129 protein-coding genes (2 of these 129 cut by a window edge) are annotated in these 108037 nt (G+C 73.4%); 66 read left to right on the top strand and 63 right to left on the bottom strand.

The features are described from left to right. A protein-coding gene (locus tag GGQ55_RS15675; protein ID WP_179718241.1) for a S8 family serine peptidase crosses the window boundary here: on the top strand, positions 1-1237 show its 3' portion. It extends 392 nt beyond the left edge of the window; the window shows 1237 of its 1629 coding nt (coding positions 393-1629); the start codon falls outside the window, past its left edge; the stop codon is at positions 1235-1237. Between the two features lie 66 nt (positions 1238-1303). On the opposite strand, the gene GGQ55_RS15670 is transcribed toward GGQ55_RS15675, so the two are convergent. After that, positions 1304-2410: an HPP family protein gene (locus GGQ55_RS15670; RefSeq protein ID WP_179718239.1), complete on the bottom strand. Its 1107-nt coding sequence runs from the start codon at positions 2408-2410 to the stop codon at positions 1304-1306. Between the two features lie 107 nt (positions 2411-2517). Here GGQ55_RS15670 and GGQ55_RS15665 point away from each other — a divergent pair, with 107 nt between their 5' ends. From GGQ55_RS15665 to GGQ55_RS15645, 5 genes are all read left to right on the top strand, one after another. Then, entirely contained in the window at positions 2518-2823 is a 306-nt protein-coding gene (locus GGQ55_RS15665; RefSeq protein ID WP_179718237.1) for a hypothetical protein, read from the top strand. Between the two features lie 127 nt (positions 2824-2950). Further along, a complete protein-coding gene (locus GGQ55_RS15660; protein WP_179718235.1) occupies positions 2951-3364 on the top strand; it encodes an ANTAR domain-containing protein in 414 nt (137 codons plus the stop codon). A gap of 65 nt (positions 3365-3429) precedes the next feature. After that, a complete protein-coding gene (locus GGQ55_RS15655) occupies positions 3430-3612 on the top strand; it encodes a hypothetical protein (protein ID WP_179718233.1) in 183 nt (60 codons plus the stop codon). Between the two features lie 79 nt (positions 3613-3691). Further along, complete coding sequence (locus GGQ55_RS15650; protein WP_218859296.1) at positions 3692-5725, top strand: glycosyltransferase; 2034 nt, start codon at positions 3692-3694, stop codon at positions 5723-5725. Continuing rightward, positions 5722-6258 carry a hypothetical protein gene (locus tag GGQ55_RS15645; RefSeq protein WP_179718231.1) on the top strand — a complete coding sequence of 179 codons (537 nt, stop codon included), beginning with the start codon at positions 5722-5724 and terminating at the stop codon, positions 6256-6258. Before GGQ55_RS15650 ends, GGQ55_RS15645 begins: the two co-directional genes overlap by 4 nt. Before the next feature lie 2 nt (positions 6259-6260). Here GGQ55_RS15645 and arr read toward each other — a convergent pair whose 3' ends face one another. Genes arr through rph form a run of 3 tightly spaced genes read right to left on the bottom strand, consistent with a single transcriptional unit; the run spans position 6261 to position 8025 of the window. Beyond that, on the bottom strand, positions 6261-6659 hold the full coding sequence (arr, locus tag GGQ55_RS15640) for an NAD(+)--rifampin ADP-ribosyltransferase (protein WP_179718229.1): 399 nt from the start codon (positions 6657-6659) through the stop codon (positions 6261-6263). Positions 6660-6685: 26 nt separating this feature from the next. Next, complete coding sequence (gene rdgB / locus GGQ55_RS15635) at positions 6686-7291, bottom strand: RdgB/HAM1 family non-canonical purine NTP pyrophosphatase (RefSeq protein ID WP_179718227.1); 606 nt, start codon at positions 7289-7291, stop codon at positions 6686-6688. Further along, positions 7288-8025, bottom strand: coding sequence for a ribonuclease PH (gene rph, locus GGQ55_RS15630; protein WP_179718225.1), 738 nt, complete (start codon positions 8023-8025; stop codon positions 7288-7290). Before rph ends, rdgB begins: the two co-directional genes overlap by 4 nt. Positions 8026-8257: 232 nt before the next feature. Here rph and GGQ55_RS15625 point away from each other — a divergent pair, with 232 nt between their 5' ends. From GGQ55_RS15625 to gnd, 4 genes are read left to right on the top strand one after another with little or no spacing between them, the layout of a single operon-like run. Further along, positions 8258-8959: a potassium channel family protein gene (locus tag GGQ55_RS15625; RefSeq protein WP_246323823.1), complete on the top strand. Its 702-nt coding sequence runs from the start codon at positions 8258-8260 to the stop codon at positions 8957-8959. Continuing rightward, positions 8956-9360: a YjbQ family protein gene (locus GGQ55_RS15620; RefSeq protein WP_179718221.1), complete on the top strand. Its 405-nt coding sequence runs from the start codon at positions 8956-8958 to the stop codon at positions 9358-9360. The genes GGQ55_RS15625 and GGQ55_RS15620 overlap by 4 nt, the downstream gene beginning before the upstream one ends. A gap of 46 nt (positions 9361-9406) precedes the next feature. After that, positions 9407-9895 (top strand): thioredoxin-dependent thiol peroxidase, encoded by a 489-nt coding sequence (gene bcp, locus GGQ55_RS15615; RefSeq protein WP_179718219.1) that lies wholly within the window; start codon positions 9407-9409, stop codon positions 9893-9895. A 57-nt stretch (positions 9896-9952) separates the two neighbouring features. Beyond that, positions 9953-11386 carry an NADP-dependent phosphogluconate dehydrogenase gene (gnd, locus tag GGQ55_RS15610; protein WP_179718217.1) on the top strand — a complete coding sequence of 478 codons (1434 nt, stop codon included), beginning with the start codon at positions 9953-9955 and terminating at the stop codon, positions 11384-11386. On the opposite strand, the gene GGQ55_RS15605 is transcribed toward gnd, so the two are convergent. The 11 genes from GGQ55_RS15605 to GGQ55_RS15555 form a co-directional block, all read right to left on the bottom strand. Continuing rightward, positions 11387-12625, bottom strand: coding sequence for a low temperature requirement protein A (locus GGQ55_RS15605; RefSeq protein WP_218859295.1), 1239 nt, complete (start codon positions 12623-12625; stop codon positions 11387-11389). Then, on the bottom strand, positions 12622-13137 hold the full coding sequence (locus GGQ55_RS15600) for a monooxygenase family protein (protein WP_179718215.1): 516 nt from the start codon (positions 13135-13137) through the stop codon (positions 12622-12624). Before GGQ55_RS15600 ends, GGQ55_RS15605 begins: the two co-directional genes overlap by 4 nt. Positions 13138-13240: 103 nt before the next feature. Next, positions 13241-13714 carry a DUF4188 domain-containing protein gene (locus tag GGQ55_RS15595; RefSeq protein ID WP_179718214.1) on the bottom strand — a complete coding sequence of 158 codons (474 nt, stop codon included), beginning with the start codon at positions 13712-13714 and terminating at the stop codon, positions 13241-13243. Between the two features lie 93 nt (positions 13715-13807). Next, positions 13808-14290 (bottom strand): DUF4262 domain-containing protein, encoded by a 483-nt coding sequence (locus tag GGQ55_RS15590; protein ID WP_179718212.1) that lies wholly within the window; start codon positions 14288-14290, stop codon positions 13808-13810. 82 nt (positions 14291-14372) lie between these two features. After that, positions 14373-15320 (bottom strand): DNA polymerase domain-containing protein, encoded by a 948-nt coding sequence (locus GGQ55_RS15585; RefSeq protein ID WP_179718210.1) that lies wholly within the window; start codon positions 15318-15320, stop codon positions 14373-14375. A 9-nt stretch (positions 15321-15329) separates the two neighbouring features. Continuing rightward, the gene (locus tag GGQ55_RS15580) at positions 15330-16070 is read right to left on the bottom strand and encodes an MBL fold metallo-hydrolase (protein WP_179718208.1); all 741 of its coding nucleotides are present in this window, start codon (positions 16068-16070) and stop codon (positions 15330-15332) included. Then, positions 16067-16891: a glutamate racemase gene (gene murI, locus GGQ55_RS15575; RefSeq protein WP_179718206.1), complete on the bottom strand. Its 825-nt coding sequence runs from the start codon at positions 16889-16891 to the stop codon at positions 16067-16069. Before murI ends, GGQ55_RS15580 begins: the two co-directional genes overlap by 4 nt. A 79-nt stretch (positions 16892-16970) precedes the next feature. Continuing rightward, positions 16971-17207 (bottom strand): hypothetical protein, encoded by a 237-nt coding sequence (locus tag GGQ55_RS15570; protein WP_179718204.1) that lies wholly within the window; start codon positions 17205-17207, stop codon positions 16971-16973. Between the two features lie 135 nt (positions 17208-17342). Beyond that, positions 17343-18293 carry a PLP-dependent cysteine synthase family protein gene (locus GGQ55_RS15565; protein ID WP_179718202.1) on the bottom strand — a complete coding sequence of 317 codons (951 nt, stop codon included), beginning with the start codon at positions 18291-18293 and terminating at the stop codon, positions 17343-17345. 53 nt (positions 18294-18346) lie between these two features. Continuing rightward, positions 18347-18625: a ubiquitin-like small modifier protein 1 gene (locus tag GGQ55_RS15560; RefSeq protein WP_179718200.1), complete on the bottom strand. Its 279-nt coding sequence runs from the start codon at positions 18623-18625 to the stop codon at positions 18347-18349. A 122-nt stretch (positions 18626-18747) separates the two neighbouring features. Then, complete coding sequence (locus tag GGQ55_RS15555; RefSeq protein WP_179718198.1) at positions 18748-19221, bottom strand: M67 family metallopeptidase; 474 nt, start codon at positions 19219-19221, stop codon at positions 18748-18750. A 110-nt stretch (positions 19222-19331) separates the two neighbouring features. Here GGQ55_RS15555 and GGQ55_RS15550 point away from each other — a divergent pair, with 110 nt between their 5' ends. Continuing rightward, complete coding sequence (locus tag GGQ55_RS15550; RefSeq protein ID WP_179718196.1) at positions 19332-19676, top strand: hypothetical protein; 345 nt, start codon at positions 19332-19334, stop codon at positions 19674-19676. Here GGQ55_RS15550 and GGQ55_RS15545 read toward each other — a convergent pair. Both GGQ55_RS15545 and clpS read right to left on the bottom strand, forming a co-directional pair. Then, on the bottom strand, positions 19615-20112 hold the full coding sequence (locus tag GGQ55_RS15545) for a DUF2017 family protein (protein ID WP_179718194.1): 498 nt from the start codon (positions 20110-20112) through the stop codon (positions 19615-19617). The two genes, GGQ55_RS15550 and GGQ55_RS15545, sit on opposite strands and share 62 nt — an antisense overlap. After that, a complete protein-coding gene (clpS, locus tag GGQ55_RS15540) occupies positions 20109-20396 on the bottom strand; it encodes an ATP-dependent Clp protease adapter ClpS (protein WP_179718192.1) in 288 nt (95 codons plus the stop codon). The genes GGQ55_RS15545 and clpS overlap by 4 nt, the downstream gene beginning before the upstream one ends. Positions 20397-20431: 35 nt before the next feature. On the opposite strand from clpS, the gene GGQ55_RS15535 reads away from it, so the two are divergent. Next, the gene (locus GGQ55_RS15535) at positions 20432-21733 is read left to right on the top strand and encodes a nicotinate phosphoribosyltransferase (RefSeq protein WP_179718190.1); all 1302 of its coding nucleotides are present in this window, start codon (positions 20432-20434) and stop codon (positions 21731-21733) included. Then, positions 21730-22296, top strand: coding sequence for an isochorismatase family protein (locus tag GGQ55_RS15530; RefSeq protein WP_179718188.1), 567 nt, complete (start codon positions 21730-21732; stop codon positions 22294-22296). Before GGQ55_RS15535 ends, GGQ55_RS15530 begins: the two co-directional genes overlap by 4 nt. 28 nt (positions 22297-22324) lie before the next feature. Here the strand turns inward: GGQ55_RS15530 and serB are convergent, their stop codons facing one another. Together serB and ctaD are read right to left on the bottom strand one after the other, a co-directional pair. Further along, a complete protein-coding gene (gene serB, locus GGQ55_RS15525; protein ID WP_366489433.1) occupies positions 22325-23584 on the bottom strand; it encodes a phosphoserine phosphatase SerB in 1260 nt (419 codons plus the stop codon). A gap of 121 nt (positions 23585-23705) precedes the next feature. After that, positions 23706-25463 (bottom strand): aa3-type cytochrome oxidase subunit I, encoded by a 1758-nt coding sequence (ctaD, locus tag GGQ55_RS15520; protein WP_179718185.1) that lies wholly within the window; start codon positions 25461-25463, stop codon positions 23706-23708. 181 nt (positions 25464-25644) lie between these two features. Between ctaD and GGQ55_RS15515 the strand changes: the two genes are divergently transcribed. Continuing rightward, on the top strand, positions 25645-25929 hold the full coding sequence (locus GGQ55_RS15515) for a GlsB/YeaQ/YmgE family stress response membrane protein (protein WP_366489431.1): 285 nt from the start codon (positions 25645-25647) through the stop codon (positions 25927-25929). A gap of 82 nt (positions 25930-26011) precedes the next feature. Further along, positions 26012-27142, top strand: a complete 1131-nt coding sequence (locus GGQ55_RS15510; protein ID WP_179718183.1) for a DNA glycosylase AlkZ-like family protein — start codon at positions 26012-26014, stop codon at positions 27140-27142. Here GGQ55_RS15510 and GGQ55_RS15505 read toward each other — a convergent pair. Beyond that, positions 27135-27971, bottom strand: a complete 837-nt coding sequence (locus GGQ55_RS15505) for a putative RNA methyltransferase (RefSeq protein WP_179722766.1) — start codon at positions 27969-27971, stop codon at positions 27135-27137. The two genes, GGQ55_RS15510 and GGQ55_RS15505, sit on opposite strands and share 8 nt — an antisense overlap. 19 nt (positions 27972-27990) lie before the next feature. After that, positions 27991-28479, bottom strand: coding sequence for a metallophosphoesterase family protein (locus GGQ55_RS15500; RefSeq protein WP_366490350.1), 489 nt, complete (start codon positions 28477-28479; stop codon positions 27991-27993). A gap of 96 nt (positions 28480-28575) precedes the next feature. On the opposite strand from GGQ55_RS15500, the gene GGQ55_RS15495 reads away from it, so the two are divergent. Next, on the top strand, positions 28576-30102 hold the full coding sequence (locus tag GGQ55_RS15495; protein ID WP_366489427.1) for an MFS transporter: 1527 nt from the start codon (positions 28576-28578) through the stop codon (positions 30100-30102). A 24-nt stretch (positions 30103-30126) separates the two neighbouring features. On the opposite strand, the gene GGQ55_RS15490 is transcribed toward GGQ55_RS15495, so the two are convergent. From GGQ55_RS15490 to GGQ55_RS28455, 3 genes are all read right to left on the bottom strand, one after another. After that, a complete protein-coding gene (locus tag GGQ55_RS15490; protein ID WP_366489425.1) occupies positions 30127-31083 on the bottom strand; it encodes a cytochrome c oxidase assembly protein in 957 nt (318 codons plus the stop codon). Positions 31084-31100: 17 nt separating this feature from the next. Continuing rightward, entirely contained in the window at positions 31101-32018 is a 918-nt protein-coding gene (locus GGQ55_RS15485) for a cation diffusion facilitator family transporter (protein ID WP_179718177.1), read from the bottom strand. Positions 32019-32094: 76 nt separating this feature from the next. Then, entirely contained in the window at positions 32095-33357 is a 1263-nt protein-coding gene (locus tag GGQ55_RS28455; protein ID WP_366489422.1) for a M23 family metallopeptidase, read from the bottom strand. Positions 33358-33772: 415 nt separating this feature from the next. Between GGQ55_RS28455 and GGQ55_RS15475 the strand changes: the two genes are divergently transcribed. Then, the gene (locus GGQ55_RS15475) at positions 33773-34951 is read left to right on the top strand and encodes a zinc-dependent alcohol dehydrogenase (RefSeq protein WP_179718175.1); all 1179 of its coding nucleotides are present in this window, start codon (positions 33773-33775) and stop codon (positions 34949-34951) included. A 72-nt stretch (positions 34952-35023) separates the two neighbouring features. Then, positions 35024-35914 (top strand): aldo/keto reductase family oxidoreductase, encoded by an 891-nt coding sequence (locus GGQ55_RS15470; protein WP_179718173.1) that lies wholly within the window; start codon positions 35024-35026, stop codon positions 35912-35914. Positions 35915-35963: 49 nt separating this feature from the next. On the opposite strand, the gene GGQ55_RS15465 is transcribed toward GGQ55_RS15470, so the two are convergent. Continuing rightward, positions 35964-37193, bottom strand: a complete 1230-nt coding sequence (locus GGQ55_RS15465) for an MFS transporter (RefSeq protein ID WP_179718172.1) — start codon at positions 37191-37193, stop codon at positions 35964-35966. Continuing rightward, on the bottom strand, positions 37186-38502 hold the full coding sequence (locus GGQ55_RS15460) for a D-arabinono-1,4-lactone oxidase (RefSeq protein ID WP_179718170.1): 1317 nt from the start codon (positions 38500-38502) through the stop codon (positions 37186-37188). Before GGQ55_RS15460 ends, GGQ55_RS15465 begins: the two co-directional genes overlap by 8 nt. Before the next feature lie 106 nt (positions 38503-38608). Between GGQ55_RS15460 and GGQ55_RS15455 the strand changes: the two genes are divergently transcribed. Together GGQ55_RS15455 and GGQ55_RS15450 are read left to right on the top strand one after the other, a co-directional pair. Continuing rightward, positions 38609-39838, top strand: coding sequence for an amino acid deaminase/aldolase (locus tag GGQ55_RS15455; RefSeq protein ID WP_246323822.1), 1230 nt, complete (start codon positions 38609-38611; stop codon positions 39836-39838). A 150-nt stretch (positions 39839-39988) separates the two neighbouring features. Then, positions 39989-40822, top strand: coding sequence for an alpha/beta fold hydrolase (locus GGQ55_RS15450; RefSeq protein ID WP_179718168.1), 834 nt, complete (start codon positions 39989-39991; stop codon positions 40820-40822). A gap of 73 nt (positions 40823-40895) precedes the next feature. Here GGQ55_RS15450 and GGQ55_RS15445 read toward each other — a convergent pair whose 3' ends face one another. The 7 genes from GGQ55_RS15445 to GGQ55_RS15415 all read right to left on the bottom strand — a co-directional run bounded on the left by GGQ55_RS15445 (position 40896) and on the right by GGQ55_RS15415 (position 45847). Further along, the gene (locus GGQ55_RS15445; protein ID WP_179718166.1) at positions 40896-41273 is read right to left on the bottom strand and encodes a hypothetical protein; all 378 of its coding nucleotides are present in this window, start codon (positions 41271-41273) and stop codon (positions 40896-40898) included. Positions 41274-41309: 36 nt separating this feature from the next. Further along, positions 41310-42929: an ABC-F family ATP-binding cassette domain-containing protein gene (locus GGQ55_RS15440; protein ID WP_179718165.1), complete on the bottom strand. Its 1620-nt coding sequence runs from the start codon at positions 42927-42929 to the stop codon at positions 41310-41312. Positions 42930-42961: 32 nt separating this feature from the next. Then, positions 42962-44140 carry a type III PLP-dependent enzyme gene (locus GGQ55_RS15435; RefSeq protein WP_246324596.1) on the bottom strand — a complete coding sequence of 393 codons (1179 nt, stop codon included), beginning with the start codon at positions 44138-44140 and terminating at the stop codon, positions 42962-42964. After that, on the bottom strand, positions 44140-44460 hold the full coding sequence (locus GGQ55_RS15430; RefSeq protein ID WP_179718160.1) for a DMT family transporter: 321 nt from the start codon (positions 44458-44460) through the stop codon (positions 44140-44142). The genes GGQ55_RS15435 and GGQ55_RS15430 overlap by 1 nt, the downstream gene beginning before the upstream one ends. Positions 44461-44496: 36 nt before the next feature. Beyond that, positions 44497-44922 (bottom strand): DUF1801 domain-containing protein, encoded by a 426-nt coding sequence (locus tag GGQ55_RS15425; protein WP_179718158.1) that lies wholly within the window; start codon positions 44920-44922, stop codon positions 44497-44499. 11 nt (positions 44923-44933) lie between these two features. Continuing rightward, on the bottom strand, positions 44934-45155 hold the full coding sequence (locus GGQ55_RS15420; protein ID WP_179718156.1) for a three-helix bundle dimerization domain-containing protein: 222 nt from the start codon (positions 45153-45155) through the stop codon (positions 44934-44936). Positions 45156-45268: 113 nt separating this feature from the next. Then, positions 45269-45847, bottom strand: coding sequence for a class I SAM-dependent methyltransferase (locus GGQ55_RS15415; protein ID WP_179718154.1), 579 nt, complete (start codon positions 45845-45847; stop codon positions 45269-45271). 30 nt (positions 45848-45877) lie between these two features. Here GGQ55_RS15415 and GGQ55_RS15410 point away from each other — a divergent pair, with 30 nt between their 5' ends. Together GGQ55_RS15410 and GGQ55_RS15405 are read left to right on the top strand one after the other, a co-directional pair. Then, positions 45878-46417, top strand: coding sequence for a GNAT family N-acetyltransferase (locus GGQ55_RS15410; protein ID WP_179718152.1), 540 nt, complete (start codon positions 45878-45880; stop codon positions 46415-46417). Continuing rightward, positions 46414-47475, top strand: a complete 1062-nt coding sequence (locus GGQ55_RS15405; protein ID WP_179718150.1) for a winged helix DNA-binding domain-containing protein — start codon at positions 46414-46416, stop codon at positions 47473-47475. Before GGQ55_RS15410 ends, GGQ55_RS15405 begins: the two co-directional genes overlap by 4 nt. Here GGQ55_RS15405 and GGQ55_RS15400 read toward each other — a convergent pair. Then, positions 47472-48353, bottom strand: a complete 882-nt coding sequence (locus GGQ55_RS15400) for a hypothetical protein (protein WP_179718148.1) — start codon at positions 48351-48353, stop codon at positions 47472-47474. The genes GGQ55_RS15405 and GGQ55_RS15400 overlap by 4 nt on opposite strands. A gap of 77 nt (positions 48354-48430) precedes the next feature. Here GGQ55_RS15400 and GGQ55_RS15395 point away from each other — a divergent pair, with 77 nt between their 5' ends. Further along, entirely contained in the window at positions 48431-49165 is a 735-nt protein-coding gene (locus GGQ55_RS15395) for a class I SAM-dependent DNA methyltransferase (protein WP_179718146.1), read from the top strand. Positions 49166-49209: 44 nt separating this feature from the next. Beyond that, positions 49210-50181 (top strand): aldo/keto reductase, encoded by a 972-nt coding sequence (locus GGQ55_RS15390; protein ID WP_179718144.1) that lies wholly within the window; start codon positions 49210-49212, stop codon positions 50179-50181. Here GGQ55_RS15390 and GGQ55_RS15385 read toward each other — a convergent pair. Continuing rightward, a complete protein-coding gene (locus tag GGQ55_RS15385; protein ID WP_179718142.1) occupies positions 50178-50978 on the bottom strand; it encodes an SDR family NAD(P)-dependent oxidoreductase in 801 nt (266 codons plus the stop codon). The genes GGQ55_RS15390 and GGQ55_RS15385 overlap by 4 nt on opposite strands. Before the next feature lie 102 nt (positions 50979-51080). Between GGQ55_RS15385 and GGQ55_RS15380 the strand changes: the two genes are divergently transcribed. After that, positions 51081-52442: an MFS transporter gene (locus tag GGQ55_RS15380; protein WP_179718140.1), complete on the top strand. Its 1362-nt coding sequence runs from the start codon at positions 51081-51083 to the stop codon at positions 52440-52442. Positions 52443-52452: 10 nt separating this feature from the next. Here GGQ55_RS15380 and GGQ55_RS15375 read toward each other — a convergent pair whose 3' ends face one another. Continuing rightward, positions 52453-52899, bottom strand: coding sequence for a nitroreductase family deazaflavin-dependent oxidoreductase (locus tag GGQ55_RS15375; RefSeq protein WP_179718138.1), 447 nt, complete (start codon positions 52897-52899; stop codon positions 52453-52455). 51 nt (positions 52900-52950) lie between these two features. On the opposite strand from GGQ55_RS15375, the gene GGQ55_RS15370 reads away from it, so the two are divergent. The 13 genes from GGQ55_RS15370 to GGQ55_RS15310 all read left to right on the top strand — a co-directional run bounded on the left by GGQ55_RS15370 (position 52951) and on the right by GGQ55_RS15310 (position 63058). Further along, positions 52951-54486, top strand: coding sequence for an FUSC family protein (locus tag GGQ55_RS15370; protein ID WP_179718136.1), 1536 nt, complete (start codon positions 52951-52953; stop codon positions 54484-54486). A 41-nt stretch (positions 54487-54527) separates the two neighbouring features. Then, positions 54528-55454 carry a KPN_02809 family neutral zinc metallopeptidase gene (gene ypfJ / locus GGQ55_RS15365; protein ID WP_179718134.1) on the top strand — a complete coding sequence of 309 codons (927 nt, stop codon included), beginning with the start codon at positions 54528-54530 and terminating at the stop codon, positions 55452-55454. Then, positions 55455-56234, top strand: a complete 780-nt coding sequence (locus GGQ55_RS15360) for an enoyl-CoA hydratase/isomerase family protein (protein WP_179718132.1) — start codon at positions 55455-55457, stop codon at positions 56232-56234. Positions 56235-56378: 144 nt separating this feature from the next. Continuing rightward, positions 56379-57203: an ATP synthase subunit B family protein gene (locus GGQ55_RS15355; protein WP_179718129.1), complete on the top strand. Its 825-nt coding sequence runs from the start codon at positions 56379-56381 to the stop codon at positions 57201-57203. A 3-nt stretch (positions 57204-57206) separates the two neighbouring features. Then, the gene (locus GGQ55_RS15350; protein ID WP_179718127.1) at positions 57207-57749 is read left to right on the top strand and encodes a phage holin family protein; all 543 of its coding nucleotides are present in this window, start codon (positions 57207-57209) and stop codon (positions 57747-57749) included. A gap of 17 nt (positions 57750-57766) precedes the next feature. Continuing rightward, complete coding sequence (locus GGQ55_RS15345) at positions 57767-58435, top strand: DUF3618 domain-containing protein (protein ID WP_179718125.1); 669 nt, start codon at positions 57767-57769, stop codon at positions 58433-58435. Between the two features lie 95 nt (positions 58436-58530). After that, complete coding sequence (locus tag GGQ55_RS15340; protein WP_179718124.1) at positions 58531-58902, top strand: response regulator transcription factor; 372 nt, start codon at positions 58531-58533, stop codon at positions 58900-58902. Continuing rightward, positions 58899-60161 (top strand): ATP-binding protein, encoded by a 1263-nt coding sequence (locus tag GGQ55_RS15335; protein ID WP_179718123.1) that lies wholly within the window; start codon positions 58899-58901, stop codon positions 60159-60161. Before GGQ55_RS15340 ends, GGQ55_RS15335 begins: the two co-directional genes overlap by 4 nt. A gap of 228 nt (positions 60162-60389) precedes the next feature. Further along, positions 60390-61013, top strand: a complete 624-nt coding sequence (locus GGQ55_RS15330) for a TasA family protein (RefSeq protein ID WP_179718121.1) — start codon at positions 60390-60392, stop codon at positions 61011-61013. A gap of 30 nt (positions 61014-61043) precedes the next feature. Continuing rightward, complete coding sequence (locus tag GGQ55_RS15325) at positions 61044-61691, top strand: signal peptidase I (protein ID WP_179718119.1); 648 nt, start codon at positions 61044-61046, stop codon at positions 61689-61691. Further along, positions 61688-61852: a hypothetical protein gene (locus GGQ55_RS15320; protein WP_179718118.1), complete on the top strand. Its 165-nt coding sequence runs from the start codon at positions 61688-61690 to the stop codon at positions 61850-61852. Before GGQ55_RS15325 ends, GGQ55_RS15320 begins: the two co-directional genes overlap by 4 nt. A 31-nt stretch (positions 61853-61883) precedes the next feature. After that, positions 61884-62330 (top strand): hypothetical protein, encoded by a 447-nt coding sequence (locus GGQ55_RS15315; RefSeq protein WP_179718116.1) that lies wholly within the window; start codon positions 61884-61886, stop codon positions 62328-62330. Beyond that, positions 62324-63058: a response regulator gene (locus GGQ55_RS15310; RefSeq protein ID WP_179718114.1), complete on the top strand. Its 735-nt coding sequence runs from the start codon at positions 62324-62326 to the stop codon at positions 63056-63058. Before GGQ55_RS15315 ends, GGQ55_RS15310 begins: the two co-directional genes overlap by 7 nt. Positions 63059-63260: 202 nt before the next feature. Here GGQ55_RS15310 and GGQ55_RS15305 read toward each other — a convergent pair whose 3' ends face one another. After that, positions 63261-63962 carry a winged helix-turn-helix domain-containing protein gene (locus GGQ55_RS15305; protein WP_179718112.1) on the bottom strand — a complete coding sequence of 234 codons (702 nt, stop codon included), beginning with the start codon at positions 63960-63962 and terminating at the stop codon, positions 63261-63263. Positions 63963-64246: 284 nt separating this feature from the next. Between GGQ55_RS15305 and GGQ55_RS15300 the strand changes: the two genes are divergently transcribed. Continuing rightward, positions 64247-65458: an acyltransferase family protein gene (locus GGQ55_RS15300; protein ID WP_179718110.1), complete on the top strand. Its 1212-nt coding sequence runs from the start codon at positions 64247-64249 to the stop codon at positions 65456-65458. A gap of 52 nt (positions 65459-65510) precedes the next feature. Here GGQ55_RS15300 and GGQ55_RS15295 read toward each other — a convergent pair whose 3' ends face one another. The 6 genes from GGQ55_RS15295 to GGQ55_RS15270 form a co-directional block, all read right to left on the bottom strand. Further along, positions 65511-66053: a hemerythrin domain-containing protein gene (locus tag GGQ55_RS15295; protein ID WP_179718108.1), complete on the bottom strand. Its 543-nt coding sequence runs from the start codon at positions 66051-66053 to the stop codon at positions 65511-65513. Further along, positions 66053-66835 (bottom strand): isocitrate lyase/PEP mutase family protein, encoded by a 783-nt coding sequence (locus GGQ55_RS15290; RefSeq protein ID WP_179718106.1) that lies wholly within the window; start codon positions 66833-66835, stop codon positions 66053-66055. The genes GGQ55_RS15295 and GGQ55_RS15290 overlap by 1 nt, the downstream gene beginning before the upstream one ends. Positions 66836-66845: 10 nt before the next feature. Then, on the bottom strand, positions 66846-67667 hold the full coding sequence (locus GGQ55_RS15285) for an ABC transporter ATP-binding protein (RefSeq protein WP_218859293.1): 822 nt from the start codon (positions 67665-67667) through the stop codon (positions 66846-66848). After that, the gene (locus GGQ55_RS15280; RefSeq protein ID WP_366489408.1) at positions 67664-68719 is read right to left on the bottom strand and encodes a FecCD family ABC transporter permease; all 1056 of its coding nucleotides are present in this window, start codon (positions 68717-68719) and stop codon (positions 67664-67666) included. Before GGQ55_RS15280 ends, GGQ55_RS15285 begins: the two co-directional genes overlap by 4 nt. Beyond that, positions 68716-69681 carry a FecCD family ABC transporter permease gene (locus GGQ55_RS15275; protein ID WP_366489406.1) on the bottom strand — a complete coding sequence of 322 codons (966 nt, stop codon included), beginning with the start codon at positions 69679-69681 and terminating at the stop codon, positions 68716-68718. The genes GGQ55_RS15280 and GGQ55_RS15275 overlap by 4 nt, the downstream gene beginning before the upstream one ends. Positions 69682-69755: 74 nt before the next feature. Continuing rightward, positions 69756-70763, bottom strand: a complete 1008-nt coding sequence (locus GGQ55_RS15270; protein ID WP_179718102.1) for an iron-siderophore ABC transporter substrate-binding protein — start codon at positions 70761-70763, stop codon at positions 69756-69758. 102 nt (positions 70764-70865) lie between these two features. Between GGQ55_RS15270 and GGQ55_RS15265 the strand changes: the two genes are divergently transcribed. Then, positions 70866-71756, top strand: coding sequence for a siderophore-interacting protein (locus GGQ55_RS15265; protein ID WP_179718100.1), 891 nt, complete (start codon positions 70866-70868; stop codon positions 71754-71756). 32 nt (positions 71757-71788) lie between these two features. Next, positions 71789-71962 carry a hypothetical protein gene (locus tag GGQ55_RS15260; protein WP_179718098.1) on the top strand — a complete coding sequence of 58 codons (174 nt, stop codon included), beginning with the start codon at positions 71789-71791 and terminating at the stop codon, positions 71960-71962. Here the strand turns inward: GGQ55_RS15260 and GGQ55_RS15255 are convergent. Beyond that, positions 71940-72695, bottom strand: a complete 756-nt coding sequence (locus GGQ55_RS15255; RefSeq protein ID WP_179718095.1) for a MerR family transcriptional regulator — start codon at positions 72693-72695, stop codon at positions 71940-71942. The genes GGQ55_RS15260 and GGQ55_RS15255 overlap by 23 nt on opposite strands. A gap of 71 nt (positions 72696-72766) precedes the next feature. On the opposite strand from GGQ55_RS15255, the gene GGQ55_RS15250 reads away from it, so the two are divergent. The 10 genes from GGQ55_RS15250 (at position 72767) to GGQ55_RS15205 (ending at position 83416) form a co-directional block, all read left to right on the top strand. Beyond that, on the top strand, positions 72767-74611 hold the full coding sequence (locus GGQ55_RS15250) for a hypothetical protein (protein ID WP_179718094.1): 1845 nt from the start codon (positions 72767-72769) through the stop codon (positions 74609-74611). Then, complete coding sequence (locus GGQ55_RS15245; RefSeq protein WP_179718092.1) at positions 74608-75009, top strand: hypothetical protein; 402 nt, start codon at positions 74608-74610, stop codon at positions 75007-75009. Before GGQ55_RS15250 ends, GGQ55_RS15245 begins: the two co-directional genes overlap by 4 nt. Further along, positions 75006-76301, top strand: a complete 1296-nt coding sequence (locus GGQ55_RS15240; protein WP_179718090.1) for a hypothetical protein — start codon at positions 75006-75008, stop codon at positions 76299-76301. Before GGQ55_RS15245 ends, GGQ55_RS15240 begins: the two co-directional genes overlap by 4 nt. A 134-nt stretch (positions 76302-76435) precedes the next feature. After that, the gene (locus GGQ55_RS15235) at positions 76436-76705 is read left to right on the top strand and encodes a flagellar FlbD family protein (RefSeq protein WP_179718088.1); all 270 of its coding nucleotides are present in this window, start codon (positions 76436-76438) and stop codon (positions 76703-76705) included. A gap of 4 nt (positions 76706-76709) precedes the next feature. Beyond that, positions 76710-77498: a motility protein A gene (locus GGQ55_RS15230; RefSeq protein WP_366489401.1), complete on the top strand. Its 789-nt coding sequence runs from the start codon at positions 76710-76712 to the stop codon at positions 77496-77498. 343 nt (positions 77499-77841) lie between these two features. Then, positions 77842-79638 carry a thiamine pyrophosphate-requiring protein gene (locus GGQ55_RS15225; protein WP_179718086.1) on the top strand — a complete coding sequence of 599 codons (1797 nt, stop codon included), beginning with the start codon at positions 77842-77844 and terminating at the stop codon, positions 79636-79638. A gap of 1 nt (position 79639) precedes the next feature. Further along, entirely contained in the window at positions 79640-80068 is a 429-nt protein-coding gene (locus tag GGQ55_RS15220; protein WP_179718085.1) for a hypothetical protein, read from the top strand. Next, positions 80068-80691 carry a gluconate 2-dehydrogenase subunit 3 family protein gene (locus GGQ55_RS15215; protein ID WP_179718083.1) on the top strand — a complete coding sequence of 208 codons (624 nt, stop codon included), beginning with the start codon at positions 80068-80070 and terminating at the stop codon, positions 80689-80691. The genes GGQ55_RS15220 and GGQ55_RS15215 overlap by 1 nt, the downstream gene beginning before the upstream one ends. Continuing rightward, a complete protein-coding gene (locus GGQ55_RS15210) occupies positions 80688-82343 on the top strand; it encodes a GMC family oxidoreductase (RefSeq protein WP_218859292.1) in 1656 nt (551 codons plus the stop codon). Before GGQ55_RS15215 ends, GGQ55_RS15210 begins: the two co-directional genes overlap by 4 nt. After that, positions 82340-83416, top strand: coding sequence for an enolase C-terminal domain-like protein (locus GGQ55_RS15205; protein WP_179718081.1), 1077 nt, complete (start codon positions 82340-82342; stop codon positions 83414-83416). Before GGQ55_RS15210 ends, GGQ55_RS15205 begins: the two co-directional genes overlap by 4 nt. Positions 83417-83489: 73 nt before the next feature. Here GGQ55_RS15205 and GGQ55_RS15200 read toward each other — a convergent pair whose 3' ends face one another. Next, entirely contained in the window at positions 83490-84122 is a 633-nt protein-coding gene (locus GGQ55_RS15200; RefSeq protein ID WP_179718079.1) for a TetR/AcrR family transcriptional regulator, read from the bottom strand. 104 nt (positions 84123-84226) lie between these two features. Here GGQ55_RS15200 and GGQ55_RS15195 point away from each other — a divergent pair, with 104 nt between their 5' ends. Next, positions 84227-84811, top strand: coding sequence for a TetR family transcriptional regulator (locus tag GGQ55_RS15195; protein WP_179718077.1), 585 nt, complete (start codon positions 84227-84229; stop codon positions 84809-84811). On the opposite strand, the gene GGQ55_RS15190 is transcribed toward GGQ55_RS15195, so the two are convergent. Beyond that, entirely contained in the window at positions 84812-85930 is a 1119-nt protein-coding gene (locus tag GGQ55_RS15190) for a nuclear transport factor 2 family protein (protein ID WP_179718075.1), read from the bottom strand. It abuts the gene before it with no gap. A gap of 210 nt (positions 85931-86140) precedes the next feature. Here GGQ55_RS15190 and GGQ55_RS15185 point away from each other — a divergent pair, with 210 nt between their 5' ends. Then, a complete protein-coding gene (locus GGQ55_RS15185) occupies positions 86141-86701 on the top strand; it encodes a sigma-70 family RNA polymerase sigma factor (RefSeq protein WP_179718073.1) in 561 nt (186 codons plus the stop codon). Then, on the top strand, positions 86698-87549 hold the full coding sequence (locus tag GGQ55_RS15180) for a maleylpyruvate isomerase family mycothiol-dependent enzyme (RefSeq protein ID WP_179718071.1): 852 nt from the start codon (positions 86698-86700) through the stop codon (positions 87547-87549). Before GGQ55_RS15185 ends, GGQ55_RS15180 begins: the two co-directional genes overlap by 4 nt. On the opposite strand, the gene GGQ55_RS15175 is transcribed toward GGQ55_RS15180, so the two are convergent. The 6 genes from GGQ55_RS15175 to GGQ55_RS15150 form a co-directional block, all read right to left on the bottom strand. Beyond that, entirely contained in the window at positions 87550-87867 is a 318-nt protein-coding gene (locus tag GGQ55_RS15175) for a hypothetical protein (protein WP_179718069.1), read from the bottom strand. 68 nt (positions 87868-87935) lie between these two features. Beyond that, positions 87936-88343 carry a hypothetical protein gene (locus tag GGQ55_RS15170; protein ID WP_179718067.1) on the bottom strand — a complete coding sequence of 136 codons (408 nt, stop codon included), beginning with the start codon at positions 88341-88343 and terminating at the stop codon, positions 87936-87938. A gap of 82 nt (positions 88344-88425) precedes the next feature. Then, positions 88426-89079 (bottom strand): response regulator, encoded by a 654-nt coding sequence (locus GGQ55_RS15165; RefSeq protein ID WP_179718064.1) that lies wholly within the window; start codon positions 89077-89079, stop codon positions 88426-88428. Further along, on the bottom strand, positions 89076-90170 hold the full coding sequence (locus GGQ55_RS15160) for a sensor histidine kinase (protein ID WP_179718062.1): 1095 nt from the start codon (positions 90168-90170) through the stop codon (positions 89076-89078). Before GGQ55_RS15160 ends, GGQ55_RS15165 begins: the two co-directional genes overlap by 4 nt. Positions 90171-90219: 49 nt before the next feature. Continuing rightward, positions 90220-91584 carry a hypothetical protein gene (locus GGQ55_RS15155; RefSeq protein ID WP_179718060.1) on the bottom strand — a complete coding sequence of 455 codons (1365 nt, stop codon included), beginning with the start codon at positions 91582-91584 and terminating at the stop codon, positions 90220-90222. After that, positions 91581-92108, bottom strand: coding sequence for a SigE family RNA polymerase sigma factor (locus tag GGQ55_RS15150; RefSeq protein ID WP_366489392.1), 528 nt, complete (start codon positions 92106-92108; stop codon positions 91581-91583). The genes GGQ55_RS15155 and GGQ55_RS15150 overlap by 4 nt, the downstream gene beginning before the upstream one ends. A 129-nt stretch (positions 92109-92237) precedes the next feature. On the opposite strand from GGQ55_RS15150, the gene GGQ55_RS15145 reads away from it, so the two are divergent. Both GGQ55_RS15145 and GGQ55_RS15140 read left to right on the top strand, forming a co-directional pair. Next, positions 92238-93044, top strand: a complete 807-nt coding sequence (locus GGQ55_RS15145; protein ID WP_179718058.1) for a siderophore-interacting protein — start codon at positions 92238-92240, stop codon at positions 93042-93044. Between the two features lie 132 nt (positions 93045-93176). Further along, a complete protein-coding gene (locus GGQ55_RS15140; RefSeq protein ID WP_179718056.1) occupies positions 93177-93902 on the top strand; it encodes a hypothetical protein in 726 nt (241 codons plus the stop codon). A 6-nt stretch (positions 93903-93908) separates the two neighbouring features. On the opposite strand, the gene ligD is transcribed toward GGQ55_RS15140, so the two are convergent. Then, on the bottom strand, positions 93909-94877 hold the full coding sequence (ligD, locus tag GGQ55_RS15135) for a non-homologous end-joining DNA ligase (protein ID WP_218859290.1): 969 nt from the start codon (positions 94875-94877) through the stop codon (positions 93909-93911). Next, complete coding sequence (locus tag GGQ55_RS26505) at positions 94874-95044, bottom strand: hypothetical protein (protein WP_218859289.1); 171 nt, start codon at positions 95042-95044, stop codon at positions 94874-94876. Before GGQ55_RS26505 ends, ligD begins: the two co-directional genes overlap by 4 nt. Before the next feature lie 104 nt (positions 95045-95148). Here GGQ55_RS26505 and GGQ55_RS15130 point away from each other — a divergent pair, with 104 nt between their 5' ends. From GGQ55_RS15130 to GGQ55_RS15115, 4 genes are all read left to right on the top strand, one after another. Continuing rightward, a complete protein-coding gene (locus GGQ55_RS15130) occupies positions 95149-95469 on the top strand; it encodes an ArsR/SmtB family transcription factor (RefSeq protein WP_366489389.1) in 321 nt (106 codons plus the stop codon). Continuing rightward, a complete protein-coding gene (locus GGQ55_RS15125; RefSeq protein ID WP_179718052.1) occupies positions 95466-95939 on the top strand; it encodes an SRPBCC family protein in 474 nt (157 codons plus the stop codon). Before GGQ55_RS15130 ends, GGQ55_RS15125 begins: the two co-directional genes overlap by 4 nt. Positions 95940-96014: 75 nt before the next feature. Next, positions 96015-96680, top strand: a complete 666-nt coding sequence (locus tag GGQ55_RS15120; protein ID WP_218859288.1) for a hypothetical protein — start codon at positions 96015-96017, stop codon at positions 96678-96680. Positions 96681-96689: 9 nt separating this feature from the next. Then, on the top strand, positions 96690-98969 hold the full coding sequence (locus GGQ55_RS15115; protein WP_179718048.1) for a hypothetical protein: 2280 nt from the start codon (positions 96690-96692) through the stop codon (positions 98967-98969). Here the strand turns inward: GGQ55_RS15115 and GGQ55_RS15110 are convergent, their stop codons facing one another. Beyond that, positions 98970-99167, bottom strand: a complete 198-nt coding sequence (locus GGQ55_RS15110; RefSeq protein WP_179718046.1) for a hypothetical protein — start codon at positions 99165-99167, stop codon at positions 98970-98972. A gap of 130 nt (positions 99168-99297) precedes the next feature. Here GGQ55_RS15110 and GGQ55_RS15105 point away from each other — a divergent pair, with 130 nt between their 5' ends. From GGQ55_RS15105 to GGQ55_RS15090, 4 genes are read left to right on the top strand one after another with little or no spacing between them, the layout of a single operon-like run. After that, positions 99298-99609, top strand: a complete 312-nt coding sequence (locus GGQ55_RS15105; RefSeq protein WP_281371307.1) for a PadR family transcriptional regulator — start codon at positions 99298-99300, stop codon at positions 99607-99609. Further along, positions 99602-99955 carry a DUF1048 domain-containing protein gene (locus tag GGQ55_RS15100; RefSeq protein WP_179718044.1) on the top strand — a complete coding sequence of 118 codons (354 nt, stop codon included), beginning with the start codon at positions 99602-99604 and terminating at the stop codon, positions 99953-99955. The genes GGQ55_RS15105 and GGQ55_RS15100 overlap by 8 nt, the downstream gene beginning before the upstream one ends. Continuing rightward, positions 99952-100722 (top strand): ABC transporter ATP-binding protein, encoded by a 771-nt coding sequence (locus GGQ55_RS15095; protein ID WP_179718042.1) that lies wholly within the window; start codon positions 99952-99954, stop codon positions 100720-100722. Before GGQ55_RS15100 ends, GGQ55_RS15095 begins: the two co-directional genes overlap by 4 nt. Beyond that, complete coding sequence (locus tag GGQ55_RS15090; protein ID WP_179718040.1) at positions 100719-101471, top strand: ABC transporter permease; 753 nt, start codon at positions 100719-100721, stop codon at positions 101469-101471. The genes GGQ55_RS15095 and GGQ55_RS15090 overlap by 4 nt, the downstream gene beginning before the upstream one ends. On the opposite strand, the gene GGQ55_RS15085 is transcribed toward GGQ55_RS15090, so the two are convergent. From GGQ55_RS15085 to GGQ55_RS15055, 7 genes are all read right to left on the bottom strand, one after another. Next, positions 101425-102609 carry a M20 family metallopeptidase gene (locus tag GGQ55_RS15085; protein WP_179718038.1) on the bottom strand — a complete coding sequence of 395 codons (1185 nt, stop codon included), beginning with the start codon at positions 102607-102609 and terminating at the stop codon, positions 101425-101427. The two genes, GGQ55_RS15090 and GGQ55_RS15085, sit on opposite strands and share 47 nt — an antisense overlap. A gap of 9 nt (positions 102610-102618) precedes the next feature. After that, complete coding sequence (locus GGQ55_RS15080; protein ID WP_179718036.1) at positions 102619-103293, bottom strand: cation diffusion facilitator family transporter; 675 nt, start codon at positions 103291-103293, stop codon at positions 102619-102621. Continuing rightward, on the bottom strand, positions 103290-103664 hold the full coding sequence (locus tag GGQ55_RS15075; protein WP_179722743.1) for an ArsR/SmtB family transcription factor: 375 nt from the start codon (positions 103662-103664) through the stop codon (positions 103290-103292). Before GGQ55_RS15075 ends, GGQ55_RS15080 begins: the two co-directional genes overlap by 4 nt. Before the next feature lie 43 nt (positions 103665-103707). Next, positions 103708-103863 carry a hypothetical protein gene (locus GGQ55_RS15070; RefSeq protein ID WP_179718034.1) on the bottom strand — a complete coding sequence of 52 codons (156 nt, stop codon included), beginning with the start codon at positions 103861-103863 and terminating at the stop codon, positions 103708-103710. Between the two features lie 51 nt (positions 103864-103914). Then, positions 103915-104490 carry a type 1 glutamine amidotransferase domain-containing protein gene (locus GGQ55_RS15065; protein ID WP_179718032.1) on the bottom strand — a complete coding sequence of 192 codons (576 nt, stop codon included), beginning with the start codon at positions 104488-104490 and terminating at the stop codon, positions 103915-103917. Position 104491: 1 nt separating this feature from the next. Then, positions 104492-105640, bottom strand: coding sequence for a glutathione-independent formaldehyde dehydrogenase (locus GGQ55_RS15060; RefSeq protein ID WP_179718030.1), 1149 nt, complete (start codon positions 105638-105640; stop codon positions 104492-104494). A 119-nt stretch (positions 105641-105759) separates the two neighbouring features. Beyond that, positions 105760-105999, bottom strand: a complete 240-nt coding sequence (locus GGQ55_RS15055) for a hypothetical protein (RefSeq protein ID WP_179718027.1) — start codon at positions 105997-105999, stop codon at positions 105760-105762. Positions 106000-106192: 193 nt separating this feature from the next. Here GGQ55_RS15055 and GGQ55_RS15050 point away from each other — a divergent pair, with 193 nt between their 5' ends. Continuing rightward, positions 106193-106561 carry a DUF2267 domain-containing protein gene (locus GGQ55_RS15050; protein ID WP_218859287.1) on the top strand — a complete coding sequence of 123 codons (369 nt, stop codon included), beginning with the start codon at positions 106193-106195 and terminating at the stop codon, positions 106559-106561. Positions 106562-106581: 20 nt separating this feature from the next. Then, positions 106582-106800 carry a hypothetical protein gene (locus GGQ55_RS15045; RefSeq protein ID WP_179718024.1) on the top strand — a complete coding sequence of 73 codons (219 nt, stop codon included), beginning with the start codon at positions 106582-106584 and terminating at the stop codon, positions 106798-106800. A gap of 64 nt (positions 106801-106864) precedes the next feature. Here the strand turns inward: GGQ55_RS15045 and GGQ55_RS15040 are convergent, their stop codons facing one another. After that, positions 106865-108037, bottom strand: the final stretch of a protein-coding gene (locus GGQ55_RS15040) for an ATP-dependent Clp protease ATP-binding subunit (protein WP_179718022.1). Its footprint extends 1365 nt past the window's final position; 1173 of the gene's 2538 nt are visible here — the last part of the coding sequence; the start codon falls outside the window, past its right edge; it ends in the stop codon at positions 106865-106867.

Raw genomic sequence — 108037 nt, 5'->3', positions numbered from 1 at the left:
CGGCCTGAACGGGTCCGGGAAGATCGTCTACGGCCCGGACCTGACCCAGGAAGCCGGCACGCCGACGCAGAACCTGGACACCTACGGCCACGGCACCCACATGGCCGGCATCATCGGCGGCCGCGACGCCTCGGCGACCACGACCAGCGGGAACTCCTCCGACTTCGTCGGCATGGCCCCGGACTCGCGGATCGTCAGCATCAAGGTCGCCGACGCCAAGGGCCAGACCGACGTCTCGCAGGCCATCGCCGCCATCGACTGGGTGGTGGAGAACGGCCACAAGAACGGCCTGAACATCCGCGTGCTGAACATGTCGTTCGGCACCGACGGCGTGCAGAGCTACGTCTACGACCCGCTGGCCTACGCCGCGGAGATGGCGTGGCGGTCCGGGATCGTGGTCGTGGTCGCCGCCGGCAACGACGGCAACAACGTGCTGCGGCTGAACAACCCGGCCAGCGACCCTTACGTGATCGCCGTCGGCAGCGACTCGACCAACGGCACCGCGACGACGGCCGACGACACCGTGTCGTCGTTCTCGAACAACGGCAACGGCTCCCGCAACCCCGACCTGATCGCCCCTGGCGACCACGTGGTCAGCCTGCGTGACCCGGGTTCCTACCTGGACACGACCTACCCGGCTGCCCGCATCGGGGACCGGCTGTTCCGTGGCAGCGGCACCTCGCAGGCCGCCGCCGTGGTCTCCGGCGCCGCGGCGCTGCTGCTCTCGCAGCGCCCGACCCTGACGCCGGACCAGGTGAAGGCGCTGCTCACCGGGACCGCGTCGCGGCTGCCGGGTGTCGGCGCGCCGGCGCAGGGCAACGGCCTGGTCAACCTGGCCGCTGCCGCCACCGCTCCGACGCCGCAGAACGCCACGCAGCGCTGGCGGCTCTCGGTCGGTACCGGTTCTCTCGAGGCGGCTCGTGGTTCGGTCCACGTCTCGGTGAACGGCCGGCGGATCAGCGGTGAGGTCGACGTCCACGGCCGGACGTTCAACTCGCGCACGGTCGCGTCCGGCATCGCCAATCGCTCGAACTGGTCCGGCGTGAGCTGGTCCGGGGTCAGCTGGTCCGGCGTCTCCTGGTCGGGCGTTTCGTGGTCCGGCGTCTCCTGGTCCGGCGTCTCCTGGTCCGGCGTCTCCTGGTCCGGCGTGAGCTGGTCGGGCGTCTCGTGGTCCGGCGTGAGCTGGTCCGGGGTCAGCTGGTCCGGGGTCAGCTGGAGCGGCTCCGACTGGTCCTGACCCGACGAGGGAGGTGACGAACGGCGCCCCGGCACCAGCCGGGGCGCCGTTCGGCGTCTGCGCCGGTCAGCCGCCGAGCTGCTCGGAGCCGACGAGCGCCTGGTTGAGGACGGCGATCAGCTCGGTGCGGGTGACGATCCCGACCAGCCGCCCCTCGTCGTCCACGACCGGCAGGTTGCGCAGTCCCGAATCGGTCATGAGCGACACCAGCCGCGCGACCGGGGTGTCGACGCCGACCGTGGTGACCGGGCTGGTCATCACCTTCGACACCGGGTCGAACTCGACCACGTCGCGGTTGAAAAGGTCGAAGACGGTGATGATCCCGACGACGTGCTGCGCGTCGTCGACCACCGGCACGGCCTTGACCTGGAAGTTGTTGATCACCATCCGCGCCCGGTAGAGCGTGTCGGAGGCGCGCACCGTCTGCACGTCCCGGGCCATCACCGTGCCCACGCGCAGCTGGCCGAGCCGGCGGTCGAGCGCGTGCGTCTCGGCCTCGCGGATCAGCGTGATCACGTCGCCGGGGTGGATGTCGAGGCCGCGGTCGAGGCGGGCCATCGCGTCCCGGACGTCCTCGGTCCGCACGCCGACCCGTTGGCTGGGCGCGAGGTCGCTCCCGTGCGCGGGCGGCGGCGGTTCGGGCACGTGCGGGTAGGGCCGGCCGGTCAGGTTGTTCACCAGGGCGGCCACGACCAGCAGGACGACGGTGTTGACGCCGACCGGCCACAGCGCGAACGCGTACCCCTGCTCGGCGACCGCGCCGCCGGCGACCGCCGCGAACAGGGCGCATGCCCCGCCCGGCGGGTGCACGCAGCGCAGCGCCATCATCACCACGATCGCGCCGGCGACGGCGACCGCCGCCGCCAGGGCGAGGTCCGGGATGAGCTTGCCGGCGGTGACGCCGACCAGCGTCGACGAGAGGTTGCCGACCAGCAGCGACCACGGCTGGACCAGCGGGCTCGCCGGGGCGGCGAACAGCAGCACGGCCGCCGCGCCCATCGGCGCCACGATGTAGGGCAGCGTCGCCGGCCCGCCGGGGATCAGCTCCGCCGTGAGCGCCGCGAGCCCGATCCCGATCAGCGCCCCGATGCCACCGCGCAGGAACTCCGCCCGCTTGTAGCCGATCGGCCCCGGCCGCAACGCCGTCCGCCATGCCCGCAGGTCCGCCCGCACCCGCCCCTCCCGTCGTCGGCGGGACGGTACGCCGATGCCAAGTGTTGGTGGGAGACGCCCCGCCACGGCACTTGTGGGCTGCGGAGCGAACGGGAACGCTTCGCGTCATGCCGCGGCACGAGAAGCCGCCGCTGAGCGGCCGGGACGAGAGCCATCTCGCCGCGCGGGCCCACGCCGAGCTGAGGGAGCAACTGGCGCGTGTCCGCGACGAGGTGACCCGGACGCGCGACCAGACGCTCCGGGTCACCGCGGACATCGCCGAGACCGAGCGGCAGCTCGCCGCGACGCTGCGTCTGCTGGCCGAGACCGCGCTGGCCGAGGGGCGCACGCGCGACGCCGAGCGGCTGGCGCGCTACGCCGACGAGGCGCAGCGCTTCGCCGCGGCGGAGGAGCGGCGCGCGACGGGCGGGTGACGGAGCAACCGGTCTCCGGCACTCGGAGGACCTCTGGCAGGCTGGCGCCGAACGCCTCCGCGTTCGGCGTCCGGCCGCGGTTCAACCACGAGCCACGGCCCACCTCTCGTCGAGAGGAAGCCGGTCGATGCTCGATGACGGGACAGGCGGTGACGGCGCCACGCCGTCCCGTGCGCCGTTCGACGGCGCCGCGGCGGACGCTCGCGCCCGCTCCCGCGAGCTCCGGCTGCAGCTGAGCGCCACCCGCGCGCGCCTCTCGCGACTGCGCCGGGCCGGCCTGGACCAGCGGGGACGGCCGGATACCGCCGTCGACGTCTTCAAGCAGGTGCAGGAGCAGCTGCTCGCGGCCCGGGAACAGATCGTCCACCTCGAGACGGCGCTGACGAGCAACCGGCGGATCGGGATCGCCATCGGCATCGTGATGGCCCGCAACCAGCTCACCGACGAGGCGGCGTTCGAGTTGCTCCGCGAGCAGAGCCAGCTGCGCAACCAGAAGCTCCGCGAGCTCGCCGAAGAGGTCATCTACACCGGGATGCTCTGACCCGTCCGGGTCACCTCCTCTCGCCAGGAGTTCCTTCCGGAACCCGATCGGCCGAAGACCGGGGTATGACGTCGTCCCCGTCCGTCGCCCGGCACCGCGCCCCCGAGAACACCGAGGTGCGCATCGCCTCGCCGCAGGACGTCGTCCGCACCGGCCGGCACGCGGAACCGGAGTGGGCACGCGAGGCGCACGACCCGCAGCGGGACGGCGACCCGTTCGAGTGGCTCGGCTTCCGCGCCGTCGGATGATCGGGCGGTATCCCCCGACCGGGTGAGCCGCGCGGGTTCACCGCTGTTCACGAGGCCGGTTGCTGCCGACGTCCTCACCGTGACCGCACTGCAGCCACCGCCGCCGGGACCCGTGGTCCTCGGCGCCGCTGACCTGCGGCTGTCCGCGCCCGCGGAACGCCGCCTCGGCGACGTGCTCGTCGAACAGGGCGTCCTGACCCGTGAGCAGCTCGACCGGGCGCTGTCCCAGCACGACCGGGTCGGCGAGCCGCTCGGCGCGGTGCTGCTGGCCGCGGGCGTCGTCACCCGGCGCGAGCTCTACGCCGCGCTGGCCGAGGTCTGGAACGCCGACCTCGCCTTCGTCGAGCCCGACGAGCTCGACCCCGACCTCGCCCGGCTGTTCCCCGCCGGCATGCTGGCCCGCGAGCTGTGGGTCCCGGTGCAGGTGGAGCGGCAGGACGACGGCCAGCTGGCCGTCGTCGTCGCCACGGCCGGGCGCCCCTCGGCGCACATCGCGCAGGAGGTCCAGGCCCGCACCGGGGTCCACCGCGTGCGCCAGGTGGTGACCACCGACTGGGACGTCCAGCGCGCGCTGCGCACCGTCTGGCGTGACGAGCTCGTGCACGAGGCGGTCCGCTCGCTGGCCGAGCGCCGCCCGGAGGAGTCGGCGTCCACCGTCTTCGTCTGGCCGCAGGTGGTGCTCGGCGTCGCGCTCGTCGCGGCCAGCGTCACCGGGCTGGTGCTCGACTTCTCGACGGCCATGCTGGCCCTCGTCGCGTTCGTCAACGTGGCCGTGGCCCTCGCCGTGGGCGCGAAGGCGCTGATCAGCACGGTCGGCACGGCCTACGAGACCGTCGAGCAGGTCACCGACGACGAGGTCGCCGCGCTCACCGACGCCGAGCTGCCGCACTACTCGATCCTGGTGCCGGTCTACAAGGAGGCCGGCATCGTCGGCCTGCTCATGCGCAACCTCGCGGCGCTGGACTACCCCCGCGAGAAGCTCGAGATCCTGCTGCTGCTCGAGGAGGACGACCCGGAGACGCTGGAGGCCGCGCTGGCCGCCGCTCCCCCGGACATCGTCCGGGTCGTCGTCGTCCCGCACTCGCTGCCCAAGACCAAGCCGCGGGCCTGCAACGTCGGGCTGGCGTTCGCGCGAGGCGAGTTCGTCGTCATCTACGACGCCGAGGACCGCCCCGAGCCCGACCAGCTGAAGAAGGCGCTGATCGCCTTCCGCAAGGGCGGGGACGACCTGGTCTGCGTCCAGGCGGCGCTGAACTACTTCAACGCGCGGGAGAACCTGCTCACCCGCATGTTCACCCTCGAGTACTCGTCCTGGTTCGACTACACGCTGGCCGGCCTGGACAAGCTGCGGCTACCGATCCCGCTCGGCGGCACGAGCAACCACTTCCGCACCGACATGCTGCGCGAGCTCGGCGGGTGGGACCCGTTCAACGTCACCGAGGACGCCGACCTGGGCATCCGCGCCTCCGCGCGCGGCTTCCGGGTCGCCGTCGTCAACTCGACGACGTTCGAAGAGGCCAACATGGCGGTCGGCAACTGGCTGCGGCAGCGCAGCCGGTGGATCAAGGGCTACATGCAGACGGTGCTGGTGCACACCCGGCACCCGTTCCGGCTGGTCCGCACCGTCGGCCCGCGCCAGGCGGCCGGGTTCGCGCTGCTCATCGGCGGGACGCCGGCGATGTTCCTGGCCACGCCGCTGCTGTACGCGATGCTGGTCTGCGAGCTCGTGGCACCGGGCCTGCTCGTGCCCGCGGTGCCGCCCTGGCTGATGATCGTGAGCCTGCTCAACCTGCTGTTCGGCAACGGCGTGATCATCTACCTGTCGCTGCTGGCCGGGTTCAAGCGGCGCAGCTACGAGCTGGTGCCGTTCGCGCTGCTCTCGCCGCTGTACTGGCTGCTGCACTCGCTGGCCTCCTACAAGGCCGCCTGGCAGCTGCTGACCAAGCCGTTCTACTGGGAGAAGACGACGCACGGGCTCTCGGCCCACGTCGGCACGGCGGCCCCGGTGGCCCGGCGCTCGGCCGACACGGGTCCGGACGTCGGCCTGCACTCGCTACCCGCCGCCGTCGACCGGCTGGCCTGGCGGGACGTGGCCGCGGAGGTCGCCCGATGAGCACGCTCAGCGCGCCCCGGGTGCCCCTGGGCCGGGTCTTCCTCGTCTGCGGCGGCGTGCTCGCCGCCGAGGTCGCCCTGCTGCTCGTGCTCGGCCAGCGCTGGCAGGCCACGCTGCTGCCCGGGTACGCGATCATCCTGCTGGCGTTCGGCGCGGCCTTCTGCCTCGGTGCGGTCACGGTCGCGGGCTTCGTCGCCGGCGCGGCCGGGGCCGGGCTGCTGCTGCTCGGTGCGGTCGGCCTGCTGCCGCTGCTCGGCGGCGCCGCGGTGCTGGCGCTGATCTGCGGCGTCGCGCCCGGCTGGTCGCGGGTCGAGGCGTGGCAGGCCGCGCGCTTCCAGGCGCTGACCGCCTCGGAGGAGGCGGCGGCCGCCCGCAACGCACCGGCCGTCGTGGGACGGCACCGCCTCACCGGCCCGGCGGTGCGGATCCGGTGGCGCACCGACCGCGTGGTCGCGGCGTTCCTCGTGCTGGCGTTCCCGCCGTGCGTGGCCGCGTTCTCGCTCTGGTTCGTCGACTGGGTCAGCTCCCGCTGAGCTCAGTTGATGATCTCGCCCCGCTCGTCGGCACGGAGGGCCGTCAGGCGATCCCTCCACACCTGCAGAGCCTCGGGCGTCAGGCGCGTCCAGTCGGGAGCTTCACCGAGAACCCGCAACGGGGCAGCGCTGCGGTAGGACCGGGTGGGATTGCCGGGGAACTTCTTGTCGGTCACGTTCGGGTCGTCCTCGAATGGTCCGGTCGGTTCGACCACGTAGACGCGCGGGGCGCGGTTCCCGGGCGCCAGTTCCGCGGCGAGGCCGGCGCCATCACGCAGCGCGGTGAAGTAGATGTGGTTCATCACGACCTCGGGTCGGTAGTTCGATCGGAAACCCGGCGTCAGGAGGTCTCCGACCCGGAGATCGGCCTTCGTGCCGTGGAAGAACGGCCCTTCGTCCACCCCGCGACTCCCCTCGTCGACTCCGGTCAGCTCGCGGTGAGGGTCTCCGCGACGACGGGGACGAGCGCCTGGAACGCCTGGCCCCGGTGGCTGCGGGCGTCCTTGTCCTCCGGCGAGAGCTCGGCGGAGGTGAGCTCGAGGCCCTCGGGCACGAACACCGGGTCGTAGCCGAAGCCGTTCGTGCCGCGCTTCTCGTGGATGACGTGGCCGCGCCACTGGCGCTCGAGCACGTGCTCGGTGCCGTCCGGCGTCACCAGGGCGGCGGCGCAGACGAACGCCGCCCCGCGCCGCTCGTCGGGGACGTCGGCCAGCTGCCCGAGCAGCAGCGCGGTGTTCGCGTCGTCGTCCCCGTGCCGGCCGGACCAGCGGGCGGACAGGACGCCGGGCATGCCGTTGAGCGCGTCGACCGTGATGCCGGAGTCGTCGGCGACCGCGGGCAGGCCGGTGTACCGGACGGCTTCCCGCGCCTTGAGCAGGGCGTTGTCGGCGAACGTCGCGCCGGTCTCCGGGGCCTCGGGGTACTCGGCCACGTCGGCCAGGCCGACGACCTCGACGCCCGGGACGGCGTCGGCGAGCAGCCGCTGGAGCTCGGCGAGCTTGCCCTTGTTGCGGGTGGCGAGCAGCAGCTTCACCGGCGCCCCACCTCCGTCGACAAGGCTTCCTGCTGGATCTTGGTCAGCTCGGCGCAGCCGGCGACGGCCAGGTCGAGCAGAGCGTCGAGGGTGGCCCGGTCGAAGACGGCACCCTCGGCGGTCCCCTGCACCTCGACGAAGCCGCCGTCACCGGTGCAGACGACGTTCATGTCGGAGCCGGCCTTCACGTCCTCCTCGTAGGCGAGGTCGAGGCGGGGCTCGCCGTCGATGACCCCGACGCTGACCGCGGCCACCGAGTTCACGATCGCCGTCGGCTTGGCCAGCTTCTTGCGCTCGCCGAGCCAGCTCACCGCGTCGGCCAGCGCCACGTAGGCGCCGGTGATCGCGGCGGTGCGTGTGCCGCCGTCGGCCTGCAGGACGTCGCAGTCGATGGCGATGCTGTTCTCGCCGAGCGCGCCCAGGTCGATCGCCGCGCGCAGCGAGCGGCCGATGAGCCGGCTGATCTCGTGCGTGCGCCCGCCGATGCGGCCCTTCACCGACTCGCGGTCGCTGCGGGTGTGCGTGGCGCGCGGCAGCATCGCGTACTCGGCGGTGACCCAGCCGAGTCCGGAGCCCTTGCGCCAGCGCGGCACCCCCTCGGTGACGCTGGCGGCGCACAGCACGCGGGTGCGGCCGAACTCGACGAGGACCGAGCCCTCGGCGTGGTCGAGCCAGGAGCGGGTGATGGTCACCGGGCGGAGCTGGTCGGCCGCGCGGCCGTCGGGGCGAGTCACGGGAGGCCAGCCTAGTTCGGCCGGGCGGGCCACGATCAGCCGAGCTGATCGTGAGGGTTCCTGGCTCACCTCGCGAGGTGAGCCAGGACCCGTCGCGGTGAGCTGAGAACGGGTATGGGTTTCTCGCGAGCTGAGCGGCACGAACGCCATTAGCGTCCGCGCCATGCCGACGAGTGAGTCAGCCGTGCCATGGGGAGAGCGTTGGGAAGCTGCACGAGAATGGCCTCTCACGTTGGCGGCCGTTGCCTTCCTCGGCGCGTACGCCTGGCCAATTCTCAATCCCTCACTCGTCGCCCCATGGCCGACCGTTTGCCACCTCTTCGCCTGGCTGGCATGGGGTCTGTTCGCCGTCGATCTCGTCGTCCGGCTAGTAATGGCCGCGGACCGCCGGAGCTTCCTCCGCGACAATCTGCTGGACCTCGCTGTCGTTGCCCTTCCCCTTCTCCGACCGTTGCGTCTCCTGCGCTTGGTCACCCTGTTGGCCGTTCTGAACCGGCATGCGGGGCACTCGCTGCGGGGGCGCGTCGTGGTCTATGTCGTCGGCGCCACATCCCTGGTCATGGTCGTCGCGTCCTTGGCCATTCTCGACGCCGAGCGCGGACGACCGGGCAGCACCATCGAGAGCTTTGGTGACGCCGTCTGGTGGTCGTTCACGACAGTGACGACGGTCGGATACGGCGACCGCTTCCCGGTGACCGTGCAGGGCCGGGCTGTAGCGGTCGGCCTGATGCTGGCGGGGATCGCTCTGCTCGGCGTTGTGACGGCGACATTCGCCTCCTGGCTCGTCGAGCGCGTGCGAGAGGCCGGGGAGGATTCCGAAGCGGTGACGCGCCGCGACTTGACGATGCTGACTGCCGAAGTGGCCCGGCTACGCGCGGTCCTCGAGGCGCGGGCAGTGTCGGAATCGGCCGACCGGGCAGGATCGGAGGCATGAGGTCCGAGGTCCGCAGCGTCCGCACCGGCGGTCATCCCGTCGTCGTCGACCTGACCGACGAGTGCGCCGAGTTCGTCCGCGAGGAGGCCGACGGGCTGCTGCACGTCTTCGTCCCCCACGCCACGGCCGGGCTGGCGATCATCGAGACCGGCGCCGGCAGCGACGACGACCTGCTCGCCCAGCTCGACGTGCTGCTCCCCCGCGACGACCGGTGGCGGCACCGGCACGGCAGCCCGGGCCACGGCCGCGACCACGTCGTCCCCGCGTTCGTGCCGCCGTACGCGAGCGTGCCCGTGCTCGAGGGCCGGCTGATGCTGGGCACCTGGCAACGGATCTGCCTGGTCGACACCAACACCGACAACGCCACCCGGCACGTCCGGCTGTCGTTCCTCGCGGGGTGAGGCACCCGGTGTCGTCGCGTCAGCACCTCAGGGCAGGATGCGGGGCATGACCGAGACCGACGTCGCGCCTGTGCGTCTCTCCCCCGGTGACCCGGCGCCGGACTTCACGCTGCCCGACGCCGACGGCAACCCCGTCTCCCTCTCCTCGCACCGCGGCCGACGGGTGATCGTCTACTGCTATCCCGCGGCGCTGACGCCGGGGTGCACCACCCAGGCCGTCGACTTCACCGCCGCGGCCGGCGAGCTGGCCGAGGCCGGGCTGGACATCATCGGCATCTCGCCCGATGCGCCGGACAAGCTCATGCGCTTCCGGGAGAAGGAGAACCTCGGCATCACGCTGGTCTCCGACCCGGACAAGGAGGTCCTGCGCGCGTACGGCGCGTACGGGCCCAAGAAGATGTACGGCAAGGAGGTCGTCGGGGTCATCCGGTCGACCTTCATCGTCGACGCCGAGGGCCGCATCGAGCGGGCCGCGTACAACGTCAAGGCCACCGGGCACGTCGCCAAGCTCCGCCGGGAACTCGGCCTCGGCTGAGAGGCCGCGCCCGAGGCCGTATCGGACGACCCGCCGGGTGCGGCAGCATGTCGCGCCATGACCTCTCAGATCGGCGTGACCGGCCTCGCCGTCATGGGCGCCAACCTGGCCCGCAACCTCGCGCGGCACGGCCACCAGGTGGTCCTGCACAACCGCACCCAGGCGCGGACCGATGCGCTGATGGCCGCCCACGGCGGTGAGGGCGACTTCGTGCCGACGACGAGCACCGAGGAGTTCGTCCAGTCGCTGCAGCGGCCGCGCAGCATCCTGATCATGGTGCAGGCCGGCCCGGGGACCGACGCCGTCATCGACGAGCTCGTGCCGCTGCTCGACGAGGGTGACATCGTCATCGACGGCGGCAACGCCCGGTACCAGGACACCCAGCGGCGGACGGCGGCGCTGGCCGAGCGCGGGCTGCACTTCGTCGGCACCGGGGTCAGCGGCGGCGAGGAGGGCGCGCTCAACGGCCCGAGCATCATGCCCGGCGGCTCGGACGAGTCCTACGCGATCGTCGGGCCGATGCTTGAGAGCATCGCCGCGGTGGTCGACGGCACGCCGTGCTGCACCCACGTGGGCACCGACGGCGCCGGCCACTTCGTGAAGATGGTGCACAACGGCATCGAGTACGCCGACATGCAGCTCATCGCCGAGGCCTACGACCTGCTGCGGCACCGGCTGGGGCTGTCCCCCAAGGAGATCGGCGACGTCTTCGCGAGCTGGAACGAGGGCGATCTCGACTCCTACCTGATCGAGATCACCGCCGAGGTGCTCCGGCACGACGACGCCGCGACCGGCAAGCCGTTCGTCGACGTCGTCCTGGACCAGGCGGAGCAGAAGGGCACCGGGCGCTGGACCGTGCAGTCGGCGCTCGACCTCGGCGTCCCGGTCAGCGGCATCGCCGAGGCCGTCTTCGCCCGGGCCCTGTCCGGGCACGCCGAGCAGCGCGCCGCTGCGCAGAAGGTGCTGCCCGGACCGCAGGTCGAGCTCGACCCGGTCGAGGACCGCGACGCCTACATCGAGGCGGTCCGCCAGGCGCTGTACGCGTCGAAGGTGGTGGCCTACGCGCAGGGCTTCGACCAGATCGCCGCCGGCGCCGAGGAGAACGGCTGGACCGTCGACCGCGGCGCCCTGGCCACCATCTGGCGCGGCGGGTGCATCATCCGGGCCCGGTTCCTCGACCGGATCCGGCAGGCCTTCGCCGACGAGCCGGACCTCACCACGCTGCTCACCCACGACTACTTCCGCGACGCGGTGGCCGCGGCGCAGGACGGCTGGCGGCGGGTGGTCACCGACGCCGCCCGGTACGGCATCCCGGCGCCCGGGTTCGCCAGCGCGCTGGCCTACTACGACGGGCTGCGCGCCGAGCGCCTGCCGGCCGCGCTCATCCAGGGCCTGCGGGACTTCTTCGGCGCGCACACCTATCGGCGGGTCGACCGCGACGGCGTCTTCCACACCCTCTGGGGCGACGACCGCCGGGAGGAGACCCGCTGATCAGTGGTGGCCCTCGTCGGCCCGGACGGCGGCGCGCGCCTCGGCGTAGCGGACCACCTCGAAGGCGATGAGGGCCACCAGGACGGCGGCCAGCACCGCGAGCTGCGCCAGCGCGGGCAGTGAACCGACCACCAGCGGGGCGAGCAGCAGGACGACGACCACCACGGCTCGCGGCCGGTTGATCGAGCCGACGTTGCGCTCGCGGAAGGCGAGGTGGGCGAGCAGGTAGGCGGCCACCCCGCCGTAGAGCGCCCACAGCGGGGTGCCCTTCAGCGGGTCGGTGAGGGCGTGGTGGTCGGTCCCGGAGACGTACTGGGCGACCTTCTTCAGCCCCAGGGCGAGGTAGATGATCCCGGCGACCATCGGGAAGTGCAGGTAGGTGTAGCTGTCGCGGGCCAGCCGCACCCGCTCCTGGCCCTGCTTCCCGCGCAGCACCCGCTCGGCAACCGGCGCGACGACGTCGAAGTACAACCACCACATCGCCAGGCTGACGGTGAGCCCCAGCAGCGCGGCCGCGACGATCGGCACCGTGACCGGCAGGTGGGTCGCGCCGACCCCGACGGCGATCAGCGACTCCCCCAGCGCGATGATCACGATCAGCCCGTACCGCTCGGCGAAGTGCCCCGGCGCGGGCAGCCGCCAGCCGCCGCCGAGCAGGTAGATGCCGGTGTAGTCGACGACCAGGGCCAGCGCCCACAGCGCCGTCTGCGTCGCGCCGCCGAGCACGGCTCCGACCACCAGCAGGACGGCGGCCACCGCGACGGGGACGGCGGTGCGCAGCACGGTCCGGCGCAGCGAGGCGTCGCCGCCGGCGGCGATCACGTAGACCCCGAGATGGCCCAGCCGCACCAGCCCGAGGCAGACGGCGAGCAGGACCGGGGCGCTGATCCCACCGCCCTCGTCGCCCCACGCCTCCGGGATGCACAGCGCGACGACGAACAGCGCCGCCATCGCGCCGATCATCGCCCCGCGGACCACTCCCTCGTCGGCGCGCGCCTGGTTGCCGAGCCAGGCGTAGCTGCACCAGGCCCACCACATCAGCGCGAGCAGCACCAGCCCGCGCAGCGCGCCGCGCCAGCCCAGGTCGTCGGCCATGAAGGCGGTCACCTGGGTGATCGCGAAGACGAAGACCAGGTCGAAGAACAGCTCGAGGGTGGTGACGCCGGAGTGCTCGTCCGTCGGGCGGATCCAGGTGCGTCGCCGGCGGTCGGGACGGGGGCGGGTGCCCTCGCTGGTCACGGACGGCCCACTCCGCGCATCCGGTGACCGTTGCCGAGGTGGGCCGGGGTGCGCAGCCGCATCCGCGCGCTGCTCGACCGGTCGACGGGCACCGGTCTGCCGGCAGCGGCGAGCCCGGCCACCGGGACGTGGTCGTAGATCGCCTCGTACTCCCCGGCGCGCACCAGGAAGGTCTCGTGCCAGAAGCCGGTGCGGCCCCGGGTGTCGCGGCGGAAGTACTCCAGCCAGGTCGGCCGGTGCAGGTCGCCCGGATCGCGCGCGAACGCCTCGAGGTGCTCGAAGCTGCGCCAGTACTGCACGATCGTCGGGAAACCCATCCGGTAGCCCAGCAGCCCCTTCTCGGGATGGGCCGCGAGCTCGGTGAGCATGGCTTTCATCCCGCGCCGCCGGCCGCCGAGGTCGCCGAGGATCTGCGGCAGCAACCAGGGCTTGTTGAACCGCGGCCCGATGAGCAGGACGACGAAGTCGCCGTCGATCTCGGCGCTGAACCGGCTCCGTCGGATCTCGGCCATGGGACCGCCCCCTGCACAGGCTTGCTGTCTGTCGCCGCGGCCCATCGAACACCGCGCAGCGAGACCCCGTACACCCGTTTGCGCCGTCGGCGGACAGCGATCGTCAGGCAGCCGATCGCATCCGAAGCCGGGCCGTGCTGTTCCTCTTCAGCGGGACCGCGCGGCCGGCTGCGGCCAACCCGGCCTCGGGCATGTCCGCGTAGATCGCCTCGTACTCGCCGGCCCGCACGAGGTAGGTCTCGTGCCAGATCCCCGTGCGGCCCTTCGGGTCGCGCCGGTACCACTGCAGCCAGGCCTCGCGGTGCAGGAGCTCCTCGTCGCGCGCGAACGCCTCGAGGTGCTCGAAGCTGCGCCAGTACTGCACGATCGTGGAGAAGCCCATCCGGTAGCCCAGCAGTCCCTTCTCCGGGTGCTCGGTCAGGTAGGTCAGCATCGCCTGCATGCCCCGCCGCCTGCCGCCGAGGTCGAGGAAGCTGCGCACCGCGAGCCACGGCTTGTTCAGGCGCGCCCCGATCAGGAAGACCACGAAGTCTCCGTCGAGCTCGGCTGCGTAGCGACCGCGATGGATCGGCGCCATCGGATCTCCCCTTCTCCGGGCGGCGGCATCCCCGTGCGGGAACGCCGTGCCCCGAGTACGTCGCCGCCGCCGCGGGCGGATCACGACGGGGCCTCACGCTCGCCAGGTCCCCGGCCGGGGCTGGCAGTCCGGTCCGCACGGATAGCCGGCGTCCCAGGGAAAGGTCCCGTCGCGGTGCGGCCAGGCCAGCTGGAAGGCCGGCACCGAGTGCTCGTCCGGGCGCCGGTAGAACCGGTTGGCGCCGAACAGGATCTCGCCGGGATTGGGCAGGGTCTCGACGACGAGGCTGCCCGCCCATCCTGGCCAGGTCAGCCGCTCCCCCGGCACGAGGTCGCGGCCGTCGACGACCAGACCGGCCGCCCGGTTCAGGTCGTGGTGGGTCGAGTCCTGGCCGAGGCCCACCATGACCAGTTCGGGATGCCCGAGCCCGAACAGGCCGGTCGTGTAGCCGAAGGCCGGTTCGTCCGGCCCCTCCCCCCACACGTAGGTGACGGCGAAGCGGTGTTCCCGGATCATCCGGGCGACGTGCGCGTCCTCCTGGTCGAGCCAGGCGATGAGCTGCGGATCTGTCGTCATGCGCGGAAGGGTGCGCGCGGCCACCGACAACAGGACCGGCACCGGCCCGGAACTGTGGACAGGCCCGCCTCCTGTGGAGAAGTCAGCCTTCCTGAGCGGCCCGCTTGCGACGCTTGCCCTCGTGCATGGCAGCAACCCGCGCGACGGGAATGGTGTGGCCCTCGGTGACGAGGTCGGCCGGCAGGTCCTGCGGATCGGGCAGCGCGGCGGTCCACGGGTCGGCGTCGCCGATCCGCTCGGCCGCCGTCGTCACCGTGACCTCGCCGGGCCGGACGTCGGCGAGCGCGTCCCAGGCCACCGGGGTCGAGACGGGCAGGCCCGGGCGCAGCCGCGGGCTGTAGGCGGACACGATCGTCGACGATCCCGAGCGGGTCGAGTCGAGGAACACCCGGCCGTGCCGGTCCTCCTTGATGTACGCCGTCGTGGCGAGGTCGGGGTCCAGCGCGGCGGCGCGGGCCGCGAGCCCGCGGGTCGCCGCGGCGACGTCCTCCGGACCCGATCCGCGCACCGGCACCACGATGTGCACGCCCTTCGACCCGCTGGTCTTCACCGCACCGGCCAGGCCGCTGTCCTCCAGCGCCTGCCGGACCAGGCCGGCGGCCTGCACCACGACGGAGAAGTCGGCGTCCTCGGGCGGGTCGAGGTCGATGACCAACCCGGTCGGCTCGGTCTCGTGGCCGGCCCGGAAGAACGGCACGTGGAACTCGACCGCGCGCTGGTTGGCCAGCCACAGCAGCGTCCGTCGGTCGTCGCAGAGCACCTGGTGCACCTCGCGGTGGGCACCGAAGGACCAGACGGCCACGGTGCGCACCCAGTCCGGTGCACCCTTCGACACGTTGCGCTGCATGAACGGTTCCTGGCCGGGACGCACGCGCTTGACCGACAGCGGCCGGCCGGCCAGTTGCGGCAGGAGACGGTCGGCGAAGGCGTCGACGTAGTCGACCAGGTCTCCCTTGGTCACCCCGAGGCCGTCGCCGAGCGGCGCGTCGAGGCTGGACAGCGCGACGCCGTCCCGCTCGTCGTCCGCCATGCGGCCTCCTCAGATCTCGACGGTCAGGCCCGGCGCGACCAGCTCGGCGGCCGGGAAGGCCGCCCGAGCGTCCGCCAGCTGCGCCTCGGCGTCCACCCAGGCGGGCACGTGCGTGACCAGCAACCGGCCGACCCCGGCGGCCGCGGCGTGCTCACCGGCCTGCCGGCCGGTCAGGTGCAGCCCGTCGGGCAGGCCGGGCTCGTCGGGGTGCGCGGCCTCGGACAGCAGCACGTCGGCGCCCCGGGCCAGCTCCACCACCCGATCGCACGGGCCGGTGTCGCCGGTGTAGACCAGCGAGCGGCCGTCGACGGTGAGCCGGATCGCGTAGCACTCGACCGGGTGCGCGGTGCGCGCCAGCTGCACCCCGAACGGTCCGATCTCCAGCAGGCCCGGTCCGACCGGCACGAAGTCGAAGACGTCGGTGAGCGGCTCGCCGTCGTCCTCGTAGGCGAGGGCGAGCCGTCGCTCGGCCCCCACCGGTCCGTACAGCGGCACCTGCGGCCTGCGGGCCCGGCCCGAGTACCGGTGCCAGACGACGAACGGCGCGACGTCGAGGCAGTGGTCGGCGTGCAGGTGGGTGAGGAACAGCGCGTCGACGGTGGCCGGGTCGGCGAGCGCCTGCAGTGCGCCGAACGCGCCGTTGCCGAGATCGAGCAGCAGCCGGAAGCCGCCGTGCTCGACGAGGTAGCAGGACGCGGCCGAGGCGGGGCCCGGTGCGCTGCCGGCGCACCCGACCACGGTCAGCCTCACGCGGCGCCCACCGTCTGCGCGTGCAGCACCGAGCCCACCTCAGGCCCGAGGAACCGCCGGCCCAGCCGGGCGAACGGCTCCGGATCGCCGGTGGCGAGGAACTGGTGAACGGGCGGCGGCCCGTCGTCGGCGCGCAGCAGGTCGAGCCGGGTGAGCGCCCGGTAGACGTCCTTCGCCGTCTCGTCGGCGCTGGAGACCAGCGTGACGTCGTCGCCGAGGACCAGCGAGATCACGCCGGTGAGCAGCGGGTAGTGGGTGCAGCCGAGGACGACGGTGTCGACGTCCGCGGCGATCAGCGGGTCCAGGTAGGACTGCGCGAGGCCGAGCAGCTGCCGGCCGGAGGTGATGCCGCGCTCGACGAAGTCGACGAAGCTCGGGCACGCCGAGGTGGTGACCGTGATGTCGGGTGCGGCGGCGAAGGCGTCCTCGTACGAGCCGCTGGTCACCGTGGCCTGGGTGCCGATCACGCCGACCCGGCCGTTGCGGGTGGCCGCGGTCGCCCGGCGCACGGCCGGCACGATGACCTCGACGACGGGCACGTCGTAGCGCTCACGGGCGTCGCGCAGGCACGCCGAGCTGGCCGCGTTGCAGGCGATGACCAGCATCTTCACGCCGGCGGCGACGAGGTCGTCCATGACGGCGAGCGCGTGCCGGCGCACCTCGGCGATCGGCAGCGGGCCGTAGGGGCTGTGCGCGGTGTCGCCGATGTAGCGGATGGCCTCGTGCGGCAGCTGGTCGAGCACCGCCCGGGCGACGGTGAGCCCACCGACCCCGGAGTCGAAGATGCCGATGGGAGCGTCCGCTCCCGGCTGCGTCGTCATATCGCAGGTCAGGCTAACCGGCGTCACCGACGAAGACATGCGAAAGGCCCTCCCCCGCACCGGGAGAGGGCCCTCGGGATCAGGCGCTACATGCGCTTCTTGAGCATCGCTTGCCCATCTCGCCGCCCTTGCGGCTGTCCGCCTGCGCCTTGCGGAAGAAGTCGGCGAGCTCGGAGTCCCCGGCCCGCTCGGCGTCCTGGATGTAGAGGTCCAGCCGCAGCGCGTTGCTGAGGCAGGCCTCGGTGTACCAGATGAGGTTGTAGTCCTTGTCGGTGGTGCCGGTGACGTTGCCGGTCTCGCTGGTCATGCTGGTCATGACGCTGCTCCTGGTGTTGACGCGGATCACACCGCCGGCGCCGCGCGAGCAAGCCGGCGACGCCGGCACCACCAGTGCAACCCCTGCCCCGCCCTCGCGCCACCGCTGCGGCGTGTCGGGCTCAGGGGCGAGCGCTCAGGCCCAGAGCTGGCCCTCGAGCCGCGAGCTGGCCTCCTCGAGCGTGCCGGCGTAGGCGCCGGTGGACAGGTACTTCCACCCGCCGTCGGCGACGATGAAGCAGATGTCGGCCCGCCGCCCGGCGGCGACCTCCTTGTCGGCGATGCCGAGCGCCGCGTGCAGGATCGCGCCGGTCGAGATGCCGGCGAAGATGCCCTCGCGCTCCACCAGCTGGCGGGTGCGGTGCACGGCGTCCTCGGGTCCGACGGAGAACCGCGTGTCGAGCAGCGTCTCGTCGTAGAGCTCGGGGATGAACCCCTCGTCGATGTTGCGCAGGCCGTAGACCAGCTCGCCGTAGCGCGGCTCGGCGGCGATCACCTGGACGTCGGGCTTGTGCTCGCGGAAGTACCGGGAGCAGCCCATGAGCGTGCCGGTGGTGCCCAGGCCCGCGACGAAGTGCGTGATCGACGGCAGGTCGGCCAGGATCTCCGGAGCCGTGCCGTCGTAGTGCGCCTGCGCGTTGGCCGGGTTGCCGTACTGGTAGAGCATCACCCAGTCGTCGTGCTCGGCGGCCAGCCCCTTGGCCACCGCGACCGCCTGGTTGGAGCCGCCCGCGGCCGGTGAGGAGATGATCTGCGCGCCGTACATCTCCAGCAGCTGCCGCCGCTCGATCGAGGTGTTCTCCGGCATGACGCAGATCAGCCGGTAGCCACGCTGCCGGGCCACCATCGCCAGCGAGATCCCGGTGTTGCCGCTGGTCGGCTCCAGGATCGTGTCGCCGGCCTTGAGCTTCCCCTCCTTCTCGGCGTTCTCGATCATCGCGATCGCCGCGCGGTCCTTGATGGACCCGGTGGGGTTGTGGTCCTCGAGCTTGGCCCAGAGCCGGACGTCAGGGGTCGGCGACAGGTTGGGCAGCCCCACGAGGGGCGTGCCCCCGAGGGAGTCGACGAGCGAGGCGAAGCGGGCCATAAGGGATCTCTCGGTTGGGTGAGCCGACGGCGCTGGCCAGTGAGGACAGCCCCTCAGCAGCCGCCCGCGACCGCCGGGAGGATCGTCACCGAGTCGCCGTCCTTGACCTGGGTGTCGAGCGCGCCGGTGAAGCGGACGTCCTCGTCGTTGACGTAGACGTTGACGAACCGGTGCAGCTTGCCCTCGTCGGTGACCAGGCGGTTCTTCAGGCCGGGGTGCTTGCTGTCGAGGTCGTCGACGAGCGCGCCGAGGGTGCTGCCGCTGCCCTCCACGGTCTTCGCACCGCCGGTGTGCGTGCGCAGGATGGTCGGGATCCGGACCTCGATGGCCATTGCTGCGAGTTCTCCTCGGAAGGGTCGTGGGCGCCGCGCGCGGAAGGGCGGCGTTCTGGCAAGTCGATGAGGGGAACGCCCCGTCGTCCCGGAGGATTCCGGACGGCGAGGCGGATCACCCGTCAGTCGTAGACGACGGTGGTCGGCGAGTGGCCGAACAGGTAGGACTCGACGACCTCGACGTCCTCCTCGGTGACCTCGCCGTCGACGATGCGGAAGCTGCGGAACTCCACCTCGTCGCCGGCCAGCCCGGTCTCCGAGCCGTGCTGCCGGGTCGAGACGAGCACGTAGTGCGCGTTCGGCTCGGAGGCGTAGCTGATGTCGGTGCGCGACGGGTAGGCCTCGGTGGCCGTGTGCGAGTGGTAGATGACCACCGGCTCCTCGTCGCGGTCGTCCATCTCCCGGTAGAGCCTGAGCAGGTCGGCCGAGTCGAACTCGTAGAACGTGGGCGAGCGCGCTGCGTTGAGCATGGGGATGAACCGCTCCGGGCGGTCGCTGCCCTCGGGCCCGGCGACGACGCCGCAGGCCTCGTCCGGATGATCCTTCCGGGCGTGGGCCACGATGGCGTCGTAGGTCGCGCGGTCGATGCGCAGCACGACGTCGATTCTAGGCGGCCGCTCGCGGGCCCCTTCTCCTCGGCCCTGTGACCGACACCCGGGTAAACCCCGTGCGGCCGCCAGGTGTCCACCCGATACGGTGCGGTCTCGTGGTCGTCGAGTCGCTCCTGGTCGCCGGCGTGGTGCTGCTGGCGCTCCCCGCCTTCGTGATGGGGGTGCGCGGCGTCGGCCACCGCCGCGGGATGTCCGTCGACGACCGCGTCTCGTACGCGGTGCTCGTCGTCCTGCGCGTGCTCACGCTGATCCTGGTGTTCGCGCTGTCGGGCATCGTGCTGCTGTCGGCGATCGGCGCGTGGATCCGCGACCTCGACCTGCCGACGCTCGTCTACACGTTCTTCGTGCTCGACCTGCTGCTCGCGGCGCTGATCATGCTCACCTTCGGCCGGCCCGACCGGCGGCGAGCGCGTCGACCAGCGAGCCCTGCACCGAGGTGAGCCAGTAGTAGACGGCCAGCTGCTGGCTCTCCTCGCCGGTCACCTCGTCCGGCGGCTCGGTGTCCTCGGTGATCTCCAGCCGGGTGCCCAGCGCCAGCCGCAGGTCGTTGGTGCAGCGCAGCCACGCCCCGGCTTGCTCCGGGTCGAGCCGGACGTCGCCCCCGTCCGGCGGCAGCGTCGCCCGGACCGTCGCCAGGTCGTCGGCCTTGCCGCTGCGCAGCGCCGACTCGGTCAGCTCCCGGTAGTCGGCGGCCAGCCTCGGGTCGCCGCGATGGCCGTCCGGGAACAGCCGGGCCAGCACGGGATCGCCGGCGACGTCGTCCTCGGCGGCCTCGAGCAGCTGCTCCAGCTGTTCGAGCAGCAGCCCGATGATGCCGGCCTCGGCGAGGTCGAGCCGGGCCACGACGTCGGAACCCTTGCGGCGGAACGGTCTCATGAGTCGCGCTGGTAGCTGGCCCACAGCCCGTAGGCGTGCAGCCGGCTGGTGTCGTGCTCCATCCGCTCGCGAGGGCCGGAGCTGACGATCGCCTTGCCCTCGTGGTGCACCTGCAGCATCAGCGTCGTCGCGGTCGGCTCGTCGTAGCCGAACAGCTCCTGCAGCACGAAGGTCACGTAGGTCATCAGGTTCACGGGGTCGTTCCAGACGACGGTCACCCACGGCCGGTCGAGGTCGTACTCCTCGTCGACGGTGGTGTCCGGGGTCGCGAGCGGTCCGGCCACGGCTCCACCTTAGGACGCCGCCTACGCTCCGGAGCATGTCGACGCCCGTGGCCCCGCCGACGCACCCCGCACTGCTCACCGACCGGTACGAGCTCACGATGGTCGCCGCCGCGCTGGCCGACGACACCGCCGACCGGCCCTGCGTGTTCGAGGTGTTCGCCCGCCGGCTGCCGCACGGGCGGCGCTACGGCGTCCTCGCCGGCACCGGCCGGCTGCTCGAGGCGCTCCCCCGCTTCCGGTTCGGCGACGAGGAGCTCGAGGCGCTCCGCGAGCAGGGCCTGACCGACCAGCGGCTGGTCGACTGGTTGGCCGACTTCCGGTTCAGCGGCGACATCGAGGGCTACGCCGAGGGCGAGCTGTTCTTCCCCGGCTCCCCCGTGCTCACCGTGCAGGCGCCGTTCGCCGAGGGGGTGCTGCTCGAGACGCTCGTCCTGTCGATCCTCAACCACGACAGCGCGATCGCCTCGGCCGCGGCGCGGATGATCGCCGCCGCCTGCGACCGGCCGTGCATCGAGATGGGCTCGCGCCGCACCCACGAGGAGGCCGCCGTCGCCGCGGCCCGCGCCGCCTACCTGGTCGGCTTCGCGTCGACGTCCAACCTGGAGGCCGGCCGGCGCTACGGGGTGCCGACCACCGGCACCAGCGCGCACGCGTTCACGCTGCTCCACGACGACGAGGAGGCCGCCTTCCGCGCGCAGGTGGCCACGCTCGGCACGGGGACGACGCTGCTGGTGGACACCTACGACGTCGACGAGGGCATCCGGACGGCGGTGAAGGTGGCCGGCCCCGAGCTGGGCGGGATCCGGCTGGACTCCGGGGACCTGCCCACGCTGGCCACCCACGCCCGGCAGCTGCTCGACGAGCTCGGCGCGACGAAGACCCGCATCGTCGTCACCAGCGACCTCGACGAGTACGCCATCGCCGGCCTCATGGCCGCGCCGGTCGACCGCTACGGGGTCGGCACCTCGCTGGTGACCGGCTCCGGCGCCCCGACGGTGGGGCTGGTCTACAAGCTGGTCGAGCGCGACGGCAACCCGGTGGCCAAGCGGTCGGAGGGCAAGGCCTCGGTGGGCGGGCGCAAGAACGCCGTGCGCCGGCACGACCGCTCCGGGACGGCGACCGCGGAGGTGATCAGCGCCGGGCCGATCGAGGCCGAGGACGGCGACCGCGACCTCGTCGTCCCCCTGGTGGAGGGCGGCCGGGTGCTGAGCGGGGCGACGCCGGAGCAGGCGCTGGCCGAAGCGCGCGCCCACCACGAGCGGGTGCGGGCCGCGCTGCCGGCCGAGGCGTGGGCGCTGTCCCGCGGCGAGTGCGCGCTGGAGATCATGCAGTCATGACCCGCGCGCTGATCGTCGTCGACGTCCAGAACGACTTCTGCGAGGGCGGCAGCCTCGCCGTCGCCGGTGGCACCGCGGTCGCCGCCGCGATCACCGAGCACGTCCGCTCGGCCGGGTACGACCACGTGGTCGCCACCCGCGACCACCACGTCGACCCGGGTGGGCACTTCGCCGAGCACCCCGACTTCCTCGAGACCTGGCCGGCGCACTGCGTGGTCGGCACCGGCGGCGTCGAGCTGCACGCGAACCTGGACCGGGCGCCGCTCGCGGCGGTGTTCGACAAGGGCGAGTACGCCGCGGCCTACTCCGGCTTCGAGGGGACGGCGGACGGCGTCGGGCTGGCCGACTGGCTGCGCGGGCACGGCGTGGACGCGGTCGACGTCGTCGGCATCGCGACCGACCACTGCGTGCGGGCCACCGCGCTGGACGCCGTCGGCAACGGCTTCGCGACCCGGGTGCTGCTGCCACTGACCGCGGGCGTGGCCGAGGCGTCGACCGAGGCCGCGCTCGACCAGCTGCGGACGGCCGGTGTCGAGCTGGAGGGCTCGGTCCACCGCCCCTGACGGCAGAAGTCGCGATTTCTGCGCGCGGTCACTCCGCGTCCCTCACCTCGTCGCGGGTGAAGCCGAGCACCTGGAGGACGGCGTCCAGGTAGGGCTGGTTGAGCGCCGCGTGCGCCTGCTCGCGGACGACCGGCTTGGCGTTGAACGCGATGCCGAGCCCGGCAGTGTTGAGCATGTCGAGGTCGTTGGCGCCGTCGCCGACCGCGACCGTCTGCTCCAGCGGGATCTCGTACTCCGCGGCGAACCGGGCCAGCGCGCGGGCCTTGCCGGCCCGGTCGACGATCTCCCCCACGAGCCTGCCGGTGAGCTTGCCGTCGGCCACCTCGAGGGTGTTCGCCGCGGCGAAGTCGAGCCCGAGGCGCTCGGCCAGCGGGTCGGTGATCTGGGTGAAGCCACCGCTGACGATGCCGCAGCGGAAGCCCAGCCGCTTGAGCGTGCGGATCAGCGTGCGCGCGCCCGGCGTCAGCTCCAGGGCCTCGCGCACCTCGTCGAGCACCTCGACGGGCAGGCCCTCGAGCGCACCGACCCGCTTACGCAGCGACTCGGCGAAGTCCAGCTCGCCGTTCATCGCCGCGGCGGTGATCCGGGCGACCTCCGCCGCCCGGCCCGCGCGGGCGGCCAGCTCGTCGATCACCTCGCCGCGGACCAGCGTGGAGTCGACGTCGAGCACGATCAGCCGCTTGCTCCGCCGGGCCAGGCCGGCCTGCTCGACGGCGATGTCCGCGCCCGTCGCGGCGGCCACGTGCCCCAGCTCGGTGCGCAGCGCCGTGGCCTCGGCGCCGGAGACGGTCAGCTCGAAGCTGGTCACCGGATAGTCCGACAGCCGCCGGATGGCGTCGATGTTGCCGCCGATGGCGGCGATCGCCTGCGCGGCGCCGGCGACCGCGCCGGGCGGCACCGGACGGCCCAGGACGATCACGTGGTGCGGACGGCCGGGGCGCTCCGGTTCCGGGCCGGACGCCGGCTCCACCCGCACCTGCACGCCGGTCGCGCCCGACACCTCGCCCGCGAGCCGGACCAGGCGGGCGAGCAGGGCGTCCTCGGTCTCCGGACCGGCCTCGTCGACCGCGACCGCCCCGACGATGACGCCGAGCACCAGCTGGCCGTGGACGACGACCTGCTCGACGTCCACGACCTCCAGCGACGGCGCCCCGTCGGCCGAGCCGGCCAGCGCGCCGAACAGGCGGGCGGTGACACCGGGGCGGTCGATGCCGGTGACCGTCAGCAGCGCGCGGGGGCCCTCACCGACCGGGACGGCCGCGGGCTGCGGGGCGGGGTGGAGCGACACGTCGTCATGGTGCCGTACGCGCCCGCACGGACCGGGCACCGGCATGGCGACGTGCTGGAACGGCCACCCTTCAGGGGCCCGCGCCGAGCCTGCGAGGCGTGGGGAGAAGGGTGGTCCTTACTTACGTCGGGTCGGGGTCGTTCGGACCCTGGCGCCGTCCGTCGGTGAGACCGATCTCGCTGACCCCGGCGTAGGGCTCGTGCCGCTTGCCCAGGTGCGCCTCGGCGTGCAGCCGCTCGATGAGGTGCGGGTAGTGCGCCTCGAAGGCCGGCCGCTCGGAGCGGATCCGCGGGATCTCCAGGAAGTTGTGCCGCGGCGGCGGGGACGACGTCGCCCACTCCAGCGAGTTGCCGTGGCCCCAGGGGTCGTCGCGCAGCGCCAGCTCCCCGTACCGCCAGGACTTGAACACGTTGTAGAGGAACGGGATCGTCGAGGCGCCGAGCACGAAGCTGAAGATCGTCGAGATCGTGTTCAGGGTGGTGAACCCGTCGCTCGGCAGGTAGTCCACGTACCGGCGCGGCATGCCCTCGTTGCCCAGCCAGTGCTGGATGAGGAACGTGCCGTGGAAGCCGATGAACGTCAGCCAGAAGTGGATCTTGCCGAGCCGCTCGTCCATCATCCGGCCGCACATCTTCGGGAACCAGAAGTAGATGCCCGCGTAGGCGGCGAACACCACGGTCCCGAAGACCACGTAGTGGAAGTGGGCGACGACGAAGTAGGTGTCGGAGATGTGCCAGTCCAGCGGCGGGCTGGCCAGCAGCACCCCGGTGAGACCGCCGAAGAGGAAGGTCACGAGGAAGCCGAGCGAGAACAGCATCGGCGACTCGAAGCTGATCTGCCCCTTCCACATGGTGCCGATCCAGTTGACGAACTTGATGCCGGTGGGGACCGCGATCAGGTAGGTCAGGAAGCTGAAGAACGGCAGCAGCACCGCGCCGGTGGCGAACATGTGGTGCGCCCACACCGCGAGGGAGAGGAACGCGATCGAGGTCGTCGCGAAGACCATGCCCTTGTAGCCGAACAGCGGCTTGCGGCTGAACACCGGGATGACCTCGGTGATGATGCCGAAGAAGGGCAACGCGATGATGTAGACCTCGGGGTGGCCGAAGTACCAGAACAGGTGCTGCCACAGCATCGGCCCGCCGTTGGCGCGGCTGTAGATCAGCGCACCGAGGTTGCGGTCGGCCAGCAGCGCCATCAGCGCGGCGGTCAGGATCGGGAAGGCCAGCAGGATCAGGATGCTGGTCACCAGGGTGTTCCAGGTGAAGATCGGCATCCGGAACATCGTCATGCCCGGCGCGCGCAGGCAGACGATCGTCGCGACGAAGTTGACGCCACCGAGGATCGTGCCGAGGCCACTCACGGCGAGGCCGGCGATCCAGAGGTTGGCGCCGGCCCCGGGGCTGTTCACGACGTCCGAGAGTGGTGTGTAGGCCGTCCACCCGAAGTCGGCCGCACCTCCCGGGGTCAGGAAGCCGGCGACGGCGAGGGTGCTGCCGAACAGGAACAGCCAGTACGAGAAGGCGTTCAGCCGCGGGAACGCGACGTCGGGAGCGCCGATCTGCAGCGGCATGACCAGGTTCGCGAAGGCGAAGAACAGCGGCGTCGCGAAGAACAGCAGCATGATCGTGCCGTGCATCGTGAACAGCTGGTTGTACTGCTCCTGGGAGAGGAACTGCAGCCCAGGGCGAGCCAGCTCACCTCGCATCAGCATGGCCATCAGCCCGCCCACCATGAACCAGGCGAAGGCGGTGGTCAGGTACATCAGCCCGATGGTCTTGTGGTCCGTGGTCCGCAGCAGGTTCGAGAGCCGCGACCCCTTCTGGGCCACGTGAACCGGGCTGGGCCGGCTCACGATGGGCGCCGGTGCGATCGTCACGAACCGGAGCTTAACCGGGACCAAGGACACCGCTGGGCGGGGACCTGCAGGCACGCCGTGATCGCGATCTCCTCGTTACGGGCGCCGGAGTTTCGATCTTGATCCGGACGGGAATCCCCGGTTCGGCCCGGGAGATCCCCGGGCTTCGGCCACAGTGGCCGTTCCCACGCGGAGGTTCCCCGTGACCATCGGTGGCATCATCCTCGCGATCATCATCGGCCTCATCGCCGGTTTCATCGCGCGCGCGGTCATCCCCGGCAAGCAGCACATGAGCATCCTCATGACGCTGGTGCTGGGTCTCATCGGCTCGATCGTCGGCAACCTGCTCGCCGGCCTGATCAAGGGCGAGGGCCTGCGCTTCGACATCGGCGGGTGGTGGGCGTCGATCCTCGGCGCGATCATCGTGCTGGGCGTCTACGTGTTCGCCGTCCAGGGCCGCAGTCGCAAGGGCGTCCTGCACCGCTGACGCGCTCTGCACGGAGGGGCCCGGCCGTACGGGGACGGTCGGGCCCCTCCGTGCGTCCGGGCCCGTGCGCCAGACTGCGCCGATGGGCCTCCGGGTGAGCCGCCGCCAGGTGCTGGCCTGGCGGCTGTCGGCGCACTCGCTCGGCCAACGGCTGCCCGCGGCCCGGCGGCTCGAGGCGGTGCGGCCCGCGGGTCTGCGCACCGGCGGGCCGGACTCCGCCGTCGTCGGCTGGCACGCCCGGGCCGACGGCGTCGGCCCCGGCGACGTCCGCGACGCCCTGCTGGAGCGCCGGTGGGTGGAGGCCCCCACCGCGCGAGGCTCCCGCGTGCTGGACCCGCGCGACCACGCGACGCTGACCGCCGGCGCGCTCCCGCCCGACGACGGCGCCCTGGTCGACCGGCTGCGGCGCCGCGGGGTGGCCGCCGGCGCGGATCCGGGCGCGCTGCTCTCCGCCGGCGCCGCCGCAGCCACGGCCGCCCTCGACGCCGGTCCGCGGACGCAGGGCGAGCTCTCGCAGGCGGTGACGGCCGCGCTGCCGCCGTCCGTCTCGGCGTTCTGCACGGCGTGCGACGCCGTGCACGTCGACACCGGACTGTTCGGGATGGTCGGGCTCGCCGTCGGCTGGGTCCGCGCCATCGGGAAGGACGACGACGCGTTCGTCCGCCCCGAGCGCTGGCTGGACGCCGTCCCCGACCGCGACCCGGCCGCCGGCGCGGCCGCGTTGCTCGCCTGGTTCCTGCGGGCGCACTCCCCCACCACCCCGGCCGAGCTGGCCGCCTGGATCGGGCTGGGCCCGGCCGAGGCTCACGCGCGCTGGACATGCGCACCCGAGCTGGTCGAGGTCGACTACGACGGCCGGCGGACCTGGGTCCCCACCGACTCCGTCGACGACCTGCGCGCGGCCGAGCCGGCCCCCGGCGTGCGCCTCCTGCCGCCGTACGACGCCGCTCTCGAGGGGCCGGACCGGGCGACGCTCGTGCCCGACCCGGTGCTGCAGAAGGAGGTGTGGCGGATGGTCGCCAACCCCGGCGTCGCGCTGGTCGACGGGGCGGTCTCGGGCGCCTGGCGGGCGCGCAAGCACGGTCGCCGGCTGGACGTGACCCTGCTGCCCCTGGACGGCTGGCGGCCGGCGCACGCGCGGCGGATCACCGAGGGCCTCGCGGAAGTCGCGGCCCTGCGCGGCGCCGAGCTCGGCGCCGTGGCGGTCAGCTGACCGGAGTCCACGTCGTGACGTCGACCGCGACGCTCACGCGCACCGGCGCCGCCAGCGTCGCGATCCGCTCGGCGAGCTCGTCGGCCGCGAGGTGCCGGGCGTGCGGGCCCATCCCGACCAGCGTCCGCAGCGCGGCGTGGTCCAGTGCCAGGTGCTCGCGGTGCTCCGCGGCGGCGATCCGGCGCAGGTGCGGTTCGAGGGACGACGCCGTCCGGGCGCCCTTGTCCGGGTCGACGCGGAGCAAACCGAGCGGGCCGACCAGCTCAGCGAGGTGGTCGGCGGCAGGGGTGACGACGACGAGCCGGCCGTCCGACCGGAGCACGCGGGCGGTCTCCGGGCCGTTGCGCGGCGCGAACACGACGAGCGCCCGGTCGACGACGCCGTCCCGGACGGGCAGCCGGGCCCACGTGTCGGCGACCACGGCCAGCGCGCGGGGATGCGCCCTGGCGGCCCGGCGGGCGGCGTAGGGCGAGGAGTCGAGCACCACGCCTGCCGCCTCGGGCAGGTGGTCGAGGACAGCGGCGAGGTGGTGCCCGGTGCCACCGCCGAGGTCGAGCAGCGTCTCCGGCGGGCCGTCGGCGAGCACCGCCGTCGTCAGGGCCGCGGTGATGCCGGCGTAGGTGCCGGCGTCGAGGAAGGCGACCCGGTCGGCGACCTGCGCCGCCGTGTCGCCGGAGGGCGGCCGGTGGCCCGGGGGCAGCAGCGTGACGTGCCCCTGCCGGGCGCGGTCGAAGGCGTGCCCCGCGGCGCAGCGCAGCCCGTCGGGGGTGGTGCTCAGGTCCGCCCCGCAGACCGGGCAGGCGAGGAGCGCAACCGCCCGTTCGGGCAGCGGAAACCGTCCGGTCACGTCAGCGCGGCACGGTGTGGAACGTGACGTCCCGCAGGACGCCGTCCTCGGCGACGGCGGTGACGAACGTGCCGTGCGGCTGCCGCCGCCGGTCGGTCGGCGAGCCGGGGTTGATCAGCCGCAGCCCGGTGGGCGCGGTCGTGTCCCACGGGATGTGGCTGTGCCCGAAGACCAGGACGTCGGCGTCCGGGAACCGGGCCGCGCAGCGCTCCTCGCGGCCCTTTTTGTCACCGGTCTCGTGTACGACCGCGATGCGGATCCCCTCGATCTCGGCCCGGGCCACCTCGGGCAGCCGCTCGCGGAGCGTGCCGTGGTCGTTGTTGCCGTGCACGGCGAGCAGCGTTCGGCTGCGCTTCTCGACCTGGTCGAGCAGCGCGACGTCGACCCAGTCGCCGGCGTGCACGACGACGTCCGCGGCCTCGATCGCCGTCCACAGAGAGTGAGGCAGGTCACGTGACCGCTTCGGAACGTGCGTGTCGGAGGTCAACACGAGCGAAACAGGCACGACGCGATGCTCCCAGGCCGATACGGTCCCGCTCGGACTCGGCCGCTGACGACGACCGCTGACGACGACGAAGGACTTCCCGTGACCGACTCGACTCCCCTCCCGACCAGCGGGATCACGGCCGGCGAGCCGTATCCCCGGCGATGGCTGGCGCTCGCCGTCATCGCGGTCACCGTGCTCATGATCATCCTCGACGCGACGATCGTGAACATCGCGCTGCCCTCGGTGTCCAAGGACCTCGGGATCAGCGCCGCGACCCAGCAGTGGATCGTCACCGCCTACACGCTCACGTTCGGCGGCTTTCTGCTCCTGGGCGGCCGGATCGCCGACTTCTGGGGCCGCAAGCGCACCTACCTGGTCGGCGCCGCCGGCTTCGCCATCGCCTCGGCCCTCGGTGGCCTGGCGCAGAACGAGGCGATGCTCTTCGCCGCCCGCGCCCTGCAGGGTGCCTTCGGCGCGCTGCTCGGCCCGGCGTCCCTGGCCCTGCTGACGGTGCTGTTCACCGACACGAAGGAGCGGGCCAAGGCGTTCGCCGTCTACGGCGCGATCGCCGGTGGCGGATCGGCCGTCGGGCTGCTGCTCGGCGGCGTGCTCACCGAGTACGTCGACTGGCGCTGGTGCTTCTGGGTCAACGTGCCGGTGGCGATCGTCGCCATCGCCGCGGCGATCCCGTTCGTCCCGGAGAGCAAGGCACCGGGCGACTCGACCTACGACGTCCCCGGCGCGGTGCTGGTGACCCTCGGGCTCACCTCGTTCGTCTACGGATTCACGAAGGTGGCCCAGGCGGCACAGGAGCACCCGACGCAGAACGCCTGGGGCAACGCGACGGCGTGGTTGTTCATCGCCGGCGGAGTGGTGCTCGTGGCGCTGTTCGTCGTCGTCGAGCTGCGGGTGAAGAACCCGCTGCTGCCCATGCGGCTGATCCTCGACCGCAACCGGGGCGGGGCCTACCTGACCTCGACGCTGGTCGGCGCCGGGCTGATCGGGGCCTTCTTCTTCCTGAGCCTGTACTTCCAGCAGGTGCTGGGCTACAAGCCGGTCGAGGCGGGTTTCGCGTCGCTGCCGACGACGCTGGGCGTGCTCGTCTCCGCCGGTGCGGCCAGCGCGCTGGTGCCCAAGGTGGGTCCCAAGCCGCTCATGGTCTTCGGTGGCGTGATCGCCGCGGTCGGGCTGTTCCTGCTGTCGTTCCTGACCGTGGACACCTCGTTCTGGGCGCTGCCGTTCCCGGGTGAGCTGCTGCTCGGTCTCGGTCTGGGCTTCACGTTCGTGCCGCTGTCCAACCTCGCGCTGATCGGCGCGGGCGAGCACGACGCCGGCGCGGCCGGTGCGGTGCTGCAGGCGGTCCAGCAGGTCGGCGCCTCGGTGGGCACCGCGCTGCTCGCGACGATCTCGGTCGCCGCGATCACCGCCTCGATCACCGACGCGGCTGCGGCCGGGCAGAACCCGCAGGACCCGGCGGTGGGGATGGCCGCCCAGGTCGACGGCTACACGACGGCGTTCCTCTGGGCGGCCGTGCTCCTGCTGGCCGGCGCCCTGGTGTCCGCCGTCCTGATCAAGGCGACGAAGGACGACCTGCCCACCGACGCCGACATGGTGCACGTCGGCTGAGCCGGCGCCGCGGCGCAGGAGCCTTCAGTGCTCCTGCGCCGCGAGGGCCTTCAGCCGCGCGTTGTAGGCCGCGAGCTCGGCATCGGCGTCGCGCTCGGCGGCGCGGTCGAGCCGACGTCCGCGGCGCTCGTCCGAATTGGCCCAGGCGAAGAAGACGACGGCGAGCACGACCACCGTGGGCAGCTCGGCGAACGACCACGCGATGGCGCCCGCGCTGCCCTGGTCGCCCAGCACGTCGATCCCCCAGCTCGCCGGCGGGTGGGCGAAGGTCTGCACGACCAGCGAGTCGGCCATCATGATCGAGACGCCGAAGAACGCGTGGAACGGCACCGGGATGAGCAGCTCGAGCATCCGGCCGGGGTAGCCGACGGTCCGCGGCCACGGGTCCTGCCCGAGGATCGGGCCGAAGAACAGCAGCCCGGTGACCAGGAAGTGGGCGAGCATGAACTGGTGGCCGAGCGGGTTGGCCATCAGGTCGTCGAAGATCGGCGTGAAGTAGACGCCGTAGAGGCTGACCAGGAACAGCGGCACCGTGAACGCCGGGTGCGACAGGAACCGCGCGAAGCGGCTGTGCAGGGCTTCGAGCAGCAGCGCTCGCGGCACGCCCGCCGTCCCCTTGCCGCGCGGCAGCGAGCGCAGCGCCAGCGTGATCGGCGAGCCGCAGAGCAGGAAGATCGGCGAGACCATCGACAGCACCATGTGCTGGGCCATGTGCACGCTGAACACGGCCATGCCGTAGCCGTTGAAGCCGGTGCCGGTGGCGAAGAACAGCGTCAGGCAGCCGAGGACCCACGACCCCGTCCGCCACCAGGGCCAGCGCACACCGCTGCGGTGCAGCCGCGCCACCCCGACCAGGTAGGCGACGAGCAGCACGACGCTGACCACCGCGAGGACCGACCAGCCGTCGAGGCGTGGGATGAACAACCGAGCCCAGGTGGGCGGCTCGTCGGGCATCCACATGCCCGTGTGGTCGTGCTGCACGCCGCCCACTCTCCCACTCAGTCGTGGACGGGCGCCTCGTGGTCGGCGTGCGTCTCGGCCTCGAGCTGGAAGGTGCAGTGCTCCACGTCGAAGTGGCTGCCCAGGCACGAGCAGAGGGCGTCGAGCACCTGACCGCCGTGCCCCGCCTGCAGTGCCGCATCCGACACCACGACGTGCGCCGAGAGCACCGGCAGCCCGGAGGTGATCGTCCAGGCGTGCAGGTCGTGCACGCCGAGGACGCCGTCGACGGCGAGGATGTGCGCCCGGACGTCGTCGAGGTCCACCCCGCGCGGCGCGGCCTCCAGCAGGACGTCGAGCGCCTCGCGCAGCAGGTGCCAGGCCCGGGGCACGACCAGGAAGCCGATCGCGAGCGAGGCCAGGGTGTCGGCGAAGCTCCAGCCGGTGGTGAGGATCACGACGCCCGCGACGATGACCGCGAGCGAGCCGAAGGCGTCGCCGAGGACCTCGAGGTAGGCGCCCCGGACGTTGAGCGAGTCGCTGCGGCCGCGGTGCAGCAGCGCCAGCGACACCAGGTTGACGACGAGGCCGGCGCCGGCGACGACGAGCATGAGCTCCGAGGAGATCTCGGCCGGCTCACCGATCCGGAGCACCGCCTCGACCAGCACGTAACCGGCCACGCCGAGCAGCAGCAGGCCGTTGGCGACGGCGGCGAGGATCTCGACGCGCTGCCAGCCGAAGGTCCGCCGTCCGCGGGCGGGGCGTTGCGCGAGCGTGACCGCGCCGAGCGCGAGGGCGATCCCGGCCGCGTCGGTGGCCATGTGGCCGGCGTCGGCGAGCAGCGCCAGCGATCCGGACAGCACCGCGCCGACGACCTCGGCGACCAGCACGACGAGGGTCAGCCCGAGGACGACGGTCAGCCGGCGCCGGTGCGCGCCGCCGGCCGTCGCGCCGTGTGCTGCGTGGTCGTGCCCCACAGCGGCAGTGTGCCCCACGCGCGACGCCCCCTGCCGGAACCGACCGGCAGGGGGCGTCGACGCAGCGGTGCGGCGGTCAGGCCGAGGGGACCTGCACCCCGCGGGCCTGCAGCCACGGGATCGGGTCGATCTTCTGGCCGTTGATGCCGCCCTGGTGCACCTCGAAGTGCAGGTGCGGACCGGTCGACTGGCCGTTGCTGCCGAGCAGGGAGATGGTGTCGCCCGCCTTCACGACCTGCCCCGGCGTGACCAGGATCTTCTCCATGTGGCCGTAGACGGTGACGTCGCCGTTGGCGTGCTGGATGTAGACGGCCAGACCGAAGCCGCTCGCGGGGCCGGCCTCCAGGACGACGCCGTCCATCGCGGCGTACTCCGGCGTCCCCATCGGGGCGGCCAGGTCGATGCCCCAGTGCATGGTCCCCCACCGCATGCAGAAGCACGTGGTCAGCCGCGCGCCGTTGACCGGCAGCACGGCCTGGGGACGCATCGCCTCGATCGCGGCCGCGTCGGCCTGCTGCTGCGCCTGGACGGCGGCGGTCTGCTCGGCCTCCCGCGTCGCCCGGCTGGCGGCGACCTCGGCGAGCCGATCGGCGTCGTGGCCGTCCGGCGGCGTGACGTTCTGCTGCGCGGAGATGCCCAGCTCGGCGGCGACGCTCATCGAGTGGCTGGGCTCGTCGGTCGGGCCGGCCTGCGCGGCGGCGCCGGCCCAGACGCTGCCGACGCCGATGGAGACGAGAGCTGCGGCGATGACCAGCGACCGGCGCCGACGCAGCACGGTGGGGATGCGCCGTCGGCGGGTCGGAACCGCGGTCGGCTCGAGCTCCTCGACGGCGGCCGGGGTCTCGACGGCGGCGGGGGTCCCGACGGCGGCGGGGGTCTCGACGACCTCCTCGACCGCGACCACCGGCTCGGCGGCCGGCACGATCTCAGCGGCCGGGACCGGGCGCGGACGCGGGGTGGGCCGCGGCCGCGCAGCGGTCGCCGGCTTCGCAGCGGCGGTCTTCTTCGCCGGGGCGCCCTTGGTGGTCGTCGCCCTGGCGGTCGTCGCCTTGGCGGACGTCGACTTGGAGGTCGACGCCTTCGTGGCAGCGGCCTTCGCGGGCGCCGGCTTCGGGGTGACGGTCTTCTTCGCCGGGGCGGCCTTGCTGGTCGTCGCCTTGGCGGCAGCGGCCTTCGCAGGCGTCGCCTTGGCGGGCGCCGTCTTCGCAGCGGTCTTCTTGGCGGCGGTCGTCTTGGCGGCCGTCGCCGTCCTCGCCGCGGTGGCCCTGGTGGCCGCCGACTTCGTGGCGGTCGTCTTCGCGGCCTTCGACACCGTCTCCTCGACGACCGGTGCGGACACCCGCCGGGACCGCGTCCCGCCCCTGGAGGCGAGGGTCGATCCGGCGCGCGTACGGGGCTCCGGGCCCTCGTTTCGGAGGCGTTCGTGGTCGTGCGAGGACATGCACCTGACTTCCGTCGGCGAACAGGACTGCGCCCCGGGGGAAGTGAGGCGAACGAGCCCGCACCAGAGGCGGGCGGGAGCTATGTAAACATGCCGTGATCTGTTCGTGATCTGCGCGGCCGGGAATAGACCCTTCAATCGTGGTCTGGCTCACAAAGCCTCACCGGTGTCATTCGTCGCTCCGTGCAACGCACACCAACGCAGCGTGACGAACACGCCGGTCTGGGGCAGAGAAGGGGGCGACGAGCCTCACGAAGGGGCAGGAGGGCCGTCAGGCGGCCGAAATGCGGCCCCTTCGAGGGAGATCACCTACATGCGTGCAGTGACCTGGCACGGTCGTGCCGACGTCCGTGTCGAGACCGTCCCGGACCCCACCATCCAGGAGCCGACGGACGTCATCGTCCAGATCACCTCCTCCGGCATCTGCGGCTCGGACCTCCACCTGATCGAGGTGATGGCGCCCTTCATGACGGTCGGCGACGTCATGGGCCACGAGCCGATGGGGATCGTCCGCGAGGTGGGGCCGGAGGTCACCGCGGTCAAGCCGGGCGATCGCGTCGTCGTCCCGTTCAACATCTCCTGCGGCACCTGCTGGATGTGCTCGCAGGGGCTGCACTCCCAGTGCGAGACCACGCAGAACCGCGACCAGGGCTTCGGCGCCTCGCTGTTCGGCTACACCAAGCTGTACGGGCAGGTCCCGGGCGGCCAGGCGGAGTACCTGCGGGTGCCGTTCGGCAACACCCTGCCGATCAAGGTCCCCGAGGGCCCTGCCGACGACCGGTTCGTCTACCTCTCCGACGTCCTGCCCACGGCCTGGCAGGCGGTGCAGTACGCCGGCATCCCGAAGGGCGGCAGCGTGCTCGTCCTCGGCCTCGGCCCGATCGGTGACATGTCCTCGCGCATCGCGCAGCACCTCGGCGCCGAGCAGGTCTTCGCCGCCGACGACGTCCCCGAGCGGCTGGCCCGTGCCCGGGCGCGCGGGATCTCCACCATCGAGACGACGAAGAAGGACGAGGTCGTCGCCGCCGTCCGCGACGCCACCGACGGCCGCGGACCCGACGCCGTGATCGACGCCGTCGGCATGGAGGCGCACGGCTCGCCGCTGGCGACCATGGCCCAGAAGGCGACGGCGATCGTCCCCGACGCGGTGATGGAGAAGATCATGCAGGTGGCCGGCGTCGACCGGCTGGCCGCGCTGAACACCGCCATCGAGGCCGTCCGCCGGGGCGGCACGATCTCGCTGTCGGGCGTCTACGGCGGGGCCACCGACCCGCTGCCGCTCATGCGCATGTTCGACAAGCAGATCCAGCTGAGGATGGGCCAGGCCAACGTCTGGCGCTGGATCCCGGACATCCTGCCGCTGCTCGAGGAGGACTTCCTCGGCGTGGACGAGTTCGCCACCCACCACGTGCCCCTGGACGAGGCCCCGCAGGCCTACATGAACTTCCGGGAGAAGAAGGACGGCACGGTCAAGGTCCTGCTCAAGCCGTGAGGGCGTGCGCCCGGGCCGGAATTCCTCCGGCCCGGGTGCATGATCCTCAGCTTCGCGGTGTAGGAGTCGGGCATGACGTTCACAGCGGAGAAGTCCGGCTCGTTCCCGCTCGGGGACGGCACGGTCCACCGGATGGGCTACGGCGCCATGCAGCTGGCGGGCCCGCACGTGTTCGGGCCGCCGGCCGACCGCGACGCCGCGATCGCCGTCCTGCGCCGGGCCGTCGAGCTCGGTGTCAACCACATCGACACCAGCGACTACTACGGGCCGCACGTCACCAACGAGATCATCCGCGAGGCCCTGCACCCGTACCCGGCCGACCTGACCCTCGTCACCAAGATCGGCGCCCGGCGCACTCCGGACGGCGAGTGGCCCGAGGCGCTGGCCCCCGACGAGATCCGCCAGGCGCTGCACGACAACCTCGACCACCTCGGCGTCGACGCGATGGACGTCGTCAACCTGCGGATGCCCGGCTTCAGCGAGCCGGTGCAGCGCTCCCTCGCCGAACCCTTCGAGACCCTCGCCGAGCTGCAGCAGCAGGGCCTGATCAAGCACCTCGGCGTCAGCAACGTGACCCCGCAGATGCTCGCCGAGGCGCAGGCCATCGCGCCGGTGGTCTGCGTGCAGAACCACTACAACGTGGTGCACCGCAAGGACGACCCGCTGGTCGACGCGCTGGCCCGGGAGGGCATCGCGTACGTGCCGTACTTCCCGCTCGGCGGCTTCACGCCGCTGCAGTCGGCGGCACTGGAGACCGTTGCGCGGCGGCTGGAGACCACGCCGATGGAGGTGGCGCTGGCCTGGCTGCTGGCCCGCTCCCCCAACATCCTGCTGATCCCGGGGACGAGCTCGATCGCGCACCTCGAGCAGAACCTGGAGTCCGCGGCGCGGGTGCTCGGCCCGGTCGAGCTCGAGGAGCTCGACCGCATCGGCGGCACCGGCGAACCCGACATCGACCTGTAGACGCGGTTTCGCGCGCTTAACCGCGCGCGGTTGAGCGCGCGAAACCACCTCAGCGGACGGAGCGGATGCGGGCGACGGAGACGGCGCCGAGCACCGTGGTCAGCCCGGCGAGGGTGAACAGGACGCCGTAGCCGCCGAGCGAGGCGATCACCAGCGCGGCCAGCAGCGGTGCCAGCGCCTGCGGGACGACGGCCGCCACGTTCATCACCCCGAGCTCCCCGGCGACCGCGGAGGCATCCGGCAGCACCTGGGTGACCAGCGCCTGGTCGACCGAGGTGTAGGCGCCGTAGCCGAGGCCGAGCAGGACACCGGCGATCAGCGTGGCGGTCCAGCTCGGCGCGATCACCAGCGTCGCGCAGGCCAGCGCCTGCAGCAGCCCGGCGGCCCCGGCGAAGATGCGCCGCCGGCCGGTGCGGTCGGACAGGACGCCGCCACCCCACGTCGCCACCACCGTGGCGACCAGGTAGACGAGCGTCAGGATCAGCAGCGACCCCTCGGGGTCGTCGACCCGCAGCCCGTCGGTGAGGAAGTACAGGAGGTACGTCGTCCCCAGGGCGTTGCCGAGGTTGACCAGCAGCCGGCCGGCGAACGCCCAGGCGTAGTCGGGGTGCCGGGACGGTGCGATCCAGGTGGCCCGCAGCGCGGCTGCGACCGACCGCGGGCGCTCGACGGCGGCCGGCGCGGCCTCGCGGGCGCGCAGCAGCCACGGCAGCGCGGCCAGCGCCAGCACGACGGCCAGGAGGGCGTAGCTCGCGCCGACGCCGGTGTTCAGAGCGGTGATCAGGCCGAGGCCGAGGACGATGCCGAGCGCCTGCGGGCCGTACACGGCGGCCGAGACGGCGCCGCGGTGCTCGGGCGGCACCTGGTCGGCGATCGTGGCGGTGAGCCCGGCCATGGCCGCGTACATGCCGAGCTGGGCGAGCACCCAGGCGGCCATGACGGTGGGCCAGCTGCCGGCCAGGCCGGTGAGCAGCAGCCCGACGACGAAGCCCGCCACTCCCCCCGCGACCCACACCCGGCGGCGGCCGAAGCGGCTGCGCGTGCGGTCGCACAGCGCCCCGAACACGGGCAGCGCGACCAGCGCGGCGATCCCGGCCGCGCCGTTGACCAGTCCGAAGTCGCGGACCTTGTGCGCCGCGTCGACGTCCTCGAGCTGCAGGGGCAGCAGCAGCTGCACCGGCGCGAGCTGCGCCGCCCAGAGCCCGAGCCAGGCGAAGGCGAACCGGACCGTCCACGCCCGGGTGGGCGGGGCGGCGAGGGCGGTCGTCGCGTCAGCCACGGGCCGGGCCGAGAACCCGGTCCAGGTACTCGTTGCTCAGCACCCCGGTGGGGTCGAGCCGGTCGCGGACGGCGACGAACTCCTCGAACCGGGGGTAGCGCTCCCGCAGCACCGCGGCGTCCAGGCCGTGCAGCTTGCCCCAGTGCGGGCGGCCGCCCACCTCCCCGGCGATCTTCTCCAGCGTGGCGAACCACGGGCCCGGATCGGTGTGCGCTGGCACGTGCGCGGCGATGTAGGCGCTCTCGCGGCCGGATGCCGTCGACAGCGGGATGTCGTCGGCCGCGGCCACGCGCACCTCGACCGGGAACGCCTCGCGCCAGTCGCTCGCCTCGTGGGCCCGGCGCAGCTCGGCGAGGACGGCGGGCGCGTCGGCCCGCGGCACCGCGTACTCCATCTCGAGGAACCGGACCCGGCGCCGGCTCACGAACACCCGGTGCGCGTGGTCGGTGAAGGCCCGCGCGCCCAGCGCCTTCGCGGAGAACCGGGCCAGCGGCGGCACCAGCGCGGGCACCCGCTTGCCGGCGGCGATCACCCCGGCGAAGGCGACGTTGGAGAGCACCTCGTCGTCCCAGACCGACCGCCACCGGGGCAGCGGGTCGATCCCCTCGTCCAGGGGGACGCGGGTGTTGCACTTGAGCAGGATCGCGTCGGTGTGCGGGAACCAGTAGAACTCGACGTGGTCGGTCGAGGTCATGAGCTCGTCGAACTCGGCCAGCGCGTGCGTGAGCGTGCCCGGGCCCTCGACCGCGTGCAGCGCGAAGGCCGACACGGCCTGCAGGGTCACCGCGGTGAGGACCCCGAGCGCTCCCAGGCCGACGCGGCCGGCGGTGAAGACGTCGGCGTTGCGCTCCGCGTCGCAGCGCAGGATCTCCCCGGCGGGCGTCACCAGCTCCAGCCCGCGCAGCTGGGTGGCCAGGCCGCCGAAGCGCGCGCCGGTGCCGTGGGTGCCGGTGGACAGCGCGCCCGCGATCGTCTGCCGGTCGATGTCGCCGAGGTTGGTCATCGCCCAGCCGCGGCGGGACAGCTCGGCGTTGAGCCGGTGCAGCGGCGTCCCGGCGCCGACCGTGACCAGCCCGTCGTCGGTGATGTCGTGGATGCCGGTCAGCCGGTCGGCGACCAGCTGGACGTCGTCCGGGCGACCGACGGCGGTGAAGGAGTGCCCGCTGCCGATCGGCCGCACCCTCCGGCCGCTGGTGAGCAGCTCGGCGACCTCCTCGGCCGACGCGGGATGCGCGACGTCGACCTCGGCCTGCTGGTTGCCCGCCCAGTTCCGCCACCGGGTGCGCTCGCTGCTGAGCACCTGGGTCATCCCGCCTCCCTCGTCCACGGCGCCGCACTCCAGCACGCCCGACGGCCGCAGGTCAACGCTCGTGCCTGGTTGACCCGGGCCAGGTCGGCCCAGCACGCTGCCGATCATGGCCACGATGACGCGTCCTGACGTCGAACCCGGGGAGGCGCGGCGGCTGGACCGGGCGACCGCAGACCTCGACCCGCCCTTCGCCGTCGTCGACCTCGACGCCCTCGACGCGAACGCCGGCGATCTGCTGCGGCGCGCGGCCGGCAAGCCGATCCGGGTGGCCAGCAAGTCCGTCCGCAGCCGGGCGGTGCTGCGGCGGGTGCTGGACCGGCCGGGCTTCGCCGGGATCCTCGCCTACACGCTGCGCGAGGCGCTCTGGCTGGCCGGCGGGCCGGACCCGGTGAGCACCGACGTCGTCCTCGGTTACCCCACCGCCGACCGGGCGGCCCTGCGGCGGCTGGCCGACGACGAGACCGCGGCCGCGCGGATCACCCTGATGGTCGACTCCGTCGAGCACCTCGAGTTCCTCGACGCCGTCGTCCCGGCCTCGACGCGGCCGGCGCTGCGGATCTGCCTGGACCTCGACGCCTCGTGGCGGACGGCGGGCGGCCGGGTGCACGTCGGCGCGCGCCGGTCGCCGATGCACACCGCCGAGGACGCCGCCGCGCTGGCCCGGGCGGTGGCCGGCCGCGACGGGTTCCGGCTGGTCGGCGTCATGGCCTACGAGGCGCAGATCGCCGGCGTCGGCGACGCGCCCCCCGGCCGCCCCGTGCGCGGGATCGCCGTGCGCGGGATGCAGCAGCTCTCCGCGCGGGAGCTGGCCGGCCGCCGGGCCGAGGCGGTCGCGGCGGTGCGCGCGGTCGCGCCCCTGGAGTTCGTCAACGGCGGCGGCACCGGCAGCCTCGAGCGGACGACGGCCGAGGAGTCGGTGACCGAGCTGGCGGCGGGCTCCGGGCTGTACTCCCCCGGCCTCTTCGACGGCTACCGCGCGTTCCGCGGCCGGCCGGCGGCGCTGTACGCCCTGGCCGTGACCCGCCGCCCGGCGCCCGGACTCGTCACCGTCGGCAGCGGCGGCTGGATCGCCTCGGGACCGGCCGGCCCCGACCGGGTGCCGATCCCGACCTACCCCGCCGGGCTCAAGCTCGTCCCGTCCGAGGGCGCCGGCGAGGTGCAGACGCCGCTGCGCGGGGCGCCGGCCGACGGGCTGCGGATCGGCGACCGGGTGTGGTTCCGGCACGCCAAGGCCGGGGAGCTGTGCGAGCACGTCGACGAGCTGCACCTGGTCGCCGGCGACGCGGTCGGCGACGTCGTCCCGACCTACCGGGGCGAGGGCAAGGCCTTCGGCTGATCGACGGGCCGGGCCGTTCGGCCCTGGCTCGGATGGGCCATCGACACGAGCGTGGTCGGGGTCCCGGAAGCGTCGACCGGCCCTCGGCCAGCGTCGTCCCCGCCCCGGCCCGCGCTTCCCCAGCAGGCTCTGAGCAGGGGAGACACGCACATGCCACGCATCACGGTGGGTCAGGAGAACGGCCAGGACGTCGTCCTGCACTTCGACGACCACGGATCCGGCCGCCCGGTGGTCCTGATCCACGGCTACCCGCTGGACGGCCGCTCGTTCGAGAAGCAGGAGCGGCTCCTGCTGCAGAACGGCTTCCGGGTGATCACCTACGACCGGCGCGGGTTCGGCTGGTCGAGCCAGCCCTCGACCGGCTACGACTACGACACCTTCGCCGCCGACCTGAAGGTCCTGCTCGACGCGCTCGACCTGTCCGACATCGTGCTCGCCGGCTTCTCGATGGGCACCGGCGAGGTGACCCGCTACCTGGGTCGGTACGGCTCCGACAGGGTGCGCAAGGCCGTGCTGATGGGGGCGGTCCCGCCGTTCCTGCTCAAGACCGGTGACAACCCGGAGGGCGTCGACGGCTCGGTGTTCGAGGGCATCAAGCAAGCGGTCCTGGCCGACCGGCCGGCCTACTTCACGACGTTCTTCGACAACTTCTTCAACGTCGACACCTACCGCGGGACCCGGATCAGCGACGAGGCCTGCCAGGCGGCCTTCGTGACCGCGCTCGCGATGTCACCGCTGGCCGCGCACGACTGCGTGGACGCGTGGCTCACCGACTTCCGGGAGGACGTCGCCCGGATCGACGTCCCGACGCTGCTGATCCACGGCGACGCCGACCGGATCCTGCCCTACTCGGCGACCGCGGCCCGCCTGCCTGCGCTCATGAAGGACCTCACCGTCGTCACGGTCGAGGGCGGCCCGCACAACGTCGCCTGGACGCACCCCGAGGTGGTCAACCCGGCGCTGCTGGACTTCGTGCGCGACTGACCGACCGCCGCCCGAGTGCGCAGTTGCGGCCGCTCACCCCGGCGCGCCGCCGCGTGTCGGCGACCGCAACTGCTCACTCGGCGAGGGGTGGCCCGGCGAGCTCCCGGGCAGCAGCGGCCTCCTCCTCGTCGAAACCGAGCTGCCCGACCTCGCCGTGCTGCGCGGCCTGGCCGTCGATCCACCGCTGGTGCGCCTCCCACGCCGACTGCCGGGTGGTGCCCAGCGCGCGCCCGATCGCGGCCCAGGACGCCCCGGCGGTCCGGGCCGAGCGCACCGTGAGCTGCCGTCCGTAGCCGCTCTTGCGCGCGATGACCTCGCCGAGGGCCAGCAGCTCCAGCGTCTCGTCGTGGTTCAGCGGCGGGTCGGCCAGCGAGTCGCGCAGCCGCAGGCCCTCGAACCGGGCGACCGCAGCCGGCAGCGTCAGTTCCTTCTCCAGCGCCTCGACGTCCATACCCGAGCGTCCGTCAGGCCACCCAGACAGTCAAGGTCACCGGGCACGCTGGACCCGGGTCTCGTCGAAGACGGGGTCGGTCGACTCGTAGACCCGGCCGTCGGCGCCGAAGACGAGGAACCGGTCGAACGAGCGGGCGAACCACCGGTCGTGCGTCACCGCGAGCACGGTGCCGTCGAACGCGACCAGCGCCTCCTCCAGCGCCTCGGCCGAGATCACGTCGAGGTTGTCGGTCGGCTCGTCGAGCAGCAGCAGCGTCGCGCCGGAGAGCTCGAGCAGCAGGATCTGGAAGCGCGCCTGCTGCCCGCCCGACAGCGTCCGGAACAGCTGGTCGCCCTGCTCGGCCAGCCCGTAGCGGCGCAGCGCCGCCATCGCCCGGCCGCGGTCGACACCCGGGCGGCCCGGCTCGCCGTGCCAGAGCAGGTCGACCAGGGTGAGCTCGAGCCAGTCGGCGTGGGCGTGGGTCTGCGCGAAGAACCCGGGGACGACGCGCGCCCCGAGCCGCCACGCCCCGGTGTGCCGGACGTCGTCCCCGGCGAGCAGCCGCAGGAAGTGCGACTTGCCGGCCCCGTTGGCCCCGAGGACGCCGACCCGGTCGCCGTACCAGATCTCCAGGTCGAACGGCTGCATGAGCCCGGTCAGCTCGAGCTGCTCGGCCATCACCGCCCGGACGCCGGTCCGCCCGCCGCGCAGCCGCATCGCCACCTTCTGCTCCGGCGGCCGGTCCGGCGGCGGGCCGGCCTCCTCGAACTTGGCCAGCCGCGTCTGCATCGCCCGGTACCGGGCGGCCATCGCCTCGGACACCTTCGCCTGCTGCTGCAGCGTGCGCACGAGGTCGATCAGCCGCTGGTGCTCCTCGTCCCAGCGCAGTCGCACCTCGGCCATGCGGTCGTGCCGCGCCGTGCGCGCCTCGGCGTAGGTCGCGAACCCGCCGCCGTGCACCCATGTCGTCCCGCCCTCGACGGTGACCACCCGGTCGGCGAGACGGGCCAGCAGCTCGCGGTCGTGGCTGACGAACAGCAGCGTCTTCCGGGTCTCGAGCAGCCGCTCCTCCAGCCAGCGCTTGCCCGGGACGTCGAGGTAGTTGTCCGGCTCGTCGAGCAGCAGCACCTGGTCCGGCCCGCGCAGCAGCGCTTCGAGCGCCAGCCGCTTCTGCTCGCCGCCGGACAGCGTCGACAGCTCGCGGTACTTGCACCGCTCGTACGGCACGCCGAGCGCCGCCGTCGTCACGGTGTCCCAGGTGACCTCGGCCTCGTAGCCGCCGGCGTCGCCCCACTGCGCGAGCGTGGCGGCGTAGGCCAGCTGCGCCGGTTCGTCGTCGGTCTCCATCAGCGCGAGCTCGGCGGCCTCCACGGCGTCCCACGCCGCGCGGACGGCGGCTGGCGAGAGGTCGACCAGGAAGCGCTGCACCGTGGTGTCGTCGCGCACCGAGCCGATGAACTGCCGCATCACGCCCAGCCCGCCGCTGCGCGCGACGGTGCCGGCCTCGGGGGTGAGGTCACCGGCGATCAGCCGCAGCAGCGTGGTCTTGCCCGCGCCGTTCTCGCCCACCAGCGCGGCCCGGACGCCGTCCCCCACCCGGAACGAGACGTCATCGAAGAGCACCCGCCCGCCGGGCAGGGTGTGCCGCACACCGGAGACGTCGACCGAACCCACGACGTCATCCTCCCGGCGCGGGCAACCGGGTTTCAGAGGACGACGACCGGCGCCTTGGGGATGCCGTTGAACTCGCAGGCCGTGACAGTGGTGTAGGCGCCCATGTTCGGCGCGACCACCAGGTCGCCGACCTCCAGCGGTGGCAGCAGCGCGGTCGTGGTGATCACGTCGGTGCTGTCGCAGGTGGGGCCGGCCAGCACGCTGGGGACGGCGTCGCGGCGGTCCTCCCCCGTCACCGCCCGGTACGCGTGGACGGTCGGGTGCACGTGGTCGCTGAGCACGTTCGAGAAGCTGCCGTACACGCCGTCGTCCAGGTAGTACCAGGGCACGCAACCGCGCTCGGCCACCCCGACGACGGCGGCCACGGCCAGGACGGCGGGCGCCGCCAGGAAGCGTCCGGGTTCGGAGATGACCCGGATCCCGCGCCGGGTCAGCGGGTGGATCTCCTCGGCGACCGCGGCGGCGAACCCGGAGAGGTGCGGGACGGCGGCGTCGTAGGGCACCGGCAGCCCGCCGCCGATGTCGAGCACCGCCAGGTCGATGCCCAGGCCGGCCAGGCAGTCGAGCAGCATCGCCGCGTGCCGGATGTCCTCGACCAGCGGCTCGACCGACCACAGCTGGCTGCCCGGGTGGAACGACAGGCCGGTGACCCGCAGCCCCCGGCGCTGCGCGGCGTGCAGCAGGTCGACGGCGTCGCCGGGGTCGGCGCCGAACTTGTAGGACAGGTCGATGAGGGCGTGCGGCGAGCGGTAGCGCAGCCGGAGCAGCAGCTCGACGTCGTCCTCGAGACCGGCGAACTTGGCCAGCTCGCGCTCGCCGTCGAAGACGAAGGTCCGGATGCCGGCGCGCACCGCGGCCGCGACGTCCGCCGGCTTCTTCACCGGGTGCGTGTAGATGCACCGGTCCGGCGCGACCCCCAGCCCGGCCACGAGCGCCGCCTCGGCCGGCGAGGCGACGTCGAAGCAGGCGCCCTCGTCGCGGAGCGCGGCCAGCGCCGCCGGGTGCGAGAGCGCCTTGACCGCGTAGTACGGCCGCACGTCCGGCAGCGCCCGGCGCAGCACCCGGTAGCGCTCGGCCACCCGGGCCGGGTCGAGCAGGAGCAGCGGCGTGCCGTGCCGCTCGGCGAGCGCCGGGACGTCCACCGCGGCGAGGTCGAGACCCAGCTCCGCCGGCGTCGGGACGGCGGAGGTCGCGGCCGTGACGCTGACCATCACGCCGGCTCGCGGGCGAGGAGGTAGATGCCGACCGTGCCGGCCAGGATCAGGCCGAGGCACACGTACTGCGGCGCGGTGATCGTCTCCCGCAGGAAGACCCGGCCGAGCAGGACCACGAGAACGATGCTCGCCCCGGCCCACACCGCGTTGGCCAGGGACGCGGGCACCGTCCTGGTCGCGAACGAGAAGAGGACGAACCCCAGCAGCAGCGCGAGCACCCCGCCGATCAGCGGTCCCGGCCGCTCGAAGCCCTGCGCCTTGCCCAGCAGCACGACGCCGGTCACGTCGGCCACCACGGTGACCACCAGGAACACCATGCCCGCTCGGAGCGTGCGCGGCGGCCCGCAGATACGTCAGACGGCGGCGAAGGCGTTGCGCCCGTCGGCGGTCGCGGCCACGGCGTCCCGGACCACGGCCGACAGCTCCTCGGCGTCGACCCTGTCCAGCGACGTGAACCGGATGCAGCTCTTCCCGCACGACACCGACCCCAGCCGGCCGGCCCGGGTCTCGGCGAGGTAGCCGCCGTCCACCACCGCGCACACGTACAGCGACAGGTGCCGCTTCTGCGCCGCGAGCGCGATCAGCGGCGTCGTGGTCGTCTCCTTGGCCGACCGCGGCCGGTACGGCATCAGCCCGTAGCCGAGCATCCGGCCGCTGCCCGCCGGGACCAGCTGCCGGTCGATGCCGGGCGCGGCCGCCGTCACCAGGGCGTCGACCCGGCGCAGCTCCGCCTCACGCGGGCCGGCCGCGGCGAACCAGGCCTCGATCTCGTGGGGCACCGTCGCGGCGCTCAGGCGACCTTCTCCAGCAGGCGGTAGCGCGCCAGGCGCTCCACCAGCTCCGGCATCGCACCGATCGGCGAGCCCCCGAGATCGCGCCGGCTCTCCCGCACGACCCGCACGATCAGCTGCGGGCGCAGCCGCTCGCTGAACTCCTCGGCCAGCCGGGCCACCGCGCTCTCGACGGAGACGTCGGCGGACGGGTCGAGGGCGGGAGGGAGCACCGAGGTCATGGGCGGTCCTTCGCGACGGGGACAGGGGGTCCGATCCGTTCCGGATCACGACACGGACACGATGACCGATGGGGCGCCTGTGACGCCAGGGACCAAGGTCCAACGGCGTGTTGTCAGGCGGCGCGTCGTCCCCAGAGCAGCGTGTCGAGCGCGACGCCCTCGGGCGTCTCCCGGCGCACCTGCTCCAGCCGGTCGACGGCGAGCAGCTCCGCGACCGGTGCCAGCCGCTCGACGCTGTGCAGGATCGCGGTCTCCTGGGGTCCGCCGACCCCGTGCGCGACGTTGTCGGCGTCGTGGCCGAGCACGAGCAGCCGGCCGCCGGGGCGCAGCCAGCCGACCGCCCGGCGCAGCAGCGCCGTCGTCTCCGGCTCGGGCAGGTGCAGGTAGGCGACGAGGACGAGGTCGACCGAGCTCTCGGGCGCGGTCCAGGTCAGGACGTCGTCCTGCACCCAGGTCACGCGGTCGCCGGTCGCCTGCTCGCGTCCCCGCTCCAGTCCGACGGCGGAGAAGTCGACCGCGGTGACCCGCCAGCCGCGCTCGGCCAGCCACAGCGCGTGCCGCCCCTCCCCCGCGGCCAGGTCGACGGCGTCCCCGGACGGCAGGTCGGCGAGCAGCGACGCCACCAGCGCGTTCGGCGCGGCCGACCACTGCCGGCGCTCGGCGTACCGCTCGTCCCACTCCGCAGCCCGCATCGCGTCAGTATCGGGTGCGACCCTGCCCCGGTGTCCGCCGTCCGCCTCGTGCCCTTCACGCCGGAACTCCTGCCGGCGGTGCAGCCGTGGTTCGAGCACCCCGAGGTCCGCCGTCGGCTCGGGGGTCCCGACTGGCCGGTGCGCGGGCTGGCCCTGCTGAACGCCGGCTGGGGAGAGCCGTTCCGCGGCAAGACCGTGCTGCGCGCCCACTCCTTCCTCGCCCTGGACCACGACGGCGCGGCGGTCGCGCACGTCGGCGGGGAGGTCTACGACCGCTGGGCGGTGTGGGACCCGGCCCGCGAGGAGGTGCTCGCCGTCCACCCCGGCCGGGCGATGGGCTCGGCGTACGTGGTCGATCCCGCACGCTGGGGCCGCGGGATCGGCCGGGCGACGCTGCGCGCCCTGGTCGCCGCACCGGAGGTGGCCGACGTCGAGCAGTTCCTGCTGGGCATCGACGAGGACAACGCGGCGAGCCGGGCGGCCGCCGCGGCCGCCGGGTTCGTGCCGCTGAGCGAGGAGCCCGACGCGGAGGGCATCGTCTTCGTGCGCTGGACGAGGGGGGACGCGTGACCGAGCCGTCGGAGGTGGCGCTGCTGCGCCTGGTGGCCCAGCGGATCGCCGGGCCGCCGCTGCCGACGGCCACCGCGGCCGTCCGCCGGCTCACCGCGGTCCAGGCCCAGGACTACCCCGGTGCGCTGACCTCGGTCGCGCTGCGGGTGGACGACGGCACGCGGGAGGACGTGACGGCGGCGCTCGACGCGGGCGAGGTGGTCCGGTCGTGGCCGATGCGCGGCACGCTGCACCTGGTCGCCGCCGAGGACCTCGGCTGGCTCCTGGAGCTCTGCGGCCCGCGGGTGCTGGCCGGCGCGGCGCGGCGACGGCAGCAGCTCGAGCTGACCGAGGCGGACACCGAACGCGCCCGCGACGTCGCGCTCGAGGCGCTGACCGGCGGCGGGCGGCTGCCCCGCAGCGGGTTGCTGGAGGTGCTCGAGAAGGGCGGCGTGGTCACGACGGGCCAGCGCGGCTACCACCTGCTCTGGTACCTGGCCCAGACCGGCACGCTCTGCCTCGGCCCGACCGACGGCCGCGAGCAGCTGTTCGTGCTCACCGACGAGTGGATCACCGCACCTCGCCGGCTCGGCCGCGACGAGGCGCTGGCCGAGCTGGCGCTGCGGTTCTTCCGCGGCCACGGCCCGGCCACGGTCGCCGACCTCGCACGCTGGGCGGGGCTCGGCCTGACCGACGTCCGCCGCGGGCTCGCCGCCGTCCGCGAGCGGCTGGCCGCGCTCGACGTCGACGGCACCGAACACTTGCTCGACCCGGCCACGCCCGCCGTGCTCGACGAGGTCCGCGACGAGGCCCGGGGGCTGTTCCTGCTCCCGGGCTTCGACGAGTTCGTGCTCGGTTACGCCGACCGCAGCGCCGCCCTCGACCCGCAGTTCTCCGAGCGGATCGTCCCTGGCGGCAACGGCATGTTCCGGCCGACCGTCGTCCACCGCGGCCAGATCGTCGGCACCTGGGGCCGGGTCGGCTCCGGCGCGAAGCGCCGGGTGGTCGCCGAGCCGTTCACCGCGTTCGACGCGGCCCTGACCGCGGCCATCGAGGAGCAGGCCGCCCGACTCCCCTAGGCGACGCCGTTGCGCCGCAGGACGCAGACCGCGTCGACCGTCGCGTAGCCGCGCCACTCGACCGCCGCCATCGGCGAGTACGCGGTGAAGTCGACCCGCCAGCCGCCGTCGTCCTGCTGCTCCCCCGCCACCCGCGCGAGATCGGCCTCGATCACGCCGGGCGCGAACAGCCGCCGCGAGGCGCCGTCCGGCTCCGGGCTGAAGCTCAGCGGCCGCAGCGCCTCGCCCGCCGAGCCGCCCTGGACGGGCACCGTGCCGTCGGCGGGGAGGTGCCGGCCGAGCCGGTCGAGCAGGTCGTCGGCCTCGGGGACGACGCCGTGCACCGCGTCGGCGAACCGGATCGCGAACAGCAGCTCGTGGGCCGGCGGGGCGCCCTCCATGCCGCCGATCGCCGCCAGGCAGTAGTCCGTGGCGGTGCGCAGCCACGGGGACCCGGCGACGTCGGCGCGGTGGCGGGCGAGCCGGTGCGCCTGCGCGGCGACCTGGCTGGTCGTCTGCAGCGCCGACCGGGTCGGATCGGCCCCGGCCCAGAACGGCGCCGTCCCTGTCGGGTCCCGCATCGGCAGCGCGAAGGGCAGCCCGCCGTCGGGCAGGGTGTGCCGCTGCAGCCAGTCGAGCAGCAACGGCACCCGCGGGCTGTCGACGGCGGCGGCCTCGACCAGCGCCTCTAGCGCGTGCATGGCGCCGGCCGGCTGGCTCTCCGGGCCGCGCAGGTCCGGCTCCAGCCCCCACCCGAATCCGCCGTCCGGGTTCGCGTAGCCGTCGAGGGCGGCCAGCACCGCCTGGGGCGATCCGATGCCCAGCAGCAGGTCGAGCCGGCGCCGGTCGAGCAGCCGGGCCGATCCGGTCACGAAGGAGACAGCGGCGCCGATGTCCATGCCGCCACCCTGCACCGAGCCACCGACTCCCGGGAAACCGGTGGACGCCGGGGCCGTGGCCGACGAGGGTCCGCACCGTGCGGACCGACGACCTCTGGGACGAGGAGACGGCGAAGGCCTACGACACACCGGGCACCGGCATGTTCGCCCCGGAGGTGCTCGGACCCACCATCGAGCGCCTCGCCGAGCTGGCCGCCGGCGGCCGGGTGCTGGAGTTCGCGATCGGCACCGGCCGGGTCGGGGTGCCGCTGCGCCGGCGCGGGGTGCCGGTCACGGGCATCGAGCTGTCCCGCCCGATGATCGACCAGCTCCGCACCAAGGCCGACGACGCCGCCCTCCCCGTGGTGCACGGCGACATGGCCACCGCCCGGGCCGCGGGCACGTTCTCCCTGGTCTACCTCGTCTACAACACCATCTCGAACCTGCTCAGCCAGGACGAGCAGGTCGCCTGCTTCGCCAACGCCGCCCGGCACCTCGGGCCCGGCGGGCGGTTCGTGGTCGAGCTGTGGGTGCCCGATCTGCGGCGGCTCCCGCCGGGCACCGAGGCCGCCGTCTTCGCCGCCGAACCGGGCTACGTCGGGTTCGACACCTACGACGTCCTGCACCAGCGGGTCGTCTCGCACCACGTCCGCTTCGGCGAGGGCTCGCAGGCGCGGCTGTTCCGCAGCCCGCACCGCTACGTGTGGCCGGCCGAGCTCGACCTGATGGCCAGGATCGCCGGCTTCGTCCTCGAGTCGCGGTCCTCCGACTGGGCCGGCGGCGAGTTCACGGCCGACTCCCGCTCGCACGTGTCGGTCTACCGCCGGGCCTGACCCCCGCGGTGGCACCGCACGAGGCCGCGGAGAAGGCTGGGGGCATGGAGTACACGCGTCTGGGGAGCACCGGCCTCGAGGTGTCCCGCATCTGTCTCGGCATGATGAGCTTCGGCGAGCCCGACCGGGGCAACCACCCGTGGTCGCTCGGCGAGGAGGACAGCCGCCGGCTCATCGAGAAGGCGCTGACCAGCGGGATCACCTTCTTCGACACCGCCAACGTCTACTCCGACGGGTCCAGCGAGGAGATCACCGGCCGGGCGCTGCGCGACTTCACCAACCGGGACGACGTCGTCCTGGCCACCAAGGTGCACGGCCGGATGCACCCGGGGCCCAACGGCGCCGGGCTGTCCCGCAAGGCCATCCTGCGCGAGCTGGACGACAGCCTGCGCCGGCTCGGCACCGACTACGTCGACCTGTACCAGATCCACCGCTGGGACCCGAAGACGCCGATCGAGGAGACGCTGGAGGCGCTGGACTCCGCCGTCCGGAGCGGCAAGGTCCGCTACCTCGGCGCCTCGTCCATGTGGGCGTGGCAGTTCAGCAAGGCGCTGCACCTGGCCGGCGAGCACGGCTGGCACCGGTTCGTCTCGATGCAGGACCACTACAACCTGCTCAACCGCGAGGAGGAGCGGGAGATGCACCCGCTCTGCGCCGACCAGGGCATCGGCGTGATCCCGTGGAGCCCGCTGGCCCGCGGCCGGCTCACCCGCGACTGGGAGGAGTCGACCGCCCGGTCGGACACCGACCGCTTCGGCCAGACCCTCTACGACGAGAGCAGCGACCGCGCGATCGTCGACCGGGTCGCCGAGATCGCCCGCGAGCGCGGCATCCCCCGCGCCCAGGTGGCGCTCGCGTGGGTGCTGGCCAAGCCGGTGGTCAGCGCGCCGATCGTCGGCGTCACCAAGGACCACCACCTCGACGACGCGGTGGCCGCCGTCGACGTCCGGCTCACCGACGAGGAGATCGCCCGGCTCGAGGAGCCCTACACCCCCCACCCGGTGGTCGGCTTCTAGTCGAAGAGCGGGTCCCCGCCGGCGATCGGTGTCATCCGGAGCCGGCGGGCGTCGTCGTCCTCCGGGCGCAGCGCGGCCACGAGCGCGTCGAGGTCGTCCTCGGCGTGCACGAACCGCCCGGCGAGGACGTCGTAGCGGCCCGAGACCAGCGCGACCGCCTTCTCGGCGACGCGCGCCACCGGTGACCACTCGTCGTCCGGGACGTCGGCGAGCAGTGCTGCCAGTTCGGGCTCCGCGGTCATGTCGGTGCGGACCAGCCCCGGGCTCAGGTCGACCACGACGACCCCGGTGCCGGCCAGTTCCGCGGCGAGCGAGTCGGTGAGCCGCATCAGCCCGGCCTTCGACGCCCCGTACGCGACGTAGCCCGGGAACGTCCGCGAGCCCTGCAGGCTGGTGACGTTCAGGACGTGGCCGGCCCCCCGGGCCACCATCCCGGGCAGCACGAGCGCGCTGAGGACGGCGGGCGCGACCAGGTTGACGGCCAGCACCGAGCGCAGCGGGCCGAGGTCGCCGTCGGAGAGGCGGGCGGGCGCGCCCCCGGACCCGGCGTTGTTGACCAGGACGTCGACCGGTCCCAGCTGCGCCTCCACCCGCGCGACCGCCGCGGCCAGCGCGGTGTCGTCGGTGACGTCCACCGCGACGGCGAGAGCGCGGCCACCACGCCCGGCGATCTCCGCGACCGTCTCCTCGAGCGGCGCGGCCCGCCGGCCGAGCACCGCCACGGGCCGCTCCTCGGCCAGGGCGAGCGCGATCGCCCGGCCGACCCCCGATCCACCGCCGGTCACCAACGCCGTCACGGGCGAGGACCTTCGCAGACCCGTCTTCCTTTTGCGCGCTCGCCCGAGCAGGCGCAGCGTGATCTACGGCACACCCGACGGCCCACGGAAGGAACTCCTGCCATGACGACGGATGCCACGACCGACCCGGCCGAGGCACGGCTACGGGCGCAGGGCACCTCGAGCCGGTCGCAGCGGACCAAGGCGGCGGTCGCCAGCACGGTCGGCACGACCATCGAGTGGTACGACTTCTTCCTCTACGGAACCGCGGCGGCGCTGATCTTCCCGTCGGTCTTCTTCCCGGAGTCGTCGGCCCTGGCCGGCACGCTGCTGGCGTTCTCGACCCAGTTCGTGGGGTTCGCCGCCCGTCCCATCGGCGCGGCGATCTTCGGGCACTACGGCGACCGGCTGGGCCGCAAGGGCGCGCTGATCACCACGCTCTCGCTGATGGGCGCGGCGACCGCGCTCATGGGCGTGCTGCCCGGCTACGCCACCATCGGCGTCGCCGCGCCGATCCTGCTCACCCTGCTGCGGATCCTGCAGGGCATCGGGGTCGGCGGCGAGTGGGGCGGCTCGGTGCTCATGTCGATGGAGTGGGGCCGGCGCAAGCGGCACGGCTTCATGGCCAGCCTCCCCCAGCTCGGCGTGCCGATCGGCCTGCTGCTGTCGACCGCCGCCGTCCGGATCGTCTCCGGCGTCGGTGGCGAGCACTTCTTCGAGACCTGGGGCTGGCGCATCCCGTTCCTGCTCAGCGTCGTGCTCATCGCGATCGGGCTGTACGTGCGGCTCTCGGTGCTCGAGACACCGCACTTCCGCCGGGTGCGCGAGCAGAAGGCGGTCGTCAAGGCGCCGGTCTGGGAGGTCATCAAGACCCAGCCGCGGGCGATCATCACCTCGGCGTTCGTGCGGATGGCCGAGCAGGCGCCCTTCTACCTGTTCATCACGTTCGTGCTGACCTACGGCACGGAAGCCCTGTCGCTCCAGCGCGACGACCTGCTCAACGACGTCCTCGTGGCGGCCGCGCTCGGCTTCATCACCGTGCCGCTATTCGGGTTCCTGTCCGACATCTTCGGCCGACGGCTGGTCTACGGCATCGGGGTCGTCGGGATCGCGATCTTCGCGTTCCCGTACTTCGGGCTGCTGAACACCGAGGAGAGCGGGCTGGTCCTGCTGGCGATCGTGCTGTCGCTGGCGATCCACGACATCATGTACGGCCCGCAGGCGGCGCTGATCTCCGAGACGTTCGGCACCGGCGTGCGCTACAGCGGCGCCGGCCTGGGCTACCAGCTGGCCTCGGTGGTGGCCGGCGGCCCGGCCCCGCTCATCGCGACGGCGATCTTCGCCGCCACGAAGTCCTCGACCGGGATCTCCTGGTACATCGTGGGCTGCGCGGTGGTCTCGATGATCGCGCTGCTGCTGATGCCCAAGCCGCACGCCAGCGTCGAGGACGTCGTCGAGGAGCGCGACGAGGTGAAGGCCGCCTGAGCGCCGCGGGTCAGGCGGCGCGTTCCACCAGGAACACCGGGATGACCCGGTCGGTCTTCTCCTGGTAGTCGGCGTAGGACGGGTAGGCCTCGACGGCCCGCGCCCACCACTGGTCGCGTTCCTCGCCGGTCAGCTCGCGCGCGACGCCGTCCCACGGTTCCGGGCCGTCCTGCACCGTGACCTGGTCGGGGGCCTTGCGCACGTTGCTCACCCACGCGGGGTCGGTGGGGGCCCCGCCCTGGGAGCCGACCATCAGGTACGCGCCGCCGTTCTCGACCCGCATGAGCGCGTTCTTGCGGACCTTCCCGGACGTCGCACCGCGGGTCCAGAAGATCGCGATCGGCAGGCCGGTGTCGCGGAGGGTGTTGGCCTCGCGCCCGCCGGTCTCCTCGTAGCGGGCGACCTGGTCGCGGACCCACTGCTGCGCGCTGGGCTCGTACTCACCTTCGAGGGGCATGGGTGCGAATCTAGGTCGGCCGTCCCGGGTCGGCAGAGGGGACGGCGGACAATGGCCGTCGTGCGGCCCTCCCCCGACCTCGCCCGGCGGGTGCTCGGCCCCTCGCTCCCCGGGCCGCGGGCTCTCTGGAACACCGCCGGCCGGCGCGCGGTCTCCGCCGCCGCGTGCGTGGCGCTGCCGCTGGCGCTCGGGGTCGCGCTGGGCCGGCCCGACCTCGGGTCGGCGGCCGGGCTGGCCGGGTTCACCGCGATCTACGGCCACGCACTGCCGTTCCGCCGCCGCGCGATCGTCGTCGCCGGGGTCGGTGCCGCGCTGCTGGTGGCCTTCGCGCTGGGGACGCTCGTCGGATCGCACGCACTGCTGCTCGCGCCGGTGCTCGGCCTGCTCGTCGCGGCGGCCTCGGCGGCGACCGCGATCTGGCGGATCGGGCCGCCGGGACCGCTCGGCGTCGTCCTCGTGGGCGGTGGCGCCAGCGCGCTGGGCGCCGGGCCCGGCGCGTTCGGCCCGCACCTGCTCGCCGCGCTCGGCGGGGTGCTGCTGTCGTGGCTGGTCTGCATGCTGCCGTGGCTCTGGGACCCGGCCGGCCCCGAGCGGCGGGCGGTGGCGGCCGCGGACGCCGCGGTCGACGCCGCCGAGCGCGGCACCCATCCCACCGGCCGGCCGGACCCGGCGGCGCACGCGGTCCGGGTGGCCCACGCCGCGGTCGCCGACGGTTCGCGGCGCCGCCCGTCACTGGCGCCGGACCTGCTCGCGATCGAGGAGCGGTTCTTCCGTGCGCTGCCGCACGGCGACATCCCGCTGGAGCCCGCGCGGCTGGAACGGGTGGCCGAACCGCGCGACCGGTGGACGGCCCCCTGGCTGCCGGGCGCGCTGCGCGCCGGTCTCGCCGCGGCCGCGGCCGGCTTGCTCGCCGTGGCGCTCGGGCTGTCCAGCTCCTACTGGGCGTCGACGACGGCAGTCGCGGTGCTGCTCGGCGCCGACGTCCGGGCCACCGGCGCCCGCGCCGCGCACCGCACCATCGGCACCCTGCTCGGCATCGCGATCGCCGCCGGGCTGCTCGCGCTGCACCTGCCGGTCGGCGTCCAGGTGCTCCTGGTCGGGCTGCTGCAGATGACCGTGGAGCTGCTCATCGCCTTCCAGTACGTGCTCGCCGTCTCGGCGATCACCCCGCTCGCTCTGCTGCTCGTGCACGTGGGCAACCCGGCGCGGCCGGTTCCGGAGCTGATCGGCACCCGGCTGGCCGAGACGGTGGTGGGCATCGTGGTCGCGCTGGTCGCCGGCTTCCTCCTCTTCCGCCGGGCCTCGAGCCGCCGGCTGCCCGCCGCGGTGAGCCGGACCGGCGCCGTCGTCGTCGCGGCCGCCGGAGGCGAGGTCGGCGACCGCACCCTGCGCGACGCGCTCGTGGCCCTGTACGAGGTCGCCACCGGCGCACGAGCCGAGCTCTCCCCCGCCCCGGGGACCCCGGTGTGGCTGCGCCGCTCCCGCCGCACCGCCGACCTCGGCTGGACCCTGCTCGCGACCCGGGCGCAGGACGAGCACGAACTGGCCGCGCAGGTGGCCGCGGCCATCCACGCCGACCTACGGTGAGACGCGCGTTTCCCGCGCGGTGATCAGGGAAGCCAGGCCAGATGAGGTTCAACGAGGGTGCCGACCTCGACACGTCGGACGTCACCGACATCCGTGGCAGCGGCGGGGGCGGCTTCGGGGGCCGCGGCATCGCCGTCGGGGGCGGCGGCCTGGGCCTGATCGGCGTGATCGTCGTGATCCTGATCAACGTGCTCGGCGGCGGCAGCGGGACCGGCACCGGCTCCGGGGCGGCGGTCCCGGGCTTCCCGGCGATCGACCAGGGCGGCTCGGCGGACAACAGCGAGCTGGAGCAGGACTGCAAGACCGGCGCCGACGCCAACCGCGACGTGCAGTGCGCGGCGGTGGCCGAGATCAACTCCATCCAGGACTTCTGGGAGCAGCAGGTCCCGGGCTACCAGCGCGTGGACACCGTGTTCTTCTCCGGCCAGGTGCAGACCCAGTGCGGCGCGGCGAGCAGCGGATCGGGGCCGTTCTACTGCCCGGCCGACAAGCTCGTGTACATCGACATCACCTTCTTCGACGACCTCAAGACCCAGTTCGGCGCCGAGGGCGGGACGTTCGTCGACGCGTACGTGCTCGCCCACGAGTACGGCCACCACGTGCAGGACCTGCTGGGCACCAACGCGCAGGTGCAGCCCGGCGACACCGGCCCGACCAGCGGGTCGGTCCGGCTCGAGCTGCAGGCCGACTGCTTCGCCGGGGTCTGGGCCAACCACGCGACCACCGTGCCGACCGAGACGGGTCAGCCGCTGATCACCGAGGTCACCCAGGACGACGTGAACCGCGCCCTCGACGCCGCCTCGCGGATCGGCGACGACTTCATCCAGCGCAACCTCGGCGGCGGCCGGGTCGACCAGAACAGCTTCACCCACGGCACGTCGGCCCAGCGGCAGAAGTGGTTCTCCACCGGCTACCAGTCCGGCGACCCCAACCAGTGCGACACGTTCGGCACCGATAACTTGGGCTGAGTGGGCGATCTGCTGCGGGTCGAGCGGGACGGGCCGGTCGCCGTCCTGACCATCGACCGGCCCGAGAAGCGCAACGCGATGACCGCCGGCATGTGGGCGGCCCTGCCCGAGCTGCTGGCCGGGCTGGCCGACGACGCCGGCGTGCGGGTGCTCGTGGTCACCGGCGCCGGGCCGTCGTTCTGCGCCGGCGCCGACATCGCCGACCTGCTGAGCGGTCCCGATCCCGACGACCCGATGGCCGACGTCCGGCGCGACAACCTCGCCGCCCAGGCTGCGCTCCGCGCCTTCCCGCACCCCACCGTCGCGGCGATCCGCGGGCACTGCATCGGCGGCGGCGTGGAGCTCGCCGCCTGCTGCGACCTGCGGTTCACCGACCCGACCGGCGTCTTCGGGGTGACCCCCGCCAAGGTCGGCGTCGTCTACGCCCCCTCCTCGACCAAGGCCCTCCTCGACCTGGTCGGGCCGGCCACCACGAAGTACCTGCTGTTCAGCGGGGAGCTGATCGACGCCGGGACGGCGCTGCGGGTCGGCCTGGTGGACCGGCTGGTGCCGGTCACGGACCTGGACGACGAGGTGCACCGCTTCGCCGACGTCCTCGCCTCGCGCTCGGCGCTGAGCCAGCGGGCGACCAAGGAGGTGCTCGCGGCGCTGACCACCGGCGGCGACGGCGAGGCCGAGGTGGCCCGCTGGTACCGCGAGACGATCGCGAGCGGCGAGCTCGCCGAGGGCGTGGCCGCCTTCGCCGAGCGCCGGCCTCCGCAATTCCCTTGGACGCAATGAATCTGGTGTGACCGGCTCTGTTCCGGTTTGCCGCCGTCACTCGTCCGGGTACCAGGGCCCCACGACGGCGTCCCCGCCGGGCGCACGGATGCGCCGGCTTTCGAGGACCGCCTCGTCCGACCCACCACCCGCCGAGGAGGACCGATGACTCACTCCATCGACGCACCGTTCCCGCCGCCACCGCCGGCCACCGCCGGCACCAGCGGGACCATGACCGTCGGGGGATCCCCGTCGACCACGGATGTCGCGAAGGAGGAAGCCCAGAACCTGGGTCAGACCGCTTCCCAGGCCGGCAGCCAGGTCGCCTCGACCGCTGCCGACCAGGCCAAGGAAGTGGCGCAGGAGACCCAGCGTCAGGCCAAGGACCTGCTCGACCAGGGCCGTGCGCAGCTCAAGGACCAGACGATCGCCCAGCAGCAGAAGGCCGCTCAGGGTCTGACGTCGCTGGCCCAGGAGATGCGCGGCCTCGCCGACGGCACCAGCGACGGAGCTCCCGGCCCCGCCCGCGACCTGTTGCACCAGGCCGCCGGGATGGTCGAGACCTTCTCGTCCAAGCTGCAGAACCGCGAGCCCGCCCAGTTGCTCGACGAGGTCCGCAGCTTCGCTCGCCGCAAGCCCGGCACGTTCCTGATCGGCGCCGCGCTGCTCGGCGTGGCGGCCGGCCGGCTGACCCGCGGCGTCCAGGCCGCGCACTCGGGCAACGGCTCGTCCGGCTCGCCGACCCGCGCTCACTCCGCGAACTACGTCGACCCCGCGCCGACGTACTCCGGCTACGCCGACACCGGTTACAGCGACCCCGGCTACGCCGAGACGGTCACCACCGGCACGACCGGCATCACGGGCGGGACGACGGGCGGCACGCCCCTGCCCCCGCCGCCGTACGGCACGGTGCCGCCGGCCGGCAGCGTCGTCCCGCCGACGACCCCCGCCGGCTGGGACGACCCGACGCGCAACCCTGGCGGGGTGTGATCGATGACCAATCCCTACTCGGGTGCTCACGTCGGTGACACCCAGAGCATCCCGACCGTCCCGCCGGAGCACGCCAACTACGCCGTGCCGCCGGACTACCAGTCGCAGGCGTACGCCCCGCCGCACTCGGGCGACATGGGCACACCGATGACCGACGACGGCCGGCCCGACGTCGACGGCACCTCGGTCGGTGCGCTGATCGGCGAGGTCACCAAGGACCTCTCGACGCTGATGCGCCAGGAGCTGGAGCTGGCCAAGGCCGAGCTGAAGGTCGAGGCGAAGAAGGCGGGACAGGGCGCCGGCATGTTCGGCGCAGCCGGGTTCGCCGGCTACATGGTCCTGCTCTTCCTCTCCTTCGCCCTGTGGTGGGCGCTGGAGAACGTGATGGACGCCGGCCTGGCCGCGCTCATCGTCGCCGTGCTCTGGGGTGTGATCGGCGCGGTCGCCTACTCGATGGGACGCAAGAAGTTCCGCGAGGTGAACCCGAAGCCCGAACGCACCGTCGAGACGCTCCAGCAGGTGCCGCCCGCCCTCAAGCCCCACTGACCCCAGGAGTTGCAGACATGACCAGCAGTGACCCGGACGTCATCCGGCGGCAGATCGAGGACACCCGGCGCGAGCTCAGCTACGACGTCGACGCCCTCAACGAGAAGGTCAACCCGGCCCGTGTGGTGGACCGGCGGGTCTCCGCCGCCAAGGGCCGCTTCACCAGCGTGAAGGAGAAGGTGATGGGCAGCGCCTCGGACGGCACGTCGTCGGCACAGGGCAGGGCGCACGACGCCGCCGGCTCGGTGCAGGACGCGGCGTCGTCCGCGGCGGACTCGGTGCAGAGCGCGGCGTCCACCGCGGTCAGCACCGTGCAGGAGACCCCCGACATGGTGGTCCGGCAGACGCAGGGCAACCCCCTGGCCGCCGGGCTGATCGCGTTCGGCGTGGGCTGGCTGGTGTCCAGCCTGCTGCCTGCCTCGCAGAAGGAGCAGGAGCTGGCCCAGCAGGCCGAGACCCTGCTGCGCGAGAACAAGGACGCGCTGCTCCAGCCGGCGAAGGAGGCCGCCCAGGAGATGGGCGAGCAGCTCAAGCCGGCCGCCCAGGAGGCCGTCGAGTCGGTGAAGTCCACGGCTCAGGACGCCGCCCAGACGGTCAAGGACGAGGGCCAGTCCGCCGTGCAGGACGTGCAGGGCCAGGCCCAGGAGTCCAAGGAGACGGTGCAGAGCCACGCATCCGGTTCCTGACCGGCGTTTCATCAGCGGCGCCGTCCTCACCCGAAAGAGGTGGGGACGGCGCCGCTGTGCTGCAGGGGGGCGCTGACCGGGCCGTTGCCTTCTTCGTGGACGCACCGCGTGTGCTCGTGGCCGACGACGAGGAGGACATCCGCGCGCTGGTGTGCCTCGCCGTGCGCAAGGCCGGCTGCACGGTCGCGGCCGCGGTCGGCGACGGCTCCGCCGCGCTGGATTCCGCCCGCGCCGACGTCCCCGCGCTCGCCGTCCTCGACGTCTCCATGCCCGGCCGGACCGGGCTGGAGGTCTGCACCGCCCTGCGGGCGGAACCCGGGACGGCCGGCATCCGCATCCTGCTGCTGTCGGCCGGCGCCTCCGCCGACGACGTCGCCCGCGGCCTGGCCGCCGGTGCCGACGCCTACCTGGCCAAGCCGTTCGCCGTCACCGACCTGGTGACCCGGGTGAAGGAGCTGGTCGCATGACCGAGCTCGCGAACCCGGCGCACACGATCGCCGAGCTGCGCCGCACGCTGGCCCGCCAGGCGGGTCAGATCGAGCGGCTCGAGGCCGAGCGGGACGCGCTGCACGCGCAGATGCAGACCCGCGGCGAGGAGCTCGAGGTCGCCACCCGCATGCTGCGGGCCCGCGCGCGCACCATGACCAGCGTCATCGACGCGGTCACCGAGCAGTCGATCATCGGCACCGACCGGGACGGCGTCGTCCGCGTGTGGAACCCCGGCGCGGAGCGGATGCTCGGGCTGCCCCGCACCGACGTCGTCCGGCAGCGGTCGATCACCGAGTTCCACCTGCTCGAGGAGCTCACCGACGCCGCCGAGGCCGCCGGGGTGCCGGTCGGCGTCGATGCGCTGGTGCACGCCGCCCAGGAGAACGGCAGCGACGTCCGCGACTGGACCTACGTGGCCGCCGACGGCACGCACCGCGCCGTGTCGGTCGCGATCACCCCGCGCACCGACGACCGCGGCGTGCACGCCGGCTGGAACTTCGTCGGCACCGACGTGACCGAGGCCCGCGAGACCGAACGGATGAAGGACCAGTTCGTGAGCCTCATCAGCCACGAGCTGCGCACCCCCCTGACCTCGATCCTCGGCTACCTCGAGCTGGTGCTCGACGACGAGGACGAACCGCTCACCGAGGCGCAGGAGGGCTATCTGCGCACCGTCGAGCGCAACGCCCAGCGGCTGCTGGGGCTGGTCGGTGACCTGCTGTTCACCGCGCAGGTCGACGCCGGTCGCTTCACGCTCACGCCCGGGGACGTCGATCTCGCCGCGGTGGCGCAGGCCGCCGAGGAGACGGTCCGCGTGACCGCCGCGGGCGCCGGCGTGGAGGTGCTGGTCGACGTCCCGTCCGAGGGGCTCGTCGTCCCCGGTGACGCGATGCGCCTGGGTCAGGCCTGCGACAACCTGGTCTCCAACGCCGTGAAGTTCACCCCCGCCGGCGGCCGGGTGACGATCTGCGTGCGCGCGGCGACCGGCCCGGACGGCGCCCCGGTGGCGCAGCTGTCGGTGCGCGACACCGGCATCGGCATCCCCGCCGGGGAGCAGGGCAGGCTGTTCACCCGCTTCTTCCGTGCCTCCACGGCCAAGCGCAGCGCCGTCGCCGGCGTGGGTCTGGGCCTGTCGATCACCAAGGCGATCACCACGGCGCACCGCGGCACGCTCGACCTCGCCAGCGCCGAGGGCCAGGGCACCACCTTCACGCTCACCCTCCCCCTCCCCGCCTGATCTCCCGCGCTTTATCGCGATTAAGCGCGCGTGCTTTATCGCGATAAAGCGCGTCTCGGGCGGCTGAGAACCCCGGAAAACCGGGGTTCTGGGCCGATCTGAGGGTTTCCCGAACGAGCCTTGCGCATTCCTTGCGGATTCCGGGCGGGTGCCCTGCGGTTGGCCGCTCAGTGTTCTCCCTGTCGCCGGAATCCCGGTGGCGCAACGGACACAGGGAGACACACGGACATGAGCACCAAGACCCGCCGCAGCAACACCCGCAAGGTCGTCGGCTCGCTGGCCATCGCCGGCACCGCCGCCGCCGTCGCCGGCCTCGGCACCTTCGGTACCTTCACCGACAGCACCACCCCGGTCGCGACCACGGTCCAGACCGGCACCCTGGACATCAACCTGAACCAGCCGTCGGGCGCCTACTCGATCCCGGTCACCACGACCAACTTCGTCCCGGGCGACTCGGTCACCCGCGCGGTGAACCTGTCGAACGACGGCAGCACCTCGCTGTCCTCGGTCACGCTGACCTCGATCGCCACCGGCGTTCCGAGCGTTCTGACCACCGACTCCACCAACGGTCTGCAGCTGTCGCTCAAGGCCTGCTCCGTGGCCTGGACCCAGGGCGGCACCGCGTCCGCGCCGGTCTACACCTGCTCGGGCACGACGTCGACCATGTACTCCGGCCCCGCGGCCTCCGGCAACGTCACGCTGAGCAACCCGGCCAGCCTGACCCCTGGTGGCGTCGACAACCTGGTGTTCTCGGTCTCGCTGCCGACCTCTGCGGACAACTCGTTCCAGAACAAGAGCGCCTCGCTGTCCATCACCTTCACCGGTACGCAGCGCGCCGCTGCCGCCAAGTGATCGCGGTCTGACGACTCCTAGGGATCTCAGATGACCGCCGTGCTCCCCGTCCGCCGTCTGGGGGCAGCCCTCGAGCTGCCCCCGGAGGTCGGGACGGCCTCCGCAACCACCATCCGCCGGGCCGGTCTGGCTCGCCGACTGCTCGCCGGCACCACCCGCTGGTTCGTCCGCGGACTGGTCGTCGTGGCAGCACTGGCGTTCGCCGTCCTGGCCGTCGGCCCGCACGTCCTCGGCTACCGCACGATGACGATGCTGACCGGCAGCATGTCGCCGCAGATCGACCCCGGCGATGTCGTGATCTCCACGCCGCTCGACGTCCAGGACGTCACCGAGGGCATGGTGATCAGCTACCACATCCCGATCGACGACCACCGCGTCGTCACGCACCGGGTGGTCTCGGTGCAGCACGGTGCCGACGGCGCCGTGACCGTGCAGACCAAGGGCGACGCGAACACCGCGGTCGACCCCTGGCAGGCCACCCTGCAGGGCCAGACGGCCTACCAGGTCCGGGCCGTGATCCCGGAGCTCGGCCACGTCATCGAGGCCCTGCGCACCCGGATCGTCTCCAAGGCCCTCATCTACGGCGCCCCGGCGCTGCTGGCCGGCTGGCTGATCCTGGCCATCTGGCGGCCGGCCGAGGACGACGAGGACGAGCAGGACACGGAGGACGCGGCGTGACCCGCATCGTCCTCGACGAGGAAGGCGTGTCGCGGCTGCTGGCCCGGCTGGTCCACCCGTCCGCGGCGCTCGAGCCGATCCACGACGCCGACGACCTGCACGAGGTCGACCTCGACGCCGAGCTCTGGAACCGGCTTCCCGAGCAGCCCGCCCGCTCCTGACCACCGCACAGCCCGAGGGGAGGACCCGACCATGAACCGCATCCGACGCAGCGCCGTCCTGCTGAGCACCGCCGCCGCCGTGCTCCTGGGCGGGATGCTCCCCGCCGACGCGCAGCTCGCCGACAGCGCCTCCGTGCCGATGGCGATCTCGAGTGTCGACGTCCTCGCTCCGACCAACGTGTCGACCGGCGGGACCAAGTGCACCACCGCCTGGAACGGCTGGACCTGGGTGACCACGCTCAACGCCAAGGTCACCTGGAACGCCAGCCCCTCGCGCGGCGTCTCCGGCTACGTCGTCACCGCCGTCTTCTCGGACGGGACGAGGTACCCGGTCGCCCAGGTCGGTTCGACCACCACCTCGCTGACCGGCGACTACGACGCCTCCTACGCGTCGCAGAACATCCGCGTCACCGTCACCACGCTGACCTCCTACGGCTGGACCGAGGAGTCTGGACTGTCTGGAGTCATCAAGTGCTGACCGCCCTCGTCGTCGACCCCTCGCCCGCCGCCCGCCGTCGCGTCGGCGTCCTGCTCCGCCTCGGCGGCTGGCACGTCGTCCAGGCCGCCGACGCCGACCAGGCGCTGCGCATCGCCGCCTCCCGCGACCTGGACCTCGTCGTCACCGAGGTGGACCTGCCCGGTGAGACCGGCCTGTCGCTGCTGGCCCGCCTGCGCAAGGGCGGCTCCCGCGCCCGCCTGCTGGTGATCACCAAGAACCCGGACGAGCGCATTCGCGCCGCCGCCGCCGGAGTCGGAGCGCTGGCCTGCCTGGCCAAGCCGCTCGACCCCTGGGCGCTCATCGACTTCCTGCGCTGCCGGGCCACGGGGCCGGCCGCGCAGGGCCCGGTCCGGCACCTGCGGGTCATCCGCGAGGTCGAGGACCTGCACGACGAGGACGTCGACGCCGACACGATGGACCGGCTGCAGGAGATGTACGTCAGCGCGCTGCCGCACCGGCTCTCGCAGATCGCCGACAGCGCCCGCTCCGGCGACGCCATGGCGGTGGCCGCGGCGGCGCAGACCCTGGCCGGCGCCAGCGGTCAGCTGGGGCACCCGGCGATCGCGATGCTCTGCCAGGAGATCGCGGCCGAGGCCCGGCGCGGCGTCGTCAGCCAGGTCCGGCTGATGGAGCTGCAGGACCAGTGCCTGCGGACCACGCGCATCACGGACCGATCCCTCGCGGGCCCTGTGCTCGCCGGGATCTGAGCTCGGGGGGAACGAGCTCGCAGCTGAGCTGCGGGGGAACAGCTCAGCGCCGCGAGGGCGTCGAGGTGGGCACGGGGCCGCCTCGGCGCCCTCGCGGCGTTGCTCAGCAGTGATCAGGTGCCCTGATCAAACGCTGTCCTCCTGCACCAACGCTGCTGCGGGAGGACAGCCGTTGATCAGGGGACCTGATCAACGCTGGGGCCTACGCGACCAGGCGGTAGCCGACCCCCCGGACGGTCTTGATCTCCGGGTTCTGCAGGCCGGCGGCCTGGAGCTTGCGGCGCAGGTTGGACATGTGCGCCTCGACCAGCCGGAGGTTGCCCTCCCAGTCGGTCTGCCAGACCTCGCGCAGCAGCGTCTCGCGCTGCAGCACCCGCCCCGGCCGAGAGGCCAGCGCGGCGAGCAGGTCGAACTCGGTGCGGGTCAGGTCGACGACCTCGCCGTCCACCCGGACCTCGCGGCTGTCCTCGTCCACCTCGAGCTCGGCCAGCCGGCGCACGGTCTCCTCGACCGGCTCCCGGGGGGTGGGGACGACGGACCGCGGACGACGCAGCATCGCCTGGACGCGCGCCACGAGCTCACGCGGCGAGAACGGCTTGGCCATGTACCCGTCGGCGCCGACGGCGAGGCCGATGAGCAGGTCGACCTCCTCGGCGCGGGCGGTGAGCATGAGGACGTAGCACTCGGTCTCCGCGCGCACCTGGCGGCAGATCTCGGTGCCGTCGGCATCGGGGAGGCCGAGGTCCAGCACGATCAGCTCGGGCGCCGACCGGCGGATCTCCGCCATGCACTCGGCGCCGGTGCCCACCGCGCGGACGTCGAAGCCCGCCTTGCCGAGCACGGTCGCGACGAGCTCGCGGATCTCGTCGGTGTCCTCGACGACGAGCACGGACTGTTCGGGCAACGACCTCTCCTCCTCGCTCTGCGGTCGTCGGGGCGCGGTGCCACACCGCGTCACCTGGTCGGGTGATCGGCCGCTGCGCGCGGCGGCTTGAGCGCAGCCGCCGGTTCGGCCCCCCGAGAGCGGCCCAGCTCACCCCAACGAGTGAGTACGGCGGCGGTTGGCCGGGTAGAGGTGAACCGCATCACGGGGACAGGCGGCTGACGAGGGAGGATGACGGAGAGCTACTGGAACGCACACGCCGGAGCCAGCGGCGTGCCAGGAACCGCTCTTACGGTCGACACACGATGCCTTCAGACCGAGGACACCGCGCAGCCGCCGAATCGCCCACGCGCGCCGCGTCGCGCACCCGCCGTCTCGACCTCGACGTCGTCCGCGGGGCCGCCATCGTGCTGGCCCTGGGCTGGCACTTCAGCGGCCCGACCGGCAACGTCGTCCTGGACGCCCTGCAGTGGCCCGGCCAGCACCTCGGCTGGGCCGGCGTCGACCTGTTCTTCGTCCTGAGCGGCTTCCTCATGGGCCGGCTGGTGCTCGGCGAGCACGGCCGCACCGGCACCTTCGACGGACGACGGTTCTCGCTGCGCCGGATCCTCAAGCTCTGGCCGGTGCTCTACCTCTTCCTCGCGGTGCAGGTGCTGTTCGGCTCGGAGTCGCTGGGCAGCTTCCTGTGGCAGAACGCCCTGCACGTGCAGAACATCGCCGGCACGTCCTTCGCCCACCTGTGGTCGCTCGCGGTCGAGGAGCACTTCTACCTCGCCCTGGCGCTGCTGTTCCCGGTGTTCGTCAAGCGCGGCGGATCGCTCAAGCTCTTCGCCGGGATCCTGGCCGGGGTGCTCGCCGCGGAGCTGGCGTTCCGGCTGCTCGGCAGCTGGTCCGGGGTGAGCGACGTGCGGCTGCAGTGGCGCACCTGGTTCCACCTCGACGGGCTCGCGGCCGGCGTGCTGCTCGCGGTGGTCAGCGTGCGCTGGCCGGAGCGGTTCCAGGCGCTGCAGGACAGGCGCCGCACGCTGCTCGCCGTCCTCGCGGCCGGGATCGCCGTGCTCACGGTCATCGGCAAGTCCGGGCCGCTGGGCAGCACGATCGGCTTCACCGTCGCCTGGATGACCGCGGCCGCGGCCCTGCTGCTGACCTACCGGGCCACCTGGGTCCCCCGGGTGCGCTGGATCGCCGCGCCGGTGGCCGCCCTCGGCCGCTACTCCTACGGCATCTACATCTGGCACATCTTCGCCGCGGGCACCGTGCTGGGCTGGCTCGGCATGGACCGCGAGGTGAGCACGCCGTTCGCGCAGGCGGTGAAGTACGCGTCGGCGATCGTGGTCGGCGTCGCCGCCACGCTGCTGGTCGAGCGGCCCGTCCTGCGGCTGCGCGACCGGATCTGGCCCGGGACGGACGACGAGCAGCGGTCGGTGAGCGAGCAGCCGGCACCGGCGCCCCAGGTCCTCCCGCAGGAGGTCCCGGTGCTCCAGGCCCCGGTCCTCCTGGCCCGCCTCGCGGCGTAACCCCGCGGTTTCGCGCGCTTAACCGCGCGCGGTTAAGCGCGCGAAACCACCCTCAGACCAAGAGCTGGAGGCGGCCGATGGGGCCGAGCAGCTCCTCCTCCTCGTAGTCGAGGTGGCTGCTCAGCGCGGTCCGCAGCGCACGCACCTGCTCCCCCACCGCCGCGGCCCCTGAGCCGGAACCCACCATCGCGACCAGCAGCTCGTCGATGCGCACCAGCACCGCGTGGATGACCTCGTGCTCCTCGGACAGCCGCCGCAGCACCGGTGCCAGCGACGGGTCGCCGACCTCCAGTGACGGGAACAGGTAGGCGTCCTCGATCGAGTGGTGCCCTTCGACGAAGCGGCAGTACTGCGCGCAGAAGGAGCCGGTCAGCCGGTAGTTGCGCAGCATGGTCGAGTCGTGGACGACGGCCCGCGCCTCGCCCGCCGGCAGCTCCCCGGCCGCCACCGCCTCGACCGCGGTCACCACCCGGTCGAGCTCGGCGCGCAGGTGGCCGTGGATCGCGAGCAGCGTGCGCTGCCCCTGCGCACCGGCCGCCGACACCGGCTCCTCCGGTCCCCGCGGCGCCCGGGGCCGGGTGGCCTCGTCGAGCATCAGTTGAGGTTCCGGGTGCCCGCCGGGAGGACGCCGCCGCCGACCACCTCGGCGGCCGCGTCCTGCAGCGCGGTCAGCGCGACCCGCTGGGTGAACGGCCCGGTCGAGACGCGCGCGACACCGAGCTGCTCGAGCTCGCGGGTGGGCAGCGAGGCCCCGGGCACCGAGATCACGGTGAGCTTGCGCGGGCCGAGCCCCTCGACCAGGGCCTCGATCTCCTCGCGGGCGATCGCCCCCGGCACGAACACCACCGGCGCTCCCGCCTCCAGGAAGGCCCGGCCGCGCCGCACCGCCTCGGCCACGAGCGCCCCGCGGTCGGTGCCGCGTTCGGCCCGGATGAAGGCGTCGGTGCGCGCGTTGAGCACGAAGTCGATGCCGGCGTCCCGGCCGGCGCGCAGCACGGCCTCGACCGCGGCGACGGCGTCGTCCAGGGGCTTCATCTGGTCCTCGAGGTTGCCGCCGACGGCGCCGGCCTCGATCGCCCGCCGCGCGGTCTCCCCCGCGTCGCCGTAACCGGCCTCGAAGTCCATGGTCACCGGCACGTCGACCGCGGCGGTGATCCGCCGGACCATGTCCAGGTGCAGGTCGAGCGGGATGTTCTCGCCGTCCTCGTAGCCGAACGTGGCCGCGATGGAGTGACTGGCCGTGGCCAGCGCCTGCACGCCGTCGACGGCGGCGACGACCCGCGCGGAGACGACGTCCCACACGTTGGCCAGCACCAGGATCTCCGGCGCGGTGTGCAGGTCGAGCAGGGTGCGGGCGCGTGCGGCGAGATCGGGCATGCCGCCCAACCTATGCGGGCGCACCCCGCCGCGAACCGACCGGGACGACGAGCACCCCGTCGGACACGGGATCGGGCAGGACGACGGCCTGCAGCCCGAAGACGTCGGCGAGCAGCTGCGGCGTGAGCACCTCGCGAGGCGGCCCGGCCGCGACGATCCGCCCGTCGCGCATCGCGACCAGGTGGTCGGCGTAGCGGGCGGCCAGGTTGAGGTCGTGCAGCACCATGACGACGGTGCGGCCGCGGTCGTTGAGCCGGTCGACCAGGTCGAGCACGTCGACCGCGTGCGCCAGGTCGAGGTGGGTGGTCGGCTCGTCGAGCAGCAGCAGGTCGGTGCCCTGGGCCAGCGCCATCGCGATCCAGGCGCGCTGCCGCTGGCCGCCGGAGAGCGCGTCGACCGGGCGGTCGGCCAGGTCGAGGACGCCGGTCTCCTCCATGGCCTGCGCCACGACCGCCTCGTCGTCCGTGGACCACTGCCGGAACCAGGCCTGGTGCGGGTGCCGGCCGCGGGTGACCAGGTCGGCGACCGTGATGCCCTCCGGCGCGACGGGCGACTGCGGCAGCATGCCGAGCACCCGCGCCACCTCCCGGGTGGGCAGCTTGTCGATCCGCCGGCCATCGAGCAGCACCTCGCCGCCGCGCGGGCGCAGCAGCCGGCCCAGCGCCCGCAGCAGCGTCGACTTGCCGCAGCCGTTGGGGCCGATGACCGCCGTGACCGCACCGTCCGGGACCGCCAGGTCCAGCCCGTCGACGACGACCCGCTCGCCGTAGCCGAGGGTCACCCCCCGCGCCTCCAGCCGGGTCACTACGACCGCCTCCGTCAGGGTGGTCATGTCGAGGTCCTCCGGGTGCCGCGAGCGAGCAGGTAGATCAGGTACGGGGCGCCGACGGCGGCGGTGACGACGCCGACCGGGAGCTCCGCGGGCAGCAGCGAGCGCGAGACGACGTCCGCCCCGACGACGAGCACCGCGCCGACCAGGCCGCCGGCCAGCAGCGGCGGTCCGGCGGAGCGGACCAGCCGCATCGCGATCTGCGGCGCGATGAGCGCGACGAACGGCACCGGGCCGGCGGCGGCCACGGCCACCGAGGCCAGCGCGACGGCCAGCGCGAGCTGTGCGGACTGCGCCGTCTGCAGCCGCACCCCGAGCGAGCGCGCGCTGTCCTCGCCCAGCCGCAGCGCCCGCAGCGAGGCGCTGCCGACCAGGCACAGCACGGCCGCCACCGCCACCACCAGGCCGACCGGGACGACGTGCTCCCAGTCGCGGCCGTTGAGGCTGCCGACCAGCCACACCGCGGCCCGCGCGGCCTCGTTGAGGTCGCCGACGATGAGCAGGTAGGAGGTCAGCGACGAGAGCACGGCGGCCATAGCCACGCCGATGAGGACGAGCCGGAAGCCGCTGAACCCCTGCCGCCAGGCCAGCGCGTAGACGACCGCCGCGCTCAGCAGCCCGCCGAGCAGCGCGGCCAGCGGGGTGCCCAGCGCCCCGAGCAGCCCCGCGATCGCCCCGCCGCCGAGCACGACCGTCGCGACCGCCGCCGCGGAGGCGCCGAAGGTGATGCCGAGGATGTCGGGGCTGGCCAGCGGGTTGCGGGCCAGCGACTGCAGGATCGCCCCGGACATGCCGAACGCGAGCCCGACCAGCACGCCGGTCAGCGACCGGGGCAGCCGCAGCTGCAGCACGATGAACCGGTCGGCGGGCGTGCCGCCGCCGACCAGCGCGCGCAGCACGTCGGGCACCGAGATCGGGAAGTCGCCGCGGCCGACGTTCAGCGCGAGCAGCAGCAGGACGGCGACGACGAGCACCAGCGGGACGACGACGGCGCGCGGCCGCCAGACCGCGGAGAACGGGCCGACGCGCACCGCGCGGCGCACCGCCAGCGTCACAGGGTCACCAGCTTCCGGCGGCGGACCAGCACGATGAAGAACGGCGCCCCGACGAAGGCGAGCACCAGGCCGACGGGCAGCTCGGCCGGGGAGGCGATCACCCGGCCGACGACGTCGGCGACCACCAGCAGGATCGCGCCGAGCAGCCCGGCGTAGGGCAGCAGCCAGCGGTGGTCGGGGCCGGTGATCGCCCGCGCGACGTGCGGCACCACCAGCCCGACGAACGCGATCGGCCCGGTCACCGCGACCGCGGCGCCGGTCAGCAGGGTCACCGCGGCGATGCCGGTGGCCCGCGCCAGCCCGATCCGCTGGCCCAGGCCGCGGGCGACGTCCTCCCCCAGCTGCAGGGTGTTGAGCGCCGGCGCGTTGACCGCGGCCAGCAGCAGCCCGGCGAGCAGGAACGGCAGCGCCTGGGCCAGGGCGCCGTCCGCGCGGCCGACCAGCGAGCCGACGGCCCAGAACCGGTAGGCGTCCAGCGTCTGCGCGTCGCTGAGCACGAGCCCGTTGGTGAGCGCGCCGAGGAACGCGGTCACCGCGGCACCGGCCAGGGCCAGCGTCACCGGCGTCCCGCCCCCGAGCGTGCCCAGCCCGAAGACGACGACGCTGGCGACCAGCGCACCGGCCAGGGCGAACCACATCGAGCCGGTGACCGAGGTGACGCCGAAGGCGTAGACGGCCAGGCACACGGCGAACGCCGCCCCGGCGCTCACGCCCAGCAGCCCCGGGTCGGCCAGCGGGTTGCGGGTGTGCCCCTGGATCACCGCGCCGGCCACGCCCAGGGCGACGCCGACGGCGACGCCGAGCACGGTGCGGGGGACCCGCAGCGAGCGGACGACGACGTCGTCGTCCGAACCGGTCGGCGAGAACAGCGCCGACCAGACGTGCCCCGGCGAGATGCCTCGCGCGCCGACGGCGATGCTCGCCGCGGCCGCCAGGACGAGCAGCACCAGCAGCGCGAGCACGCCGCCGACGAGCAACGCGCGGCGTTGACCGACCCGCCCGCCCGTGCGTCGCGCTGCCGATGTCTGCACCGGGGTCAGGCCTGCGCGCTGCCGGCCGCGGTGGTCAGCCGGCCCACGAGCTTGTCCAGCACCCACGGGATGGACAGCACGCTGACCGCGCTCATCCCGGCCGCGACCTCCTGGTCGTCGACGATGACGGCCGAGTTGCGCTGGATCGCCGGCACCTGGGCGTAGACCGGCAGCGCCTCGACCTCGTCGGCGCTGATCCCGTCGGCGAAGCCGATGACGACGTCGGCGGCGATCTCCGGCGCCTTCTCCAGGGAGATCTCCGAGTAGAAGGTGCCCGCGTCCCCGCTGCCGGCGAGGGTCTCGACGCTGGGGTCGAGGGTGAGCCCGAGCTTCTCGATCAGCTGCACCCGCGGGTCCGAGGCCAGGTACAGGGAGAGCCGGTCGGCGCCCATGCTCGTGTAGGCGAACGTCAGGTCGGCGAACTCGGGGTGCTCGTCGGCGATCTGCTGCACGGCGGCGTTCGTGTCGTCGATCAGCTTCTCGGCCTCCGCGCTCTTGCCGAGCGCCGTGCCGATGATGCGGGTCTGCTCGTCCCACGGCGTCGTCCAGGCCTCGCCCGGGTAGGCCACGGTCGGGGCGATCTTCGAGAGGTCCTCGTAGGTGCCCTCGTCGAAGCCCTCGTACGGCGCGAGGATCACGTCGGGCCGCAGCGCGGCGATCTTCTCCAGCGGCGGGCCGTCGGCGGTGTCGAGCAGGGTGGTCTCCGCCGCGTCGTAGTACTCGTCGTCCCACGGCAGGACGCCGTCGTCCCCGCCGCCGTACGGGAAGGACGGCATGCCGACCGGGGTGACGCCCAGCGAGTAGACGACGTCCTGCGCGCTCCAGCCCAGGACGACGACCCGCTCGGGCTGCTGCTCGATGGTGGTGGTGCCGAAGGTGTGCTCGATCGACACGGGGAAGGCGCCGTCGCCGGACGCCGCCGCGCCGCCGTCGCCCTCCCCCGCATCGGTGCTGCCGCAGCCGACCAGCACGGTCAGGGCGGCGAGCGCGGCCAGCGTTCCGCGGACTCGCATCGTTGGCGTTCTCCTCGATCTCGGCGCAGGGCCTTCCCCGCTGAAGTGAGGTAAGGCTAGCCTAAGGTCGATCATGGTCCGCAAGCCGCTGGGAGAACGCCGATGACCGTCCAGACCGTCGAGGCGGTGCCGGCGTACCGGCCGTTCGCCGTCACCGCCGTCCGCGTCCAGCGGCTGACCCCGAGCTTCGTGCGGGTCACCTTCGGCGGCGCCGACCTCGACGAGTTCGCCTCGGGCGGCCTCGACCAGCGGATCAAGGTGCTCTTCCCGCTGCCCGGCCGCGGCCTGGTCGACTGCCCGTCGGGAGCGGACTGGTACGGCGAGTGGCGGGCACTGCCGCCGGAGCGCCGCAACCCGATCCGCACCTACACCGTGCGCGCCGCACGCCCGGCCGAGCGCGAGGTGGACGTCGACTTCGTCGTCCACGACGGCGCGACGGGCCCGGCCGGCGCGTGGGCGCTGGCCGCCCGACCCGGCGACGAGGTGGTGCTCATCGGGCCGAACGCCCGCTTCGCCGGGGACACCGGCGGCATCGAGTGGCGACCGCCGGCCGGCGCCCACCTGCTGATCGCCGGGGACGAGACGGCGGTGCCGGCGATCTGCGCGATCGCCGAGCAACTGCCCGCCGACGCCGTCGGTCAGGTGTTCCTGGAGGTGCCCGGCAACGGCGACGTCCTCGACGTGCGCGCACCGGCCGGCGTCCGCCTCACCTGGCTGCCCCGCGACGCCCGCGCGCGGGGCGAGCTGCTGGCGGCCGCGGTGACCGGGGCGGCGCTCCCCGAGCCGGTCCTGGAGGACGACGACACCGCGGTCCTGCTGTGGGACGTGCCCCCGGACGACGTCCTCACCGCCCGGGCCGAGCGCTACGTGTGGCTGGCCGGCGAGGCGGGCGTGGTCACCGGCCTGCGCCGCCGGCTGCTGGCCGACACCGGCCTCGACCGGGCGGCCGTGGCGGTCATGGGCTACTGGAAGGCCGGCCGCGCTTCGGTTTGACACGTGTCATCGGTCGGTGTCACATGGGTCGGGTGACGGTCCTCGCCTGGGACAGCCTCGGCTCCATCGCGACCGTCGGCGTGTTCGGCCCGGCGCTCGTGCTGGTCGCGCTGGTGGTCGGTGCGGTCGTGCGCGACCGCAAGCTCGCCGCCCGCGAGCGGGAGAAGGACGACGCCGAGCCCCCTACCCCTCCCCCAGCTTCCTGAGCTCCTCGTCGACCGCGACCTCGACGGCGGCGGCCATCTCGCGCCGGAAGACGGCCAGCAGCGCCTGCGCCGCGGCCGGCTGCAGGCGGGCCACGGTCGTCTGCGCCCGCTCGAGCTGCTCGGGAGTCGCGCCGCCCTCGCGCAGGGTCTGCCAGCCGGTCTCGACGAACATCCGCACGTAGGTCTGCGCGATCTCGCGCACGTGCTCGGCGACGGTCAGCTGCGCCTCGATCAGCGCGGCCGGGGGGACGCCGAGCTCCACGACCTGCAGCCCCGCGGTGAGCAGCGCGGGATCCATCACCCGCAGCCGGCCGTCGTCCAGCCGCTCGACCAGGCCCAGCGCGACCAGGCCGTCGACCAGCCGGTCGTCCTCGGGGACGCCCGCGCGGGCGGCGAGCTCGGCGGCGGTCGTCTCCTCGGGCTCCGGGGGCAGCCAGGGCGCCAGCAGCGCCCGGTGCAGCGCGAGGGTCGCCGACCCGGCGGCCTCCGGGGCAGCGGTCAGCGTGCGCTCGATCATGTTGAGCGAATAGCCCTCGGCGAGCATCTCGCGCACCAGCCGCAGCCGGGCGACGTGCTCGCGGCCGTAGAAGCCGGTGCGCCCGACCAGCCGCGGCGGGGGCAGCAGGCCGCGCGCGGCGTAGGCCCGCACGTTGCGGACGGTCACACCGACGACCGCGGCGAGCTGGTCGACCGTCAGCTCGCGGTCGCCGTCGACACCGGCCGGTTGGGTCACGAATTCCAGGCTAGCGCCGTCCGCTATGTGTCACATGGCGATGTCACGCCATCTGGTGTCTCATACTTCGCATGACGGCCGTCCTCTCCGCCGCCGAGACCCGCCCTGCCGGTGGCGCCGCCCTGGGCGAGGTCCTGCTCGCCACCGCCCTGGGCCTCGTGCTCACGGTGCTGCTGCTCGGACTCGTCTGGCTGCACCGCACCCGCCGGTGGCAGGGCCTGACCACAGCCGGGAACTTCCTGGGCCGGGCGACGCGGGTGCCGGCCTGGGTCGCGCTGCCCACGATCCTGGCCACGGCGTCCCTGCTCGTCGCGCTGTTCGGGATGATGTGGGACATCAGCCTGCACATCGACGTGGGGCGTGATCCCGGGCCGCTGGCCAACCCGGCGCACTACTTCATCCTCTTCGGCCTGTTCGGGGTCTTCTCCGCCGGCGTGCTCGCCTGCGCGATGCCGCTGAACGAGAAGCCGGGCCCGGTGGCCGTGCACTTCCTGCGCGGCTGGGACGTGCCGGTGGGCGGCGTGCTGCTGACGGCGTCGGGCTTCTACGCCCTGCTCGGCTTCCCGCTCGACGACGTCTGGCACCGGATCTTCGGCCAGGACGTCACGCTGTGGGGCCCGACCCACCTGATGCTGATCGGCGGGGCCGGGCTCTCGCTCGTCGGCATCCTGCTGCTGGAGCAGGAAGGGCACGGCGGCGCGTCCACCGACGACGGCGCGCGCAAGGTCGGCGGCGCGGGCCGCTACCTGCGCCAGGCCGCGGCGATGGGCGGCCTGCTGCTGGGCCTGTCGGTCTTCCAGGGCGAGTTCGACTTCGACGTCGCGCAGTTCCGCCAGGTGCTCGACCCCCTGATGATCGCCGGCGCCGCCGGGGTCGCCCTCGTCGCCGCCCGGCTGTGGATGGGCCGCGGCGGCGCGCTGCTCGCCACCGTCTTCTTCCTCGTCGTCCGGGGCGTGATCAGCCTGCTCGTCGGCCCGGTCCTGGGCGAGACGACGCCGACCTTCCCGCTCTACCTGGGCTCGGCGATCGTGGTCGAGCTGCTCGCCCTGATCGTGCCGCTGGTCCGGCGTCCGCTGCTCTACGCCGTGGTCGCGGGCCTGGGCATCGGCACGCTCGGCCACCTGAGCGAGATCGGCTGGAGCAACCTGACCCGCACGCTGCACTGGGGCAGCGACATCGCCGTCGAGGGCACCCTCATGGCGGTCGTCGCCGGCGTCGCCGGAGCCCTGCTGGGCACGCTGCTCGCCCTCGGCATGCGCCGGCGGCTGCCGCGCCCGGCGGTGGCGCGGACCGTGCTGGTCGGCAGCCTGCTCGCGATCGCAGCCATGGTGACCAACGGCCTGATCGCGACCGTGCCCGGCAACCTGAAGGCCACGATCGCGATCGACGAGGCGTCGTCGAGCCCGCGCACCGGCGTGGTCACGGTGCAGCTGGACCCGGACGACTTCGTCGACGACCCGGCCTGGGTGCAGGTCACCTCGTGGCAGGGCGGCGGGCTGGTCGTCGATCCGCTCGAGCAGATCGGTCCCGGGCGCTACCGCACGCACGAGGCGGTCCCGCTGGACGACGACTGGAAGACGATGCTGCGGATCCACGACGGTCGCGTGCTGACCGCGGTCGCGATCTACCTGCCCGCGGACCCGGTGATCGGCGCCGACGAGATCGCGGCGGACGACGGCGTCACCCGCTCCGCGGTGCCGGAGAAGACGCTGCTGCAGCGCGAGCAGAAGGCCGGCACCCCGCACTGGCTGTGGAACGCCTCCAGCATCCTGGTGCTGCTCTGCACGATCGCGATCCTCGCCGCGATCTCGTGGGGCGTCGGCCGGTACTCCCGCCGCGGCAGCGCCAGCGAGCCGTTCCCCGACAAGCCCGCCGACACCCCGACCCCGACGCCGACGGGCGCCGGCAGCCGGTGAGCCGCCTGCTGCGGGCCGGCGCCGCCACGGCGCTGGCCCTCGCGGTCGCGTCCTGCGCCGGCAAGGCCCCGGATGCGACGGCGGCCGGGACGTCGTCGTCCGCGGCGGGCTCGTCGTCGTCGTCCTCGTCCTCGGCCGCCGGCCGGACGATCGAGGTGACCTACGCGGGCGGGGCGATCACCGGCGGCGGCCGGATCCCGGTGGAGCTCGGCAGCCCGGTGACGCTCCGGGTGACCAGCGACGTCGCCGACGAGGTGCACGTGCACGGCTACGACCTCATGCAGGACGTGACCCCGGACGCGCCCGCCACGGTCACGTTCGACGCCACCATCCCCGGCGTGTTCGAGGTGGAGCTGGAGGGGCTCGGACAGCAGCTGCTGACCCTGCAGGTGCAGTGACCGTCCTCGCGCACGGGGTCGGGCAGCGGATCGACCTGCCGATCCCGCTCGGCCTCGCGCTCTACGGCGGCGGCTTCGCGATCCTCATCAGCTTCGCCGTCCTGCTGCTGTTCTGGCGGACCCCGCGGCTGGGCGACGCGACGTCCGGGCGCCCGGTGCCGGCCGGCCTGCAGCGGTTCGCCGACAGCAGCCGCGTGCGAGCCGCACTGCAGGCGCTCGCACTGCTGTGCGCGGCGTTCGTGCTGGCCGTCGCGCTGTTCGGGCCGCGGGACATCCCGAAGAACCTGGCGCCCTGGGCGCTGTACGTGACGTTCTGGGTCGGTCTCGTGCCGGCCAGCCTGCTGCTCGGCCCGGTCTGGCGGGTGCTCAACCCGCTGCGGCTGCTCGCGCGGGCGCTCCCGGGGCGCGGCCGCGCCGCCGAGCGGCTGCCGGCGCTCGGGCTGTGGCCCGGCGCCGTGTCGCTGTTCGCCTTCGTCTGGCTGGAACTGGTCCCCCGCGACCGCGCGCAGCCGACGGTGGTCGCCGGGTTCCTGATCGGCTACGCCGTCGTCCACCTGGCGGCCGCCTGGTGGTTCGGCGACGGCTGGTTCGCCCACGGCGACGGCTTCGAGGTCTACTCCACGCTGCTCGGCCGGCTGTCGGTGTGGGGACGGCGGGACGACGGCCGGCTCGTGCTGCGCAGCCCGCTGTCCAACGCGATGGCGATCCCCGCCGAGCGCGGACTGGCCGCGGTGGTCGTCGTCCTGCTGGGGTCGACCGCGTTCGACGGGCTGACCCGGACGTCGTGGTGGCAGAGCGGACCGGGCGCGGCCGACGACCTGCTGTCGGGCACCCTCGGCCTGCTGGCGATGACCGCCCTGGTCGCCGCGCTGTACAACGCCGGGACGCGGCTGTCGGCGCGGATGGGGCGGCTGCGCGGGATCCCGTTCCCCCGGCTGTTCGCGGCCACCGTCGTCCCGATCGCGCTGGGCTACACGATCGCGCACTACTTCAGCCTGTTCGTGCTGGACGGGCAGACCACCTGGATCCTGGCGAGCAACCCGTTCGGGGTCGCCGGCATCGACCTGTTCGGCACGTACGGCAACGTCGTCGACCTGACCGCGGTCGGACCGGACGCGATCGCGCTGGTGCAGGTCGGCGCGGTGGTGACCGGGCACGTCGTCGGCGTGACGCTGGCGCACGAGCGGGCGCTGCGGCTGGCCCCGAAGGCGCCGGCGTCCGACCAGCTGCCGCTGGTCCTGGTGATGATCGTCTTCACGATCGGTGGCCTCGGCCTGCTCTTCGGCTTCTAGCGGCCCGTCCGCACGGTCGAGCTCACCCGTTGGGGTGCTTCGGCTCAAGATCACCACGCGGATCGCCGATCTTCGGGGATGCCCAACGGAGGGCATGCGGGGGTCTACTGCCCCACCGAGCGAGGAGGGACCGCATGATCGGTCTCACGCGCACCACTGGCGAACGCTGCTGCCTGGATCCCGCCGAGATCGAGCGGGTCGAGGCGCACCCGGACACGGTCGTCTTCCTCACCGACGGCGCCAAGTACGTCGTCGTGGAGACGCCGGACCAGGTCATCGGGACGGTCCGGGAGTACCGGGCCGCGGTCATGGTCAACGCCTGGCGGCTGATCGACACGCCGGACCACCGGGCGGAGGTCACGGGGGCGGCAGTCGTGCCGTTCCCCACGCGCCCGAAGGTCTAGGGCCGTGCGGAAGACCATCGATCCGGCGACGCTGACCGGCATCGCGGTCGCGCTCGGGGCGCTGCTCGTCACGATGCTGCTGGAGGGCTCCAGCCCGCTGGCGGTGTTCCTCCTGCCGCCCCTGCTGCTGGTCTTCGGCGGCACCTTCGGGGCGGCCATCGCCGGCTCGACGATCGACGACCTGCGCCGGCTGAAGCAGTGGTCGCTGCTGGCGCTCACGCCCGAGCGGGTGCCCACGATGACCGAGCGGATCGCCGTCCTGGTCGACCTGGCCGGCAAGGCCCGCCGGGAAGGTCTGCTCGCCCTGGACCGCCAGCTCGGCAACGTCCGCGACCCGTTCCTGCGGCGCGGGCTGCGCCTGGCCGTCGACGGCACCGATCCCGATCGGCTGCGCGCCTCGCTCGAGGGCGAGATCGCCGCGCGGCGGACCGAGGAGAAGGTCGCCGCGAAGTTCTTCGCGCGGATGGCCGGCTACGCGCCGACGATCGGCATCATCGGCACCGTCATCGGGCTCATCCACGTGCTCGCCGACCTCTCCGACACCGCGGCGCTCGGCCCGCTGATCGCGACCGCGTTCGTCGCGACGCTGTGGGGTGTGCTCTCGGCCAACTTCCTGTGGCTGCCGATGAGCCACCGGATCATGCGCACCAGCGATCTGCGCACCGCCCAGCTCGAGCTGCTGCTCACCGGCATCGCCGAGATCCAGGCGGGCAGCAGCCCGCGCGCGGTGCGCCAGCGGCTGAACTCCCTGCTGCCGCCCGACGAGGCCGCCGCCGCCCGCGCCGCCGCCTGATCCGCCGTCCCGCGGGTGGGTCCGCCCCCGCCCGAGCCGAGCGGTCGGGCGGTACCGATTCTCAGCTGCGCGCCAGGTGTTCGACAGGCTGCAGCCAGGTGGCGCGGTACGGGTACTCCGGGTCGGCGGGGTCCCGGCACCGCGGAGCGTCTCGAGGTGCAGAAGGCGGGTCACGGTCGTACAGTTGGTATCAACCAATAGTTGCTCATCCCAAGGAGACGGGACCGCACGCCCGACGCCAGGGGCAACACCCCCAGGCGTCCAGCACCGTCGGCCTGGTCAGCACCGCTCGCCACCTGTCGGGCAGCCGGGCCGCCCACGAGATCGCCTCGGAGGTCAGCTCATGACACAGACCGTTGCCGACGTGCTGCTCGCCCGGCTGCGCCAGTGGGGGGTGCGCCAGGTCTTCGGATTCCCCGGTGATGGGATCAACGGCCTGCTCGCCGCGTGGGGTCGGGCCGAGAACGACCCGCAGTTCGTGCAGGCCCGGCACGAGGAGATGGCGGCCTTCGAGGCCGTGGGCTACGCCAAGTTCAGCGGGGTGGTCGGCGTCTGCACGGCCACCAGCGGACCCGGCGCGATCCACCTGCTCAACGGCCTCTACGACGCCAAGCTCGACCACGTTCCGGTGGTCGCCCTCGTCGGGCAGACGGCGCGCTCGGCGATGGGCGGCTCCTACCAGCAGGAAGTCGATCTGATCAGCCTGTTCAAGGACGTCTGCAGCGACTACGTCCAGATGTGCACCGTGCCCGAGCAGCTGCCCAACCTGATCGACCGGGCCATCCGCATCGCGGTCAGCGCGCAGGCCCCGACGTGCCTGATCTTCCCCAGCGACGTCCTCGAGCTCGAGTACACCGCGCCCGGCCACGCCTTCAAGATGGTGCCCTCGAGCCTCGGCACGGCCGACGCGGTGCCGTGCGCGTCCTCCACCGCGGTGCAGCAGGCCGCCGACCTGCTCAACGCCGGCGAGAAGGTCGCGATGCTGGTCGGGCAGGGCGCCCGCGGCTGCGCCCCGGAGCTGGCCGAGGTCGCCGACCTGCTCGGCGCCGGCGCGGCGAAGGCCCTGCTCGGCAAGGACGTGCTGCCCGACACGCTGCCCTGGGTCACCGGCTCGATCGGTCTGCTCGGGACGACGGCCAGCTACGAGCTGATGATGGGCTGCGACACCCTGCTGACCGTCGGCTCCAACTTCCCGTACACCCAGTTCTACCCGCCGCTGGACCAGGCCAAGGCCGTGCAGATCGACCGGTCGGGCGCCTGGATCGGCATGCGCTACCCCTACGACGTCAACCTCGTGGGCGACGCCCGGACGACGCTGCGGGCGCTGATCCCGCTGCTGGAGCGCACGACCGACCGGTCGTGGCGGGAGAAGGTCGAGAGCGACGTCGCCGACTGGTGGGAGACCGCGGAGCGGCGGGCGATGACCGACGCCGACCCGATCAACCCGATGCGGATCGTCCACGAGCTCTCCGAGCGGCTGCCGGCGAACGCGATCGTGGCTGCCGACTCCGGCAGCGCGGCCAACTGGTACGCCCGGCACCTGAAGTTCACCGGCGACGTCCGCGGGTCGCTCTCGGGCAACCTGGCCACGATGGGGCCGGGCGTCCCCTACGCGATCGGCGCCAAGTGGGCGCACCCCGACCGGCCCGCGATCGCGCTGGTCGGCGACGGCGCCATGCAGATGAACGGCATGGCCGAGCTGATCACCGCCGCCCGGTACTGCGGGCAGTGGAGCGATCCGCGGCTGGTGGTCGCCGTCCTGCACAACGACGACCTCAACCAGGTCACCTGGGAGATGCGCGCGATGGAAGGTGCGCCGAAGTTCCCCCAGTCCCAGTCACTGCCCGACGTCGACTACGCCGCGTTCGCCCGCTCGCTGGGCCTGCAGGGCATCAACGTGGACGAGCCCGAGGAGGTCGGGCCGGCCTGGGAGGCCGCGCTGTCGGCGGACCGGCCGACCGTGCTCGACATCCGCTGCGACCCCGACGTGCCGCCGATCCCGCCGCACGCCACGTGGGAGCAGGTGAAGGCCACCGCCTCGGCGGTGCTGCACGGCGACGAGGACAGGGCCGGGTTCATCAAGCAGGGGCTCAAGCAGAAGGTGCAGCAGTACCTGCCCGGCACCAAGGACGGCGACTGAGATGGGCCTGCTGTCCACGGCGGTCCGCGATGTCCGGACCGGGCGCTTCGAGCGGACCCTCGCCGGCCTGACCGCGGCCGGCGCCGCCGTCACCGCCGGCGAGATCTTCTTCTCGCACGACGGCGCCAGCTTCGGCAACACGATGATGTGGTGGCCGGTGGCCGTCGTCCCGACCGCGATCCCCGCCGGGATCGCCGCGGTGTTCTCGCCGCGGGCAGCGCGCACGGTGCTGCCGCTGGCCAGCGCCGCGATCGTGGCCAACGGCCTGCAGGGCACCTACCTGCACTGGCGCGGCATCGCCCAGCGACCCGGCGGGATCACCCGGTACAACGTCGAGTCCGGGCCGCCGCCGTTCGCGCCGCTGCTGGCCTCGCTGGTCGGCGGGATGGGGCTGCTGGCCGCCGTCCTGCGGCGGGAGGGGCGGCACTGATGCCCTACCGCCCACCGCACCAGCACGCCGTCACGCCCCAGGGCCGCGGCCGGTTCCCCGGCTTCGACGTCCTCGACTCCGTCGACGTCTGGGACGACGTCACCGCCGGCGCCGTCCTGGAGCGGCTGTCCCACCCGACCGGCCTGTCGTTCTTCACCCCCGGCGAGGTGGCCGTCGCCGAACCGCTGCTCGACCTGCTGCTCGCCCAGGACGCCGACCCCCGCGTGCCGGTGCTCGAGCTGGTCGACCGTCGGCTGGCCGTGGGCGAGACCGACGGCTGGCACTACGACGACCTGCCCGAGGACGCCCAGGCGTGGCGCGAGACGCTGGCCGCTCTCGACGAGGCCGCGCACTCCCGCTGCGGCACCGGTTTCGCCGAGGCGGCCGTCGACGACCAGAGGGCGCTGGTCGACGAGGTCCGCCGCGCCGACTCCTGGCAGGGGTTCACCGCGACCCACGTCTGGAGCCTGTGGACCCGTTACGCCTGCACCGCCTTCTACTCGCACCCCTGGGCCTGGAACGAGATCGGTTTCCCCGGCCCGGCCTACCCGCGCGGCTACCTCAACCCGGGTCTGGACGCACGCGAGCGGTGGGAGGTCGCCGACGCGGGAGACCGGTCGTGACCGGCCTCCGCGAGCGCAACGAATCGGCCTGGCTGCTGCCCAACGACGGCAGCCGCACGAACCACCGGCTGCGCGCCGACATGCGCCGGTTCGACGCCGACGACGAGGTCGACCTCGTCGTCGTGGGCGCCGGTGCGGGCGGCGCGGTGCTCACCCAGCGGCTGGCCCGCGCCGGGTGGCGGGTGGTCTGCCTGGACGCGGGGCCGTTCTGGGACCCGGACCGCGACTGGGTCAGCGACGAGCGCGGCTCGCACGGGCTGTACTGGACCGAGCCGCGGCAGATCGGCGGCAGCGACCCCGTGCCGCTGGGCAGCAACAACTCCGGCCGCGGCGTCGGCGGCTCGATGGTCCACTACGCCGGCTACGTGCCCCGGTTCCACCCGTCGGACTTCCGCACGTACAGCCTGGACGGCGTCGGCGCGGACTGGCCGATCTCCTACGAGCAGCTCAAGCCGTACTACGAGCAGATCGAGGCCGAACTGCCCGTGGCCGGCGAGAGCTGGCCCTGGGGCGATCCGCACAGCTATCCGCACTCGCCGCACCCGGTCGGCGGCAACGGGATGGTCTTCCTGCGCGGCGCCCGCACGGTCGGCATCGAGGCGCGCGTGGGACCGGTGGCGATCGCCAACGGCCGGTTCGGCAACCGCCCGCACTGCATCTACCGCGGCTTCTGCCTGCAGGGCTGCAAGGTCAACGCCAAGGCCAGCCCCCTGATCACGCACGTGCCCGACGCCCTGGCGCACGGCGCGGAGATCCGGCCGGACTGCCACGTCAGCCGCGTGCTGGTGGACGACCGCAGCGGCCGGGTCACCGGCGTCACCTACTTCTCGCACGGCCGCGAACTGCGGCAGCGGGCCCGGGCGGTCGCCGTCTGCGGCTACAGCATCGAGACGCCCCGGCTGCTGCTGCTCTCGGCCACGCCGCGATACCCGGAGGGGCTGGGCAACGAGCACGACCAGGTGGGCCGCTACCTGATGGTGCAGGGCGCCCCGCAGACCTCAGGTCGGTTCGCCGAGGAGGTGCGCATGTACAAGGTGCCGCCACCGGAGGTCAGCAGCGAGCAGTTCTACGAGACCGACCCGACCAAGCCGTACGCACGGGGCTGGTCGATCCAGAACATCAGCCCGCTGCCGATCACCTGGGCCGAGCACGTCGTCGCCCAGGGGCACTGGGGCGAGGACCTGCGCGAGCGCATGCGCGACTACGTGCACTGGGCCACGCTGGGGTCGCTGTGCGAGTTCCTCCCGCAGGCGGACAACCGGGTCACCCTGGCCGGCGAGACCGACCGGCACGGACTGCCGGTGGCGCACTTCTCGTACAGCCGGTGCGACAACGACCGGGCGCTCGCGGCCGCGGCCCAGGAGTCGATGGAGCGCATCCTCACCGCGGCCGGCGCGACCGACGTCATGACCATCCAGCGCTACGCGCACCTCGTCGGCGGCGCGCGGATGGCGGCGCGGCCTCAGGACGGCGTGGTCGACGCCGAGCACCGCGTGTTCGGCGTGGCCGGGCTGTCGATCGTCGACGGCAGCACGCTGCCCACCCAAGGCTCGGCGAACCCGGCGCTGACCATCATGTCGCTCGCCGCGCGGGCGGCCGACCTGATGGCCGCCGGCGCCCGCCGCGGCCTGGCGCACGAGGTGGCGTCGTGAGGGCCCCGGTCACCGCGGTGCGCACCGGCGTGCACCGGTTCCGCACGCCGACGCCGGAGACCGACGGCACGCTCTGCTGGGGCGCCACCACCGCGGTCACCGTCGAGGTGGACGCCGGGGGCAGCACCGGGCTGGGCTGGACGTACAGCTCCCCCGCCGCGGCGGCGGTCGTCACCGACGTGCTGTCCGGTGTGCTGTGCGGGCACGACGCCTTCGACATCCCGGGCGCGGCCGAGGCGATGCACCGCGCCGGGCGCAACCTCGGGACGCGGGGACTGTTCGCACAGGCCCAGAGCGCGGCCGACATCGCGCTGTGGGACCTCAAGGCGCGGTTGCTCGACGTCCCGCTGGCCGACCTGTTCGGGCGGACGCGCCACCGGGTGCCGGTCTACGGGTCGGGCGGCTTCACCAACCTCGACCGGACCCAGCTCGCCGAGCAGGTGGCCGGCTGGGTCGCCGCGGGCTGCACCGCGATGAAGATCAAGATCGGCGAGTCGTGGGGGGCGAACCCCGGCCGCGACCTGGCCCGGGTGCGGCGGCTGCGCGAGCTGGCCGGCGACGGCGTCGAGCTCATGGTCGACGCCAACGGCGGGTACTCCCCCGGCCAGGCCCGGCGGATCGGCGCGGCCCTCGACGAGCTGGGGGTGGTCTGGTTCGAGGAGCCGGTGAGCAGCGACGACGTCGACGACCTGGGCGCGCTGCGCGGGGAGCTGCGCTGCGACGTCGCGGCCGGCGAGTACGTCGCCGACGCGCGGGAGGCCGCACGCCTGGCTCCGGCCGTCGACTGCCTGCAGCTCGACGTCACCCGCTGCGGCGGGTACACCGGCTGGCTGCGCTGCACGGCGATCGCCGTCGCGGCCGGCCGGCAGGTGTCGGGGCACTGCGCCCCGTCGCTGCACGTCCCGGTGGCCGCCGCGCTGCCCGAGCTGCGGCACGTGGAGTGGTTCGCCGACCACGCGCGCCTCGAGCCGCTGCTCGTGGACGGCGCACCGCCGGTGATCGACGGCGAGCTGCTGGTTCCCGACGCCCCGGGTCACGGCATGACCCTGAGGAACCCGGAGGAGAGCTCCTGAGCGCTGAGCCGGTCGGTGTTCAGGGCACCGACGGCCGGGCGGCGTCGCCGGGACGGGCTGGTCGCGCCCGCGCTCAGGGGGCCGGTCGAGGCGGAGGCGCCGCGGCTGGGCGCGTGAGCAGCGGCAGCATCACCTCGTCGACCACCTGCGCGGGGAAGCCGCCCTGGAGGTCCTGGCCGAGGAAGAGCCAGGCCTGGACCATGATCCCCGGGCCGGACGCCGCGGCGAGCGAGTCCTCCAGCCCGTGCGCGATCTCACCCCGCTCCGCGGCCCGGCGGAACGCGAGCCGGAAGGCCGCCTCCCAGCGAGCGAGCGGCCCCTGCCGGTAGGCCTGGGCCAGCGCCGGCTCGGCGTCGAGGACGCCGATCAGCGCCCGGCTGACGCCGCCACCGGGACCGCTCAGGATGTCCGACATCGCACCGAGCAGCGCGACGAGGTCCTCGCGCAGCGAGCCGGTGTCGACCTCGACCAGGGTCGCGTCGCTGGCCGAATCCATGACGCTGACGAGCAGGTCGACCTTGCTCGGCCACCGCCGGTAGATGGTCGCCTTGCTCACCCCGGCGACCAGCGCCACCTCGTCCATGGTCAGCCCCCGGTAGCCGACGTCGGCGAGCACCTTGACCGTCGCCGCGCGGATGACATCCGCCAGCGCCGGGTCCTGGGGCCGGCCGCGCCGGCGACCACGCTCACCGTGATCGCCCGTCACACGCAGAACGGTACTGCGCACCGGAATAGCGGAACTTGTACGTTTCGCTGATCGGTGCCTAGCGTCGCGAGCAGGGGCGGAGACGCCCACGGACGGAGGAGAGCGTGCACAGCGGCCTGCACTGGGACTCACCGAGTTCGCGACTGGTGCTGCGCGCCGTCCTCGACGTGCTCGCCGAGCGCGGCTACCACGGGCTGACCCTGGACGCGGTCGCCGCCCGCGCCGGTGCCGCGGCCGAGGCGCTCGACGAGACCATGGACGTCGACGACCTGGTGGTCGCCGCACTGTCCGGGGTCGAGCTGTTCGGCGCCCCGCGCGCCACGGGGACGCTGCGCGGGGACCTGCGCGCGCTGCTGAACCCCTGGCGCAACCCGCGCACCGCCGACGAGATGGCGGTCGCGGCGGTGCTGAGCGCCGCCGAGTGGCACGCCCCGCTCAAGTCCGCGGCCATGCGCGCGCTGGACCGGCCGCTGGCCCAGACGCTCGGCACGCTGCTGACGAGGGAACGCGACGTGCCGCAGTCGGCGCTGCAGACCCTCAACTGGCTGCTGCGCGGCCTGGCGCTCGACCGGCTGCGGTCGGGGTCGCGGTCCGCGGTCGACCTGGACGCGATGGTGGACTTCCTGGTCGCCGGCCTGGAGCACGAGGCGGCCGCCGCCCTCGGCGAGGACGGCGGCCGCTGCTCCTGATCAGGCCGGCTGCGGCACCGGGATCACGCCCACCTGGACCAGCATCGGGAACAGCCCCTGCTCGGACCAGTGCTCGGCGGCCCGGCCGTCGCGGAACCGCCCGATGTTGGCGCTGAGGGTCTCGAACCGCTTGCCGGTCGCCGGGAAGCCCAGCCCGTCGCCGGTGTGGGTGCCCGTCGTCCGGACGACCCAGGCGCACAGGTCGCCCTGGGCCACGACGTCGCTGATCCGGCAGTGGACGTCCGGGACGGCGTCGCGCCACTGCGCCACGAGCTGCTTGAACGTCTCCCGCCCGGAGATGTCCCCCATCGGCCCGTGGTCGACGTAGTCCTCCGCGAACAGCTCGTCGGCGATCTCGAGCCGGCCCTGGTTGATGATCTCGTCGAACATCCGCGTCAGGATCGCCTCGGCGTCGGGGGCCAGCGCCTGCACGACCGGCGCGGAGTCCATCACCTCGGTGAAGGACGTCACCCTGCCGTTCCGGAGGGTCCAGAGGTGGACGAACGGGACGTCGAACGACCCGCCCGCGACGGTGCGGCCGCGGTGCCGGCCCGGGACGACGACCGTGTCACCCGCCTCGATGTACCGATCCGGCCGCACGTCCAGCTCGGCGACGTTCCGCATCAGCGCGGTGAAGAAGTCCGCGGCGCCCTGCGGTCCCGAGTAGACGCCGCCGAAGGGCACGCTGTCCGGGACGGTCCACACCAGGTCCTCGGCGAACAGCGACAGCACCCCGGGGATGTCCCCGGCCGCGAAGGCGGCGTAGCCGCTCCGGGCCACGTCGGCGTTCCCCGTCGTCGCCGCGACGTCCGGTATCTCGGTGGCGGCCACGATGCCGGCCTCCGGTGTGTAGACCTCGTGCGCCTGGTGGAAGACCGCGACCGGCTGCTGGTCGATGCCCAGCTCGATCATCGCCGGGACGAGGCGGTGCTCGCCGAACGCGCCGAACGCCTCCTCGCTCGCCCAGCCGTCGAGGTTGTGGCAGTCCTCGCCCTCCCACCAGGTCAGGTGCGCGATCCCTCCCTCCGGCGGGCGCTGCACCCAGCCCACGCGCTCCCGCAGGGCGTCGTACTGCTCGCGCGTGATGCCCCGGAGCGTGACCTCGACGATGACGGCCATGTCGAACCTCCTGGAATTCCGGTCCCCCGTCGATGTGCACCAGTGCGCCGCCCCGGCCGCCGCCGGATCACCGAGAACCGGGTGATCCGGATGGCGGTCCGGCGGCGCACGGAGGGTGTGCAGGCACTGGGGATCCGGCGGCTCGAGCGCCGGCCAGCGGTACGCCGCGGTCCGGGTTGCGGCGGCCGGCGCAGCGGTACGGTCCGCGCCGTGGAGTCGTCCGGCTCCTTGCTCGCCGCCCGGCTGGCCGCCGGCGACGACCGGGCCCTCGCCGAGGCGTTCGACGAGTTCGGACCGGCCGTCCATGCGGTCGCGCGGCAGATCCTCGGGAATCCGGCCGCGGCCCAGGACGTCGTCCAGGAGGTCTTCGTCGATCTGTGGTGCCACCCGCAGCGGTTCGACGAGACGTTGGGCACCCTGCGGACCTACCTGACCCTGGTCGCCCGCCACCGCGCGCAGGACGTCGTCCGCAGCGAGCTGCGCCGGGCCGGCCGCGAGGAGCGGAACATGCGGCTGCTGCCCCCGCCGCCGCGGCCCTCGCCGGAGGAGGAGGTCGCCGACGCCGACACCGCCTCGACGGTGCGCGCCGCCGTCCGGAGCCTGCCCGACGACCAGCGCCGGGCGGTCGAGCTGGCCTACTTCGACGGGCTCAGCTACCGCGACGTCGCCCGGCGGATCGGCATCCCGGAGGGCACCGCGAAGTCGCGGGTCCGCCTCGCCCTGGCCAAGCTCGAGACGGTGCTCGGCCACGAACTGCTGGAGCCGTCATGACCGCCGATGCGCTGCCCGCGAGTCTGCGGGAGCGGGTGCTCGCGGCCGCCCGGGAGCTCCGCGCCCCCGGCCGCACGCTCCCCGACGTCCCCGACATCTCGCCGGTGGAGGCCTACCGCCGCGCCGCCGACGCCTTCCTCGGCCTGCTCACCGCGCTCGCCGACGACGTCTGGCGCCGGCCGGTCCTGCGCGACCTCGACGTCGCCGGCCTGGTCGGGCACCTCACCGGCGTGGAGGACGACGTGCAGCGGGCGCTCGCCGGCGACCGCGACGTGGCCTGCGCCGACCACGTGGCCTCGACCCAGCCGGCCGCCGAGCACGCGGCGACCGCTTCGCCGGCGGAGGTCCGCGCCGCGTGGCGGGCCGCGACCGGCCGGACGCTGGAGCGGGTCCGCGGCGCCGACCTCACCGCCGAGGTGCGGGTGCACGGGATGGCGCTGCCGCTCGGCGCGCTGCTCGTCGTCCGGGCGTTCGAGCTGTGGACGCACGAGAACGACGTCCGCCGCGCCGCGGGGCTGCCGGCCAGCGTGCCGGATCCCGCGACGCTGCGCCGGATGACCGAGCTCGCCGTCGAGCTGCTGCCGGTCGGGGTGGCTCGGGTGTCCGACCCGGTGACCCCGGTCGACGTGCACCTCGTGCTGACCGGGGCCGGCGGCGGGACGTGGGACGTCGAGGTCGGCGAGCGGTCGGCGCCGGTGCCGGAGGTCGCGATCGTCGCCGACGCGGTGGGCTTCTGCCGGCTGGTCGCCTCGCGGATCACGCCCGCCGATCTCGGCGCGCACGTCAGCGGAGCGGCCGGGGCGGCGGACGCCGTCCTCGCCGGGGCCGCCGCCCTCGCACTCGACTGATCAGCCGACCCCGGACCGCGACCGGCGACGGGCCACCGAGCCGGACCCGACTCCCCCACCGAACGCGCAGGACACCCCGAGCACGTAACCGAAGTCGTACCAGTTGCCGTTGTTCTGCACCTCGTAGATGTTCACGTGGTCGGTGAACAGCGAGATCACGAACGTGACGGGGACGATGAACCCCTGCCAGAGGCCGAGCCAGAAGCCGGCCGGCTCCTGACCGGTGTCGACGGCGGGGTTGGGTCCGGCCGCGCAGCTCGCGAGGACGAGGACCGCGCCGGCCAGCAGCGCGATCGCGACGACCCGGGATCTGGTCATGGCACACCTCCGCCGGCGAGCCTGTCGCCGGCGGAGGTGCCCTGGTCAGTCCCGAAGGTCCCGAATCCTCAGTGCACGTACTCCGACCGGCGCCACCAGACCATCGGCAGGGCCATCGCCGGCAGCATGAGCAGGTGGCCGCCGGTGAACACGACGCCGGCGGATACCGCGCCCGCCCAGTAGGGCACGAGCAGGACGAGGAACGGCAGGTACATCGCGGCCGCCATCTCCGCGATCGCCACGGCGGAGTGCCTGCGGAAGGCCATCCACGCCGACATCCCGATCGCCATGTTCGTGGCCATGCCCAGGACCATGACCTCGGTGGTCGACGACCAGCCCGGCCACACCAGGCCCCACACCGGCCCGAGCGCGATCATGCCGGCGAACATGGCCACGACCATCTCCAGGTAGTGGCGGACCAGGTGCCCCACGACGTGCTTGCGGCCGTGCTGCTGCGGGAGGGTCTCGGTGCTCATGGCGGAAAGAGTCGCGGCGGACGACGCCGCGGTGATGTGCCGGAGGTCATGACCCCGGGTCACCTCTCGACCGTGACCCCCGTCAGAGCAGGTCGAGGGCGCGGGCGCGCAGCGCCGCCTGAGTGCGGTCGCGGGCGCCGAGCTTGGCCAGCACGTTGGTGACGTGGTTCTTCACCGTGCCCTCGGCGAGGTAGAGCTCCTGGGCGATCTCCCGGTTGCTCCGGCCCCCGGCGAGCAGCCGGACGACGTCGAGCTCGCGGTCGGACAGCGGCACGACCAGCGGCTGCGGCTGGGGACGCGGCTCGTCGGTCAGGCGGGCGAACTGCGCGACCACCTTGGCCGCCACCGACGGCTGCAGCACCGACTCGCCCCTGCGGGCGGCGAGCAGCGCCTCGACCAGCCGGTCGGAGGTCACGTCCTTGAGCAGGTAGCCGACGGCACCGGCCCGCAGCGCGGCGAACACGTCCTCGTCGTCGTCGAAGGTGGTCAGCGCCAGCACCCGCACCCCCGGCTGCTCGGCGCGCAGCCGCCGGGTGGCCGCGATGCCGCCGAGCACGGGCATGTGCAGGTCCATGAGGACGACGTCGGGCCGCAGCTCCGCGGCGCGGTCGAGGGCCTCGGCGCCGTCGCCGGCCTCCCCCACCACCTCGACCTCGGGCCGCGCCTCGAGCAGGATCCGCAGCGCCTCGCGGAACAGCGCCTGGTCGTCGGCGAGCAGCACGCGGACCGCCGTCACCCGGGCACCTCGACCAGCAGCGTCGTCCCGCCGCCGGGCGCGGAGGTGACGTCGAGCCGGCCGCCCAGCTGCGCGGCCCGTTCGCGGATGCCGACCAGGCCGAATCCGGAGCCCCTCGCGACCAGCCCGCGGCCGTCGTCGCAGACCTCCAGCCGCACGGTCGCCGGCCCGCGGAAATCGAGGACGACCGTGGCCGAGCCGGCCTCGGCGTGCTTGCGCACGTTGGTGAGCGCCTCCTGCGCCGCCCGGAACAGCGATTCCTCGGCGTCGGCCGGCAGCGGGCGCACGTCGCCGGTGACCCGCAGCTCGGTGGGGATCCCGGCCGCCGACGCCTCGGCGGCGAGGCCCTCGAGCGAGGTGCGCAGCGGCGGGCGCGGGCGCTCGGCACGCAGCGCGGCGACCGAGCGGCGCACCTCGGCCAGTGCCTCGGTCGCGGAGTCCTGGGCGCGGGCGAGGACGGCGTCGGCGCGATCCGGATCGGTGCCGAGCACGGCCCGCGCCGCCTGCACCTGCATCTGGACGACGGTGAGGTGGTGGCCGAGGCCGTCGTGGATGTCGCGGGCCACCCGGTTGCGCTCCTGCGTGGTGGCCAGCTCCTCGGCCTGGGCGGCGTAGCCGCGCAGCTGCTCGTGGGCGGTGGCGAGCTCCGCGCGGGAGCGCTGCTCGCGGCGCAGCAGCTCGGTGACGACGGCGGTGAACACGGCCGCGGCGAGCACGCCGAGGCCGTTGCGGACGAAGGCGCCGGGGCTCATGCCCAGGTGCACGAGCGGAACGGCCAGCGCGAGCACCACCGCGACCGGCAGCGGCAGCAGCAGGACCGCCTGGCTGACCAGCACGCACAGCAGCAGGGTCGCCCCGACGCCGGCACCCCCGTAGCCGAAGACGGCGTAGCCGAGCAGGACCTGCACCAGCACGTACGCGGCCGACAGCGCCCACCGCCGCTGCCGCTCGACCCAGAGGAAGCCGACGGTGGCGAGCAGGGTGTAGCCGACCGCGAGCCCGATGCCGAGCACCGGGTGCGGGGCATCGGTCACCTCGACGGCCAGCGTGACCAGCGCCAGGCAGGCGAGGACCACCAGCGCGCGCTTCACGTCGATCACTGTGCGGCCGGGCGGCGGGCCGGTCAACGACCCGCCCGGGTCAGTCCCCCAGGACGGGCGTGCGCAGCAGCGACGTCCCATCGGCGGTGAACACCTCGACGGCGAATGCGGGACGTTGCCCGACCGTCTCGGTCCCGGGCAGTACGGCCACGCCGTCGGTGAGGTCGACCTCCGCGACGACGTCGCCACCGGCGCCGTACAGCCGCGCGTGCACGGCCTCCGGCGGCGCGGCGATCACGAACGCCGTCGCGCCGGCACCGCTGCCGCTGTCGACGACGGTGCACGAGAAGGCGTACGTGCGCTCGGCGGCCGGCCGCCCGGCCGGGAGGGCCACCGCGCTACCCGCCCAGTCCCCGCAGGTGCTGCCGTCGCTGCCGTTGACGAGGTCCCCGTCCCGCGGCCGGGTCCACCAGGCGTCCACCAGCACGGCACCGCCGGGCACGGTCGCGGTGACCACGGTGGCCGTCGCCGGACCGCCGCCGTCGTCCGGGCCGGGTACGTGGCCCTGCCAGACGACGGTCGCGTCGGGCTCACCCTGGTCGAGCCCGAGCGGGGACAGCAACCACGCGGCGCTCCGCTGGGCCTCCCCCTCGTCCAGCAGCGGGCCGTGCACGGTGGCCAGCGCCAGATCGGCCTCTTCCACGCCCCCCACGACATCGGGCCCGCGGGTGCTGGGCACCTCCATCCGGTCGCGGAACACGCGGTACTGGACGGGAGTCGTCCCGGGTACGCGCAGCCGGTCCACTTGGACCAGCGCGATCCCGTCCGCGCCGGTCGCCTCGTCCCAGGTGCGCCTCTCGGTGCCGTCGGCCTCGTAAGCGGGCCGCTCGGAGACCTCGATCGTGTCGCCGGGTGCCGACACGACGAGCAGCGCGCCGGTCTCGGCGTCCTGGACGGCGAACGGCTGGTCGACGGGATGCCCGTTGGGGGTGCTCGCGAGCGACAGCCGGTCGGCCGGGGCACCCGCGAGACCGCTGAACAGGGCCAGGGCGACGGAACCGATCTCGGTGTCCTCGCCCGCCACCAGCACCCAGCGCTTCCCCCCGGGCACGTCGCCGGCCCAGACCACGTGCCGGGTCCGCACGGGCGGGTCGACGTCCTCCCACGGCAGGTGGACCGCGGCGGCGAGGAACGCCCCGTCGTGCGCCAGCGGCCCGCGGGTGGGCAGGTCGTAGAGGGACGGCGCGGCGGGCGCGGACCGGTGGTCGAGCCGGCCGAGCACCGACGGGACGGTGACCGCCACGAGGACGACCACGACCGCGGTCGCGAGCAGCGCCGCACGGTGGCGCAGCCGGCGGTGGTGCAGGTCGGTGAGCGACGCGGCGGTGACGTCCGGGCCGGCGTCGGCGTCGAGCTCGTCGGCCCACGACCGCAGCTCCGCCCGCAGACGGGTCTCGATGCTCATCGCGCCTCCTGGGCAGAACGGGCCGGCTCGTCGTCGCCGAGCGCGTCCCGCAACCGGGACAGCCCGCGGGCGGTCTGGCTCTTCACGGTGCCGGGGCTGCAGCCGAGCAGCTCGGCGGTGTCACGCTCGGAGAGGTCCTCGAAGAAGCGGAGGACGAGGACGGCGCGCATCCGGGGCGGCAGCGCCAGCAGCGCCGCGCGGATCCGGAGCCGCTCGGCGACCACGCCGACGTCGTCCGCGGCCGCGAGGTCGACGATCTCGCCCACGGCCGGCTCGTGCCACGACCGGCGGCGGATCCAGTTCAGGTGCGTGGTGACCAGCGCCTTGCGGGCGTAGCCGACCGGATCCACCTGGTCGCGCAGCCGGGTCCAGCGGCGGTAGGTCTCGAACAGCGCCGTCTGCACGAGATCCTCGGCGCGGCCCCGGTCGCCGATGAGCAGGAGGGCGGTGCGCATCAGCGAGCCGCGGCGGGCGACGACGAACGCGTCGAACGCCGCCGCGTCGTCCTCCTGCAGACGGGGCACGCGGACCTCCTCCGGGACATCTCACCGGGTAGGACACGGTGGGGCACCGGTTCGGTTGCCAGGCAACCGATCGGGCGAGCCGAGCGGCCGAGTTAGGCTTGCCTTACTCGAGCGAGAGGACGGGCCGCCATGACGGGACCGGGCAGCAACGGGGGACGGCGCCCGCGCGTCGCACGCGTGGCCGAGGTGCTGCGCACGGAACGGGTGACCCCGCACATGATCCGCGTGGTCCTCGGCGGCGACGGGCTGGCCGGCTTCCCGGCCGGCGAGTTCACCGACCACTACGTCAAGCTCCTCTTCCCACCGGACGCGCCGGATCCCGAGCGACCGGTCACCCGCACCTACACCGTCCGCGCCTGGGACCCCGCCACGGGCGAGCTCACGCTCGACTTCGTCTGGCACGGCGACGAGGGGCTGGCCGGGCCGTGGGCCGCGGCCGCGCAGCCCGGCGACCGGATCTCCTTCTTCGGCCCCGGCGGGGCGTACGCGCCGGCCCCGGACGCCGACTGGCACCTGCTCGCCGGCGACGAGAGCGCGCTGCCGGCGATCGGCGCGGCCCTCGAGCGGCTGCCCGCCGGCGCCCGCGCGCTCGCCTTCGTCGAGGTGTCCGGTCCCGAGGGGGAGCAGGCCGACCTCGACGGCCGGGACGGCGTCGAGCTGGTCTGGGTGCACCGCGGGGACGGCGCGCCGGGCGAGGCCCTGGTGGACGCCGTCCGGGCCGCCGCCCTGCCCGAGGGCACCGGGCACCTGTTCGTGCACGGCGAGGCGGGTGCGGTCCGCGAGCTGCGCCGGCACCTGCGCGAGACGCACGGCCTGCCGCGCGAGCTCACCTCCGTCTCGGGCTACTGGCGGCGCGGTGACACCGAGGACCGCTGGCAGGCCACCAAGCGCGAGTGGAACGCCGCGATCGCCGCCGAGGAGGCCCCCGTCGCGTGACGTAGCGGGAATCACAATGCCGTGTTTCCGCAGGTCAGCAGCCCGCTGAGCGTGAGCGGGCACAGGCGGCGGCCAGGAAGTCTTCGTAGCCTGGGAAGGGCCCTCCCCGCCCCGCACGACCTTTCGGAGCCCATGTCTTCCCCGCGCACCGAGACCGCTGTCCGCCCCTCCCCCGACGAGCCGAAGAAGGCCTCGCTCAGCGCCGCCCAGGTCGCGGCGAGCGCGCTCGCCGCGGTGTCCTCCGCCGTCGTCGCCTCGTTCTTCGGCGTCGCCGGGACGCTGATCGGCGCGGCCCTGGCCAGCGTGATCACCACGGTCAGCGCGTCGCTCTACGCCACGTCGCTGAAGAAGACGAACGAGCGGCTGCGCAAGGTGATCACGGTCGGGCAGAAGCGCCCGATCGCCGAGGCACGGGCGCTCCCGGCGCACCTCGACCCGCGGCGGAGGCCGCCGACGCCGATCCGGCCGCGGTGGGGCCGGGTCGCCGTCTACGCCGTGTCGGTGTTCGTGGTGGCGATGGCGATCGTGACCGGGATCGAGCTGGTCGGGCAGAAGCCGGTGTCGGCGCTGGTGAGCAGCTCGTCGTCGTCCGGGACGACGACGCTCGGCGAGCTGGCGGGCAGCTCCAGGTCCACCTCGGGCACCACGACGCCGACGCCGTCCGCCACCAGCACGACCGCGCCGGCGAGCTCGACCGCCGAGAACTCCCCCGCCGCGCCGTCGACCGCCACCAGCACGTCGGGGGCGGAGCCCACGACGCGGTCGTCGTCGACCAGCGCGTCGTCGTCCTCCGCGTCGCCGTCGAGCACGAGCCCGAGCTCGCCCGCGGCCGAGGGGGCCGCAACCCCCGCCCCCTGAGGCGGCTCAGCTCGGCATCTCCCGGCCCACCTCCGTCGGGTCCTTGTCATCGCGCAGACCGAGGAACCGCGGCTGGCGCAGCTGGCCGTCGTCGGTCCACTCGGCGAAGCCGATCTGGGCGACCAGCTTCGGCGCCGCCCAGTGCACGCCCTGGCGAGGGGGCGGCCGGCCGGCGCCGAACGGCGAGGACTCCTGCTCCAGCCCGGCCAGCGTCGCGCTCAGCTCGCGCAGCGTCGCGGTGTCGAACCCGGTGCCGACCTTGCCGGCGTAGACCAGGGCGCCCGTGGTGTCGACGTAGCCGAGCAGCAGCGCGCCGAAGCCCACCCGCGACCGCTGCGGGTCGGTCCAGCCGCCGATCACGAACTCCTGCTCGCCGAGGCACTTGAACTTCAGCCAGTCGCGGCTGCGCCCGCTGCGGTACGGGGCGTCGGCGCGCTTGGCGACCAGCCCCTCCCATCCGTCCCGGCACGCCTGCGCGAAGAAGGCCTCGCCGTCGCCCTGCCGGGCCTCGGGAGACCGCAGCGGGTCCTGGAGGTCCAGGCAGCGGGCCAGGACCTCCTTGCGCTCCAGCAGCGGGAGGTCCCGGACGTCGCGCCCGTCGGCGTGCAGGACGTCGAAGACGACGTAGCGCACCGGCACGTCCCGGAGCACCTCCGCGGAGGGACGGAGCACGCCGAGCCGGTGCTGCAGCCGCTCGAAACGGGTCTGCGTCCCGTCGAAGGCGACGATCTCGCCGTCGACCAGCAGATCGCCGTGGCGCTGCGCGGCGATGGCGGCGGTGATCTCCGGGAACGTCGTGGTGACGTCCTTCTGGTTGCGGGTGAGCAGCCGCACGCCGGCCGCGTCGGCGAACGCCAGGCACCGCTCGCCGTCCAGCTTCCGCTCGAAGACCCAGTCGGCATCGGAGAACCGGTCCGCCGTCAGGGTGGCCAGCTCGGGATCCACCCACGCCGGCAGCCCACCGACCTGGCTCACGACACGTGCCTGTGCTCCGACGAGGACTCGGGCCGCGCGCTCTCGTACGCGGCCGCCCGCGCGGCGCGCTCCCGCGCCCGTGCCCGGGCCGCGACCGCGCCCAGCAGGAGACCCGCAGCGGTCGCGAGCACCGCCCAGATCAGCAGGAGCCACGCCCACCACGGCATCGCGCACCTCCTCGGCGCGCGCTGAGGATGCTCCCGATCAGGTCCGTTCCACAATGGCTTCCGGCATTGACACGGACGCATGCGTAAGAGAACTCTTACCGTTCGTGGACGCTTACCGGGACTCGGCCGGCTGGGCCGCCCTCGGTGACCCGACGCGCCGGGCCATCGTGGCCCGCCTCGCGGAGGGTCCGCTGGCGGTGGGCGAGCTCGCCGCGGAGCTGCCGATCAGCCGCCCCGCGGTGTCCCAGGCGCTGAAGATCCTCAAGGACGCCGGCCTGGTCAGCGAGCGCGCCACCGGCACCCGCCGCATCTACCGCCTGAACCCCACCGCGGTCGCCGCGCTGCGCGACCAGCTCGACACCTTCTGGAACAGAGCCCTGACCTCGTACGGGGACGTCGTCGCACAACCACCGGAGGAGACATGACCCAGGCACCGGCTGCCGTGGTCCGCAGGTCGATCGTCGTCGCGGCGCCGATCGACCGGGCGTTCGCGGTGTTCACCGAACGCTTCGGCGACTTCAAGCCGAAGGAGCACAACATCCTCGCCGTCCCGATCGTCGAGACGGTCTTCGAGCCGAGGGTCGGTGGCTCCATCTACGACCGCGGCACCGACGGCAGCGAGTGCCGCTGGGCGCGCGTGCTGGTCTACGAACCGCCGCAGCGGGTGGTGTTCAGCTGGGACATCGGGCCGACCTGGCAGGTCGAGGACGACCCGGAGAACACCAGCGAGGTCGAGGTGACGTTCACCGCCGAGGGGCCGGACCGCACGCGGGTGGACCTCGAGCACCGCCACCTCGACCGGCACGGTCCCGGGTGGGAAGGCGTGGCCGCCGGCGTCGGCACCGACCAGGGCTGGCCGCTCTACCTGGACCGCTACGCCGCCCTGTTCGGGTGACGGGACGTTTCGCCGGCTCCTGACCTGGAAACGGTCCCCGGCCGACGCGCAGTGCGCCGGACCGAGGAGGGTGTCGTGGACCAGGACCGTGTCTCGAGCGACGAGATCGAGGCCGAGGGCGCCGTCGCCCTGCCGAACAAGGAGGTCCTCTCCCTGCTCGACGTGAACGCCAACGTCGACCTGGGCCTCGATCTCGCCGCGCCCGTCGACCTGGCGGCGGCGGCCAACCTGAACGTGGCGGCGCCGATCGAGGCAGCGGCCGCGGCCAACCTGCTCTCGCCGGACGCCATCGCCATCGGCGAGGCGCAGCAGACCGGGACGATCGACCAGGGCATCACCGGCACGGCCGACGCGACCGCGCCACAGCACGCCGACATCGCCCAGAACAGCGACCCGACGACCGGCGACGGGACGACCGACGGGACGACGACCGGCGACGGCGGCACGACCGGCACCTCGACGACGACGGGCGGCGTCGACTCGTTGCTCAACGGCGGCAGCCTGCTCAACGCCAACATCAACGTGGACGCCAACGCGAACCTCACCGCGCCGATCGACGGCGCGGTGGCCGCGAACGCGAACGTCGCCGCCCCGATCGACGCCGCCGTCAGCGCCAACATCGGCTCGGAGGGCGCGCAGGCGCAGGCGGTCGCCGTCCAGGACGTCAACGTCGTCCAGCACCTCGACGACGTGTCCGCCGATGCGACCGCCGAGCAGGACACCAGCGTCACCCAGCAGTAGCGCGGCCCGATGACCGCGACCGGCGTGACCGGCGGCGCGCTCGCGCGCGCCGCCGGCGTCGACCTGCTCGGCCCGGTGCACGGGTCGGGCTATCGGGACGGCGCCGCCCTGGTGCGGCGCGCCGACGGCCAGATGGTGCAGCTCGGCCCGCTGCTGTACGGGCTGCTCGAGTGCATCGACGGGCGTCGTTCCCTCGACGAGCTGGCCGCGGCGACGTCCGAGCGGCTCGGCCGCCGGCTGGACGCCGACCAGGTTCGGGCCCTGGCCGAGAAGCTGGCCGCGCAGGGGCTGCTCGCGGGCACCGAGTCCGCCGCGCCGCCGCGGGCCAACCCGCTGCTCGCGCTGCGCTGGAAGGTGCTCGTCACCAACCCGGCGATCACCCGCCGGCTGATCGCGCCGTTCACCTTCCTGTTCCGGCCGTGGCTGCTCTGGCCGGTGCTGGTCGCGTTCGCCGCCGTCTGCTGGTTCGTGCTGGTCGAGCGGGGCGTCGCCGGGGCGACCGCCGAGGCCTTCCACTCCCCCGGGCTGCTGCTGCTCGTCTTCGCGCTCGGCGTGCTCTCCGCCGGGGCGCACGAGATCGGGCACGCCGCCGCCTGCCGGTACGGCGGAGCCGAACCCGGTGGCATGGGGATGGGGCTGTACCTGGTCTGGCCGGCGTTCTACACCGACGTCACCGACGCCTACCGGCTCGACCGGCGCAGCCGGCTGCGCGTCGACCTCGCCGGGCTCTACCTCAACGCGGTCGTCGCCGTGCTGACGATGGCGGTCTGGCTGGTCGTGCGCCGCGACGCGCTGCTGCTGCTCGTGGCGCTCCAGCTGCTGCAGATGGTCCGCCAGCTCTCGCCGGTGATCCGGGCGGACGGCTACCACATCCTCGCCGACACGACCGGCGTCCCCGACCTCTACGCGCACATCGGGCCGACGATGAAGCGGCTGCTGCCCGGCGGGCGCCGGTCGCCGTCGGCGCTCACCGGCCGCGCCCGGGCGATCGTCACCGTCTGGGTGCTGGTCGTCGTCCCGGTGCTGCTGTCGCTGATGCTCGGCGCGGTGCTGCTGCTGCCGCGGCTGGTGACGACGGCGTGGGAGAGCGGGCGGCTGATCGCCGGTCGGCTGCCGGACCAGTTCGGCTCCGGCGACTTCTTCGCGGGGCTCGCCGGGCTGCTGCAGCTGCTCGCGCTGGTCCTGCCGGTCCTGGGCAGCGTGCTGGTGACGCAGCGGGTGGCGCGCACGGGGTTCTCCAAGACCCGGGCGTGGAGCGCGGGCCGACCGGGACGCCGCACGGTGGCGGTGGTCGCGGGGGCCGCCGTCGTCGCCGGGCTGGCCTGGGCGTGGTGGCCGTCGGGTCAGTACGAGCCGGTGCGCGCCTCCGACCGCGGCACCCTGCCCTCGTTCGTGCAGATGCTGGGCTCGCCGCAGACCACCGTCCGGTCGTCGTCCTCCCCCGCTCCGGTGCTGGCCCTGGCCGCGATCCCGCAGGACGGGCCGACGACCGAGCACCCGGCGCTGTTCCTCGTCCCGGGCCCCGATGGCGAACCGGCGACCGCCGTCGCCGTCGACGGTTCGGGCACGGTCGGGACGTCGTTCCCGTTCCGGCTGCCCTCGGCGCCCGGCCCGGGCGACACCCAGGCGCTGGCGGTCAACACGACCGACGGCGGGGTCGTCTACGACATCTCCTACGCCCTGATCACCGTCGACGACGGCGCGCCGGTGACCAACACCAACAGCGCGTTCGCCCTCGCCTCGTGCCACGGCTGCACGACGGTCGCCGTCTCGTTCCAGGTCGTGCTGGTGGTCGGGCAGAGCGACACGATCGCGCCGATCAACGCGGCCGGCGCGCTGAACGTCGACTGCCCGTCCTGCCTGACGACGGCGATCGCCTACCAGATCGTGGTCACGGTGTCGGAGCAACCGTCGGCTGAGCTCCAGGCGAAGCTGCGCGACGCGCTGGGACAGCTCGACTCGATCACCGTCGACGCCTCGCCCGCGGAGGTCCTCGCCCAGGTCCAGGCGGTGCAGCAGCAGGTGCAGACCGTGCTGGACGACAGCGGGATCGTCGCCGACGAGGGGTCGACGTCGTCCTCCGCCGCCGCCTCGCCCACCGGGTCGGCGTCGTCCTCGAGCGCGTCGGGGAGCGGGTCGTCGTCCAGCGCGAGCGCGACCGCCTCCGCGGAGCCGAGCGGGTCGGCCGCACCGACGTCGTCCGACGCGGCGGCGAGCACGACGGCCGCCGAACCCACGACGGCGTCGCCGTCGTCCACGGACGCCGCCTCCGCGTCGTCGACCCCTTGATCAGGGGCTGCTGCCCATCCGGTCCATCAGCGTGTCCAGATCGACGCCGACCGCCTCGAACGCGGCCGCGGCGACGCTGAAGTCGACCGGATAGGGCAGGGCGAGCAGCTGCTCCTCCTGCTCGGGGCGCAGCCCCATGATCGGCAGCAGCCGGAGCACGTGCTCGCGGGTGACCGGCGAGCGATTCAGGTCGAACACGCCAGACGACCCTCCTCCGACCGGGCGGCCTTGACAACCCGGTACCTCGTGCCACAGAGTACCGGTACTCAGTCCTACTGAGTACCGACCGGACACGAGAGGAGGGATTCCGCTGGAGAACCTCACGGAGATGTTGAAGGGCGTGCTCGAGGGGTGCGTGCTCGAGATCATCGGCCGCGGAGAGACCTACGGCTACGAGATCGCATCCACGTTGCGCGAACTCGGCTTCGTCGACGTCGTCGAAGGAACCGTCTACACCATTCTCCTGCGACTGGAGAAGAACGACCTCGTCGACATCGAGAAGAAGCCCTCGACGATGGGCCCGCCCCGGAAGTTCTACTCGCTCACCGACACCGGCCGCGCCGAGCTCGCGGCGTTCTGGGCCAAATGGGACTTCGTGTCACTCAAGATCAACGAATTGAAGGAGCAGACGCATGACTAACTTCCTGAAGAAGCTGATCGGGGACAAGAAGGAATGGCGCGACATGCAGGCGCGAGCCGCCGCTCTGCCGCGCGACTACCAGATCGTCTACGACGGGATCATGAGGTACATGTTCAAGTTCGCCGGTGGCGGCGGCATGGACATCGTCGCGATCCTCAAGGACCTGCTCGGCCTGTTCGAGGCCAGCGCGGCGGAGGGCCGGCGCGTGCTCGAGGTCACCGGCGAGGACGTCGCCGACTTCAGCGACGAACTGCTGCGCAACGCCACGACCTACACCGAGAAGTGGCACGACGAGCTCAACCGCGACGTGCGCAAGAAGCTGCGCAGCGAGGGGGCCGGGCAGTGACCGAGGTCGCCATCGAGACCGTCGACCTGCAGAAGGCGTTCAAGGACAACCAGGTCCTGAAGGGCGTCGACCTCGAGGTGCGGCGTGGGGAGATCTTCGCCCTGCTGGGCTCGAACGGGGCCGGCAAGACGACGACGGTCAACATCCTCGCCACGCTGCTCACGCCCGACGGCGGGGGCGCGCGGGTCTGCGGCTTCGACACGACGCACGAGTCGGCGCGGGTGCGGGAGCGGATCAGCCTGACCGGCCAGTTCTCCGCGGTGGACGACGTGCTCACCGGCCGGGAGAACCTCGTGCTCGTCGCCAAGCTGCGGGAGGTGCCCGACCCGGCACAGCTCGCCGATCGCCTGCTGCGGCAGTTCGGGCTGCAGGACGCGGCGGACAAGCGGGCCGGCACGTACTCCGGCGGCATGATCCGCCGGTTGGACATCGCCATGAGCCTGGTCGGCTCCCCCGCCGTTCTCTTCCTCGACGAGCCGACCACGGGCCTGGACCCCGAGGGACGGCGCGAGGTCTGGACGACCATCAAGGAGCTCGCCGGATCGGGGACGACGATCCTCCTGACCACGCAATACCTGGACGAGGCCGAGCACCTGGCCGACCGCATCGCGATCCTGCACGGCGGGCGCATCATCGCGAACGGCACGCTCGCCGAACTGAAGCGGCTCCTCCCGCCCGCGAAGGTCGAATACGTCGAGAAGCAGCCGACATTGGAGGAGATCTTCCTCGCCGTCGTCGGCCACAGAACCGAGGACGTGCAGCCATGAAAGCTCTCAGGGACACCGTCACGCTGTTCGGGCGGTCGATGCGACACATCCAGCGCAGCCCGGACACGATCATCACGGTCGCGGTCATGCCGATCGCATTCCTGCTGCTGTTCGTCTACGTGTTCGGCGGCGCCATCGATGCCGGCACCGACAACTACGTGAACTACCTCTTGCCCGGCATCCTGCTGATCGCCATCGCGAGCGGCATCTCCTACACGGCGGTGCGCATCTTCAGCGACATGCAGAAGGGGATCGTCACGCGGCTGCACTCCCTGCCCGTGGCGCGCTCGTCGGTGCTGTGGGCGCACGTGCTGACCTCGCTGGTGTCCAACGCGATCTCGCTGGTGATCATCATCGGGGTCGCTCTGGTGATGGGCTTCCGGTCCGGCGCGAACCTGGCGGCGTGGCTCGCCGCGGTGGGCATCCTGGTGCTGTTCACCCTCGCCCTGACCTGGCTCGCGGTGGTGCCCGGACTGACGGCGAAGACCATCGACGGCGCGGCGGCGTTCTCCTACCCGCTGGTCTTCCTGCCGTTCCTCAGCTCGGCGTTCGTGCCCACCGACACCATGCCGGGGCCGGTGCGGGCGTTCGCGGAGAACCAGCCGGTCACCGCCATCGTCGGGACGCTGCGCAACCTGCTGACCGGCCAGCCGGTCGGCACCGGGATCTGGACGGCGCTGGCCTGGTGCGTGGGGATCGGTCTCATCGCCTACTTCTTCGCGATGCGGGCCTACCGGCGAGTTCCGTGACAGCACTCTGGACGCCGGTCTCGCGGGACCCGGCGTCCAGAGTGCTGAGCACGGCGGGCAGCGCCGTCGCGAACCTGCGGACCTGCCCCAGGTCGACCCACTCGTCGGCGGCGTGCAGTCCCCCACCGGACGGGCCGCAGATCAGCGTGGGGCAGACCTCCTGCCACAGTGGCGCCTCCATCCAGTAGGGCGCATCGAACGTCGGCCCGGTGCCGAGGGCCTCGCCCAGCCGGGCCGCCAGATCGGCCGCCGGACCCGCGGCGTCCAGCCGCCAGCCGTTCCGAGCGGCGATCAGCTCGGGCTCCGCCTGCCACCGCGGATCGAGCAGGGCGCGCACCTCGTCGAGCGCCGCGGCGCCGGGCCGCTCCGGCGTCGTCCGGACCTCGACGAGGCACTCGGCCGAGTCGGGGACGACGAACGGCGACCTTCCCCCGCGCACGACGGTGACCATGAGGTCTCCCCCGGCCGCGCGGACCGCCGCAGCCCGCTCGTCGACGGCGTGCAGCAGCCGGCCGAGATGGGTGACCGCATTGACCCCCTGCTCCGCCTGCGACGAGTGCGCCGCCCGGCCGGCGAACGTCACCCGGACCACGGCGAACCCGCGCAACGACCGGCTCAGGGCCAGGTCGGTGGGCTCGGCGATCAGGCAGACGTCGGGTCGCACCCCGAGGTCCGGGAGGCGCGCGATCACCGCCTCGCTGCCGAGGCTCGCGTCCTCCTCGTCGGCCACCAGCGCGAGCACGGGCCTCACCTGGGCACCCGACGCGACCAGCTGCTCGGCCGCGACGACCAGCGCGGCGACGCCGCCCTTCATGTCCGCGGCGCCCCGGGCGTACAGCCGGTCACCGTCGACGCGCGGGGTGAACGGCTCGGGCATCCCGGCCACCCCGACGGTGTCGAGGTGCCCGTTGAGGACGACGGTGGGCAGGTCGGCCTCCCCCGGCGGCACCGCCACGAGGCTGGGCCGGTCCGGGCGACCCACCACCGTGGTGGCGAAACCGGACCGCTCGAGCCGCTCGCGCAGGTGCTCGACGATCCGCCCCTCGCCGGCGGCGCCGGGGACCAGGGCGGGGTTGACGCTGTCGATGCCGACCAGGTCGGACAGGAGTGCCACGACCTCGGTGGCCGGATCCGGCATGCCGGCAGGCTAGACGGGCCTGCGTCCGATCTCGGGGAGCGCGACGGCGACCGGTCCCGCGCAGCAGCCGTCACCGCAGCCCTCGCCGCGCCACGCCTCGATCCCCTCCTTGGCCGCGACGGCCGCGATGACCAGGCCGGCCAACGGATCGGCCCAGCCCCAGCCGAGAGTCGCGTTGAGCAGGAGTCCGACCAGCAGCACCGCCGACAGGTAGGTGCACAGCAGGGTCTGGGTGGAGTCGGCGACCACGGTGGCCGAGCCGAGCTCACGGCCGGTGCGGCGCTGGGCCCAGGAGAGGAACGGCATGATCACCAGCGACGCGATCGCCAGGGCGATGCCGACGGGTGACGTCTCCGGCTCTCCGCCGAAGAACAGCGAGCGCACCGACTCGACGGTGACGTAGGCGGCCAGGCCGAAAAAGGCCAGCGCCATCAGCCGCAGCGCCTGCCGCTCCCGCGTCTCCGGCATCCGGTGCCGGAACTGCCACAGGACGATCAGGCCGCTGGAGACCTCGACGACGGAGTCCAGCCCGAACCCGACGAGTGCCACCGAGCCGGCGACCACGCCCGCGGCGACGGCGACGACGGCCTCCAGCACGTTGTAGGCCACGCTCGCGCCGGCCAGCCACTGGGCGCGGCGGCCCAGCCGGGCGCGGTCGGCGGATGTCAGTTGCGTGCCGGTCACCGGTTCGCCGCCTCGCCGTAGGTCGGGCACAGCGCGACGGCGTCACCCGTCGCCGCGAGCAACCGCTCGGCGGCGGCCAGGACGCCGAGCACCTCGGCGCTCGCGGTCAGCGACCACAGCGAGGCGCGGCCCTGGGGGCGCGAGGTCGCCACCCCGCAGCAGCGCAGGCAGTCCAGGTGCCCGCTCACCGTCGACTGGGCGAGTCCGAGGTGCGCGGTCAGGTCGACCACCCGGTGCTCGCCGAGGGCGAGGTGTCGCACGATCGCCAGCCGGGCCGGGTCGCCCAGGCTGCGGAACAGCGCCGCAGCGGTCGACAGGGCGGCTGCCTCGTCGACCTCCGGCGCTGACATGACGGCGATCTCCGGTGTCATCGGCACATGCCGATGCTAGCGGCGCGCGACACGGCGGTGGCGCTCACCGCCGCGCGGGTGTCGGCCGCGTGGTCCAGCCGCGGCCAGCCGGGCAGGTGGCGATGGGCGTCGGCCGGCTGAGGTGCCGGCCCTGGACGAGGTGGCGGCCCATGGCGGCGAGCAGGTCCGGGGTCTGCTGGTCCTCGCCGCCCTCGGTCACGACCGTCGGCCCGGCACCGGGCGGGCGGGGGCCCGGTGCCGGTCCACGAGGTCAGGCGCGACCTCCGGCACCAGCGGGCTGCGGGGCGCCGGCGAACTCCTGCACGATCCGCTCGCAGAACGCCGGCAGGTCGTCGGGAGACCGACTCGTGGTGATGTTGCCGTCGGTGACGACCTGCTCGTCGACCACCTCCGCGCCCGCGTTGCGCAGGTCGGTGCGGATGCTCGGGAACGACGTCAACCGGCGGCCGCGCGCGACATCGGCCTCGACGAAGTTCCACGGGCCGTGGCAGATCGAGGCGACCGGCTTGCCCGACCGGACGAAGTCGCGGACGAACTGCACCGCGGCGGGTTGCATCCGCAGCTGGTCCGGGTTCACCGTCCCCCCGGGCAGCAACAGCGCGTCGTACTCGTCCACCGACGCCGCGCCGACCAGCCGGTCGACGCCGAACGTGCCGGCGTCCTCCAGGTCGTTGTTCCGCGCCGCGATCTCCCCGTCGTGGATCGACAGCACCTCGGTCCGCGCGCCGGCGTCGTCGAGAGCCCGGCGCGGTTGCTCGAGCTCGACCCGCTCGACACCGTCGGCCGCCAGGATCGCGACCCGTCGTCCGTTCAGCTCTCCTGCCATGTCAGGCACCCGCCGGGTGCAGGACGACCTTGGTCCAGCCCTCGTCCCGGGCATCGAAGTGCTTGTAGGCCTCCGGAGCCTCGTCCAGCGGCAGCTCGTGGCTGACGATGAACGACGGCTCGGCCTTGCCGGCGGCGATCAGGTCGCGCAGCTGACGGTTGTACTTCTTGACCGGGGCCTGGCCGCTGCCGATGTGCTGGCCCTTGAACCAGTACAAGCCGTAGTCGAAGGCGACCTGCCCGTTCTTGGCCAGCTCGTCGGGACCCCCGGGGTCCTGCGGCACGAAGACGCCGATCGAACCGATCTTCCCGGTGAACCGCACGGACCTCACCAGCTTGTTCAGGGTGTCGTTCGGGTGCTCGTTCCCCTCGGGGTCGTGCGCCTGGTAGCCCACGCACTCGCAGCCGTTGTCCGCGCCGAGGCCCATCGTCTGCTCGAGCACGGCCTCGACCGGGTCGACCTTCGAGTCGTCGATGGCGATCGCGCCGATCGACTCGGCCAGCCGCAGCCGGTCGGGGTGCCGGTCGACGATCATCACCTTGCTGGCACCACGGATGGTGGCCGACAGCGCGGCCATCAGCCCGACCGGTCCTGCGCCGTAGATGACGGTCTGGTCGCCGGGCGAGACGCCGGCCAGCTCCGTGGCGTGGTAGCCGGTCGGCCAGATGTCGGCCAGCATCACATAGTCGGTGGCCTTCTCGTCCGCGTCCTCCCCGAGGCGCAGGCAGTTGAAGTCCCCCCAGGGCACCCGGAGCAACTCGGCCTGGCCACCCGCCCACGGGCCCATGTCGGCGAACCCGTACGCGGCACCGGCCATCTGCGGATCCGGCTGGGCGGTCAGGCAGTAGTTGGTCAGGCCGTGCTCGCAGTTCTTGCAGTGCCCGCAGGCGACGTTGAACGGCAGGACGACGCGGTCGCCCACCTGGACCTTGTCGACACCGTCGCCGACCTCGATGACCTCTCCCATGTTCTCGTGCCCGAACCACCGACCGGTCTCGAAGTCGGTGCGGCCCTCGTACATGTGCAGATCGGAACCGCAGATGTTGGTCGTGGTGATGCGGACGAGCACGTCGGTCGGCCGCTCGACGCGCGCGTCCGGGACGTCATTGACGCTGACCTGCCGCGGGCCTTCGTAGACCACTGCCTTCACGGTGCCTCCTCGTCGCTGGTGCTCTCCCCCGATCCGGATCCGAACCGGACCTCGATTGCACCCGGCGCGGCGGGGAGCCCGGTATCGGCAGACATGCCGATACCGAGCCGCCGAGCCGGTCAGGTCCGGGGCGCCAGCTCGTACACCGGTCCCAGGTCGGTGGGGCCGGTGTCGGGGACCTCGTGCAGGATCTTCGGCTCGGTGTGCAGCAACCGGTGGACGGCGGTCCGCGCCCGCTCGAGGTCCAGACCGGCAGCACGGGCGATGTCCTGCAGGTGCGGCGCGCCGGTACCGACCTCCACCTCGGCCACGGCCCGGTACACGGTGGCGTCGTCGCCCGACAGGTCTTCGACTCGCATGGTGGTCCTCCCCGGGAGGCCGGCTCGACGCGCGGGTCCGCGTCCCGGGAGGCCTCCGCGGCTCCAGCATCGGCGCGCGGACGGCGCGGGCACATCGGTAGGTCTGCCGATGGCCTTCCGCGGCGGCATCCACCACGTTGGGAGCACCGGTCGGCGTCCGACGCGTCCGGCCCCGGGCGAGGAGGAGAGGGCAGTGCAGTACGACGACTTCATCTCGTCCGTGCAAGCGCGTGGCGGGCGCCCCCGCGACGAGACCGAGACGCTCGTCCATGCGACGTTGCGCGTGCTGGCCGAGCGGCTCACCGGCGGTGAGGCCGACGACCTGCGTGCTCAGCTGCCCGGCGACCTGCAGGCCGACCTCATCCCGCCGGAACCGGAGGCGCACCCCTTCGGGCCCGACGAGTTCGCCCGGCGGGTCGCCCACATGGCGCACCTGCCCGAGAAGGAGGCGCGGGACGGCATGGTCGCCGTCCTCGCCACGACCCGTGACGCGGTCGAGCCGGGCGAGTTCGACGACGTGCTCTCCCAGCTGGGCGGGGAGTTCGCCCGGCTCGTGCAGTGAACGAACTGGATGGAGGAGTTGTGAGCGAGTCAGAGCTCGAGGAGACCGGGACCGGGCCGGCCGCCAAGCGCATCGGTCAGGCGCCGACGACGACGGACGTGACCGATCCGGAGCGGTCCTCCCGGAACACCGCCGCCGGCTCCGGTTCCGAGCCGGGCGAAGGCCCGGTGCAGCCTGCCGCCGACGAGGGGGTGGATCCCTCGGCCAGCATCGAACCGCACAACGAGGGGCTCGTCTGAGCACCACCGCCCCGGACGACGGCCCCGCAGCCGCTGGCTGCGGGGCCGTCGCACTGCTCAGCGCTCACGCACGCGTCGTGGCGGCCTCCCGCGCGTCCTCGACCTCCAGGTCCAGGTCGCCGTCCCGGACCCCGACGCGCACCCGCTGGCCGCTGCGCAGGCGGCCGTCGAGCATCAACCGCGACAACCGGTTGTCCACCTCCCGCTGGATGGCACGGCGCAGGGGGCGGGCGCCGAACTGGGGCTCGTAGCCCCGTTCGGCGAGCCAGCCGACCGCCTCAGGGGTGAACTCGACGTCGATGCCCTGGGCCCGCAGCCGCCGGCGGGTCTCCTCGAGCATCAGGTCGGTGATCCTCTCGAGCTGGCTGTTGTCCAGCTGCTGGAACACCACGATCTCGTCGATCCGGTTGAGGAACTCCGGCCGGAAGGACTCCCGCAGCCGGCGCATGACCTGGCTGCGCAGGTCGTCGCCGGCGGTGCCGTTGGCGGTGAACCCGAGCGGACCGCGGCCGGCGTTGACGATCAGCTCCGACCCGAGGTTGCTCGTCATGATGATCACGGTGTTGCGGAAGTCGACGGTGCGGCCCTGCGAGTCGGTCAGCCGACCGTCGTCGAGCACCTGGAGCAGGGTGTTGAAGACGTCGGGGTGGGCCTTCTCGATCTCGTCGAAGAGCACCACCGAGTACGGCCGCCGGCGCACCGCCTCGGTCAGCTGCCCGGCGTCCTCGTAGCCGACGTACCCGGGCGGGGACCCGACCAGCCGGCTGACCGTGTGCCGCTCCTGGAACTCGCTCATGTCCAGGCGGATCATCCGGTCCTCGTCGCCGAAGAGCGCCTCGGCGAGGGCCCGCGCCAACTCGGTCTTGCCCACACCGGTCGGCCCCAGGAACAGGAAGCTGCCGATCGGCCGGTCGGGGTCGCCGAGCCCGACGCGGGAGCGCCGCACCGCCTCGGCGACGACCTCGACCGCCTCGTCCTGCCCGATCACGCGGTCGTGCAGGCGGTGCTCGAGGTGCAGCAGCCGCTCCATCTCCTCCTCCGTGAGCTGGCTGACCGGGATGCCGGTGGCCCGGGACACCACCTCGGCGATGTCCTCGACCCCCACCTCCGGCACACCCGACCCGCCCACCCCCGGCCCCTCGCCGCCGCCGGCGCGCGCCTGCTCGAGCCGCCGCTGCGCCTCGGCGAGCTGGTCGCGCAGGTCGGAGGCCCGCTCGTACTGCTCGCCCGCGACCGC

Source organism: Petropleomorpha daqingensis (assembly GCF_013408985.1).
Lineage (GTDB): Bacteria > Actinomycetota > Actinomycetes > Mycobacteriales > Geodermatophilaceae > Petropleomorpha > Petropleomorpha daqingensis.
Note: the sequence above shows the minus strand (reverse complement) of the source record. Positions and strands in the feature narration are given on the sequence as shown.

Bases quoted from the DNA above. Each gene is read 5' to 3' on its own strand.
- GGQ55_RS15665 (WP_179718237.1), top strand. From the start codon at position 2,518: ATGCCGCGGCACGAGAAGCCGCCGCTGAGCGGCCGGGACGAGAGCCAT.
- GGQ55_RS15660 (WP_179718235.1), top strand. From the start codon at position 2,951: ATGCTCGATGACGGGACAGGCGGTGACGGCGCCACGCCGTCCCGTGCG.
- GGQ55_RS15655 (WP_179718233.1), top strand. From the start codon at position 3,430: ATGACGTCGTCCCCGTCCGTCGCCCGGCACCGCGCCCCCGAGAACACC.
- GGQ55_RS15645 (WP_179718231.1), top strand. From the start codon at position 5,722: ATGAGCACGCTCAGCGCGCCCCGGGTGCCCCTGGGCCGGGTCTTCCTC.
- GGQ55_RS15620 (WP_179718221.1), top strand. From the start codon at position 8,956: ATGAGGTCCGAGGTCCGCAGCGTCCGCACCGGCGGTCATCCCGTCGTC.
- bcp (WP_179718219.1), top strand. From the start codon at position 9,407: ATGACCGAGACCGACGTCGCGCCTGTGCGTCTCTCCCCCGGTGACCCG.
- gnd (WP_179718217.1), top strand. From the start codon at position 9,953: ATGACCTCTCAGATCGGCGTGACCGGCCTCGCCGTCATGGGCGCCAAC.
- GGQ55_RS15600 (WP_179718215.1), bottom strand. From the start codon at position 13,137: ATGGCCGAGATCCGACGGAGCCGGTTCAGCGCCGAGATCGACGGCGAC.
- GGQ55_RS15595 (WP_179718214.1), bottom strand. From the start codon at position 13,714: ATGGCGCCGATCCATCGCGGTCGCTACGCAGCCGAGCTCGACGGAGAC.
- GGQ55_RS15590 (WP_179718212.1), bottom strand. From the start codon at position 14,290: ATGACGACAGATCCGCAGCTCATCGCCTGGCTCGACCAGGAGGACGCG.
- GGQ55_RS15585 (WP_179718210.1), bottom strand. From the start codon at position 15,320: ATGGCGGACGACGAGCGGGACGGCGTCGCGCTGTCCAGCCTCGACGCG.
- murI (WP_179718206.1), bottom strand. From the start codon at position 16,891: ATGACGACGCAGCCGGGAGCGGACGCTCCCATCGGCATCTTCGACTCC.
- GGQ55_RS15570 (WP_179718204.1), bottom strand. From the start codon at position 17,207: ATGACCAGCATGACCAGCGAGACCGGCAACGTCACCGGCACCACCGAC.
- GGQ55_RS15565 (WP_179718202.1), bottom strand. From the start codon at position 18,293: ATGGCCCGCTTCGCCTCGCTCGTCGACTCCCTCGGGGGCACGCCCCTC.
- GGQ55_RS15560 (WP_179718200.1), bottom strand. From the start codon at position 18,625: ATGGCCATCGAGGTCCGGATCCCGACCATCCTGCGCACGCACACCGGC.
- GGQ55_RS15545 (WP_179718194.1), bottom strand. From the start codon at position 20,112: ATGAGACCGTTCCGCCGCAAGGGTTCCGACGTCGTGGCCCGGCTCGAC.
- GGQ55_RS15535 (WP_179718190.1), top strand. From the start codon at position 20,432: ATGTCGACGCCCGTGGCCCCGCCGACGCACCCCGCACTGCTCACCGAC.
- GGQ55_RS15530 (WP_179718188.1), top strand. From the start codon at position 21,730: ATGACCCGCGCGCTGATCGTCGTCGACGTCCAGAACGACTTCTGCGAG.
- GGQ55_RS15510 (WP_179718183.1), top strand. From the start codon at position 26,012: ATGGGCCTCCGGGTGAGCCGCCGCCAGGTGCTGGCCTGGCGGCTGTCG.
- GGQ55_RS15475 (WP_179718175.1), top strand. From the start codon at position 33,773: ATGCGTGCAGTGACCTGGCACGGTCGTGCCGACGTCCGTGTCGAGACC.
- GGQ55_RS15470 (WP_179718173.1), top strand. From the start codon at position 35,024: ATGACGTTCACAGCGGAGAAGTCCGGCTCGTTCCCGCTCGGGGACGGC.
- GGQ55_RS15460 (WP_179718170.1), bottom strand. From the start codon at position 38,502: ATGACCCAGGTGCTCAGCAGCGAGCGCACCCGGTGGCGGAACTGGGCG.
- GGQ55_RS15455 (WP_246323822.1), top strand. From the start codon at position 38,609: ATGGCCACGATGACGCGTCCTGACGTCGAACCCGGGGAGGCGCGGCGG.
- GGQ55_RS15450 (WP_179718168.1), top strand. From the start codon at position 39,989: ATGCCACGCATCACGGTGGGTCAGGAGAACGGCCAGGACGTCGTCCTG.
- GGQ55_RS15445 (WP_179718166.1), bottom strand. From the start codon at position 41,273: ATGGACGTCGAGGCGCTGGAGAAGGAACTGACGCTGCCGGCTGCGGTC.
- GGQ55_RS15435 (WP_246324596.1), bottom strand. From the start codon at position 44,140: ATGGTCAGCGTCACGGCCGCGACCTCCGCCGTCCCGACGCCGGCGGAG.
- GGQ55_RS15430 (WP_179718160.1), bottom strand. From the start codon at position 44,460: ATGGTGTTCCTGGTGGTCACCGTGGTGGCCGACGTGACCGGCGTCGTG.
- GGQ55_RS15420 (WP_179718156.1), bottom strand. From the start codon at position 45,155: ATGACCTCGGTGCTCCCTCCCGCCCTCGACCCGTCCGCCGACGTCTCC.
- GGQ55_RS15415 (WP_179718154.1), bottom strand. From the start codon at position 45,847: ATGCGGGCTGCGGAGTGGGACGAGCGGTACGCCGAGCGCCGGCAGTGG.
- GGQ55_RS15400 (WP_179718148.1), bottom strand. From the start codon at position 48,353: ATGGACATCGGCGCCGCTGTCTCCTTCGTGACCGGATCGGCCCGGCTG.
- GGQ55_RS15390 (WP_179718144.1), top strand. From the start codon at position 49,210: ATGGAGTACACGCGTCTGGGGAGCACCGGCCTCGAGGTGTCCCGCATC.
- GGQ55_RS15380 (WP_179718140.1), top strand. From the start codon at position 51,081: ATGACGACGGATGCCACGACCGACCCGGCCGAGGCACGGCTACGGGCG.
- GGQ55_RS15375 (WP_179718138.1), bottom strand. From the start codon at position 52,899: ATGCCCCTCGAAGGTGAGTACGAGCCCAGCGCGCAGCAGTGGGTCCGC.
- GGQ55_RS15370 (WP_179718136.1), top strand. From the start codon at position 52,951: ATGGCCGTCGTGCGGCCCTCCCCCGACCTCGCCCGGCGGGTGCTCGGC.
- ypfJ (WP_179718134.1), top strand. From the start codon at position 54,528: ATGAGGTTCAACGAGGGTGCCGACCTCGACACGTCGGACGTCACCGAC.
- GGQ55_RS15355 (WP_179718129.1), top strand. From the start codon at position 56,379: ATGACTCACTCCATCGACGCACCGTTCCCGCCGCCACCGCCGGCCACC.
- GGQ55_RS15350 (WP_179718127.1), top strand. From the start codon at position 57,207: ATGACCAATCCCTACTCGGGTGCTCACGTCGGTGACACCCAGAGCATC.
- GGQ55_RS15345 (WP_179718125.1), top strand. From the start codon at position 57,767: ATGACCAGCAGTGACCCGGACGTCATCCGGCGGCAGATCGAGGACACC.
- GGQ55_RS15335 (WP_179718123.1), top strand. From the start codon at position 58,899: ATGACCGAGCTCGCGAACCCGGCGCACACGATCGCCGAGCTGCGCCGC.
- GGQ55_RS15330 (WP_179718121.1), top strand. From the start codon at position 60,390: ATGAGCACCAAGACCCGCCGCAGCAACACCCGCAAGGTCGTCGGCTCG.
- GGQ55_RS15325 (WP_179718119.1), top strand. From the start codon at position 61,044: ATGACCGCCGTGCTCCCCGTCCGCCGTCTGGGGGCAGCCCTCGAGCTG.
- GGQ55_RS15315 (WP_179718116.1), top strand. From the start codon at position 61,884: ATGAACCGCATCCGACGCAGCGCCGTCCTGCTGAGCACCGCCGCCGCC.
- GGQ55_RS15300 (WP_179718110.1), top strand. From the start codon at position 64,247: ATGCCTTCAGACCGAGGACACCGCGCAGCCGCCGAATCGCCCACGCGC.
- GGQ55_RS15295 (WP_179718108.1), bottom strand. From the start codon at position 66,053: ATGCTCGACGAGGCCACCCGGCCCCGGGCGCCGCGGGGACCGGAGGAG.
- GGQ55_RS15290 (WP_179718106.1), bottom strand. From the start codon at position 66,835: ATGCCCGATCTCGCCGCACGCGCCCGCACCCTGCTCGACCTGCACACC.
- GGQ55_RS15285 (WP_218859293.1), bottom strand. From the start codon at position 67,667: ATGACCACCCTGACGGAGGCGGTCGTAGTGACCCGGCTGGAGGCGCGG.
- GGQ55_RS15270 (WP_179718102.1), bottom strand. From the start codon at position 70,763: ATGCGAGTCCGCGGAACGCTGGCCGCGCTCGCCGCCCTGACCGTGCTG.
- GGQ55_RS15265 (WP_179718100.1), top strand. From the start codon at position 70,866: ATGACCGTCCAGACCGTCGAGGCGGTGCCGGCGTACCGGCCGTTCGCC.
- GGQ55_RS15250 (WP_179718094.1), top strand. From the start codon at position 72,767: ATGACGGCCGTCCTCTCCGCCGCCGAGACCCGCCCTGCCGGTGGCGCC.
- GGQ55_RS15235 (WP_179718088.1), top strand. From the start codon at position 76,436: ATGATCGGTCTCACGCGCACCACTGGCGAACGCTGCTGCCTGGATCCC.
- GGQ55_RS15225 (WP_179718086.1), top strand. From the start codon at position 77,842: ATGACACAGACCGTTGCCGACGTGCTGCTCGCCCGGCTGCGCCAGTGG.
- GGQ55_RS15220 (WP_179718085.1), top strand. From the start codon at position 79,640: ATGGGCCTGCTGTCCACGGCGGTCCGCGATGTCCGGACCGGGCGCTTC.
- GGQ55_RS15215 (WP_179718083.1), top strand. From the start codon at position 80,068: ATGCCCTACCGCCCACCGCACCAGCACGCCGTCACGCCCCAGGGCCGC.
- GGQ55_RS15190 (WP_179718075.1), bottom strand. From the start codon at position 85,930: ATGGCCGTCATCGTCGAGGTCACGCTCCGGGGCATCACGCGCGAGCAG.
- GGQ55_RS15180 (WP_179718071.1), top strand. From the start codon at position 86,698: ATGACCGCCGATGCGCTGCCCGCGAGTCTGCGGGAGCGGGTGCTCGCG.
- GGQ55_RS15175 (WP_179718069.1), bottom strand. From the start codon at position 87,867: ATGACCAGATCCCGGGTCGTCGCGATCGCGCTGCTGGCCGGCGCGGTC.
- GGQ55_RS15170 (WP_179718067.1), bottom strand. From the start codon at position 88,343: ATGAGCACCGAGACCCTCCCGCAGCAGCACGGCCGCAAGCACGTCGTG.
- GGQ55_RS15155 (WP_179718060.1), bottom strand. From the start codon at position 91,584: ATGAGCATCGAGACCCGTCTGCGGGCGGAGCTGCGGTCGTGGGCCGAC.
- GGQ55_RS15145 (WP_179718058.1), top strand. From the start codon at position 92,238: ATGACGGGACCGGGCAGCAACGGGGGACGGCGCCCGCGCGTCGCACGC.
- GGQ55_RS15140 (WP_179718056.1), top strand. From the start codon at position 93,177: ATGTCTTCCCCGCGCACCGAGACCGCTGTCCGCCCCTCCCCCGACGAG.
- GGQ55_RS26505 (WP_218859289.1), bottom strand. From the start codon at position 95,044: ATGCCGTGGTGGGCGTGGCTCCTGCTGATCTGGGCGGTGCTCGCGACC.
- GGQ55_RS15125 (WP_179718052.1), top strand. From the start codon at position 95,466: ATGACCCAGGCACCGGCTGCCGTGGTCCGCAGGTCGATCGTCGTCGCG.
- GGQ55_RS15115 (WP_179718048.1), top strand. From the start codon at position 96,690: ATGACCGCGACCGGCGTGACCGGCGGCGCGCTCGCGCGCGCCGCCGGC.
- GGQ55_RS15105 (WP_281371307.1), top strand. From the start codon at position 99,298: ATGTTGAAGGGCGTGCTCGAGGGGTGCGTGCTCGAGATCATCGGCCGC.
- GGQ55_RS15100 (WP_179718044.1), top strand. From the start codon at position 99,602: ATGACTAACTTCCTGAAGAAGCTGATCGGGGACAAGAAGGAATGGCGC.
- GGQ55_RS15090 (WP_179718040.1), top strand. From the start codon at position 100,719: ATGAAAGCTCTCAGGGACACCGTCACGCTGTTCGGGCGGTCGATGCGA.
- GGQ55_RS15085 (WP_179718038.1), bottom strand. From the start codon at position 102,609: ATGCCGGATCCGGCCACCGAGGTCGTGGCACTCCTGTCCGACCTGGTC.
- GGQ55_RS15075 (WP_179722743.1), bottom strand. From the start codon at position 103,664: ATGACACCGGAGATCGCCGTCATGTCAGCGCCGGAGGTCGACGAGGCA.
- GGQ55_RS15065 (WP_179718032.1), bottom strand. From the start codon at position 104,490: ATGGCAGGAGAGCTGAACGGACGACGGGTCGCGATCCTGGCGGCCGAC.
- GGQ55_RS15055 (WP_179718027.1), bottom strand. From the start codon at position 105,999: ATGCGAGTCGAAGACCTGTCGGGCGACGACGCCACCGTGTACCGGGCC.